The sequence below is a fragment of the Gayadomonas joobiniege G7 genome (assembly GCF_000300815.1).
GTDB lineage: Bacteria > Pseudomonadota > Gammaproteobacteria > Enterobacterales > Alteromonadaceae > Catenovulum > Catenovulum joobiniege.
This window is the reverse complement of record NZ_AMRX01000003.1, coordinates 288,356-403,698: the sequence shown is the minus strand read 5'-3', so window position 1 is coordinate 403,698 and position 115,343 is coordinate 288,356. Positions and strand designations below refer to the sequence as shown.

The 115,343-nt window shown below is 41.8% G+C and carries 112 protein-coding genes, 8 tRNA genes and 1 riboswitch (1 of these 121 cut by a window edge); of the genes, 37 read left to right on the top strand and 83 right to left on the bottom strand.

Going from position 1 to position 115,343, the window contains the following annotated elements; all coding sequences use genetic code 11:
* From cheY to C727_RS18995, 6 genes are all read right to left on the bottom strand, one after another.
* Nucleotides 1-88, bottom strand: the start of a protein-coding gene (cheY, locus tag C727_RS0105950) for a chemotaxis response regulator CheY (RefSeq protein WP_026052583.1). The gene continues 296 nt to the left of window position 1, outside the view; the window shows 88 of its 384 coding nt (coding positions 1-88); it begins with the start codon at nt 86-88; its stop codon lies off the left edge, out of view.
* 30 nt (nt 89-118) lie between these two features.
* The gene (locus C727_RS0105945) at nt 119-841 is read right to left on the bottom strand and encodes an RNA polymerase sigma factor FliA (protein ID WP_017444711.1); all 723 of its coding nucleotides are present in this window, start codon (nt 839-841) and stop codon (nt 119-121) included.
* 6 nt (nt 842-847) lie between these two features.
* Nucleotides 848-1,711 (bottom strand): MinD/ParA family ATP-binding protein, encoded by an 864-nt coding sequence (locus C727_RS0105940; protein WP_017444710.1) that lies wholly within the window; start codon nt 1,709-1,711, stop codon nt 848-850.
* Between the two features lie 59 nt (nt 1,712-1,770).
* Entirely contained in the window at nt 1,771-3,192 is a 1,422-nt protein-coding gene (flhF, locus tag C727_RS0105935) for a flagellar biosynthesis GTPase FlhF (protein WP_017444709.1), read from the bottom strand.
* A 41-nt stretch (nt 3,193-3,233) separates the two neighbouring features.
* Entirely contained in the window at nt 3,234-5,375 is a 2,142-nt protein-coding gene (flhA, locus tag C727_RS0105930) for a flagellar biosynthesis protein FlhA (RefSeq protein WP_017444708.1), read from the bottom strand.
* An 87-nt stretch (nt 5,376-5,462) separates the two neighbouring features.
* Nucleotides 5,463-5,969: a VC2046/SO_2500 family protein gene (locus C727_RS18995; RefSeq protein WP_017444707.1), complete on the bottom strand. Its 507-nt coding sequence runs from the start codon at nt 5,967-5,969 to the stop codon at nt 5,463-5,465.
* 119 nt (nt 5,970-6,088) lie between these two features.
* Here C727_RS18995 and C727_RS0105920 point away from each other — a divergent pair.
* A tRNA-Tyr gene (locus C727_RS0105920) sits at nt 6,089-6,173 on the top strand.
* A 72-nt stretch (nt 6,174-6,245) separates the two neighbouring features.
* Nucleotides 6,246-7,883 (top strand): response regulator, encoded by a 1,638-nt coding sequence (locus tag C727_RS0105915; protein ID WP_017444706.1) that lies wholly within the window; start codon nt 6,246-6,248, stop codon nt 7,881-7,883.
* On the opposite strand, the gene msrA is transcribed toward C727_RS0105915, so the two are convergent.
* Genes msrA through mpl form a run of 7 tightly spaced genes read right to left on the bottom strand, consistent with a single transcriptional unit; the run spans nt 7,847 to nt 14,367 of the window.
* Complete coding sequence (gene msrA / locus C727_RS0105910) at nt 7,847-8,380, bottom strand: peptide-methionine (S)-S-oxide reductase MsrA (protein WP_017444705.1); 534 nt, start codon at nt 8,378-8,380, stop codon at nt 7,847-7,849. The two genes, C727_RS0105915 and msrA, sit on opposite strands and share 37 nt — an antisense overlap.
* Nucleotides 8,381-8,392: 12 nt before the next feature.
* On the bottom strand, nt 8,393-9,991 hold the full coding sequence (locus C727_RS0105905) for a methyl-accepting chemotaxis protein (RefSeq protein WP_017444704.1): 1,599 nt from the start codon (nt 9,989-9,991) through the stop codon (nt 8,393-8,395).
* A 45-nt stretch (nt 9,992-10,036) separates the two neighbouring features.
* Nucleotides 10,037-10,687: a tRNA (guanine(46)-N(7))-methyltransferase TrmB gene (gene trmB, locus C727_RS0105900; RefSeq protein ID WP_017444703.1), complete on the bottom strand. Its 651-nt coding sequence runs from the start codon at nt 10,685-10,687 to the stop codon at nt 10,037-10,039.
* Nucleotides 10,687-11,457, bottom strand: a complete 771-nt coding sequence (locus C727_RS0105895) for an ABC transporter permease (protein ID WP_017444702.1) — start codon at nt 11,455-11,457, stop codon at nt 10,687-10,689. The genes trmB and C727_RS0105895 overlap by 1 nt, the downstream gene beginning before the upstream one ends.
* The gene (locus C727_RS0105890; protein WP_017444701.1) at nt 11,457-12,380 is read right to left on the bottom strand and encodes an ABC transporter ATP-binding protein; all 924 of its coding nucleotides are present in this window, start codon (nt 12,378-12,380) and stop codon (nt 11,457-11,459) included. Before C727_RS0105890 ends, C727_RS0105895 begins: the two co-directional genes overlap by 1 nt.
* 15 nt (nt 12,381-12,395) lie before the next feature.
* Nucleotides 12,396-13,016 (bottom strand): flavin prenyltransferase UbiX, encoded by a 621-nt coding sequence (locus C727_RS0105885; protein ID WP_017444700.1) that lies wholly within the window; start codon nt 13,014-13,016, stop codon nt 12,396-12,398.
* On the bottom strand, nt 13,000-14,367 hold the full coding sequence (gene mpl / locus C727_RS0105880; protein ID WP_026052582.1) for a UDP-N-acetylmuramate:L-alanyl-gamma-D-glutamyl-meso-diaminopimelate ligase: 1,368 nt from the start codon (nt 14,365-14,367) through the stop codon (nt 13,000-13,002). The genes C727_RS0105885 and mpl overlap by 17 nt, the downstream gene beginning before the upstream one ends.
* 205 nt (nt 14,368-14,572) lie before the next feature.
* On the opposite strand from mpl, the gene C727_RS19300 reads away from it, so the two are divergent.
* A complete protein-coding gene (locus C727_RS19300) occupies nt 14,573-14,749 on the top strand; it encodes a DUF3545 family protein (RefSeq protein WP_017444698.1) in 177 nt (58 codons plus the stop codon).
* A 28-nt stretch (nt 14,750-14,777) separates the two neighbouring features.
* Here C727_RS19300 and ung read toward each other — a convergent pair whose 3' ends face one another.
* The 11 genes from ung to pdxH all read right to left on the bottom strand — a co-directional run bounded on the left by ung (nt 14,778) and on the right by pdxH (nt 26,832).
* Nucleotides 14,778-15,449, bottom strand: coding sequence for a uracil-DNA glycosylase (ung, locus tag C727_RS0105870; RefSeq protein ID WP_017444697.1), 672 nt, complete (start codon nt 15,447-15,449; stop codon nt 14,778-14,780).
* A gap of 9 nt (nt 15,450-15,458) precedes the next feature.
* Nucleotides 15,459-16,745 carry a threonine synthase gene (thrC, locus tag C727_RS0105865; RefSeq protein WP_017444696.1) on the bottom strand — a complete coding sequence of 429 codons (1,287 nt, stop codon included), beginning with the start codon at nt 16,743-16,745 and terminating at the stop codon, nt 15,459-15,461.
* Nucleotides 16,746-17,699, bottom strand: coding sequence for a homoserine kinase (gene thrB, locus C727_RS0105860; RefSeq protein WP_017444695.1), 954 nt, complete (start codon nt 17,697-17,699; stop codon nt 16,746-16,748).
* Nucleotides 17,700-17,703: 4 nt separating this feature from the next.
* On the bottom strand, nt 17,704-20,163 hold the full coding sequence (gene thrA / locus C727_RS0105855; RefSeq protein ID WP_017444694.1) for a bifunctional aspartate kinase/homoserine dehydrogenase I: 2,460 nt from the start codon (nt 20,161-20,163) through the stop codon (nt 17,704-17,706).
* A gap of 198 nt (nt 20,164-20,361) precedes the next feature.
* Nucleotides 20,362-21,300: a GGDEF domain-containing protein gene (locus tag C727_RS0105850; RefSeq protein ID WP_017444693.1), complete on the bottom strand. Its 939-nt coding sequence runs from the start codon at nt 21,298-21,300 to the stop codon at nt 20,362-20,364.
* Nucleotides 21,301-21,303: 3 nt separating this feature from the next.
* Nucleotides 21,304-21,918 (bottom strand): hypothetical protein, encoded by a 615-nt coding sequence (locus C727_RS0105845; RefSeq protein WP_017444692.1) that lies wholly within the window; start codon nt 21,916-21,918, stop codon nt 21,304-21,306.
* On the bottom strand, nt 21,911-22,279 hold the full coding sequence (locus C727_RS0105840) for a response regulator (RefSeq protein WP_017444691.1): 369 nt from the start codon (nt 22,277-22,279) through the stop codon (nt 21,911-21,913). Before C727_RS0105840 ends, C727_RS0105845 begins: the two co-directional genes overlap by 8 nt.
* 46 nt (nt 22,280-22,325) lie before the next feature.
* Nucleotides 22,326-24,338, bottom strand: coding sequence for a transglutaminase TgpA family protein (locus C727_RS0105835; RefSeq protein ID WP_081579184.1), 2,013 nt, complete (start codon nt 24,336-24,338; stop codon nt 22,326-22,328).
* Complete coding sequence (locus C727_RS0105830) at nt 24,325-25,248, bottom strand: DUF58 domain-containing protein (protein WP_017444689.1); 924 nt, start codon at nt 25,246-25,248, stop codon at nt 24,325-24,327. Before C727_RS0105830 ends, C727_RS0105835 begins: the two co-directional genes overlap by 14 nt.
* Before the next feature lie 3 nt (nt 25,249-25,251).
* The gene (locus C727_RS0105825) at nt 25,252-26,172 is read right to left on the bottom strand and encodes an AAA family ATPase (RefSeq protein ID WP_017444688.1); all 921 of its coding nucleotides are present in this window, start codon (nt 26,170-26,172) and stop codon (nt 25,252-25,254) included.
* A gap of 18 nt (nt 26,173-26,190) precedes the next feature.
* A complete protein-coding gene (gene pdxH, locus C727_RS0105820) occupies nt 26,191-26,832 on the bottom strand; it encodes a pyridoxamine 5'-phosphate oxidase (protein WP_017444687.1) in 642 nt (213 codons plus the stop codon).
* A gap of 76 nt (nt 26,833-26,908) precedes the next feature.
* Here pdxH and C727_RS0105815 point away from each other — a divergent pair, with 76 nt between their 5' ends.
* Nucleotides 26,909-27,220 carry a DUF6170 family protein gene (locus tag C727_RS0105815; RefSeq protein ID WP_017444686.1) on the top strand — a complete coding sequence of 104 codons (312 nt, stop codon included), beginning with the start codon at nt 26,909-26,911 and terminating at the stop codon, nt 27,218-27,220.
* On the opposite strand, the gene C727_RS0105810 is transcribed toward C727_RS0105815, so the two are convergent.
* The 28 genes from C727_RS0105810 to C727_RS0105670 all read right to left on the bottom strand — a co-directional run bounded on the left by C727_RS0105810 (nt 27,214) and on the right by C727_RS0105670 (nt 53,589).
* On the bottom strand, nt 27,214-28,452 hold the full coding sequence (locus tag C727_RS0105810; RefSeq protein WP_017444685.1) for an ATP-binding protein: 1,239 nt from the start codon (nt 28,450-28,452) through the stop codon (nt 27,214-27,216). The two genes, C727_RS0105815 and C727_RS0105810, sit on opposite strands and share 7 nt — an antisense overlap.
* Nucleotides 28,453-28,455: 3 nt before the next feature.
* Nucleotides 28,456-29,145, bottom strand: a complete 690-nt coding sequence (locus C727_RS0105805; protein ID WP_017444684.1) for a response regulator — start codon at nt 29,143-29,145, stop codon at nt 28,456-28,458.
* On the bottom strand, nt 29,145-29,534 hold the full coding sequence (locus C727_RS0105800; protein ID WP_017444683.1) for a DUF3019 domain-containing protein: 390 nt from the start codon (nt 29,532-29,534) through the stop codon (nt 29,145-29,147). Before C727_RS0105800 ends, C727_RS0105805 begins: the two co-directional genes overlap by 1 nt.
* A complete protein-coding gene (locus C727_RS0105795; RefSeq protein WP_162131387.1) occupies nt 29,524-30,453 on the bottom strand; it encodes a MipA/OmpV family protein in 930 nt (309 codons plus the stop codon). The genes C727_RS0105800 and C727_RS0105795 overlap by 11 nt, the downstream gene beginning before the upstream one ends.
* 134 nt (nt 30,454-30,587) lie before the next feature.
* Nucleotides 30,588-31,232 carry an adenylate kinase gene (gene adk / locus C727_RS0105790; RefSeq protein ID WP_017444681.1) on the bottom strand — a complete coding sequence of 215 codons (645 nt, stop codon included), beginning with the start codon at nt 31,230-31,232 and terminating at the stop codon, nt 30,588-30,590.
* A gap of 121 nt (nt 31,233-31,353) precedes the next feature.
* Nucleotides 31,354-33,273, bottom strand: a complete 1,920-nt coding sequence (gene htpG, locus C727_RS0105780) for a molecular chaperone HtpG (protein ID WP_017444679.1) — start codon at nt 33,271-33,273, stop codon at nt 31,354-31,356.
* 118 nt (nt 33,274-33,391) lie between these two features.
* Nucleotides 33,392-33,988 (bottom strand): recombination mediator RecR, encoded by a 597-nt coding sequence (gene recR, locus C727_RS0105775; protein ID WP_017444678.1) that lies wholly within the window; start codon nt 33,986-33,988, stop codon nt 33,392-33,394.
* A 14-nt stretch (nt 33,989-34,002) separates the two neighbouring features.
* Nucleotides 34,003-34,332, bottom strand: coding sequence for a YbaB/EbfC family nucleoid-associated protein (locus C727_RS0105770; protein WP_017444677.1), 330 nt, complete (start codon nt 34,330-34,332; stop codon nt 34,003-34,005).
* Between the two features lie 30 nt (nt 34,333-34,362).
* Nucleotides 34,363-36,864, bottom strand: coding sequence for a DNA polymerase III subunit gamma/tau (gene dnaX / locus C727_RS0105765; protein ID WP_017444676.1), 2,502 nt, complete (start codon nt 36,862-36,864; stop codon nt 34,363-34,365).
* Between the two features lie 7 nt (nt 36,865-36,871).
* On the bottom strand, nt 36,872-37,420 hold the full coding sequence (gene apt, locus C727_RS0105760; protein ID WP_017444675.1) for an adenine phosphoribosyltransferase: 549 nt from the start codon (nt 37,418-37,420) through the stop codon (nt 36,872-36,874).
* A 70-nt stretch (nt 37,421-37,490) separates the two neighbouring features.
* Complete coding sequence (locus C727_RS18095) at nt 37,491-37,859, bottom strand: response regulator (RefSeq protein ID WP_017444674.1); 369 nt, start codon at nt 37,857-37,859, stop codon at nt 37,491-37,493.
* A gap of 61 nt (nt 37,860-37,920) precedes the next feature.
* Nucleotides 37,921-38,046, bottom strand: coding sequence for a hypothetical protein (locus C727_RS19880; RefSeq protein ID WP_017444673.1), 126 nt, complete (start codon nt 38,044-38,046; stop codon nt 37,921-37,923).
* 13 nt (nt 38,047-38,059) lie between these two features.
* Nucleotides 38,060-38,809: an HvfC family RiPP maturation protein gene (locus tag C727_RS0105745; protein ID WP_017444672.1), complete on the bottom strand. Its 750-nt coding sequence runs from the start codon at nt 38,807-38,809 to the stop codon at nt 38,060-38,062.
* A 3-nt stretch (nt 38,810-38,812) separates the two neighbouring features.
* Entirely contained in the window at nt 38,813-39,631 is an 819-nt protein-coding gene (locus C727_RS0105740) for an HvfB family MNIO-type RiPP peptide maturase (protein WP_017444671.1), read from the bottom strand.
* An 11-nt stretch (nt 39,632-39,642) separates the two neighbouring features.
* On the bottom strand, nt 39,643-40,059 hold the full coding sequence (locus C727_RS0105735; protein ID WP_017444670.1) for an HvfA family oxazolone/thioamide-modified RiPP metallophore: 417 nt from the start codon (nt 40,057-40,059) through the stop codon (nt 39,643-39,645).
* Between the two features lie 148 nt (nt 40,060-40,207).
* Complete coding sequence (locus C727_RS0105730; protein WP_017444669.1) at nt 40,208-41,482, bottom strand: tetratricopeptide repeat protein; 1,275 nt, start codon at nt 41,480-41,482, stop codon at nt 40,208-40,210.
* A 63-nt stretch (nt 41,483-41,545) separates the two neighbouring features.
* Nucleotides 41,546-42,160: an energy transducer TonB gene (locus C727_RS0105725; protein ID WP_017444668.1), complete on the bottom strand. Its 615-nt coding sequence runs from the start codon at nt 42,158-42,160 to the stop codon at nt 41,546-41,548.
* Nucleotide 42,161: 1 nt separating this feature from the next.
* Nucleotides 42,162-42,560: an ExbD/TolR family protein gene (locus C727_RS0105720; RefSeq protein ID WP_017444667.1), complete on the bottom strand. Its 399-nt coding sequence runs from the start codon at nt 42,558-42,560 to the stop codon at nt 42,162-42,164.
* Between the two features lie 11 nt (nt 42,561-42,571).
* Nucleotides 42,572-43,096 (bottom strand): MotA/TolQ/ExbB proton channel family protein, encoded by a 525-nt coding sequence (locus C727_RS0105715; RefSeq protein WP_017444666.1) that lies wholly within the window; start codon nt 43,094-43,096, stop codon nt 42,572-42,574.
* Between the two features lies 1 nt (nt 43,097).
* A complete protein-coding gene (locus C727_RS0105710; protein WP_017444665.1) occupies nt 43,098-44,459 on the bottom strand; it encodes a MotA/TolQ/ExbB proton channel family protein in 1,362 nt (453 codons plus the stop codon).
* Nucleotides 44,459-45,220: a DUF3450 domain-containing protein gene (locus tag C727_RS0105705; protein WP_017444664.1), complete on the bottom strand. Its 762-nt coding sequence runs from the start codon at nt 45,218-45,220 to the stop codon at nt 44,459-44,461. The genes C727_RS0105710 and C727_RS0105705 overlap by 1 nt, the downstream gene beginning before the upstream one ends.
* 474 nt (nt 45,221-45,694) lie before the next feature.
* Entirely contained in the window at nt 45,695-47,434 is a 1,740-nt protein-coding gene (gene argS / locus C727_RS0105700) for an arginine--tRNA ligase (RefSeq protein ID WP_017444663.1), read from the bottom strand.
* Nucleotides 47,435-47,445: 11 nt separating this feature from the next.
* Nucleotides 47,446-49,035, bottom strand: coding sequence for a peptide chain release factor 3 (gene prfC / locus C727_RS0105695; protein WP_017444662.1), 1,590 nt, complete (start codon nt 49,033-49,035; stop codon nt 47,446-47,448).
* Nucleotides 49,036-49,181: 146 nt separating this feature from the next.
* Entirely contained in the window at nt 49,182-50,408 is a 1,227-nt protein-coding gene (locus C727_RS0105690) for a type II toxin-antitoxin system HipA family toxin (protein WP_017444661.1), read from the bottom strand.
* Entirely contained in the window at nt 50,401-50,709 is a 309-nt protein-coding gene (locus C727_RS0105685) for a helix-turn-helix domain-containing protein (protein WP_017444660.1), read from the bottom strand. The genes C727_RS0105690 and C727_RS0105685 overlap by 8 nt, the downstream gene beginning before the upstream one ends.
* 589 nt (nt 50,710-51,298) lie before the next feature.
* On the bottom strand, nt 51,299-51,523 hold the full coding sequence (locus tag C727_RS18990) for an Arm DNA-binding domain-containing protein (RefSeq protein WP_017444659.1): 225 nt from the start codon (nt 51,521-51,523) through the stop codon (nt 51,299-51,301).
* A gap of 425 nt (nt 51,524-51,948) precedes the next feature.
* A complete protein-coding gene (locus C727_RS18085) occupies nt 51,949-52,155 on the bottom strand; it encodes a hypothetical protein (RefSeq protein ID WP_017444658.1) in 207 nt (68 codons plus the stop codon).
* A 243-nt stretch (nt 52,156-52,398) separates the two neighbouring features.
* On the bottom strand, nt 52,399-53,589 hold the full coding sequence (locus tag C727_RS0105670) for an MFS transporter (RefSeq protein WP_017444657.1): 1,191 nt from the start codon (nt 53,587-53,589) through the stop codon (nt 52,399-52,401).
* A gap of 418 nt (nt 53,590-54,007) precedes the next feature.
* On the opposite strand from C727_RS0105670, the gene C727_RS18080 reads away from it, so the two are divergent.
* The 5 genes from C727_RS18080 (at nt 54,008) to msrB (ending at nt 58,369) form a co-directional block, all read left to right on the top strand.
* Nucleotides 54,008-54,787, top strand: coding sequence for a glycosyltransferase family 25 protein (locus C727_RS18080; RefSeq protein WP_017444656.1), 780 nt, complete (start codon nt 54,008-54,010; stop codon nt 54,785-54,787).
* Nucleotides 54,788-54,947: 160 nt separating this feature from the next.
* Nucleotides 54,948-56,801 (top strand): Lnb N-terminal periplasmic domain-containing protein, encoded by a 1,854-nt coding sequence (locus tag C727_RS0105660; RefSeq protein WP_017444655.1) that lies wholly within the window; start codon nt 54,948-54,950, stop codon nt 56,799-56,801.
* A gap of 7 nt (nt 56,802-56,808) precedes the next feature.
* On the top strand, nt 56,809-57,249 hold the full coding sequence (locus tag C727_RS0105655; protein WP_017444654.1) for a DUF3015 family protein: 441 nt from the start codon (nt 56,809-56,811) through the stop codon (nt 57,247-57,249).
* A 142-nt stretch (nt 57,250-57,391) separates the two neighbouring features.
* A complete protein-coding gene (azu, locus tag C727_RS0105650) occupies nt 57,392-57,841 on the top strand; it encodes an azurin (protein ID WP_017444653.1) in 450 nt (149 codons plus the stop codon).
* Nucleotides 57,842-57,922: 81 nt separating this feature from the next.
* Complete coding sequence (msrB, locus tag C727_RS0105645) at nt 57,923-58,369, top strand: peptide-methionine (R)-S-oxide reductase MsrB (protein WP_017444652.1); 447 nt, start codon at nt 57,923-57,925, stop codon at nt 58,367-58,369.
* 40 nt (nt 58,370-58,409) lie between these two features.
* On the opposite strand, the gene bcsG is transcribed toward msrB, so the two are convergent.
* Both bcsG and bcsE read right to left on the bottom strand, forming a co-directional pair.
* Nucleotides 58,410-60,020, bottom strand: coding sequence for a cellulose biosynthesis protein BcsG (gene bcsG, locus C727_RS0105640; protein ID WP_017444651.1), 1,611 nt, complete (start codon nt 60,018-60,020; stop codon nt 58,410-58,412).
* Between the two features lie 159 nt (nt 60,021-60,179).
* On the bottom strand, nt 60,180-61,820 hold the full coding sequence (gene bcsE / locus C727_RS18985; protein WP_017444649.1) for a cellulose biosynthesis protein BcsE: 1,641 nt from the start codon (nt 61,818-61,820) through the stop codon (nt 60,180-60,182).
* Between the two features lie 93 nt (nt 61,821-61,913).
* Here bcsE and C727_RS0105625 point away from each other — a divergent pair, with 93 nt between their 5' ends.
* The 6 genes from C727_RS0105625 to C727_RS0105600 are packed head-to-tail and all read left to right on the top strand — an operon-like array spanning nt 61,914 to nt 72,239.
* Nucleotides 61,914-62,114, top strand: a complete 201-nt coding sequence (locus C727_RS0105625; RefSeq protein WP_017444648.1) for a hypothetical protein — start codon at nt 61,914-61,916, stop codon at nt 62,112-62,114.
* Nucleotides 62,115-62,822: a cellulose biosynthesis protein BcsQ gene (gene bcsQ, locus C727_RS0105620; protein WP_017444647.1), complete on the top strand. Its 708-nt coding sequence runs from the start codon at nt 62,115-62,117 to the stop codon at nt 62,820-62,822.
* Complete coding sequence (gene bcsA, locus C727_RS0105615; RefSeq protein WP_017444646.1) at nt 62,819-65,458, top strand: UDP-forming cellulose synthase catalytic subunit; 2,640 nt, start codon at nt 62,819-62,821, stop codon at nt 65,456-65,458. Before bcsQ ends, bcsA begins: the two co-directional genes overlap by 4 nt.
* Entirely contained in the window at nt 65,445-67,688 is a 2,244-nt protein-coding gene (gene bcsB / locus C727_RS0105610) for a cellulose biosynthesis cyclic di-GMP-binding regulatory protein BcsB (protein WP_017444645.1), read from the top strand. Before bcsA ends, bcsB begins: the two co-directional genes overlap by 14 nt.
* A 1-nt stretch (nt 67,689) precedes the next feature.
* On the top strand, nt 67,690-68,493 hold the full coding sequence (locus C727_RS18070) for a glycosyl hydrolase family 8 (RefSeq protein ID WP_017444644.1): 804 nt from the start codon (nt 67,690-67,692) through the stop codon (nt 68,491-68,493).
* Nucleotides 68,481-72,239 carry a cellulose synthase subunit BcsC-related outer membrane protein gene (locus tag C727_RS0105600; RefSeq protein ID WP_017444643.1) on the top strand — a complete coding sequence of 1,253 codons (3,759 nt, stop codon included), beginning with the start codon at nt 68,481-68,483 and terminating at the stop codon, nt 72,237-72,239. Before C727_RS18070 ends, C727_RS0105600 begins: the two co-directional genes overlap by 13 nt.
* 8 nt (nt 72,240-72,247) lie before the next feature.
* On the opposite strand, the gene rimI is transcribed toward C727_RS0105600, so the two are convergent.
* The 9 genes from rimI to thiC form a co-directional block, all read right to left on the bottom strand.
* Nucleotides 72,248-72,691, bottom strand: a complete 444-nt coding sequence (gene rimI / locus C727_RS0105595) for a ribosomal protein S18-alanine N-acetyltransferase (protein WP_017444642.1) — start codon at nt 72,689-72,691, stop codon at nt 72,248-72,250.
* Entirely contained in the window at nt 72,688-73,041 is a 354-nt protein-coding gene (locus C727_RS0105590; RefSeq protein ID WP_017444641.1) for a hypothetical protein, read from the bottom strand. Before C727_RS0105590 ends, rimI begins: the two co-directional genes overlap by 4 nt.
* Before the next feature lie 24 nt (nt 73,042-73,065).
* Nucleotides 73,066-73,142, bottom strand: a tRNA-Trp gene (locus C727_RS0105585).
* Between the two features lie 82 nt (nt 73,143-73,224).
* Complete coding sequence (locus C727_RS0105580) at nt 73,225-73,989, bottom strand: HesA/MoeB/ThiF family protein (protein ID WP_017444640.1); 765 nt, start codon at nt 73,987-73,989, stop codon at nt 73,225-73,227.
* The gene (gene thiE, locus C727_RS0105575; protein ID WP_017444639.1) at nt 73,986-75,533 is read right to left on the bottom strand and encodes a thiamine phosphate synthase; all 1,548 of its coding nucleotides are present in this window, start codon (nt 75,531-75,533) and stop codon (nt 73,986-73,988) included. The genes C727_RS0105580 and thiE overlap by 4 nt, the downstream gene beginning before the upstream one ends.
* A gap of 3 nt (nt 75,534-75,536) precedes the next feature.
* On the bottom strand, nt 75,537-76,328 hold the full coding sequence (locus C727_RS0105570) for a thiazole synthase (protein ID WP_017444638.1): 792 nt from the start codon (nt 76,326-76,328) through the stop codon (nt 75,537-75,539).
* Nucleotides 76,329-76,330: 2 nt separating this feature from the next.
* Nucleotides 76,331-76,528, bottom strand: coding sequence for a sulfur carrier protein ThiS (gene thiS, locus C727_RS0105565; protein WP_017444637.1), 198 nt, complete (start codon nt 76,526-76,528; stop codon nt 76,331-76,333).
* Nucleotides 76,529-77,644 carry a glycine oxidase ThiO gene (gene thiO, locus C727_RS18065; protein WP_017444636.1) on the bottom strand — a complete coding sequence of 372 codons (1,116 nt, stop codon included), beginning with the start codon at nt 77,642-77,644 and terminating at the stop codon, nt 76,529-76,531. It lies immediately after the preceding gene.
* 2 nt (nt 77,645-77,646) lie between these two features.
* Complete coding sequence (thiC, locus tag C727_RS0105555) at nt 77,647-79,560, bottom strand: phosphomethylpyrimidine synthase ThiC (RefSeq protein WP_017444635.1); 1,914 nt, start codon at nt 79,558-79,560, stop codon at nt 77,647-77,649.
* Nucleotides 79,561-79,625: 65 nt separating this feature from the next.
* Nucleotides 79,626-79,725, bottom strand: a riboswitch (TPP riboswitch).
* A gap of 128 nt (nt 79,726-79,853) precedes the next feature.
* Here thiC and C727_RS0105550 point away from each other — a divergent pair.
* Nucleotides 79,854-81,518 (top strand): response regulator, encoded by a 1,665-nt coding sequence (locus C727_RS0105550; protein WP_017444634.1) that lies wholly within the window; start codon nt 79,854-79,856, stop codon nt 81,516-81,518.
* Here C727_RS0105550 and C727_RS0105545 read toward each other — a convergent pair.
* Nucleotides 81,481-82,098, bottom strand: a complete 618-nt coding sequence (locus C727_RS0105545) for a transglycosylase SLT domain-containing protein (RefSeq protein WP_017444633.1) — start codon at nt 82,096-82,098, stop codon at nt 81,481-81,483. The genes C727_RS0105550 and C727_RS0105545 overlap by 38 nt on opposite strands.
* Nucleotides 82,098-83,654, bottom strand: coding sequence for a glutamate--cysteine ligase (gene gshA / locus C727_RS0105540; protein WP_017444632.1), 1,557 nt, complete (start codon nt 83,652-83,654; stop codon nt 82,098-82,100). Before gshA ends, C727_RS0105545 begins: the two co-directional genes overlap by 1 nt.
* A gap of 374 nt (nt 83,655-84,028) precedes the next feature.
* On the opposite strand from gshA, the gene C727_RS0105535 reads away from it, so the two are divergent.
* From C727_RS0105535 to C727_RS0105515, 5 genes are read left to right on the top strand one after another with little or no spacing between them, the layout of a single operon-like run.
* Nucleotides 84,029-86,116 carry a TonB-dependent receptor gene (locus C727_RS0105535; RefSeq protein WP_017444631.1) on the top strand — a complete coding sequence of 696 codons (2,088 nt, stop codon included), beginning with the start codon at nt 84,029-84,031 and terminating at the stop codon, nt 86,114-86,116.
* Nucleotides 86,117-86,127: 11 nt separating this feature from the next.
* Nucleotides 86,128-86,400 carry a hypothetical protein gene (locus C727_RS0105530; RefSeq protein WP_017444630.1) on the top strand — a complete coding sequence of 91 codons (273 nt, stop codon included), beginning with the start codon at nt 86,128-86,130 and terminating at the stop codon, nt 86,398-86,400.
* Nucleotides 86,381-86,989 (top strand): nicotinamide riboside transporter PnuC, encoded by a 609-nt coding sequence (gene pnuC, locus C727_RS0105525; RefSeq protein WP_017444629.1) that lies wholly within the window; start codon nt 86,381-86,383, stop codon nt 86,987-86,989. Before C727_RS0105530 ends, pnuC begins: the two co-directional genes overlap by 20 nt.
* A 5-nt stretch (nt 86,990-86,994) precedes the next feature.
* Complete coding sequence (locus C727_RS0105520; protein ID WP_017444628.1) at nt 86,995-87,771, top strand: phosphotransferase family protein; 777 nt, start codon at nt 86,995-86,997, stop codon at nt 87,769-87,771.
* Nucleotides 87,772-87,785: 14 nt separating this feature from the next.
* Complete coding sequence (locus tag C727_RS0105515) at nt 87,786-88,235, top strand: DUF3010 family protein (protein WP_017444627.1); 450 nt, start codon at nt 87,786-87,788, stop codon at nt 88,233-88,235.
* Nucleotides 88,236-88,333: 98 nt separating this feature from the next.
* Here C727_RS0105515 and C727_RS0105510 read toward each other — a convergent pair whose 3' ends face one another.
* Entirely contained in the window at nt 88,334-89,221 is an 888-nt protein-coding gene (locus C727_RS0105510) for a flagellar protein MotY (RefSeq protein ID WP_017444626.1), read from the bottom strand.
* Between the two features lie 171 nt (nt 89,222-89,392).
* Here C727_RS0105510 and rnt point away from each other — a divergent pair, with 171 nt between their 5' ends.
* Complete coding sequence (gene rnt / locus C727_RS0105505; protein WP_017444625.1) at nt 89,393-90,031, top strand: ribonuclease T; 639 nt, start codon at nt 89,393-89,395, stop codon at nt 90,029-90,031.
* A gap of 32 nt (nt 90,032-90,063) precedes the next feature.
* On the opposite strand, the gene C727_RS0105500 is transcribed toward rnt, so the two are convergent.
* Nucleotides 90,064-90,669 carry a peroxiredoxin gene (locus C727_RS0105500; RefSeq protein ID WP_017444624.1) on the bottom strand — a complete coding sequence of 202 codons (606 nt, stop codon included), beginning with the start codon at nt 90,667-90,669 and terminating at the stop codon, nt 90,064-90,066.
* Between the two features lie 206 nt (nt 90,670-90,875).
* Between C727_RS0105500 and C727_RS0105495 the strand changes: the two genes are divergently transcribed.
* The gene (locus tag C727_RS0105495; protein WP_017444623.1) at nt 90,876-91,073 is read left to right on the top strand and encodes a bacterioferritin-associated ferredoxin; all 198 of its coding nucleotides are present in this window, start codon (nt 90,876-90,878) and stop codon (nt 91,071-91,073) included.
* 68 nt (nt 91,074-91,141) lie between these two features.
* On the opposite strand, the gene C727_RS0105490 is transcribed toward C727_RS0105495, so the two are convergent.
* The 12 genes from C727_RS0105490 to ggt form a co-directional block, all read right to left on the bottom strand.
* A complete protein-coding gene (locus C727_RS0105490) occupies nt 91,142-91,489 on the bottom strand; it encodes a RidA family protein (RefSeq protein WP_017444622.1) in 348 nt (115 codons plus the stop codon).
* A 341-nt stretch (nt 91,490-91,830) separates the two neighbouring features.
* Nucleotides 91,831-91,917, bottom strand: a tRNA-Leu gene (locus C727_RS0105485).
* Between the two features lie 18 nt (nt 91,918-91,935).
* A tRNA-Gly gene (locus C727_RS0105480) sits at nt 91,936-92,011 on the bottom strand.
* Nucleotides 92,012-92,041: 30 nt separating this feature from the next.
* Nucleotides 92,042-92,117 (bottom strand) — tRNA-Gly (locus C727_RS0105475).
* 4 nt (nt 92,118-92,121) lie between these two features.
* Nucleotides 92,122-92,208 (bottom strand) — tRNA-Leu (locus C727_RS0105470).
* Nucleotides 92,209-92,224: 16 nt separating this feature from the next.
* A tRNA-Cys gene (locus tag C727_RS0105465) sits at nt 92,225-92,298 on the bottom strand.
* Nucleotides 92,299-92,315: 17 nt separating this feature from the next.
* Nucleotides 92,316-92,391, bottom strand: a tRNA-Gly gene (locus tag C727_RS0105460).
* A 158-nt stretch (nt 92,392-92,549) separates the two neighbouring features.
* On the bottom strand, nt 92,550-93,098 hold the full coding sequence (gene pgsA, locus C727_RS0105455) for a CDP-diacylglycerol--glycerol-3-phosphate 3-phosphatidyltransferase (protein ID WP_017444621.1): 549 nt from the start codon (nt 93,096-93,098) through the stop codon (nt 92,550-92,552).
* A gap of 49 nt (nt 93,099-93,147) precedes the next feature.
* Nucleotides 93,148-94,977: an excinuclease ABC subunit UvrC gene (gene uvrC, locus C727_RS0105450; protein WP_017444620.1), complete on the bottom strand. Its 1,830-nt coding sequence runs from the start codon at nt 94,975-94,977 to the stop codon at nt 93,148-93,150.
* Nucleotides 94,978-95,020: 43 nt separating this feature from the next.
* Nucleotides 95,021-95,665, bottom strand: a complete 645-nt coding sequence (gene uvrY / locus C727_RS0105445; RefSeq protein ID WP_017444619.1) for a UvrY/SirA/GacA family response regulator transcription factor — start codon at nt 95,663-95,665, stop codon at nt 95,021-95,023.
* A 224-nt stretch (nt 95,666-95,889) separates the two neighbouring features.
* A complete protein-coding gene (locus C727_RS0105440) occupies nt 95,890-96,642 on the bottom strand; it encodes a hypothetical protein (protein ID WP_017444618.1) in 753 nt (250 codons plus the stop codon).
* Between the two features lie 175 nt (nt 96,643-96,817).
* The gene (gene ggt / locus C727_RS0105435) at nt 96,818-98,557 is read right to left on the bottom strand and encodes a gamma-glutamyltransferase (protein ID WP_017444617.1); all 1,740 of its coding nucleotides are present in this window, start codon (nt 98,555-98,557) and stop codon (nt 96,818-96,820) included.
* Between the two features lie 41 nt (nt 98,558-98,598).
* On the opposite strand from ggt, the gene rrtA reads away from it, so the two are divergent.
* On the top strand, nt 98,599-99,213 hold the full coding sequence (rrtA, locus tag C727_RS0105430) for a rhombosortase (protein WP_017444616.1): 615 nt from the start codon (nt 98,599-98,601) through the stop codon (nt 99,211-99,213).
* 20 nt (nt 99,214-99,233) lie between these two features.
* On the opposite strand, the gene C727_RS0105425 is transcribed toward rrtA, so the two are convergent.
* Complete coding sequence (locus C727_RS0105425) at nt 99,234-100,700, bottom strand: TyrR/PhhR family helix-turn-helix DNA-binding protein (protein ID WP_017444615.1); 1,467 nt, start codon at nt 100,698-100,700, stop codon at nt 99,234-99,236.
* Between the two features lie 104 nt (nt 100,701-100,804).
* Here C727_RS0105425 and priC point away from each other — a divergent pair, with 104 nt between their 5' ends.
* Together priC and C727_RS0105415 are read left to right on the top strand one after the other, a co-directional pair.
* Nucleotides 100,805-101,293, top strand: a complete 489-nt coding sequence (priC, locus tag C727_RS0105420; RefSeq protein WP_017444614.1) for a primosomal replication protein PriC — start codon at nt 100,805-100,807, stop codon at nt 101,291-101,293.
* A 104-nt stretch (nt 101,294-101,397) separates the two neighbouring features.
* A complete protein-coding gene (locus tag C727_RS0105415; protein WP_017444613.1) occupies nt 101,398-101,742 on the top strand; it encodes an outer membrane protein assembly factor BamE in 345 nt (114 codons plus the stop codon).
* A 15-nt stretch (nt 101,743-101,757) separates the two neighbouring features.
* Here C727_RS0105415 and C727_RS0105410 read toward each other — a convergent pair whose 3' ends face one another.
* Genes C727_RS0105410 through C727_RS0105400 form a run of 3 tightly spaced genes read right to left on the bottom strand, consistent with a single transcriptional unit; the run spans nt 101,758 to nt 104,124 of the window.
* Nucleotides 101,758-103,326: a SulP family inorganic anion transporter gene (locus C727_RS0105410; protein ID WP_017444612.1), complete on the bottom strand. Its 1,569-nt coding sequence runs from the start codon at nt 103,324-103,326 to the stop codon at nt 101,758-101,760.
* 40 nt (nt 103,327-103,366) lie between these two features.
* Nucleotides 103,367-103,696, bottom strand: a complete 330-nt coding sequence (locus C727_RS0105405) for an RnfH family protein (protein ID WP_017444611.1) — start codon at nt 103,694-103,696, stop codon at nt 103,367-103,369.
* The gene (locus tag C727_RS0105400; protein WP_017444610.1) at nt 103,693-104,124 is read right to left on the bottom strand and encodes a type II toxin-antitoxin system RatA family toxin; all 432 of its coding nucleotides are present in this window, start codon (nt 104,122-104,124) and stop codon (nt 103,693-103,695) included. The genes C727_RS0105405 and C727_RS0105400 overlap by 4 nt, the downstream gene beginning before the upstream one ends.
* 127 nt (nt 104,125-104,251) lie before the next feature.
* Here C727_RS0105400 and smpB point away from each other — a divergent pair, with 127 nt between their 5' ends.
* The 11 genes from smpB to C727_RS0105345 all read left to right on the top strand — a co-directional run bounded on the left by smpB (nt 104,252) and on the right by C727_RS0105345 (nt 115,225).
* The gene (gene smpB / locus C727_RS0105395; protein ID WP_017444609.1) at nt 104,252-104,734 is read left to right on the top strand and encodes an SsrA-binding protein SmpB; all 483 of its coding nucleotides are present in this window, start codon (nt 104,252-104,254) and stop codon (nt 104,732-104,734) included.
* Between the two features lie 3 nt (nt 104,735-104,737).
* A complete protein-coding gene (locus tag C727_RS0105390) occupies nt 104,738-106,105 on the top strand; it encodes a deoxyguanosinetriphosphate triphosphohydrolase family protein (RefSeq protein ID WP_017444608.1) in 1,368 nt (455 codons plus the stop codon).
* Nucleotides 106,098-106,880 carry a nucleotidyltransferase family protein gene (locus C727_RS18060; RefSeq protein ID WP_017444607.1) on the top strand — a complete coding sequence of 261 codons (783 nt, stop codon included), beginning with the start codon at nt 106,098-106,100 and terminating at the stop codon, nt 106,878-106,880. Before C727_RS0105390 ends, C727_RS18060 begins: the two co-directional genes overlap by 8 nt.
* A complete protein-coding gene (locus tag C727_RS0105380) occupies nt 106,880-107,320 on the top strand; it encodes a hypothetical protein (protein WP_017444606.1) in 441 nt (146 codons plus the stop codon). Before C727_RS18060 ends, C727_RS0105380 begins: the two co-directional genes overlap by 1 nt.
* Nucleotides 107,321-107,825: 505 nt before the next feature.
* Nucleotides 107,826-109,226: a hypothetical protein gene (locus C727_RS0105375; protein WP_017444605.1), complete on the top strand. Its 1,401-nt coding sequence runs from the start codon at nt 107,826-107,828 to the stop codon at nt 109,224-109,226.
* A gap of 93 nt (nt 109,227-109,319) precedes the next feature.
* Nucleotides 109,320-110,627: an ABC transporter substrate-binding protein gene (locus C727_RS0105370; protein WP_017444604.1), complete on the top strand. Its 1,308-nt coding sequence runs from the start codon at nt 109,320-109,322 to the stop codon at nt 110,625-110,627.
* Nucleotides 110,628-110,689: 62 nt separating this feature from the next.
* Complete coding sequence (locus tag C727_RS0105365; RefSeq protein ID WP_026052576.1) at nt 110,690-111,562, top strand: carbohydrate ABC transporter permease; 873 nt, start codon at nt 110,690-110,692, stop codon at nt 111,560-111,562.
* Nucleotides 111,563-111,565: 3 nt separating this feature from the next.
* The gene (locus C727_RS0105360) at nt 111,566-112,396 is read left to right on the top strand and encodes a carbohydrate ABC transporter permease (RefSeq protein WP_017444602.1); all 831 of its coding nucleotides are present in this window, start codon (nt 111,566-111,568) and stop codon (nt 112,394-112,396) included.
* 12 nt (nt 112,397-112,408) lie between these two features.
* A complete protein-coding gene (locus C727_RS0105355) occupies nt 112,409-113,425 on the top strand; it encodes an ABC transporter ATP-binding protein (protein WP_017444601.1) in 1,017 nt (338 codons plus the stop codon).
* Nucleotides 113,426-113,560: 135 nt separating this feature from the next.
* Entirely contained in the window at nt 113,561-114,259 is a 699-nt protein-coding gene (locus C727_RS0105350) for an HAD family hydrolase (RefSeq protein ID WP_017444600.1), read from the top strand.
* A 6-nt stretch (nt 114,260-114,265) separates the two neighbouring features.
* Nucleotides 114,266-115,225, top strand: coding sequence for a sugar-binding transcriptional regulator (locus tag C727_RS0105345; RefSeq protein ID WP_017444599.1), 960 nt, complete (start codon nt 114,266-114,268; stop codon nt 115,223-115,225).
* Nucleotides 115,226-115,343 lie beyond the last annotated feature (118 nt).

Here is a 115,343-nt window from a genome sequence, read left to right as displayed (position 1 = left end):
TAAATCCGAGATCTCTTAGCAGGTTTTTAATTATTCGCCTCATTGTTGAAAAATCATCAACAACAAGAACTTTCATATTTTTATCCAAAGTTTCCTCCGCACTACTAGGGAAATGGTATTAAATTTCGGTCCAGCTTCGCATTCTGGCTTTTAATCTGTGCATCGCCTGACTGTGAATCTGACTAACACGAGATTCACTCACACTCAAGACTGCACCTATCTCTTTTAAATTTAGTTCTTCATCATAATACAAAGACAAGACTAAAGCTTCTTTTTCAGGCAAGGTTTCTATCGTTTTTGCCAAAGCTTGATGAAACGCGCTTTCGGCAACATCATCAAAAGGCGCATTTTGCTCATCATCATCTTGTTGGCCAATAACATCTTCTGTTACCCCAAGATCTTCAATACCTATGATTTTACCACTGTTTACATCATTTAGAATATGATGATATTCATCAAGCGAAATATCAAGTTTTTCAGCCACTTCTGAATCTTTGGCGTGTCGCCCCGTCGCTTTTTCTACTGCAGCCACTGCATCAGAAATTAATCGGCTATTTTTATGTACCGAACGCGGAGCCCAATCGCACCGGCGAATTTCATCTAACATGGCGCCGCGTATTCGGATCCCCGCAAAGGTTTCAAAACTGGCACCTTTGCTACCATCAAAGTTATTCGATGCTTCTAACAAGCCGATTAAACCTGCTTGAATTAAATCATCCACCTGCACACTGGCAGGCAACCTCGCCATCATATGATGTGCTATGCGTTTAACCAAAGCCAGGTGCATTTCAACCAAAGCTTGTTTATGGTCGGTCGTTTGATAGGCAGCCACTTTATTCACAACAACTTAAGCTCCTGGAGAAATTAATTGTTCGAGGAAAAATTCCATATGACCATTAGCAGTCTCCGGTACTGGCCATTTTGCCACTTTACCTGCTAAGTTTTTAAATGCCAAGGAGGCCGGTGATGATGGGTAAGCATTCACAATCACATTTTGTTTACGTACCGCACGACGAATATTTTCATCAAATGGGATCACCGCAACCAAGTCTAGCGTACAATCTAAAAATCTGTCAGTGACTTTAGAGAGTTTTGCAAATAACCCTTGCCCTTCTCGCATTGAACGAACCATGTTGGCAACAATTTTAAATTTATAAACGCCAAAGTCACGATTTAGCACTTTAATTAAAGCATAGGCATCTGTAATTGAGGTTGGCTCATCACAAACCACAACCAAAACATCTTGAGCCGCACGAGAAAAGCTCAGCACCATATCCGAAATACCGGCCGCCGTATCCACAATTAATACATCAAATTGATGTTGTAAAGCACTAAAGGCTCGAATTAGTTCAGCGTGTTCTGTGGGTGTTAGCTCTACCATATTGCGTGTGCCCGAAGTCGCCGGTACTATTTTAATGCCCGCCGGCCCCGTCACTAAGATATCTTCTAAGCGGCACTCGCCTGATAAAAAATGAGACAGATTTTTTTCAACTCGCAAGCCTAACATAACATCAACATTCGCAAGGCCTAAATCTGCATCAAAAACCAGGACTCGTTTGCCTTGTTTGGCTAACGAAATAGATAAATTTAACGACACATTACTTTTGCCAACACCACCTTTGCCTCCGGTCACTGCAATGACTTTGACTTTGGCTTGTTGCATATTACGAAGGCCATTGGCCTGATCACCGTATCCGTTTTTTGCTATCATAACTTCTAAATTCTTTTTGCAGGCCTATCGTTAAAAACTACCGATGCGTTATATCTTAACTAATAGGCAGCGGCAAATGATCTTTGTGGTGCTGAATGTGTCTGAACTGTACGAGCTGACATTTCAGCGTCTAAAAACATAGCCGCTTTTTTGACTAAATAATTAGCACTGGCTACTTTAATATCTTCTGGCACTCGCTGACCATCGGTAAGATACCCTATTGGCAAACTATTTTGAATGGCAGTGCTAATAATTTCACCCAGGCTATTACATTCATCCAGTTTAGTAAAAATACAACCGGCTAACCGAGTGCGGCTGAAATAACGTACTGCCTCTTGCATCACTTTTTGTTGTGCGGTGGCTTGCAATACTAAATAACTACGAATCTGCACACCCACCGTCTGCATCAATACATCCATTTGTTGCCCCAGGCGAATGTCTTTTTGCCCCATACCTGCACTATCAATTAAAACCAACTTTCGATTTTTTAGCTGCTGCAATAATTGACTAAGTTCATCACTATTATGCGCGACTTTACACGGACAACCAATAATTTTTGCATAGGTTTGTAATTGTTCGTAAGCGCCAATACGATAGGTATCAGTGGTCACTAAAGCGACTGATTCCGGACCATATTTTTTGGCAAAATGGGCCGCCAGTTTAGCCACTGTGGTTGTTTTACCAACGCCAGTAGGACCAACTAACGCAACAACACCACCTTGGCGCATGATATCATTACGGGTCACCGAAATTTTGTTACTTAATAACTGCAACGCCTGTTGCCAGGCTTCTGACTGACTGCTATCGGCTGCAATAAAACCCGCCACTTGCTCAGCAACGGCTTCGCTGATACCCATTTCTCTCAAACGTTCTATAACATAGGCTTTTTGCGGTTGACTGCGTGCCACTTCTTGCCACATTAGACCAGAAACTTGGTGATGCAATAATTTTCTTAACTCAGCCATCTCTGCTTTAATCGAACTCAGCTCCGAACGTTCGTTATCGCTTGGTATTAATTCATTGTCTTGTACGTCATTTGTTTCAAAATCATCATCTAACCCAGTGAGCTCGGTGGCTGCTTTAGCATTGCTCGTATAAGCGGTTTGGGCATCAAGTTTTGGTTTAACCGCATTCGCTGAATGGGCTTCGATTTGTTGGCGTTTATGAGTCGAGGTTAAATTAGCAACAGCCTGTTTTGCAGAATGTTCTGCTTGGCGCTGTAAAATAGCTTGTAAGCTATCCGCCACTGGCGCCGATTCGGCTTCGCTGGTGTTAACTGGCGCCCGCTGAGCACTGTGCGGCTTAGCGGGTTGAGGCTGAACTTGAACGGCTGCTTGAGGCGTTTCATCAACGGCCGCAACAATTTCAACCCCTTCGGCGGTTTTGTTGTTTGACATAATAACTGCATCCGCTCCCAGCTCTGCTTTAACTTGATTGAGCGCCGCACGAATATCTTTTGCCACAAAACGTTTAATTTTCATTTATCTCTCCTCACCTCTACCGCCAAGCCAAATAATTGACGCTACTGACCAATCGATTGCACAATGCGAATTTGTTTATCGTCCGGGATTTCTTGATAGGACAATACATGCAAGCCAGGTACAGTGTTTTTAGTAAACCTTGCTAATACTGAGCGCAGTACACCGGAGGTTAATAAGACAGCAGGTTCGCCATTCATTTCTTGTTGTTGTGCAGACTCTTGCAACGACTTTTGAATGCGCTCTGCCAGCCCAGGTTCTATCCCCCCACCCTCTGCGCCGCTCGCTTGCATAGACTGATGCAATATTTGCTCCAACTCTGGCGACAAAGTTATGACGGCGAGTTCGTCCATGCCTTGAGAGATCTCCTGTACTATCAATTTACGTAGAGAAATACGTACCGCTGCGGTAAGCACATCAGGATCTTGGCTTTTACCAGCATACTCTACTAAGCTCTGGACTATGGTTCTCATATCACGGATGACAACCCCTTCATACAGTAAGTTTTGCAGTACTTTGACTAAGGTCGATAAGCTCATCATGTCTGGCACTAGACCTTCAACCAATCTCGGATTTGATTTCGCCAACATATCTAACAGATTTTGTGCTTCTTCATGCCCCACTAACTGCCAAGCTTGATTCGTTAATAATTGACTTAGATGGGTGGCGACAACCGTGGAGGCATCTACCACTGTATAACCTAGCGTTTGCGCTTGCTCACGCTGCTCAGGACCAATCCACACCGCCTCTAAACCAAATGCAGGGTCGCGCGTAGCAACACCATTTAATTTACCAAACACTTGGCCTGGGTTAATGGCTAGTTCACGATCGTGATAAATTTCGGCTTCACCAATTACAACACCCATCAGTGATATCCGATAAATACTCGGTGATAAATCCAGGTTGTCACGAATATGTACCGCAGGCACTAAAAATCCCAGCTCTTGAGACAATTTTTTTCTAACCCCTTTAATGCGTGCTAACAATTCACCACCTTGAGATTTATCAACCAGAGGGATCAAACGATAACCAACCTCTAATCCAATCACATCCATTGGCTGTACATCATCCCAGCTAATTTCTTTGTTTTCGCCAAGCGGCGCTGAGTTATCGCCCAACGCTGGGGTACTTTTAGCTTGGCCGCTCGCTGCATTAGCAGACATTAACTGTCCTGATCCACGACCGCTCTTTTCTCGTTTTTTATTTAAAAAATAAGTGGCTGCCAGAATACTCAACGACAATAAGATAAATGCAAGATGTGGCATGCCAGGAATAATGCCCATGACAAATAAAATCCCGGCCGCAACATACATGGCTTTAGTATTGCCTAACTGAGTCGTTAATTGGTCACCCAGTTCAATAGAAGAATTTTGCCGAGTGACAACAATTGCAGTGGCTACCGACAGCAGCAATGAAGGGATTTGAGCAACCAAACCATCACCTATGGTTAATAAGGTATAAATTTCAATTGCGTTAGAAAAGTCTAAATCATGCTGGACCATGCCTATCACCAAACCACCAGCAATATTAATCAGCATTATTAAGAGACCCGCAATTGCATCCCCTTTAACGAATTTACTCGCACCATCCATAGAACCATAAAAATCTGCTTCTTCAGTGATCTCATTACGGCGTTCAACCGCTTCTTCTTGAGTAATAAAACCGGCATTTAAATCTGCATCTATTGCCATTTGTTTACCCGGCATACTGTCTAGGGTAAACCTTGCACTCACTTCCGAGATACGTCCCGCACCGGCAGTGACTACTTTAAAATTAATGATCATTAAAATGGCGAATACCACTAAACCGACCGCATAATTACCACCGATCACCACTTCACCAAATGAAGCTATCACTTGGCCTGCGGCATCACCACCTTCATGCCCCTCTAATAACACCACCCGTGTAGAGGCAATATTCAAAGCTAACCGAAAAACAGTGGCAATTAAGATAACTGTTGGAAATGCGCCAAACTCAAGCGGCTTCAACGTATAAACAACGACCAGTAAAACAATCATTGAAAGCGCAATATTAAACGAGAATAAAATATCCAGCAGAATTGCAGGGATAGGCAAAACAACCATAGCTAAAACGGCTAATACGGCACCAGCCACACCTAAGCCGGTAATTTTATGGAGCTGTTCTTTATTAAAATTTTGTCGCGAAAAAATTTGCGCAAGCTGCATACTGTCAAGATCCCATCATGGTTAGATTGCTCAGGGAGCCAATGCAACTTACGTGCCTAGAGTCAGAAATATAATTGAAAAAGAAGGTTACTTCGAAAATGAAGATTCATTTAAGTCAACGAGAATATCTAATAGTTGAGTCGCATCTGGTGTTTGTTCTGTTGCTTTTGCTGTTGTTTTTGACTGGTATTTTGCTTGGGCGTATAAATGCATATTTTGCAGCACTTCATCATCGATGCGTTTTTCGTCATTGTATTGAGCTAATGCTGGTTGCTGTAAGCAAGTTAATAACTGACTCGTTACAAAATCGCTGTTTGAGACGGCCTGACATTGAGCATTTGCGCTCGCATACGCCTGTGCATCTGCGGCTAACTTATAGGCCGCCCGAACCCCAAGCTGGCGTTTTAAGCTCTCTTCCGTTTGTACAACTAATTCTCGGGTTTCTCGCGGTAATTTAAATTGTGCATGTTGACTGACGTCTTGTTCCATTAACGCCAATAAAATCGAAAAATCGGCACGACGTGCAGTACTAACGGCGTTGTTTAAAGAGCCGGCGAGTTCAAGCTCACTTAATAACTGACTTTCGATTTGCATTTAATGACCACTTTTTATTGGATTACGCTTTTATTTCGTCCACTTTTCAGTTTTCTTTAATTTTTTAACAAAAAAGCTTTACAGGGTAAAATATTCTGTTACCATGCGCAGCGTCTTTCGGAGGGGTTCCCGAGTGGCCAAAGGGATCAGACTGTAAATCTGACGGCTCCGCCTTCGCTGGTTCGAATCCAGCCCCCTCCACCACTTCTTTTTTTGCCTGTTATTTGGCTTCTTATTAGCGTATCTTAGTCTTACCTTATTTAACCGTTTGATGTTATGGCAATTAATTTTAAGGAAACTAGCTTTTTAATTGTTGACGATCAACGTGCTTTTCAGTTGATGTTAAAAGCCTTATTAGTCAATCTTGGCGCCCGAGATATCAGTTTAGCCAGTAGTGGTGAAGCCGCCGTTGGCAAATCTCGTCGCCGTCCATTTGATATTGTTCTAATCGACTATAATTTGGGTAATCGCAAAAAAAACGGTCGCCAACTCCTCGAAGAGCTTAAAGAAAAAAATTTTATCAGCGCCCATACTGTCACTATTATTATCACAGGCGAAAGCCACAGGCCTATGGTGTTAGGGGCTATTGAATTGCAACCTGACGATTATTTAATGAAACCTTTTTCGTTAAACGTTTTACGCCAACGAATGGAGCGCGCCTACATTAAACGCAATAGCTTGTTACTGCTTCATCAATATATGAAAAAAGCGCAATATCAGGCTGCTATTCCTATCTGTAAACAGCTTATTTTAGACTTTCCTAAGTACACTAACTATTGCCAAAATATTTTGGCTGAGCTGTATTTTAAAACTGAGCAATATAATAAAGCAGAACAATTAGTCACCGCCTCATTAAAGCAGCAAACATCAAGCTGGGCACAAGTTCATTTAGCGCGTATTTATTTGGCACAAAAAAAATACCGCCAGGCCGTTCAGGTCGCTCAAACGGTCATAAAAATAAGCCCGTTGATCATAGATTCATACGATATTATGACAGATGCACTGATTGCATTAGATGAACCGGCCCGCTCATTAGAAATGGCGATTAAAGCCAGTGAGCTCTCCCCTTATTCCGTTAAACGCCAACAGAAATTAGTCGCTATCGCACAGCAAAATGAATTATATGAAATTGCTTGCGAGACCAATCGTTTTATTTTAGAAATGACTCGTCATTCGGTACAGCAGGATATACAGCATAGTTTTAACTATATCCGCTCGGTAATTAACGCTGCGGAACAAGCTGTCGAAAAACATGAACAAAACAAATATATGCAAGAAGCCTCTTTGGCTTTACAAAGAGCACGTAATGACGACACGCACAACAGTGAACAATTTAATGCATTTGAAAGATTATGTCGGATCCGGCTAGAAGCAATTCACGGCAATTTAAATACCAGCAAGCAAAAGATTTATCAATTTTTACAGCATGAAAAAGAAAACCAACAGAACTTTGTTGAGTTTATATTTGAAAAATCCACTATCATGAATCGAATAGGCGAGTTCGAACAAGCAGATGCTATTATTAAAGCAGCTCAAAATAACGGAGAGGACCTAGATCCTCAGATTAATCTGAGTTTGCAGCTCTATAATCGCCAATACCAAGATAAGGCAAGTCGTTTCAACCAGCTCAACCTAAAAGGAATCCAAGCATATAACGAAAAAAAATATGCGGATTCTGTTCATGCATTTGAGCAAGCTTTGACAGTCGCGCCTTACAATACAGGCTGCATGTTAAACCTCATTTTGGCCTGCCTTAAGCAGGCCCATGAAAGAGAAAAAATGGCAGCGGATACTAAATACAAGCTCACAACATTTTTTAAAAATTTAGCTAAAATCCCACTCCCAGCTAAACAGCAAAAAAGATATCAGGACTTATCTCACGAATTTTCTAAATGGGCCAATTTATCCGCATGATTTTTAGACAACTTGGCAAGTTTAGGCGAAATCACCACCTGACAGTATGGTTGCTGGCTATTACCGCGATAATAGTCCTGATGATAAGCCTCTGCGATATAAAACTCACTGGCTGGCGCTAACTCAGTGACCACATCAATACCATTTTGTTTAAGTGCGGCAATTTTGTCTTTTGCTTGCTGGGCTTGGATTTCATCAAGATAAAAAATCGCGCTGCGATACTGACGACCTACATCATGGCCTTGGCGATTAATCTGAGTTGGATCATGAATGTCAAAAAACACATCCAAAAGCTGCTCATAGCCAATGACGGTTTCGTCAAACTCTACGCTAACCGCTTCTGCATGTTCGGTTTGGCCGCTGCAAACAGCTTTATAATTTGCTGTGTCTGCATCGCCGCCAATATACCCCGAATGCACTTGGCTAACGCCGTTTAATCGTTTAAAAGCTTCTTCGATACACCAGAAACAGCCACCTGCGAAAATTGCTTTTTGCATAAAGCCTCCAGTTTAAAGTTTAAATTTGCCCACCAATTGATTTAAATTATCAGATAACTGACTGATTTCGTTGGCGAGCGATTCTGCCGTTTTTGCGATATCAGATGCATGCTCACTTTCTTCGTTAAGCTTGTATAAATTTTGGCTGATTTCTTCAGCAACACAAGTTTGTTCTTCCGTTGCTTGCGCAGTTTGCACCGACAATTCATGTACTCGATCAGATGATTTGAGCATATCATTTAATAATAACGAAGCTTCAGAAAAACTCTCAAGTGCAGAATCCGCATGTTGCTGCCCATCAGTGACCGCATTCGCTGAATGGGCCACACTGACCTCTAATTGTTCTATCATGCTGCGAATATCGTTTGTACTGTCTTGGGTCCGGGTCGCCAAGGTTCGCACTTCATCGGCAACCACAGCAAAACCACGACCTTGCTCGCCTGCCCTTGCTGCTTCAATTGCTGCATTCAGAGCAAGCAAATTCGTTTGTTCGGCTATGTCTCGAATGACATTTAATACCGACGCAATTTTTTGACTGTTTTCTTCCAACACATCGGTTGCGTCCCGTGCCACCTGCATTTCTTTCGACAAATCAGAAATTCTTTCACTTGAGATCTGAATAATCTGCTGACCTTGGCGCGCTTTATTGCTCGAATTTTCAGCTTCGGAAGCTGTATCTGTCGCCACTTGAGCCATTTCTTTATTTGCCAAATTCATTTCGTGTACAGCGCTGACAATTGAGTCTGATGCATTGTTTAATACACCTGTCACTTCACGCGTTGTTTCTGACGATTCTTTTAACGTATCCGTTAAACGATTCATGGCAGTACTTTGCTCTAATACAGACCGAATAAGTCGACGTAAATTTTCAACAAAACCGTTAAATTCGTTAGCCAACTTCGCAAATTCATCTTGTCCTTCAACGACCAAACGGCTGCTTAAATCACCATCTCCCCGAGCTATCTGATGAATTTTTTCGGTTAATTGATTAATTTGTGCAGCCAGCTTTTTCGGCACTGAATAACTTAGCCAGGCCACCACTAACAGAATAATGATGATACCGGCAGCTGCAACCTGTACAAACGCCTGTGACTCGTCGCGCAATTGTGTGATCACATCAACAGATGCTTGCTCAGCTGCTTCGCCAGCGCTGTCTAATAATCCTCGAACCTGCTCAAAAGCCGCCAACTCTGAGCTTTTTTCAGTTTGGCTAAAATCAGTGCTATTTGCAGCTCTCAGTTGCAACCAATTTTGCAAGCTATTTTCAAACTCAGATAAACGAGTAACGACTTCTGGGTAATCTTGCATATAATGCCTAAACTGCTCAACGCGCTCACGCACCTGAGATACATTTTCATCAAATACCTGTTGATTTGCATCTAGGCTTGCACTATTAAGCTGTGCATTTAATTGTGCTGTGTGCGCTTGATAGAGATCTCGATCCGCGTTGAGAACAACCGAAATAGCATTTAAAAATTTTTCCGACTGAGCATCTAGCGCTTGCGTCTGTAATTTCATCAAATAGGAAAAACTGAAAAATACCAAAACTAAAGTAAACCCCAAAGCTAGACTGGGGATCGTACTTTTAAAGCGGATACTTGAAACATTCATGTTAGGTTACCTATGATTACAACTAAGGTGTTTATGATAAAAACATTAAACCAATTGGCTAACCAATTGGAATAGAGGTTGGCCACTGTTGTGGTATTTGGCTTCAAAAGGGGTCAAAGGTGTTTCAATGCTCAGCTGTTTGATATAACTCTCATGACCCAATATTTTTAGCGCAGCTTGAAACTCTTGTAAATAAATTAACCAATTTGACCTTAGTTCAAGGTCTTTGCTCAGTGCGACTAACTGAGGAAACACAGCGCTACCGTGCCACCGGCGTTTTAAATGAGAAATTTTCGGCCAGGGGTTAGGGTAAAGTATTTTATGCTGTGAAAAGAGAACCTTATCACGTGCAAATAAACGATACAAATCGTTTAAATCTGCTCGGATGAGCAAGAGATTATCCTTTCTGTTCGGGTAGTTTTTATTAAGTCTAAAATCTGACTTATCTACCCCTATTACTAACTTGTCGACGGCATTTTCCGCTAATTGGCGGCTGCTTTCACCAACGCCGCAACAAGCATCAAAAATAACCGGTCGTGGATCTTGGCTGACCTTATCCATAATTTTTTCGTAAGCACGCTCAGTATGAGCAGCAATAGGTTTGCGAAATTCGTGCTCAAGGTGGCGTTCAACCTGTTTTTGTAAGTCTTTATGGATCTCTGTTTGCGCCGATGAAATAGACCTAGAAATACTCATTAACTTCTAATTCCTGTACCACGGTCAATTAAACGCACGGCAATAACAAACAATACCAGGGTTAAACTCACAAGTGCAGAAAATGCAAACGTTAAGTTGACATCAGAAATACCCAAAAAGCCATATCGAAACGCGTTAACCATGTAAATGACTGGGTTTAGCTGACTAACCTGCTGCCAAAATCCCGGCAACATAGACACAGAAAAAAATACCCCACCTAAATAAGTTAACGGTGATAAAACAAAAGTCGGTATTATGCTGATATCGTCAAACGTTTTAGCATAAACAGCGTTTATTAAACCCGCCAACGCAAACAAGGTTGCCGTTAATAATAATACAGACAAAATAACAAAAAGGTTGTGAATTTGAATATCAACAAAAAAGAGTGCCACAACGGTGACAATAACCCCAACGAGTACTGCTCGAATAACCCCGCCTAATACGTAACCTGCCACAATCACAAAAGTCGGAACAGGGGCGATTAGCAGCTCTTCGATGTTACGTTGAAACTTAGCGCTAAAAAACGACGAAGACACATTAGAATACGCATTGTTTATTACCGATAACATAATTAAACCAGGCATCATGAACTCGACATAATCAAAACCGTGAACTTCACCGACGCGTCGGCCTATCAAGCTGCCAAACACGACAAAATACAAGGTCATGGTGATCGCAGGTGGCACTAAGGTTTGCACCCAAATTCGTAAAAATCGATTACACTCTTTATATAAAATGCTTTTTAAAGCAATACGGTATCCAGCCTGCATTAGCCTTGCTCCTCTCTACCTTCTTCAACTAAGCGAACAAACAACTCCTCTAGGCGATTGGCTTTGTTGCGCATACTTAAAACGCCAACACCTTGTTCAGTGAGTTCAGCAAATACCTGGTTTAAATGACAGCCCTTATTTAGCGCTATCTGCAGCGTATGGGCGTCAAGCAACTGGCTTTCGCACTGGCTCAAATCAAGCGCTTGATAGTCTTTATCTAAATCTAAGATAAAAGTTTCAACACTGAGTTTACCCAGAAGCTTTTTCATACTCGTATTTTCAATAATTCGACCTTTATCGATAATCGCAATATTTCGACATAAACTTTCAGCCTCTTCCAAATAATGCGTGGTTAAAATTATAGTGACGCCACTTTCATTGATAGCTTTTAAAAATTGCCACATTGAACGCCGGATTTCGATATCAACACCAGCGGTCGGTTCATCTAAAATTAATAATTTGGGTTGATGCATCATAGCTCGAGCGATCATCAAACGACGTTTCATTCCACCTGATAATTCTCGTGCCGGGCTATTTCGTTTATGCCATAAATCAGTTTGTTTTAAATAGGTTTCACTGCGCTTAATCGCTTCTTTACGCTCAACCCCATAATAACCCGCTTGATTCACAACGATTTGCTGCACAGTTTCAAACTGATTAAAGTTAAATTCCTGAGGAACCAAACCAATTTGTGACTTGGCCGCTTCCAGCTGCTGATCGATATCATAATCAAAAACTTTAACCTGGCCTGATGTTTTATTTACAAGAGCACTTAGAATACCTATTGTTGTTGATTTACCGGCCCCGTTTGGACCCAACAAGGCAAAAAAGTCTCCTTCCTTAACTTTGAGATCGATGCCTTTTAATGCCTCAACCCCGCCTTTATAAGTTTTTTTGAGCGATTTAATATCTAATGCGTACATAGACGTTATATAACCTTATTTATGTTTATAGCCCCATGGAGTAAGCAATCTTTGTTCGATCGCCATATGGTCTAAAATTCGAGCAACCACAAAATCAGTGAGGTCTTGTATTGTTTCCGGCTGGTGGTAAAAACCTGGACAAGCAGGCATGATAGTCGCGCCTAACTTGGCTAAGCGAGTCATGTTTTCTAGGTGAATCACAGAAAAAGGCATTTCACGGGGTACAATAATTAGTTGCCCTCGCTCTTTGATCACCACATCGGCCGCCCGCTCTATGAGCGTATTACTGCTGCCCTGACTGATAGCCGAGACAGTGGACATGCTACATGGACAAACCAGCATAGTTTTCGGCGCAGCTGAGCCGGATGCAACAGGCGAGAACCATTCTTCTTTGCCATAACATAAGATCTGCCCCCCCTCGACACCACAATAGTCTTGCCAAAACTTTTGTGCTTTATCTGGCGCTGCCGGCACATCTAACTGACTTTCGGTTTTTAATACCACTCTAGCTGCGGATGATACTAGCAAATGAATGCAGACACCCGCTTTCAGCAGGCTTTTAATCAAGGTTAACGCGTATGGCATCCCTGATGCACCTGTCAGTGCAAGGGTTATTTGTTTATTTGTTTGCGGCATATTGTTTTAACTGATCCACTAATTTCTGCTGTAAACCACCAAACCCGCCATTGCTCATGATCACAATTTGCTCACCGGCTTTGGCTTGCTGGGCAACTGTTTTGGCAATCTTGTCAACATTGTTCAATAAATGACAGTGTGCCCCAGCGGCAATAACAGCCGCTTGAACCTCAGTCAACGACCAAGTCAATTCAGGATCCTGATATAAATAAACTTGCTCAGCACCTTGCAGGGCATCCGCTAATTGATGTTTAAACACCCCCATCTTCATACTGTTTGATCTAGGTTCTAAGATCGCTGTCACTGGTCCTCGGCCACTTGCGACCAGTCCATCCAGTGTTGTTTTAATTGCGCTTGGGTGGTGGGCGAAGTCATCATAAACCTGGATGTCGCCAAGGTCACTAATCAACTCTAACCGCCGTTTAACACTAATAAAACGAGCTAACGACTGAATAGCGTCAGCGACCCTGACACCACAGTGGTGGGCAGCTAGAATAGCCATAGCCGCATTCATTGCATTATGCTGACCTATTAAGGACCAAGTTAAAATGCCTTCAGAATGACCCGATTTCAGTAATTCGAATGTATGCCAATCTTGCGCCAGTGCTTTGATTTCCCAGTCATCTCCTAACGCGAGTTTTTCTGACCATAAACCTTTTTCAAAAACAGCCTCAATATTGGCATCATTGGCGGGATAAATCACCCGCCCACTTTGCGGGAGCATTCGTAGCATATGATGAAACTGAGTTTGTATGTCAGCCAATGAAGAAAAAATATCGGCATGATCGAACTCAAGATTGTTAATCACCAACGTTCGGGGGTGATAATGAACAAACTTACTGCGTTTATCAAAAAATGCAGTATCGTATTCATCCGCTTCTATCACAAAAAAGATTGAGTTACCTAAACGAGCTGAAACGTTAAAATTTTGCGCCACACCACCGATTAAAAAACCAGGCTGACAGCCGTTATCTTCTAAGATCCATGCCAGCATACTCGTTGTCGTGGTTTTGCCATGGGTACCTGACACAGCGACGACCCATTTGTCTTTTAGAACATGTTCAAATAACCACTGGGGGCCAGACTGATACGCTAAGTTGCGCTCTAAGACGGCTTCAACGACTGGATTACCTCGAGACATCGCATTGCCGATAATGACAAGATCAGGTTCAGGATCTAACTGACTTGGGTCATAACCTTGTATCAATTCAATACCTTGCGCAGCAAGCTGTGTACTCATTGGCGGATAAACATTTTGATCTGAGCCTGTGACCTTATGACCGAGTTGGCGCGCTAGTATGGCAAGACTTCCCATAAAAGTGCCACAAATTCCTAGTATATGAATATGCATTTAGCTGAATTATGTGTTGAGTATAAGAATTTGACTATTGTAACAGTTTAATGTGCAGAGTGGATCATGCCACAACCGCCATTTTTATTGCTGACCGCGCCATGAAGCTTTAATAAAAGGTTAATGATTTGGTCACAGTTGAAAATTAGACTGGCTCTGTAGTCAGGTTTTTAATCGCAACTTCTCAAATATACGGAGTCTGATAATGGAAGCTACTAATGAAATGTTCGCCCCTGCCCAACGTCGTAATAACCCTGAGAGTAAAAGCAGTAAAAAACGTAAATGGCGTGAAATTGAAGCCATCCTAGATCAACGTAATCTAAACAAAGAGCTAGAAGATATCGACCTGTTTAATCAACTAGATACCAGTACCAGCCATTAAACCTGTCACTTGGGAATATGCAGCCAGCTTAAGCTGGCTGACAAATACTCGACCAATCAATGGGTTTTACGCCTTGCTTCTGCAAATATTGATTGGCTTGACTAAAATGTTGACACCCCAAGAAGCCGCGATGTGCGGACAATGGGGACGGATGCGGTGCTTGCAGCACTAAGTGGCGCTTTGTATCTATCGCAGCCCCTTTTTTCTGCGCGTGAGCCCCCCACAACATAAAAACAACCCCTGTTTTATGTTGATTGATTTTTTCGATCACTGCGTCGGTGAAAGTTTCCCAACCGGATTTTGCATGCGAGTGTGCTTTTCCCGCTTCAACGGTTAAAACGGTATTCAATAAAAACACCCCTTGTGCAGCCCAACTGGTTAAACAGCCGTGTTCAGGTACTTTAAATCCTGGAATATCTGAGCTCAGCTCTTTATAAATGTTTTTAAGTGATGGTGGGACTTTGATACCAGGCGGCACTGAAAAACATAAACCATGGGCCTGACCAGCGCCATGATAGGGATCTTGGCCTAAAATCACCACTTTAACATCCGCTAATTCGGTTGCTTCAAACGCAGAAAAAATTTGCGCTTGAGGTGGATAAATAACCTTACCTTGCGCTTTTTGCTCAGCGATAAAACTCAAAAGACGCTGAAAATAAGCCGCATTTTTATCTGCGGCTAATACATCTTGCCAAAGCATAATTAGACGTTACGCCAGCTTTTCAAACATATAAGCTTTTAGCTGAGCAAAGTCAGCTGGCATTCGTGCTGACAATACGTCTTTATTTGCAATCTCAGCTAATTCTTTTGGCAATGCAACCGGCACACCTAATATATTTTCAACCGTTTCTTTAAATTTAGCTGGGTGTGCTGTCCCTAAAAAGATCCCAACTTCATCGTCAGTCAGGCTACGTTTTAACGCTTTATAAGCAACCGCTGCATGAGGTTCACTTTGATAACCCAAACTGTTTAATTGACGAACACCCATGTGAGTATAGTCTTCGTCTACCGTTTCAGCCGTTAAAATTGATTTATCTAAATAGCCTGCTTCAAACATTGCTTCAATGCGCGGCCAGTTATTTGGTGAGCTGATATCCATTGCATTAGACATAGTAGAAACTGTCTTTTTTGGTTCCCACAAACCAGACAACAAGTATCTTGGTACTGTATCATTGCTATTTGTTGCTGCCACAAAACGTTTAATCGGTAACCCCATAGTTTTGGCAATCATAGCTGCCGCCAGATTACCGAAGTTACCACTAGGCACAGAAAAAACAGCCTCTTTTCGTTTATCAACAGGCAGTTGAGCGACGGCTTCAAAATAATAACAAACTTGAGCCAATAAACGTGCGATATTAATTGAATTGGCTGAGTTTAAGTGTAAATCTTCACGGATTTCCTGGTCATCAAAAGCATCTTTAACCATGGCCTGACAGTCATCAAAAGCTGCATCAATTTCTACACTGTAGATGTTATCACCTAAGGTTGAAAATTGCTTTTCTTGCAACGGACTGACCATACCTTTAGGGTATAAAACAACAACGTTAATATTCGCTAAACCGTGAAACGCTTGAGCAACGGCTGCGCCTGTATCACCCGATGTCGCGGTTAAAATTGTAATGGCCTCATCCGCCGGCGTTAAATGCGATAAACATTGAGCCAGAAAGCGTGCGCCAAAATCTTTAAAAGCTAACGTTGGACCATGGAATAATTCCAATGAATAAATATTTTCGGTTACATGCGCCAAAGGTGCAGTAAATTGAAAAGCATTATTGACTAACATTTCAACGGTATCATGGCCTAACTCATCGCCTATTAATGCCGACATGATGTTAACGCTACGCTTTTGAAACGGCATCGCTAACAGCCCGTCAATGTCTGATAACTTAGGTAATGATTTAGGAAAAAATAACCCCTGTTTACGCCCTAAACCTTGCTTCACGGCTTGCGAAAAACTAACTTCTTCAGACGCATCTTTTAAATTGTATAATTGCACTTAACTTTCCTCTGAAATCTGAGTGCCATGCTGGTCAACCCGACAAACATGAGCAAAACCGTTTTCATTTTTAATATAATTTGATTCTAACCATTGTTTAATGGTTTCGGCATTGTTTAAATCTTTAACGGCCGCAAACACGGTTGGGCCTGAGCCTGATATACCAAAAGCCAAAGCTCCATTTTGCTCAGCAAATTCACGCGCATCATCAAACCCTTCTAATAAAGATTTACGATAAGGTTCAGCAATCACATCTCGCATGACGCTTGCAGCTAATGCTTCATCTTTTGCATACAGAGCATGGGTGAAAACCGCCAGCTGACGGCCAAACTCTATTGTGTTTGCACGGCTGTATTCAGCCGGTAAAATTTTACGTGCGGCAGACGTTGATACACTCGCACCAGAATAACAAACAACCCAATACCAGTTATCGAAAACGGGTAAAGAGACACTGACTTGAGTCTCGCTTTCAACCATTAGCTGCAAACCACCTAAATAACTAGGTGCTACATTGTCGTAATGTATGCTGCCGCTTATTTGGCCTTCTAACTCCCCCATTAAACGTAATAAACGCTCTTGGTTAAGCGGGTAGCCATAAAACGCATTCAGGGCAGCGAGTGCTGCAACTATTGATGCTGCTGATGAACCTAAACCACTGCCTATTGGCAAGTTTTTTTCCAGTTTCATAGAAACTGGTGCAACGTCGATACCCAACCCTTGCATTGCTTTTTGAAAACCTAAAAAACAATCATAAACAATGTTTTGTTGAGCCTCGGCCGGCAATTTATCAGCAAAGCGGCCACTGCACGTTAAGCTGAATTCACTTTGTTCTGCAACGACAGTGACACGGTCACCCAATGCAGTGCCATCAACAGGGGCTAGCGATAAGCCCAAAATATCAAACCCTAAACTTACATTACCGGTCGATGCCGGCGCAAACGCAGTGACTGGCATTTTATTAAACCTCCCGCTTCCACGGCATAGTCCGCATAAGATCAGCAAACACACCGGCTGCTGTCACTTCCGCACCCGCGCCATAACCGCGGATCACCAACGGAATAGGTTGATAATACAAGCTATGAATCGCTAGCGCATTTTCACCGTCTTTAATAACATAGAGTGGATGCTCTGGGCCCACCGCTTGGATACTACAGCGGCACTGACCATCTTCAATAATACCCACGTATCTAAGTACTTTACCTGCTTCTTTCGCTTTTTGGTTAAGCTCGGCATAGTGCGCATCCACTCCCGGCAAATTGGCCATGAAGGTATCTATATCGCCACTGGCATCAAATCCTTCTGGTAGTACAGATTCGATCTGAATGTCGTCTAATTCAAGTTGCATACCTGCTTCTCGGGCCATAATTAAAAGTTTGCGCGCCACGTCCATACCACTTAAATCGTCACGTGGATCAGGCTCAGTAAAACCGTTACTGCGCGCAATCGCCGTGGCTTCAGACATGCTCATGCCTTCATCTAATTTGCCAAAGATAAAAGAGAGTGAACCCGATAAAATACCCTGGAAACCAGTGAGTTCATCGCCAGCATTGATTAAACTTTGCAGTGTGTCTATCACCGGCAAACCGGCACCCACGTTTGTTTCGTATAAAAAGCGTCGATTGGTATCAGCCGCCGCCTCGCGCACTTTGTTGTAATAAGCCAGCGAAGAAGTATTGGCTTTTTTATTTGGCGTAACCACATGGAAGCCAGCACTTAAAAAGTCAGCATATTGATCGGCAATGGCTTCATTACTAGTACAATCTATGATCACAGGGTTGATTAAGTTATTGTCGGTGACAAACTTTTGCAGATTCGCTAAGGTGAACTGACTGTCGGCATTGCTTAGGTCTTGTTCCCATTCTGCTAAATTAATGCCGTGAGGATTAACTAACATCTTTCGGCTATTTGCGATGCCATAAACCTGTAAGCTTATATTGCGTGCTTTTAAAATAGGCTGCTGCTTAGCTAACTGCTGAATTAATACCTTACCGACAGTACCACAGCCGACCATGAACACATCTATTACATGCAAGTTAGTAAAGAAGTTTTGATGGGTTACTTTAATGGCATCTTGAGCTTTTTTACCTTCAATCACGGCAGAAATAGAGCGCTCTGAAGAGCCCTGTGCAATCGCAACTATGTTTACTTTCGTTTGGCTTAACGAGGTAAAAAAGCGTGCTGCAATGCCCTGATGCAATCGCATGCCGTCACCAACAATAGAGATAACAGATAAATGGTCTCTAAGCTCGATATTTTCCAGCAGATGATTTCTCAGCTCAAGTTCAAACTCTTGTTCAAGGATTAAACGAGCACGAGCTGAATCGACAGAGTGAATACAAAAGCTGATGCTGTATTCGCTTGATGACTGGGTAATTAAAACAACGGATATTTTTGCTCTTGAAATGGCATCAAAAATTCGGCTCGCCATGCCCACCATGCCTTTCATGCCAGGCCCAGCAACATTGACCATGGTGACATCATTCAGCGTTGAGATGCCTTTAACATAGTGTTCACTGTCACTGCTAACATTAGTAATTAAAGTACCTGGTGCCGTTGGATTTAGGGTATTGCGAATGCGGCAAGGAATAGAATATTGGGCAATTGGACCAATAGTTTTAGGGTGTAATACCTTGGCACCAAAATAAGATAACTCCATCGCTTCTTGATAAGATAACTGCTCAACCAGTTGAGCGTTATAAACCTTGTTAGGGTCAGCGTTATAAACGCCATCCACATCAGTCCAGATTTCGCAAACGCTGGCATCCACACAGGCCGATAAAATCGCAGCGCTATAGTCGGAGCCATTTCGACCTAAAGTGACCAGTTCGCCATGCTCATTGGCGGCACAAAAACCAGGCATAACCCAAACAGGATCATCAGACAATGGCAGCTGAGTAAACTTGACTCGGCTTGCTTCGATATCCGCTTGCGCTTCTAAATAACTGCCGCGTGCAACTAACCTCTCTCTTGGGTCTAAAACAGTCGCGGCTTGCTCACTGGCTCGTATGAGTGCGGCAAAAATCTCGGCACTTAAATATTCACCCAATGAAATAATGCTGGCATTCACCGCATCAGGGCAATCGGCTAACAGCTGAATTCCTTTCAAGCGATTTTTTAAAAAGCTTAATTTGTCTTCTTTATATGCAGATACACTGGTTTTATCGTATTGTTCGGTGCTGCTTGCAAGCTCGTTAATAATACCGTCGATCAGATTTTCTAACTCTGAGAATAACGGGGCAATTGACTGCCCAATGCGGGCCGCTTCTACCATGGCCACCAAAATATTGGTGACACCTTTTGGCGCAGATAAAACTACGGCTACCGGGGTCGCTTGCCTCTTTTCGAGCACTATATCTCTGACTCTTTGGTAACGCTCTGCGTTTGCCAAAGAGGATCCACCAAACTTTAATACTTGCATCTACTTACCCTATTTTTTCAGACAAAAAAGCCCGTGACCTTTTGGGTCACGGGCTTTTGCTTTAAATTGATATGCTGCGCGCAATAGCCAGTGACCACCCCTTATGAAAAAGTGATGGTAATAATTTGGATAATTATGTGATTTGCGCTGGTTTTCATGGGGCGAAACTGTGCCTTATCTAGCTTTTTCTGTCAATGATTATTTTTTATAACAACTGGTTCGGTTACGGCCTTCGCGCTTAGATTGATACAGCGCAATATCTGCTTGAGTCACTAAACTTTCAAAACTTTCACTATCTTCATCTAATTGCGCTATTCCAACACTAATGGAAGTTTGAATACGGCGATTATCAAATACAAAATCATGTGCGTAAATTTTTTGCCGAACTGACTCAGCAAACTGGTGCGCTTGCATAATATTTTTTTGCGGTAATATTAAACAAAACTCTTCACCACCATAACGAGCAAAAACATCTAAGCGACTCATTTGTTGAGTAATAAGCTGAGCCGCTTCTTGTAAGATATAGTCTCCTGCCTGATGTCCATAAAAGTCATTAATGGACTTAAACCTATCCATATCAAACATCATCAGACTTAACTCAAGCTGCTGTTTTTTAGCCCGGGCAAACTCATACAAAAATCTTTCTTCAAAAAAACGCCGATTCGCTATGCCAGTTAACGCATCGGTTTGGCTGGTATGCTCTAGCGTTTTTAACGTATCTTGCAAGCGCTCCTGATAAAAACAGGTATCAGTGACATCTTCAATAATAATAGCCACCTGTTGCACCACTTCTGAATTCTGAGAAAGCGGCAAAAAAGACAGATTTTGCACCATGTAGTCACTTTGCGTCGTCACAGGTCGAGTATGGCGCATTTTAAAAACATGACGCCGCTGTTCCCAATTGCTAAAAGCGGGGGTGCCAAGTACAAAAACACTTTGAATTTTGCGTTTTAACCAAGCTTCAGGCAAATCACTAAATAAACTAAATAACGGCTGCTGCACACTATCGCTGTAATTGACTTGGCACTGTGTTTCAATAAAGTGATTGATAAATTCAACTTCAAACGCCGAATTAACGACAATCACCCCTAAGTTCAGCCGGTTAAGCAAAACATCATAAGTTTTTGGCGACAGCATTTATTAAATCTCGTTTAGAATATTATCGAGTGCTTGCTGAAAACTATGAATCGCCTCACCTGGGATCAATAACACCATATCACAGTGGAATGCATAATCGGTGACTTGATAGCTAATGTCTACCTTTAAAGCCAGTTCCCATGTAAAGGATAATTGCTGAAGATGCTTTTCAATAGAGGTATCGTCTGAAGTCACAACTCTAGGGGCACTATACCCGATATGATTATCTATTTGCTCAGCTAAGCCACTTAAAAAAGTTGTAGTTAGAATAGAACTGATATCTGTAAGTTGCTCTACTTCGGTCGCTTCTTCAGGTTCATATCCTAAAATACGTGCGATGCCTTGAGCATCATGGGAGCGATAGAATAAAATCGACTCTCCGCGTACACCCCGTTCACCATAAAAGCCTTGACTAACCATAGAAACGCCTTGATCAGCATATGCTTCAGCAAAAGATTGTGGTAATACTTGAGCTGATATTAACTCTATAGCTGGAACCCTTAAGTGCACAAAAGTTTGTAAAAATCTTGCCAATTTATCACTGGCGCGACCCATAGCAACATTGACGAGCTCTTGTAAGCAGTCTCGCTGATCTTCTGTTAACGATAAATCAATCATGGATTCCGTGTTCTTTTAAGATATCAACCAAGTGATCATTTGATATTGGTTTTTTAACAAACGCCAACGCACCTAGCTGATGCACTTTGTCTTGCATCGCAGGTTGAATATCCGCTGACACCACAATTATTTTGTCGCACAGTGCTTCTTTTTGATTATGTTGAAGCACGGCGACACCATCCATCTCTGGCATGGTTAAATCAAGAAATACAACTTTAAACTTATGGTTGCGCATGCGTGTCAGCGCATCCAATCCATCTTTAGCGAATTCAACGTTCGTTGCAAGCTGAGCAGGTAGTTGCTTTTGCAGTTGCTTGCGAGCTAACGCTGAGTCGTCACAAATTAATACGGCTTCTGTCATTAATTTATTCTTATTGTTAGATCTTTTTGTCTATTTAATTGGCATACTACACTAAATTTTTAGTGGTTTTAATCTTTCTGACGATATTATCAGCAATAATTGTCATTTTTTTCAACTGTACTTTTTTTTGTTTAATTGTGATCGGTGCGTACCAATAGGTATCCCAGCAGTTTGCAAACTCTAATAATAAACCTTTAATTTGAGGGGGCATGTTATCATGTTGCTGCAAAAGCTTTCGAGGCGTCACCTGTTGGTAACTTTCACCGCCCTTTTTTAACGTCGCTGTTTGTATTTTTGTAAACAATTTTAGCGCTGGATCTGAGTTATTATGATAGCGACTTAATAAACGCCCCAAAAACCAACTCAGTAACAAGATGAGTAAAATAATAAAACCAGTTAGCGCAGCTTTTAATAGCGGCTGCTGCCCGGTCAATTGCTGCCATAAACTTTGTTGGCTTTGTTGATCATAGTTTAATACCCAGCGCGTCCAATAATAATCTATGCTGGCAAACCAGAGTCGCATTGAACGCACGGCAGGCCAGTCATCAAAACGGCGAACTGTAAACCCTTGTTCGGCATACACTTGCTCAGCGCCTAACACATCTTCAAGCGATAAAGTTAAACGCTCCGGTGAAACCATAGCTGTAGGATCTAGTCGCTGCCACTGTTGGCCTGTCCAGGCTTCAACCCAAGCATGCGCAGAAGATTGATAAACAGAAAAATAATCCGCAGTGGGATTATATTCACCCCCTTGGTATCCCACCACCACCCGAGCCGGTATTTGCGCCAGTCGCAGCATATAAGTTAAAGCACTTGCATAGTGGCCACAAAAGCCAACTTTGCTTGCAAATAAAAAACCATCAATGGGATCTTCTGCTAAATTTGGTGTTGATAAACTATAAACAAATCCCTGAGTTGCAAAATGAGTTAACATTGCTCGAACCAAATCACTATTGTTCGGATAGCTCTGCTGCAACTGAACAACCAGTTGACGTGTTTTGGGATTTCCATTCGCGGGCAATTGCAAAAAGTGCTCCGGTTTAAAATAACTTTTAGTCAATGGTTGATTGAGAGCCGTTTGCACCTGGTAACGTTTTTTTTTATCAACAACTTCAGTTGCCAGTAAGCTATAGTCTGGCATTTGCGCAACTTGGTCACTGGTACTGTAGGCTCTATCTAACGCAAACAACCAGTTTTGCATGCTTGCTTGTGCAATCACTTGATAGTTTATTAAATTTAACCCTGTTAACCGAGCCGAAAAATTCAATTGTCCAGTTTTAACTTGCCGCTGTACCTGCTTCAACAATCGGCTCTGTTGCCACTGCTCACCATTAAATTCATCTAACGTAAAAGCACGCCAGTAAAGCTGTGCTTGCGGCGGCCGCGGCCCATCAAACTCAACGCGAAACGCCAATCCACCGGATTGGCTTAAATTTGCCAGTTCACCAGGTTTAATATGCTCTTGCAGGCCGACAGTTTGTGAACCCACCTGCGGCATTTTCCATAACGCGGGTAATCGAGGAATAAAAATAAACAGCAGCGCCGCCAGTGGCAAACATGCAGCCAATAAAGCGATAAAAGGTTTTAAATTTTTTTTCTTAATCAGAGCCGAGTGACCACAGTGATAGTGGTAAAGTGAATAAATAGAAACACAATTTAATGCCAAAATTAATAATGAATGATGAATTTGATTGTATTGCATCATAACTAGGGCGGACGTAAAAAAACCGACCCACAACAAAGTATATAAAGATCTAACCTGATGTAACTGATATAAAGTAAGTGCTTGTGCCACAAGTAAGAGAACAAATAACATGGTTATCCAGTCTCGCAAAGAGGCCTGCAGCGCAAGAATAACAACTGCCAGCAACTGGATTAGATAGGTCATTCGCCGAGCATGCTTAACATTGCGGGGTTTAAAGATGCGGGCAAAAATACATAAAAGCGTAAACAGCAAACAACCCCAACCTGCTTTATCTAACATATAACAAGCCAAAGCAGCCACTGGCAGCATCATTATCCAGACACTCTGCTCAAGCCGAGAGTTAGTTTTCATCATTGACCTCTGGTTGCAATGCTAATGCCTGCAAACAAAGTTGCCCCTGTGTTTCACCTATACCTGAGGTGATTGTTTGATCGGGTAGAATAAGCGCAAAAGGTAACTCAGTTTTTTGCGCCATCACCACGAGCGCTGCCAACTGACTTAAACGAGTTTCATGTTTGCCAGCTACCGCTTGGTAGTTAAATCTCATAGGTTGTGGCTTTTCCTGACTAAATTCTTTTACTTGCCAAGGTCTTTCTGGCAATGCTTTTTTCCATAAAACACGGCTAACAGGGTCGCCTTTTTGATAATTATTTAATGCAGAAAACACATCATTTTGCAAAGACGATTGTTCGTGGTCAGCACTTTGCCAGGATTTAAAACTGACCTCAGTTTTAGGTAATGCTGGATAGATTAAAACTGACTCACCCAGCGCTGGATAACTCCAGACGGTGAACAAACCAAGCGGTGCACGAGAAAACATTTTAAATCTAGGCAGCTTAAAATAGCCTCTGTTTTCAGGCAGCCAATACAAGTTCACTAAATTCTGCCCCGGTTTAATTTCAGTTTGATGAGTCCCTAAATCGTCTTCCCAGCAAATCGCAAATCTCTCTCTCTCACTTTGTATATTTAACTGCATTTTGACATATTCGCCTAAAAACACAGGCTTTGCCGATAACAATTGCAAAGCAACCCCATGCAAATTATAAAAACTGGCTAATAGGGTGATTAAAAACAAGCTCAGTAATAAATACGCAAACAATAAAATTAAATTGTTTTGGTAATTGGTGGCCAGTAAATAAACGGCTAACATTGCAAACAAACCCGCGTTACCGGCAGCCGATGGCAAGATAAATAACCGCCGGCTAGTCAACCGGACAACCGATGAGCGCGGCAAACGTGTTTGATAAAACCTTTTGGCAAACACAGCTCAGGCAACCGGATCAATGGCTTGCAGCAGAGTCTGACTGAGCAGCACTTTGTTATATGGCTGTGATCCCGCCAACCTATGCTCACAAACCGAAGTGAAAACCGCTTGCAAATCATCTGCAGTTAGATAATTGCGCCCTGCCGTCAGCGCATAAGCTTTGCCTGCTTGCAGCAGGGCCCAAGAAGCCCTAGGTGATAAAGGATGCCGAAATTGCTCACTGGTACGGCTATGGTGCACTAATTTAATTAGATAGTTTAACAAGGCATCACTTGCATGCACCTGCTCCACCATCTGCTGCATTTGTGCCAACTGAGTTAAACTAATGCAAGCAGCTAACTGTGGTTGTTTTTGCACCCCTTGTTTTAACATACTGACTTCATGTTGAGGTGAAGGGTAACCCAGCGAAATACGCATCATAAAACGATCTAACTGGCTCTCTGGCAACGGATGTGTCCCCGCTTGCTCTGCAGGGTTTTGTGTGGCAATGACAAAAAATGGATTAGGTAGCGGATAGGTTTGCCCATCAACTGTGACCTGCTGCTCGGCCATTGCCTCCAACAAAGCACTTTGTGTTTTAGGACTGGCGCGGTTAATTTCATCGGCTAATAAAAGCTGTTTAAAAATAGGTCCGGGGTGAAACTCAAATTTTTGCTGATCACTGCGATAAACTGACACACCCGTAATATCTGCTGGTAATAAATCAGACGTGAACTGAATCCGATTAAAAGACAAAGATAGAGATTCTGCCAGCGCGTGAGACAAAGTAGTTTTACCCATACCGGGTAAATCTTCAATTAATAAATGGCCACGCGCGAGCAAACAACTCAATGCTAACCGAATTTGCGAATGTTTATCTAAAACCCGCTCAGCAACATGATCAATAACCTGCTCACATAAACCAGCCGCTTGTTCTATATCCATCTTGTACAACTCCCATCATTATGGCTGTAGACGACTCACTTGCCACTGTTGGCCTTTTTTGCGATAAATAAATCTATCATGCAAACGATATTCACCACCTTGCCAAAATTCAACAGAATGACAGTTAATGCGATACCCACCCCAATGGCTGGGTCGCTGAATTTTTTCCGTCGGGTGCTCAGCCAACGCGTGATGATATTTTTGCTCCAATTCATCACGGCTACTAATGGTTTGGCTTTGTTGTGAGATAACAGCAGCTACTTGGCTAGAAAAAGGTCGGCTATAAAAGTAGGCATCATTTTCTTGTTCTGAAAGCGGTTCAACTTTGCCCTGAAAAATCACCTGACGCTCGGCTGCTAACCAAGGAAATATAGCACTGATATTTGGATTTGTGGTTAAATCTTGCCCTTTCTGACTGTTTTTATTGGTATAAAATACCAAAGCAGAGTCAGTGGCCGCTTTCATTAAAACGGTTCTTTGGCTTGGTTGTCCCTGCTCATTTACCGTTGCAATAATCATCGCGGTTGGATCTGAAATTTCCTTAATCTGCATCGTCTGCTGCAACCATCGGTCAAACAATTGAAAGGGCGACTCTGTTAAGTCTTGCTCAGATAGACCACTAAGCTCATATTCGCGACGAATTTGGTAAAAGATAGACATTCGGGCTCCTGTTCGGTTAAATATAGCCTCTTTTAGAAGTTACCATATAAGTACTTTATAACAAGGCCAGTGTATTATGCCATTTTACCTGAAATCATCACAAATCCCTGCACTCAAAGACTACTCATTCACCGAACGAGCACATATTATTCAATATGCGCTAAATATGCTGACGGTACCAGAAAAATTTATCCTGAATATTAGTAAATTAATTATTTTAGCCCCGGTATTTGTGCTTATTGCACGATTTCAGGAGTGGTGGATGTTGATTCCTATGTTGATTACGGGTATTTGTTACCCTTTGATCACTAACCCAATCCAGCTTAATATGGCGTGTCGTCATCTAGATCAGGCTTTAGCAAGTTGGAAAGCAGATCAGTCTCACTGAGCTTTTGGTAAACAAACTTCAAAACCGGCGCCCCCTAAACTGGCGTCAAAAACTCTCACTTGCCCATGATGTAAAAGGCAGATACGTTTCACTATGGCTAACCCCAAACCAAATCCTTCTTGTTGGGCATTGCGCTGGAGGCGATAAAAAGGACTGAACACTTTTTTTCGCTCTGCAAGAGGAAGACCTGGACCATCATCTTCAACGCAGAGCGTTAAATTGTCTGCCTGCACGGCCAAAGTTAGCCGGATCTGTTGTTGTGCAAATTTGTCGGCATTGCTGAGTAAGTTTTGCATCAGGCGTTCAAACAAAAAACCATCACAACGCCACTCAAAGTCGTCGGATAATCTTGTTTCAATTTTCACGGGGTGGCTTAAAGTGGCAGCATAGTTGCGCGCTATTTGTAAAATAGGAACAGGCTCAAGAGCCAGAACTTGGTTGCTTTGCTCAAACTTAGCGTATTGCAATAACTCATCAACCAGACTTTGTAATTTATTGACGTCAGCCTCTACTTGTTCACGTAAGTCTGGCTCAGAAATTGATAGAAGGGCAAATTTAAGCTTGGCTAACGGCGTTCTTAGATCATGACTAACAGCATTGATCATAAGTTTCTGTTCTTCAATTAAGCGTTCAATTTGGCGCGCCATAAAATTAAAGTTATCGCCCAACTGAGCAACCGATGAAGTGGCTGAAAGTTTAACTTTGGTATCTAATTGGCCGCTTGCGAACAGCTGGGTTGCTTTGCTGAGTTTTTTTAAATCTCGCCATAATGGCCAGGTCCAAAGGGCGATAAAAACCGCTAAAAATAAATAAGATAATAGACGCAATAACATTTTAGTATGGCCAAGGACCTGCTCTTGAGCCAAGGTATCTGGCAAGGGCCCCAACATCAAATAAGTTTGCAGCGCGGCGATCGGCTGCAACGCAATAGCTTGATTATTGGCGTTGTATATAATCAAGGTTTGTTTAGCCTCTGCACTGTTTTTAGGCCCAGCAAAGTCGTCAAATGCGATTGCTTTAACTGGCCATTGCTGGCTCTGCGTTAGTTGCCTCAATCGCTGTTGCAGTTGGATTTCGTTATTCACCCCCAACACAGCCACTTGTGCCATTTTTTTTAATTGCTCGTGCTGGGGTTCGGGTAATAAAGCCTGCCAAACTTTTTCGCCCCCCCAGCCAATCAGCAGCAATCCCAGCACAACCAATACATACAAACTCACAAAAAGACGCTGCACTAGTTATTCCCACGCGGTTGGACTAAACAAATACCCTTTTCCCCATACTGTAATAATTCGGTATGGTTTTTTTAAATCGTCAAATAGTTTTTTTCGTAACCTAGAAATACGCACATCGACACTACGGTCCAAACCATCGTACTCGCGTCCTATCATTTTCAGGTGCACAAATTCCCTGGTTTGAACCTGCCCCGGATGACTTGCAAGTAAGCACAACAACTCAAACTCATGGCTGGTTAAATCGATAGGCTGATTGTCGTATTCCACTAACCGGCTATTTTTATCAATGCTTAAACGACCAAAAGTTAAACGTTCTGATTTTTCTAATCCTGGACGGCAACGGCGCAACACCGAATGAACTCTGGCTAATAGAACCTTAGGTTCAACCGGTTTTACTAGATAATCATCTCCGCCTAAATCTAAACCATTAATTTGATCGCCATCAGAATCACGTGCCGTTAAAAATAAAATTGGCGTATTTAAGTGGCGTCGAATATTTCGACATAAGGTAAAACCATCACTATCAGGTAAATTAATATCGAGCAAAATTAACGCCGGTGGGTCGCTTAAAATGGCCTGCAATGCTTGTTTGCCTTCACTAAAACAAATCACCTGAAAGCCATTATCAATCAAAAATGCTTTAACCAAACTGGCTAACCGCTGATCATCTTCAACAAGTACAATTTGTTGCATTAAAATAGACTCCAGTCTGAATGTAAGCGATTCCGATAACGCGCGGGGGTTTTGCTGACCAGTTCAATGCCCTGGCTTGCAATTGGCTGCTCTTCTAACCACAAATAAAATTGGGTCGACTCGCTTAACTTAAACTTTAACATCAACTCACCTTGTGCCTCTAACCCACAGTGTAGTTGTTGCTGTTCTTGATACAAACACAACAAACCAGACGCTGCCGCTGGCAGCAGCCACTCAAAACGTACTTGGGTATGGCAAACTTGGCCGCTTTGCTCAACCTGACATAATGCAGGTGAAATTTTAAAATATACATCAGCCATTCCATGAGAATATGGCAAATAACAAACGAATAAAAATAAACCAACCCAAAAGCGAGTTTTAAAACGCATAATTTAAGCCGATAAAACGGATAGTCCGCGCATCATCTGCAATCATAGGGCTGGCCGTTAGTGTATTGTCCAGTTTTTGGTACTGATAAAATGCAAGCATTTTCCACGCTTCAGTTAATGGATAAGCGGCTGATAATCGCGCGTACGGTAAATTAAGTTGCCCGGGTTGATACCACAAAGCTTGAGTTTTTGTATCTTTATCACTTACCCCATAATAATAGTTTGCTAAATCACGACTTTTCCAGAGCCAACCTAAATGAGCGGACAACATTAGTTTTTTAAAGCGCCATTGATGTTTGTACTCAAGCGACGCATGAAAACCATCATAAACTGAATTAATATCATGCATTAAACGCATACGGATGCTTTGCTGGCTGCTAATAAACCAATGACCTTGTATACCAACGTCAATAGCGAGCCGGCGGCTGCTAAGATCTCGCCAATTGATAACAGATTTATGAGTTTCGTCAGACTCTATTTCATCTGGTGACTTTTGCCAATATTGCAGATCATCATTTGCATCAGGTGGTGAGTTAGGCGAGGAGTCAGCTTCAGAAAAGCTCAAATTACTTTGTGCTGTGCTAAGAAAAAAATTATTTGGGTGCCAGTCAGCAAAGTGCGCGTATTCAGCATTTAATTGGCTGATAATTGACACTGAATAGTTTGTTTGTTGCAGAACAGTGTAACCGAGATCACCGTTATCAAAGTACCAGTTTTCACCATAATAATAGGCAGATGGGACTAAATAAAGCGTAAAGTCATCCGCTTGTGAGAGTGGGTTCGAGAGTTTGCCATAACCGCCAGACAGCGAAAAATTCCATTGCCCGACCTCTACTTTTTCAGCCGCATTAAGCTCACCCAACGTCAAAATTGATAAGCAGCAAAAAAATATGGGGTTAAAACGATTTAAGATATTCACAGCCAACTCAAAGTTTATGATTTTCAAACTGGCTTAATCTAACACGCTAGCTTACTTTTGCCAGCTTAGATTACATTTAGTTACAAAAGTGTAAAAGTCGCCGCAGCGACTTTTATTCAGGCAGACAGTTAAACTTAAGCAAGTAAGCTTTTTAATTTTTCGCTAACCTGATCAACTGGCTGAGTACCATCAATGCTATAAAAACGAGTTTCTCCGTTTTCTGCTTGTTTTTTGTAGTAGTCAACTAAAGGCTGAGTTTGCTCATGGTAAATAGCTAAGCGCTTTTTAACAGTTTCGGGCTCATCATCAGGACGAACAATCAAATCTTCGCCCGTTTCATCGTCTTTGCCTTCAACGGCAGGCGGATTATAAACAACATGATAAACACGGCCAGAAGCAGGGTGTACACGGCGGCCACTCATACGTTCAATAATGACGTCATCAGCCACATCAAATTCAAGCACACAATCAATTTGAATACCACTTTCAACCATAGCATCTGCTTGAGGGATGGTGCGTGGAAAGCCATCCAATAAAAAGCCATTTTCACAATCAGGTTGAGCAATTCTTTCTTTAACTAAGCCGATAATGATATCGTCAGAGACCAATTGGCCTGCATCAATCACTTTTTTAGCTTCTAAGCCGAGTGTTGTGCCAGCTTTGATTGCGGCTCTGAGCATATCACCGGTTGAAATTTGTGGGATGCCAAATTGGTGCATCAAAAATTGCGCCTGAGTGCCTTTACCTGCCCCTGGGGCACCTAATAAGATGATTCGCATAAAGTCCTCTATATCAAAAATAAACTGCCGCGAACAATACAACGAAGGGGTGCAAGATACAAGACAAAAACAAAAAAACGGGCCTAAGTGGCCCGCTTTTGTTGTAATTTTAGCGCGTTTGTTAGCTAACTTGTAAAAGAAGTTTATTTAAACGACCAACAAACTCTGCTGGATTTTCTAACGAGCCTCGTTCAGCTAAAGTCGCTTGATCCAATAAAACCTCAATCCAATCACCAAACTTTTCTTCATCGGTTTCGTCTGCGATACGCTTAACCAGGTTGTGTTCTGGGTTAAGCTCAAAGATATATTTGGTTTGTGGTACTTCTTGTCCTGCTGCTTCTAACAACTTAGCCATTTGGGTATTCATGTCGTGCTCATCTGTCACGATAACAGCTGGCGACTCTGTTAAACGATGTGAAACTTTAACGTCTTTTACTTTATCACCTAACGACTTTTTGGCTCGTTCAATAAAGCTTTCAAACGCTTTTTCAGTTTCTTCTTGCGCTTTTTTGGTCTCTTCGTCATCTAAATCAGACAGATCTATATTTGCTTTAGCCACGTGCTGGAATTGTTTTTCGTTATACTCAGTTAAGTGAGACATCATCCATTCATCAACACGCTCCGACATTAATAATACTTCGATGCCTTTTTTGCGGAAGGCTTCTAAATGTGGGCTGTTTTTAGCTGCAGCGAAACTATCCGCAGTGATGTAATAAATCTTCTCTTGCCCGTCTTTCATACGTGCTAGGTATTCATCTAAAGATACATTTGGCTTGTTTTCATCTGTATGGGTTGATGCAAAACGGAACAGCTTAGCGATTTTATCTTTGTTGGCAAAATCTTCCGCTGGGCCTTCTTTTAAAACATTGCCAAATTCTTTCCAGAAAGTTGCGTAGTTTTCGGCATCGTTTTCAGCCATTTTGGTTAACATCTGCAAGACGCGTTTTACATTACCGGCACGAATATTTTGAGTAATTTTATTGTCTTGTAAAATTTCACGCGATACGTTCAATGGTAAGTCGTTTGAATCAACTAAGCCTTTCACAAAACGTAAATAGCTAGGCATAAACTTTTCAGCATCATCCATAATAAACACACGCTGAACATACAGTTTAATGCCATGTTTCACGTCGCGATTCCACATATCAAAAGGTGCACGCTTAGGAATATATAATAAGCTGGTATATTCTGTTTTACCTTCTACTTTATTGTGCACCCACTTTAATGGCTCATCAAAATCATGCGCAACGGTTTTATAAAACTCTTTATACTCTTCGTCGCTAATGTCTGATTTTTCTCGTACCCAAAGTGCTGTGCCTTTGTTAATGGCTTCCCATTGACCTGGTGTCGCTTCAATTTTGTTCCCATCGTCATCTTCAGACGCTTCAGTACCCTCTTTCCACATTTCTACTGGAATACCTATGTGGTCGGAATAGCGGGTAATGATAGAACGAACTTTCCAGTCATCTAAAAATTCTTTTTCGTCTTCTTTAAGGTGGAGAATGACTTCAGTACCACGATCTTTTTTATTAATCTCACCAATAGTGAACTCACCGTCCCCTTTTGAGTACCATTCAACACCTCTGTCAACTTCTTCACCTGCGGCACGAGTGCGCACAGTGACCGCATCTGCAACAATAAATGATGAATAAAAACCAACCCCAAATTGGCCAATCAGTTGCGAATCTTTAGCCTGGTCACCAGTTAACTGACTAAAAAATTCTTTGGTTCCAGATTTAGCAATGGTCCCTAGGTGTTCGATGACTTGATCACGAGTCATGCCAATGCCATTGTCGGCAATCGTCACTGTACCCGCTTCTTTATCAACGCTGACCCTAACCCGTAATTCACCGTCGCCTTCGAACAGGCTATTGTCAGAAAGGGCTTTAAATCTTAATTTATCAGCTGCGTCAGAGGCGTTAGAAACTAACTCTCGTAAAAAGATTTCTTTATTTGAATAAAGAGAATGAATCATCAGCTGTAAAAGCTGCTTTACTTCGGTTTGAAAACCATGCGTTTCTTTATGCGCTACTTCGCTCATCGAACACGTCTCCTGTCTTATCAATTAGGCTGTTTTATTCGGTTATAAATAGGAATAATCTAGTGCTAAGTTAAGTAGGGCCGAGCAGAGAGCTTTTCAAGCAATAAATTTAAATTATTTAAATTTGTGTGCGTCCACTAAACGCATGTGAGAGTGTGCGGCTGTCTGCGTTTGCCAGTTCGCGACCTGCCGAAAGTCCCTGAGCTAATCTAGTGACTTTGCAGGCATGCTGCTTAGCAAACTGACTGATAAAGTAGCTAGTAGCTTCACCTTCTACGCTGGCAGGTAACGCTAAAATCAGCTCACCGTGGGCAGAAAGTTGTTTGCTTAACTGTTCCAGCTGATCCAGTTTCAATTCTTCTGCACCTATCCCGTCAATGGGAGACAAAAGGCCATGAGTGACAAAATAACTGCCTTGATACAAACTCGCTTGTTCAAAAGACAATACATCTAATGGTGAAGAGACAACGCATATTTGCTCTAACTTAATCCGTTCAGGTTGCTGGCATATATGGCAAATGTCTGTTTGACTGTAGTTTTGACAACGCTGGCAGCGATGAATATGGCTCACCGCTTGTTGCAGAGCCGAAGCCAGCGCTGTTGCTCCCGCTTTATCTTCTAATAATAAAAACGCCATTCGCTGAGCCGACTTAGGCCCAACACCCGGTAACAAGCGCAATGCTTGAATAAGTTCTTCTAGAATTGGAGGGAGCACAATATATACCTAATTTAAAAAGGCATTTTAAAACCCGGTGGTAATTGCATACCGCCGGTCACTTCTGCCATTTTTTCTTTGCTTTGCGCTTCGACACGACGCACTGCATCATTTACAGCCGCAGCAACCAGATCTTCGATCATTTCTTTATCGTCATCCATTAAATCAGGATCTATGGTAACGCGCTTTACATTGTGGTTGCCCAACATAGTGACTTTGACCATGCCAGCACCCGCTTCACCAACCACTTCCATTGTTGCGATTTCTTGCTGCATTTGCTGCATGCGTTCTTGCATTTGTTGTGCTTGTTTAAGCATGTTACCCATGCCACCACCTTTAAACATAGTTTCCACCTTTCTAATTAACTATACTGACTATAATGCTTTAATCGATTCATCGATCACTTCGGCTGCAAAGGTTTCTGTTAACAAAGCGACCTTTTGATCGTTGTGAATCAGGTTGCGCGCATATTTTAAACGCGTTAAATCGATTTGTTTTTGAATTTCATGCGGGCTACTCACCTGCGCTTGAATCCCTTTTAACCTAACTTGTATTGTGCGACCTAAAACTTGACTCACTTGCTGCTCAACTTCAGCAAAAAATGCGTCTGAATTTAAGTGTTTTTGACTCTCCGAGAGCGTTAACTCACAGCTGTCTTGCGTGATATCTGCTTGGCAATGTAACATCAATTGGCGCTGTAGGCCCGTTAGCTGTGTTTTATCTACTAGGTCAGCCCAACTATCAACTTCACGAGCAAATTTAATCCCTTCTTCAACAGCTTGTTGAAGCTGGTATTGTTCGATAATATCGGGCCTTTCTATTACCGTTTCTGCCTGTAAATCTTGGACTTGATCCCCTGTTGACGCTCCTTGTGCGGCATCATCTTGCGGTTGGATATTTTGCAGCTGACTTAACGACTCAGAATAGGCTCGATAGTTTTCTTCATAAGACGAGTTGTCTACTTCAGCATCTTGCTCGATAAAATCGGCCTCATCGGCAGCCGTATTTATTTGCTCTATACCTTGCTCTGCCATCTCTGTTTGAGCAAGTGAAGTGCTTTTAGACTGCTCGCTAATTGGCTCAGGTACAGGCTCAGAGTCAAAGCTAAGAACTGTATCTGGCTTGACCGCAGCTTGACTCGTTTTGTCGCTGCCATTTTTGCCTTGCAAATTTTGTTTTTTCTGACGTATGCCCTGCATGAGAGCGTGCATCTCGATACCCGTTGCCATTGATGACTCTCGGTCGTCATTCAGATCAGGTTGCGACGGCGGCGTTTCAGGTACCGCCGAGCTGGGGTGCATAGAATCGGCCAAAGATTCAATTTGCATGAGCTGAGCATTTAATGAATCCAATTCAGATTCGTCCACTAATATATTCGGTGATACTGCTGCAGCTAAGTCGGTATCATTATCAAGCAACTCAGTGTCAGCCGGCTCAAGGGCTTCAGGTTTAGCCACTGGGGTCTCTATAGCCGGATTGTCGCTCGTAGAATTTTTTGCAGTTTTAACTTCGTTTAAATCGGTTTGTTTTGCTCGCGGTGTTTCTAAATTAAGAGTGTCTGTTGGATCGGGTTCGATCTGGCTGTCTTTTTTAGATTCGCTATTCGTTTCATTCGTATCTAAAACCGCTTTATCTATCGCTGGTTGAGCAGGCGGGTGTTGCGCAAGTTTCGTTGGTTCAGTTGTCACCACTTTTTCGGCAACTTGAGGTGTTGCACCCGTCGGCTCAGTTTTTAAAGTTTTTTTTTCGTTTGCAGCGGCGCTAATAGAGGTCACAGAAAAACCATCTAAATTGGCTGGTGTAAACGACAATAAACGCAAAACCGTCATTTCTAAGCCAGCTTTTGGCGATACCGCAAAAGGTAAATCTCGCCGTCCATTCAGACATATTTGATAATAAACCTGAACCAATTCAGCTGGCCACTGAGCTGCTGCTTCGTATAGGGCCGGTAAAATTTTCCCCGTCAACATTTGATACTCAGGCACAGATTGCAATAGCGCAACTTGATGAAAACAGGTTAATAACGCTTGCAAAGACTGAGCCGGATCAACTCCTTGTAAACTGAGCTCTTCGATGATTTTTAACGCATCTGAAATGTTTTGCTCAGCGATTGCCAGAAACAACCGCATCACTTGCTGTTCATCTAACAAACCCAGCATGTCTTGCACAATTTCTGTTGTTACTTTGTTGTTACCCTGCGCCACTGCCTGATCAGTTAAACTTAATGCATCTCGCATACTGCCATTCGCCGCTTCGGCCAATTTGGCCAATGCATCTTGGCTATATTCTATCTGTTCAGCTGAGAGTACTTTTTGCAACTGCTGGACAATTTGCTCGCCCGTCATGGCTTTTAGCGTAAACTGCAAACATCGAGATAAAATGGTCACCGGAAGTTTTTGTGGGTCGGTCGTCGCTAGTAAAAATTTAACATGTTCTGGTGGCTCTTCTAAGGTTTTTAGCAACGCATTAAATGAGTGTTTAGACAGCATGTGTACCTCATCGATTAGATACACCTTGTAGCGTCCTTGGGTAGGACTATATTGCACATTGTCTAAAATTTCGCGGGTATCTTCGACTTTGGTGCGTGATGCTGCGTCTATCTCAACTAAATCAACAAAGCGTCCTTCATCAATCGCAACACAGTTTTGGCATTGGCCGCAAGGCTCTTCGGTTACACCATTTAGGCAATTCAAACTTTTGGCAAAAATTCGTGCAATCGTGGTTTTTCCCACACCGCGCGTGCCAGTGAATAAATATGCATGGTGTAATCTTTGATTTTTTAGCGCATTAGAGAGCGCCGCGACAACATGTTCTTGTCCCATTAATTGGGCAAACGTTTGTGGGCGCCATTTTCGAGCCAATGCCTGGTAACTCATCTTTGATTTAATCTCCGTCGAATGACACTAAACTAAAGGCTTGCACACCAAGCTGTTGTATTTTATCCACACCACCTAAATCAGGGAGTGCAATTACAAAAGCAGCATGTTCAACTTTAGCCCCAAGTGAGCGAGTTAAATGAATAGCGGCTTCCATGGTACCACCCGTTGCGATCAGGTCGTCTACTAATAACACATTATCATTATGATCAATAGCATCTTTATGGATATGAAGTTCATCTTCGCCATATTCTAACGCATATGTTTTTGCGAGTGTTTCACGCGGCAATTTATTGGGTTTACGAGCCAATACAAAACCGGCTTTTAATACATGTGCAACCGCAGCTCCAAAAACAAAACCTCGTGCTTCGGCACCAACAACTTTAGTAATGTTTTTATCTTTATAAACGCGGGCAAGCATATCGACTGATGCTGCAAAAGCCTGACCATCTTCGACCAAGCTAGTAACATCTCTAAAATTCACCCCAGGTTTAGGGTAATTAGGGATGCTTTTTATACTGGATTTAATAAGATCCAGCTCAGACTGACTAAACATTTTATCTTCCACTTTTTTCAACAGACGGCATTAAAAGCAAAGTTACGATAAAATGCAAGTTATGCAGAGATTATGCGACGATCTGTGTTTGATATTTGTTCAATTCCTGCAAAATACAGTCCACTTGAACAGGTTTAGCAAACCATGACAAATCAAAATGCTTTAAAAAATGCTTAACCTTTTCACTGGTATCCGTTGTCAGTATTAATATTTGCTCAGGTTGATAAGCAAAATCTCGCATCAGGTTTTCTGCGAGTTTAAAACCATCAATAAACGGCATTTTATAATCGCTGATCACAAAATCAAAATTTGCTTTTTTGAGGCAATTCATTGCCTCTAAACCATTGCTGGTTTCGGTAACAAAAAAGTTATGCGATCTTAGGACTTCAGCAAGTTCCATTCGCACAGCATCACTATCATCCACTAGTAATATATTCATAACTCAGCCTTTTATTTTTTATCATTGTAGACAGAGTTCCAATCATAAAGTTCGCTAAAACTTATCTTGAAAACACAACATACCAACCTAAAACAGCCGGTAATAAGGGCAATGCGATAGTAACTGCAACTGCAGCTAGTAAGTGCAATACATTAGACGTTTCTGCTTGTTCATTATGATGTGCCATATTGGACTCCGTTTTAAAATTGTTCACGCGCCAGAAGTATACCTTCATCCGCCAAGGTTGCAAGACTATCTCTCAATCCAGCAATGATCACTTCAAAGTCTTGCTTTGGCATCATTTGCTGCATTGAATCAGCAAGCTTATACAACCGATTGCTGTTGTTTTGTTTAATCAACTCCAACACACAAGCAGTAGCTGCGCTGACTTCGCTGAACGCAGCCTTATACGGGGTTTTTAGATAAACGATCAAATAGGTAGTGCTTTTTGATTCTGTTGGTCGCCATTGCTGGCTAATTTTATGCACGGGATAAGGGTAGCTAACTAATTGAGCTGTAGGTGCAAGATAGAATGATTGCTCGGCAACTTGGTTTAAATTAGCCTGTTTAAACAAGTGACTCGTTTGCATGATTTCCATTTCTAGCCATTCGTAATGTGCCAGTTCTTGTATAAAAACTGGATCTTTTACAGTCATTTTATATTCATGCTGAAGAAAAGTTAAAAACTCATTCCGTAAATCAGTAAAATACGGAGATTTGTTCTGGTGCTGATTAAAAAATTGACCACACATCGATTGCCAATCAGTATTTGAATACAAACTGGCCAATACCGGAAATGCCTGTTTTACAAAACCTGAAATGTTATTAAAAAATAAATCCTGGTAGATAGCTAAACGCCGACTTTCTATCGCCAGTTGATGTGCGCTTGCCGGATTTCGAATAGCATTTGCAAACGCTTTTTGCGTTTTTATGAAATCGCTAGAAGCCATTATTTAACCCGCTTGCTGCTGTATTTGTTTTATTTTATCTACTTCAGAAAACAGTGTCATTAAAGATGGCATGTTAAAATCCCTTTCTAATACGGTTGGAAAAACACCATGAACCTGATACGCATGTGCTAATAAATGCCAAACCTCATCAATTACAGCGCTGGCATGTGTATCTATAATAAGATCCTCTGCTTCATTATAGTGACCAGCAACATGACCATAAACAATATGTTTACTCGGCAGTTGACGGATAAACTCAAAAGGATCGTAACCATGATTTACCGAATTAACATAAACATTATTGACATCTAATAGAAGTTTAGCGCCGCTATTTGCAAGCACACCTTTAATAAAGTCCAACTCGCTAAGAGAGTCATCCAAATAAGTATAAAACGAAATATTTTCTAACACTAGCGGACGTTCTAATATGTCTTGCACCCGCTTGATCCTTGCCACTGTATGTTCAACAGCTTCGTCAGTAAATGGCATCGGCATTAAGTCATAAAGGTGTCCGTCGGAAGAGCAATAGCTTAAATGCTCAGAGTAAACTTCTATCTGATAACGATCCAAAAACTGTTTGACCGTTTTAACAAAATCGATATCTAACGGATCTGGACTGCCAATAGACAGTGATAAACCGTGGCAGCTGATTGCATAGCGCTCAGCAAGCTGCTCAAATAGAGGTTTGGCAGAGCCTGTATACTTAATCCAGTTTTCTGGTGCGACCTCTAAAAATTGATACGGTGCTTGTTCAGTGTTTAAAAGTGAGTTGATAAACTCCCGCCTTAATCCTAAACCCGCACCCCTGACCTGTTTAAACAAAAGCAATCAACCTATTTAGCGCTACCGCATTTACCTTCACCACATTTTCCCTCTCGATCTTTTTTGGCTGCACCGCATTTTCCTTCACCACATTTAGCTTCATGGTCTTTTTTGGCTGCACCGCATTTGCCTTCACCACACTTAGCTTCATGGTCTTTTTTGGCTGCACCGCATTTGCCTTCACCACACTTAGCTTCATGGTCTTTTTTGGCCGCACCGCATTTGCCTTCACCACACTTAGCTTCATGGTCTTTTTTGGCCGCACCGCATTTGCCTTCACCACACTTAGCTTCTGCTGCTGATACCTCATAACCGGTAGCTAATAATTCAACTGAAAAAGGATTCGATTGAGCATTAAATCCCGCCAATGAACCTATTACAACAGCACCGACTGTTGCCGCAACAGTGTGTTTTTTAATTTGAGTCATACCAGTATTCCGCCATTATTAAAAATAACTATTAGATTTAAACGATTGTTATTGAATAAGACCCGAAACAAGAGAAAAATATTCAATGTTTCTTAAAAACAAAAAAGGAGCCATTGGCTCCTTTTTTAACTTGCTGATGAGAATTAAATTAAATGTCTACACCTTTACGGTTTGCAGTGTCTTTAATATAACCTAACCAACCTTGAGCCATACGCTTATGTTGCTTAGATTCTAAGCTTTCTTTAGCATATTGATAGGCTTTTTTGTAATTGCCTGAATAAAAGTTTGCTTCAATTAAAGCAACTTTTATTGCAGCAGTTTTCTCGCTGCCCATATCAATCGCTTTTTCATAAGAGGCAATCGCTTGTTTATACTGCTCAGATAAGCTTAACAAGTCGCCAGCTTTTTTATAATGCTCAGGATCATTGCTTAATTTACCGGCAGCCAAATACGTATTTGCAGCATCTTTATACTCAGAAGCTTGGTGATAATAATTAGCCGTAACCGCAAGGTTTTTGGCATCTTTAGTTATCGTACCCGCTTTCATGTGCTCTTCCATAGTTTTTGCCGCTTTATACGGAATACCATAGATTGAATACAGTTGAGCTAAGATCTTAAAGTGAGACTCTTTTTCCAAGAAGCCTTGCTTGTCAGCTAATTCAAATGTTGACAAAGCTCGTTGGTAATCCTCTTCAATCAAATAAAATTGGCCTAAAGGTAACCACCACTTTTTATCTTTTGGAAAATATTCCAAAGCTGCTATACAAACTTCAATTGCTTTATCATATTTCTTTTGATCAACAAAAGCTGACATTTTAATTTGATAAATATCGGCTTTTGGCTCTTCAGCATATTTAATAGCCATATCAGCTTGTTCTACGGTTTTATCGTAGTTTTTTAACTGATAATAACTTAACGCTTTGTGCGTATATACTTGAGGATCATGCTTTTCAGTGAACTTAAACCATTCATTGTAATTATCAATTGCAGCCTGATATTTTTCTTGTTGAAGACTCAATACAGCAAGAATTTTTAACGTCCCTGCTTGGTCATCCCAGCTCAAAACATCTAAATCGACAGCATATTTGATTTTATCAATGGCTTTATCATAGTCACCTTCTTGCGCATAGAGCTTACCAATTAATTGGGCTAAAAAAGCTTTATCAAACTCTTTTTTCGGCTCTATTTCTTCAAGTATACGAATGACTTCTGCGGTAGAAGCTTTTTCTTCACCGTCCTCGCCACCTGTCAGCATTCCAATGGCTTCACCCACCTTCTTACCGACATTTTCTGACATAACCTCTACAGGCCTTGCCTTTTTCTTTTCTGCCAGCGTTTGCGCATTCACCACAACAGGCGTAATAGTCGCAGTTGCAGTAAAGCCCACTAAAACAGCAGATAAAATCAATCGTGACAGTTTCATAATGTCTCCGGATTGAGCCCGCTCGTAAGCGGGCTATACCTATCAATCAAACAGAACCCAAACCTATTTTGCTAAGGTAAAGTCAAGACGCACTGTTAAGCCAGGCTGCTTGACGGGTTTACCATCAACAATTTTTGGTTTGTACTTCCACTTACCCAGAGCTTTTCTTGCTTCACGGTCAAAGATACGGCGAGGTTCAGAGTTGATTACTTCTACATCCGTTACCCCACCTACTTCGTCAATTGTAAAGCTCAGCTCTACCCATCCTTCAATACCATCACGGGCCGCTTGAGGTGGATATCTTGGTTCAATTCGAACGATTGGCGTTGCGTCACCATCTTTCATCATAGCGCCACTGATATCACCCAGTCCGACATCTACTCCACCCGTATTCACATTTGGTACGTCCAGATTGATACCACCTGCATCAGCCTCAGTCGTTTCCGGCTCAGCCTGTTGAGGCGGAGGCGGCTGCTGTGGTGGCGGAGGCGGCGGTGGTGGCGTCCTGGTCCTTTCTTGCACAGAATCACTTGGTTTCTGCATCACGATGTCAATTCTAGGAGCCTCTTCACCTGCGTCAGGTCCCCTCTGGTTGTTGGCAATCAAAGATGCCATTAGTACAAACAGACCGAATGTTATCGCGATGCCTATTGGTATGGATAACAGTAGGCGGATCATATTATTTTTTCCCCGCAACTACGATTTTATCAATACCGGCCGCTTTGACTTGATCCATGACTTTCATAACCTTGCCATGTTTCGCCTCTTTATCAGCCTGAACGATAACAGTATCTGTGGCTTGCTCTGCTAACAGTTTTTCAAGGTTAGCTTGAACGCGCTCTACATCAACCATACGCTTGTCCATCCAAATGTCGCCGTTTTCATTAATCGCAATGAAAATATTAGCTTTTGGTTGTGCTTTAGACTGACTTGCTTCCGGTTTATTTACTTCAATACCTGCTTCCTTAACAAAAGAAGTGGTTACGATAAAGAAGATCAACATGATGAATACGATGTCCAGCATCGGCGTCATGTCGATCGCTGCATCTTCTTCTTCTCGGCGATGTCTACGTGCCATAATAATTCTCTCTAGTGATGTGGCATACTATCCACTAATTTCTCAGTTTCCACGCGAACGCGAGCCTCAATCCTGGAGCTAAAGAAAACTCCCGACAGCGCTGCAACCATTCCAGCCATAGTTGGAATTGTTGCCATGGAAATACCCGATGCCATCAAACGTGGGTTACCGGTACCTTGCACAGCCATAACTTCAAACACTGAAATCATACCTGTTACGGTGCCAAACAATCCGATTAAAGGACACACTGCAACCAGGGTTTTAATCAAAAGAATTCTGGCGTTCAGTAATTCTGATGCTTCCGAAATCCAGGCATCGCGCATTCTATGCGCATACCAAGAAGTGGTATCTTCACGTGCATCCCAACGATCAACGATTTCTTTTTTGCGTTTAGGAAATTCTATAAACATAAACCAGTATCGTTCAATCATCAGAATCCACATGACAGCTAGCACCCCGAAGACGATCCATAGTACATCGCCCCCGGTTGATATAAATCCCCTGACAGTTTCCCAAAGTTCTATCAGGAATAACATATTATGCTCGCTCCCGCTCCGCGTGTGCAGCTACGATGCCCGCGCTTTGCTCTTCTAATACATGAACGATTGACTTGCTCTTAGCAGCAGTAATGCTGTGCAAGAAAATCAGAGGTAATGCAGCGATCAGACCTTGTGCTGTTGTTACCAATGCCATAGAGATATCACCCGCCATGATTTTAGGGTCACCGGTACCAAATAGCGTAATTGATTGGAAAGTACCAATCATACCCGTTACTGTACCTAATAGACCTAATAGCGGAGCAATAGCGGCTAGAATCTTGATAACATTAACACCACGTTCAATTGACGGTGTTTCACGCAAGATAGCTTCGTCTAATTTCAGCTCAAGCGTTTCGGTATCAACATTTTTGTTTGAGTTGTAAACACCCAAGATACGACCCAGAGGGTTTTTCTCTGAAGGTTTTTCAGGATTTTTAAGCTGTTTACGGATTTTACCACCAACAACTGTTAACGTAACGAAGCGCTCAAGAGAGATTAAGATACCGATCAATAGAACCACTGTGATCACGTAACCTGGTAAACCACCTTGATGATAACGTTCCATCATAGTCGCTTTTTGTTTGAAGATATCTAAGATAGCGCCACGAGACGGGTCAAGGTATAAACCAGTGAAACCAGAATCTAAACCGTTAAAATCACTAACTGAAGCAACCATGTGGCTTTCTGGCTGACGGCCTAATGGCTCAATTTGGTTACTTTCTGAGTTAAACTTTAAGTACTCATCTTCACCTAACAAGTTGAAGCTACCAACACGGGTAACTGTTTTAACAGATTCAGAACCGTCTAAACCAGTTACGTTAGCATCAAACTTAACAACTTTACCTGATTGAGTCATTTCTGTTTGCAGGGCAAACCACAACTCTTCTAACTCAGACAAGTTAGGTAATTCTTTAGCTTCAGCTAAACGTGCTAAAACGTCAGTACGGTTAGAAAACTCTGGTTGTGCACTTACAATTGAAGTAGCAACACGACCTAAGGTTTCACCAGACGCTTGACGTACAACACCAAACATTTCACCTAAAGTACCTTTAGCATCTTCTAGCTCTTTAGTTTTGTCTGTGATTCGAGTTTCGTTATCAGCAAAATTTTGTTGCAACTGCTTTTGACGCTTTTGTTCTGCGTCTAATTCAGCTTTTGCTTTGTTCAACAGAGCTTGCTTTTGATCGCGCGCTGCGCGGAATTCAGCTTCACGCTCTTTATTGATTTTAGTTTCTGAAATACGATCTGCTTTAACTTGCTCTAATAACTGGTCTAATGCATCGTTTGCGGCATATGAGCCGAAAGATACAACTGACAGAGCGATAGCTGAAGCAGTAAGAATTGACTTAAACTTTTTCATTATTCTGCACTCTCCGCTGCAAATACTGGCACTTCGATAAGATCAGGTGCAACCTGCTTCTTAGCCATTCGAATGATCTTGGTAACTGGCTTGTTATATTCATCACCTAATTCAACCCAAGTTCTAGCGTCGTTGTCCCAAACCCAAGAGTTTTTCAAATCAAGTGATTGAGCGATTAATGCAACACGACCGATGTGAACCATATCTACTGTAATATCGTTCAATTTGCCTTGGTAGGCTGAAATAGCAGAGCCGTAATCGTTTTCGATTTGATAGGCTTCAAGCACCTGGCGGTAACGTTCAGAAGTTGTGATATCAGGATCTGACATTAATTCACGAATACGCTCAACACGTGCTTTACGTGCTTCAACTTCCACTGGAATATCTAATTCAATAAACTTTTCCAGTGAATCGAGCATTTTATACATTAGAGGAACAACACCTTTTTTGGTGTCTTCGATCCCATCAATCTGATTTTGCAAAGATTGGATCTTTTTCTCTTGGTTATTAACCAATTTTTGTACATGGTCGTTGTACATACGAAGATTATCAGTTTCGTCGACAACCTGACGGTATTCACTCAACAGATCGACAGACTGCTCGAACATTGAATCTACTCGTTTTTGCGACTTAACAGCGGCATCATGAATAGCACGCTCTTCTTTGTGCAGGTCTTCCACCTGATCTGCAGATACAGCTGGTGCCAAAGTCATGGCACATGTGACAGCTATTGCAGAAGCGAGTTTTTTGCTTTTTATCATCTTTGACACGATTCCCAATATATTTTGTTTGGAACTTAATTAGCTGTGGCGGACATTGATAACATAACCGCTAAAACATTTTATACTGTTTGTTAAAAACAGAAACAAATCTTCTACCAAATGTATCAAACTGTCAACCTAGCCACTCGACTGCTTTTTTTGATCTCCAAATGGTAGACCAAAGTTTTTTATTGGATGCTGTTAAATCTTAGCTAAAGTCATAGGTAAAATGCAAAGAGTTTTCTATAAATTAGTAATAATTTTGGTATTTTCTTCGAATATGTTAACAAAAAAAGGAAATATTAGACGGCTAAAACGTTATAGTTATGCAATTTGGTGATATTTTGACGATTTTATATACTTTTTGATGATAATTGAGTAGATAATATTTTTTTTGTTTATGGTGTTTATTCAAACTGGGTTATAAAAAGCCAGCAATTTTAGGCTGGCTTTGAAGAAAAAACTAACAAAAGATTACATTTTTTCCATGCGCTCTATGCCAAGAAGGGATAGGCCTAGATCAAGCACTTTGGCGGTCCAGCGTGACAACGCCAAACGACTGTGTTTGTCTGCCTCCAAAGTATCTTCTTTAAGTATTGGACATGCCTCATAGAAACTCATATACAAACTTGATACTTCATATAAGTAGGAACATAAAAGGTGAGGAAGCGCTTCTGCTGTAACGACCTCTAATGTATCTTCAAGCTGTAATAGTTTTATCGCAAGTGCTTTTTCTTGCGGTGCTTGCAATTGAATTTGTCCATCAAGCTGCGCAATATCGATACCCGCTTTACGGAAAATAGACTGAATGCGAGTATAGGCATATTGTAAATAAGGTGCTGTGGCCCCTTCAAAACTCAACATATTTTGCCAGTTAAAAATGTAGTCACTGGTTCTATGTTTTGATAAATCGGCAAATTTAACTGCACCTATGCCAACCTTACGTGCCACTTCTTGACGCTCTTCATCGGTTAGATCGGTTTCTCGTTCAGCTAAAAGCGCCGCCGCGCGGCTAACCGATTCATCTAGGAGCTCAGCAAGCTTAACCGTACCACCGGTTCGAGTTTTAAATGGTTTGCCGTCTTCGCCCATCATAGTACCAAACGGATGGTGCTCTAAACTGATACTTTTATCAACTAAACCAGATTTTTTTGCAATTGTGAAAACCTGATTCATATGCAATGACTGCCTTGCATCTATAAAATACAAATTTCGGTCGGCTTTTAGCGTTTTACTGCGATATTTAAGCGCAGCTAAATCGGTCGTTGCATATAAAAAACCGCCACCAGATTTTTGCACAATAACCGGTGATGGTTTGCCTTCTTTGTCGGCTAATTCTTCTAAAAAGACAACTTTTGCGCCTTGGTCTTCAACTGCAAGTCCTTTTTTGACCAACTCATCAATAATATTTTGTAAATCTTCGTTATAGGCACTTTCCGGACGTATATCTTCACGCGTTAAAGTAACATTTAACTTCTTGTAGACTTCTTCACTGTGGCGCACTGAAATTTCGATAAACTCTTGCCATAATGCTTTGCAACGGGCATCACCCGATTGCAATTTAACAACATACTCTCGTGCTTTATCAGCAAAGTCAGCTTCATCATCAAAACGTTTTTTAGCATCTCGGTAAAAACCTTCTAAGTCAGCCAGCGCAACTTCAGCAACCGAGTCTTGTTTTAAGGTATCTTCCAAGTGCGCTATTAACATTCCGAACTGAGTACCCCAGTCACCCATATGGTTTTGGCGAATGACTTTGTGACCTTGAAATTCTAATGCTCGAACAACAGCATCACCTATGATAGTTGAACGTAGGTGGCCAACATGCATCTCTTTAGCCAAGTTAGGTGACGAATAGTCTACAACACAGGTTTGTTTTTGTTTCACCGGTGCAACCGCGCAGCGATCATCGTCAAAATGAGTGTTCAATTGATCAGCCAACCACTCACTCGACAAAAAGATATTGATAAAACCGGGACCAGCAATTTCTACTTTTTCGGCGATTTCGGTTAAATCTAACTTTGCTAACACCTGTTCAGCCAAGGCTCTGGGGTTTGTTTTAAGCTGCTTCGCTGCGGGTAAAACACCATTGGCTTGGTAATCCCCGAACTTGGCTTGTTTTGAATACGCCACTTGAGCTGTAAAATCGGCGGGAATACCAGCCTCGAGCATTGCCGCTTGTACTTTTTCCGCTAAAATTTGTTTTATTTTCATCAATAACCGTCTTAATGTTCGCGCGTTTTAAGAAATTGTATATCTGGGTATCTTTCTTCGGCCAAACTTAAATTCACCATAGTTGGCGCTATGTAAGTGAGATTATCACCGCCATCTAATGCCAGATTAGATTCTGCTTTACGTTTAAATTCTTCGAATTTTTTGTTATCTGAGCCAGTCACCCAGCGCGCTGTCGCAACACTGATAGACTCATAAATAGCATCAACATTATATTCAGCTTTTAATCGAGCAACCACAACGTCAAATTGCAGCACGCCGACAGCCCCCACAATTAAATCATTATTCTGCAGTGGCCGAAAGACCTGCACAGCCCCTTCTTCGGATAGCTGAACCAATCCTTTTAATAATTGTTTTTGTTTAAGGGGATCGCGTAAACGAATGCGACGAAATAATTCAGGTGCAAAGTTTGGTATACCACTAAATTTGAGTTTTTCGCCTTGTGTGAAAGTATCCCCTATTTGAATGGTACCATGGTTATGTAGGCCAATAATATCACCTGCGTAAGCTGTTTCAGCTCTTTCTCGATCGCCGGCCATAAAAGTCACTGCGTCTGAAATACTGATATTTTTACCAATTCGGACATGGTTAAACTTCATGCCTTGCTGATAACAACCTGAAACGATCCGAACAAAGGCGATGCGGTCTCTATGTTTAGGATCCATATTCGCTTGTATTTTAAAAACAAAACCACTGAATTTTTCTTCATCAGCATTTACTAAACGATCTTCCGTTTGCCTTGGCTGAGGAGCAGGAGCCCATTTGGTTAACCCATCAAGCATATGATCAACACCAAAATTACCCAACGCGGTACCAAAAAATACTGGCGTCAACTGACCGTCTAAAAATAACGCTTGATCAAATTCATGCGAAGCGCCAATGACTAATTCCAGCTCATCACGCAACTCACTAGCGAGCTCTTCACCAATTGCCTCATCTAACTCAGGGTTATTTAACCCTTTAATGATCTGGCTGTTTTGAATGGTATGGCCTTGGCCACTTTGATACAAGATGCTCTCGTCTCGATGAATGTGGTAAACACCTTTAAAGTTTTTTCCACAGCCAATTGGCCAGCTGATTGGTGCACACGCTATATCCAGCTCACTTTCAACTTCGTCTAATAACTCCATAGGATCACGAATATCGCGGTCAAGTTTGTTCATAAAAGTAATAATGGGCGTATCCCGCAAACGCGTCACTTCCATTAATTTACGGGTTCTGTCTTCAACCCCTTTTGCCGCATCTATTACCATTAAACAGGAGTCGACAGCTGTTAAGGTTCGGTAAGTATCTTCGGAAAAGTCTTCGTGCCCTGGGGTATCTAATAAATTAACCAAAGAATCATTATACGGAAACTGCATAACCGACGTAGTAACTGAAATACCACGTTCTTTTTCCATTTCCATCCAGTCGGATTTAGCATGTTGATTTGAGCCGCGGCCTTTGACTGTACCTGCTTTTTGTAGCGCTTTTCCGAATAATAATACTTTTTCCGTGATGGTTGTTTTACCCGCATCAGGGTGCGAGATGATAGCAAACGTGCGTCGCTTATTGATTTCATTGACAAAATTGGCTTCAGCCATGTATCTAAATTCCCATTTTGTACAAATATTTATACAAATAAATAAAGTTAACTCTAAGCCCTGATTTCCAAGTTGTCTGCCACGGCCTACAGCCAGCAAAAACTCCCGTATTGTTCATCAATCCAGAGCGATTAAATTGTGGCGTATTATGCGCCCGTGCCTGCCAAAGGCACGTTTTGTAAATGCTTTTCAATTACCTCAATCATATGCTTTGTGAGAGGTAAGTTTGTCTTTTCACGGTTCCATATTTCATGGAAAGCCGAAACCGTTTCACGCGCCGTATCCAGCACCAGCTTTTCTGGCAGCATGGCTTTAGCGGCCAAGTGCGACAACTCATCTAACGTAAATTCACTGAACTTCTTCGTGCGGCTCACCTTAAGAGACGCACTGTTATCAGGAATATAGGCAATGGTTGACACAAAATCATAAGCTGGTGCTATCGAGGCACTTTGCTTATCGTTATATATCACCGACCAGTTCTTAAGATGCATATCCGCATTACCGACCAGCGTATTAAACACCAGACGACGAATAAACTCCGCCACATCACCCTCATGCCCTTCCAGGCCGATAACCTGAGCGATGTTGCGCATACTGGCTTTCTTGTATTTGTCCTCAGGATAAACCCCAAAGACCTGCGCAAAATCTTCCATATGAATAGCCGTGCCATCGGCGTTACGATCAAAACGCTTAATCGCAAAAGCACTATTCCCAAATCGACCAATCCCTTCAGGAAAATTGCCGATTTGGTCAATGGATAAAAGCTGCGTCTCAGGCACATCCATACCCAACATGCGCGCCATTTCCATCATGGCAAATTCATTTTCTGGCACCGCCTCAAAACGTGAGGACGGCAACTTCACAATCCAAGAACCACCTGTTCCTGATACTGGAATAGTTAAACCACCCGCTGCCTGCTGCACCGCTGAAAACTTCAACTGTACCCCAGCCAATGAGAACCGCATAGGCTGTTCTGGTGCGTCTCCCTCTTCCACCTCTTCATGCACATTGGGTGGAAGCATTTCACCGCCAGCGGGTACGACAGTTATCGCACCAGGCAAGTCCTGCCCCAACAACCACAGTAAAAAAAACTCACGCGCCGGATTAACATTCGCACGTTCCGCCAGATAATGACGCATTGTTTCTTCTGGCAACAAGTTCGAGAAGAACGGCGTTAGCTTGGTTTGTGTCGGCTTAAAATCCGTAATCAGACCACCCAAAGAGTCCTTAAACCCCAGACTTAAAACTGGCCGTGCTTCATTGCTGATATATTCATCCGTAAACGCAAATAATGTTCTGTCATGCCCAACATTGGTAATCGTCCCAATCGGCTGACCGTAAAGCAGAACATTTAATGTAGACACATTACTCATCGCCATCATCGTCCAGAGTATAAGCTGGCGACACAGCTTCCAACTCGTCTCCGCCGACAGCAGAGCGCGTAATCGACTTAATAGCTGGCATGGACTTCTTAGGCGCTAAAAACAGCTCCAAATCCAACACACGCGCCAAAGCAATCAAACTGGACATACGCAGATCAACACCACCCGCCTCAATCTTGGAGATATGGCTCTGCGGCACACCAGAACGCGCACTTAACTCCCGCTGGCTAAGTCCCTTACGCGCCCGCGCCTCTCGCAGCGCTTCCAGTATCTGATCATTGATATAAGCCATTCTTGATCTGCTTTTCTATATCTACATTTCTACAATATCTATAAAACTATATCACAGCACCCTAGATAGCACAATAACGATATATAAAAACATATCACCATCAACCCAATGATACATAATTATAGATATTTTCTCAAAAAATGGTTTAACAAACCAGCAAAACACGGCGATAACTGCCGTAAAAAACAAAGAATATAAACCGCACGGTTTAAAATAAAGCGGATATTGGTACTGATAGTACCGATAGACATCCTAATTTAAACTTTTGGGGCTTAAGCTTGACGACAAGACAAGAGCGATAGTCATCGCCATGGCATTGTAATCAATGTAAAGCGCCAGGCTCTCAGGGATCTGCACACTATCCTCTGTTAACTCCTCCGCAAAGTGATGCGCTCGGCTGGCAGTGAACCGAGTTTAGGGAATACATGAAGCTCAAACCTTCGCTTGATCTCATGATGGCCTTTTTTGTTCTTTATGCAGTATGAGTCATACCAAAGGTCAAAAAGCCCTGAAAGGGATTCAGCGGCGATAATAGCTTGCTTCTCAAGCTGGCGAACAATCTTTGGACACATGTCCCTCTTCTAGCTTTTTACGAAGCCTGAGCGCTTCGCCCCCTAGCTTCTTTGAGCGACATTAACGGATAGGAACCAAGATCAACCCGTTTTCGGCCACCGGCGTAGGAGTACCGCAACGAATAGGTCACTTTACCTTTTGGAGATACACGAACACAAAGCCCGTCACGATCAGCTTTTACAAGTTCTTTGGTTTTTGCTTTACCGTACTGCGCTTTTAACCACGATTCAGTGAGTACCATACTCTTTCCTCTAAGTTATTGAAAACTAAGAAAAGGTACAAAATTTTTTAAGCCCTTTGCACACAAGAATTTGTACCCAAATTTGTACCTATTCCTGTGACTCAGGGTGGCAAAAGTAGGCTCTGATGGTCAATATGACAACCCAAGACGCCTTATAAGATTTTGTTTTTATTAATATTTAGGCTTTAGGTGGCTTAAGTTGTCTTACCGGTTCAAGTCGGGGTGCAAGATGATAGCAAAGGTCCTTCGTTTATTGATTTCATGGACAAAATTGCTACCACTCATACCTTAAAAACCCTTATTTACACCTAAAGTTACACCCGTTTGAATCAACCACTTTTTATGCTTTAAAAAGTGAACCTCGGTATCTATGTATTAGATACCGTTTTATCAATACGCTATCAGCGTATTAACGTTTGCTATGCTTATTCTTCGTTCCAGAAGTCTGAAGGCATCTTATCCATGATTTGCTCAGCAACACGTTCAATTTCATATTCAAGCTGCTCCTTACTGAGCGATTGACCTTTCAGCGTCATATGCGTAGAGGCTGCATTAACCTGCTCGCGCGCTTTTTGTACGGCGCGCTGTTTACTGACATCTTCCACATTGTGCTTTGGCACGATGGCATACACAAAGTGGCAATCCATGGCTTCTTTTTGACGTTCATTTGTCAGCGTAAAGGCACGTCTCGCACGTGTTTATCAATTGCGTCGATCATGCCTTTGGTCAGCGGTAAATGGGTTTTCTCTTTCGCCCAGGTATCAAAAAAGCCTTCCTCCGCTATTTTTAAACCTCATGGTTTAAAAGAAAGGCTAAATGCTCAGGGATCTGTGTGGTTTGAGTCACACCTTAAACAAAGTACTCACTATTAATTTTTAGCTCTCAGTAGAACTGGCTGTATTTGCCTGTTCACGCTTATCTAAATAGCCGCTAAAACCTGTTACAGCCAGCGCTGAGACTGCAATAAGGGCACCGACCCATGCAGTATCAGACAGCCCCATGCCATTGACGATAGTCCCACCTAGCATAGATCCCATGGCAATGCCTATATTAAATGCCGCTATGTTGAGACCTGAAGCAACGTCTACTGCATTTGGCGTAAACTTCTCAGCAAGTTGCACTATGTATACTTGCAAACCAGGTACATTTCCAAACGCAAAGGCTCCCCATACCAACACAGTGATCACTGCTGCTATTTTACTTGCCATGGTGAAAGTTAGCGCAAAAAGGATAACGGCCAGAACAGAAAAAATAATAGTTAGCGCGCAAATTGGTCCTTTTTTATCGGCCAACTTGCCACCGTAAATGTTACCTGCGGCAACAGAAAGGCCGTACACCAGCATAATTAAACTAATAGCAGAAGGCGAAAATCCAGCTTCTTCTTGCAAAATAGGCGCTAAATACGTAAACGCAGTGAACGTGCCACCGTAACCCAAAATGGTCATTAGATAAACCAATACGAGTCGCGGTTGAATAAGCACTTGCATTTGCTCAACTAAGGTTGCTGGTCTACTCTGCTTTAAATTGTTTGGAACCAATAGCGCGCTACCAATCAAAGCAAGCATGCCTAGAGCAGAAACGACTAAAAATGTTGCTCGCCAACCAAAGTTCTGGCCAATCCAAGTTCCTAGCGGCACACCAGTTACAAGGGCAACAGTTAACCCCGTAAACATGATAGCAATAGCACTGGCCTCTTTTTCTTTTGCGACCAAACCAATCGCAATCGTTGAGCCTATGGAAAAAAACACACCATGAGCAAGTCCGGTTAATATTCGAGCCACAATCAGGCTCTCGTAGCTTGGTGCTTGCCATGCCAAAATATTCCCAGTCACAAATAGCGCCATCAAGCTTAATAAAACGTACTTTCGGTTCCACTTTCCGGTCAAAGCCGTTAAAACAGGCGCACCAACGGCAACACCAACAGCGTATAAGCTAACGAGTAAGCCAGCATTGGGCAATGTAACCCCCAAATCCATCGCTATAGTTGGTACTAAACCCACTATCACAAACTCTGTCGTACCAATAGCAAACGCACTTAAAGTTAATGCAAATAATGCAATAGGCATTGTGTATCCTCATATAAATTTAAAATAACGAGCCTGTTGTTAAAAACATGCTTGCGCATTTTTAAAGTGTTTAATAAGAGCGTACAGTGTGAAGCTATTCTTATTTGCAAAAAACAGCACAAACAACAAAATACTTTTGTATTAAATGAAAATATAAAAACTATTATGCCTGTGAAATAAAAAGTTGAACTGCTTTGAAGTTGGTGCTGATCAAAAAATGGGCAATGCCGTTGCGCCAAACACGAGATGCGTGGAGGTAACAAAAAATTCAATATCAATTTCCTCGATAAATTCGGCGGCCGACTTATTTGAATATTGACGGAAGCTGCAAATTGCGACAGCAAAATTGCCACAAAGGTGAAATAAATGATCGTTAACATCCTTTTAAATGTTCAGCAAAAATTAAAAACGATATCGAATGAATAAACCCCAAGGTAAAGTTTTTTTAATAAACCTAGATAGCAGTCAAGATAGATATGCGTTTATGGCAAAACAGTTAACCGCTTTAGCGATTCCATTTGAAAGAGTCGCGGCCGTTGATGGCCGAATTTTATCTAAATCAGAAATTGACGCTGTTTATTCAACAAAACAAAACCAAAACCGTTATTTTAAACCTTTAAATAATGGAGAAATTGGCTGCTACTTGAGCCATAGATTGATTTGGCAAAAAATCATCGGTCAAAACTTGCCTTGGGCAATCATTTTAGAAGACGACAGCATCATTAACAAAAACCTGTGTCATGTGCATGGGGTTTTTGAGCACATCAAAAATTGGGACTATATAAAGCTGACATATTTAAAAGACCAATCCAGAATAACTGAGTCACTTGCCATACCTCAAATACCGCCATTTAAATTAATTCAGTACTCAAAAATCCCTATTACCACTAAAGCGCAAGCCGTCTCTTTAACTGGTGCCAAAAAATTGTTAAAAGCAACCGAGAGAATTTGCCGGCCAATTGACGTGGATATTCAGAATTATTGGGATTTGGACATCCAAGTGTTAGGTTTATCCCCCGCCGTTATCGAGCGAAAAGAAACTTTTACGAGTGATATCAAAAAAACCGACCTGGCCATAAATACAATCAACAAACCTTTTTTAAAAAAAATCAAATATCGAGTCCGATACGAATGGCAGTTAAAAAAATATAAAAAACAATGTGCTGGTTTAGGTTCTTTTCTCGTGAATGATCAATAAAATATTTAACTAATTTAAACATCATGAGTCTTTCACTCGCAAATTCGAAATTCGCGTTAAAAACCAGATATTCCAATATCGCATGCCTAAACTATAAGCACTTGAATATAAGTAGGTTTAGATGTAACCTATTTGTAAATTAAGGAAGATAATAAAAACATTGAACTTAAAATACTTTTTGCCGACTTTATTAAGTTTGTATTTATTTATTAATAATGCCGCTGCTCAGGGACTGATGCTAAAACTAACTGTGCCTACAAACTCTAATTTGCAGCAATTAAGCCAGCACCCAACTTGGTTAAGATTGTTACATATAGAAACAGGTTTGTTTACCAGACAAGGCCGACTATCGCAGAATGATTTTTATTTATCTACGCAGGGTGCGCTAGATCCTAAACAAGAACTCACAGCAACCATTCACCAGTTTACTCAAGCGCCTAAAACCCAGTGTCGCTTTCCTGCACGAAAACTCTGGCTGACAACACAGCTTAAACAATTAAAATTGCCCGAGGTTACATGTCCCAACTACTCAGATTATCAGCAAGCCTTTAAAGCAAACAGTGTTAGCTTAGTTTACGCTAGTGGTTATTTAGGTAACCCAGCATCTATGTTTGGTCACTTACTACTTAAACTAAACCAAAACCATAATACCAAATTATTAGACAATACTTTCAGCTATGGCGCTATTGTTCCTGCATCAGACAATAAACTTGAATACATCTTTAATGGCATCACAGGGGGCTATCAAGGACGCTTCTCGAATCAAAAGTACCATCACCATCAGCTAGCCTATAATGAAACTGAACTTAGAGACATGTGGGAATATCAGCTCAATTTTAGTCCCATGCAAATAAAATTTTTGTTAGCTCATTTATGGGAACTGGAAAACCACAGCCTGACCTATTATTTTTTCCGTGAAAACTGCGCGTATCAACTTGCTAAACTTATTGAGCTAGTGAGCAATGTAAACCTGATGGTTGACTTCAAGCCTTGGGTGATGCCGTTTGATGTGATTAAAAAGCTTACTCATTCCTCTAACGAACACCTGCTAGGTAAAATAATATATCACCCATCCAGACAAGAGCAGTTATACGAAAAATATATACAGCTAACCGCTTCCGAGAAGCGAGATGTCACACAAATTATTAATGGTGACAAACAAATAATTGAGTCACTCATTGATCGAGATGCGACCAGCAGCAAACGCATTATTGATACTTTATACGATTATTTTGCATTTCTAGAGCAAAAAAATAAATCTCTAACGGATAATCAAACAAGCACCCGTCACAAATTGCTAAACCATAGGTTTAAATTACCCAGCGGTAAACCAGATTGGCTGAGCAACCGACCTAAAGCGCCACATACAGCTCAACCCAGTAGTAAAGTTAGCATTTCGCAAATCTACAACACAGAATATGGGTCAGCCAATTTGATTAACTTCAGAGCTGGCTATTATGACTTTTTAACCGCTAATTCGGCACGCGTCCCTTGGTCTGAGCTTATCGCATTTGATGTTAGTTTATTAATTCATGATCATAATGTCTCACTTCGTGAATTCATCTTCTTTTCAATAAATAATTTAAACGTTACAAAAACTGGTTTGCCCGAAGATAAAGCATATGCTTGGTCATTATCTTCGGGCTACGGAGCTAAAAATTTAGCTTGTCTAAATTGTGCAGAGTTTTTTGTCAGTGGCAATGTGGGACAAAGTTGGACACTTACACCTGGTTCCGTCTTTAATTTGTCTCTGGCAAATAAAATTCAATTTTCTGACTTATCGAGTTTTCAACTATCGACGGGACCAGAAATTGAAGCGGTGTTATTGTTAACACCTTGGTGGGCAATGTCGGTCAAAACCGGCCGAGCCTTTAATATAAGTGCGTCAGAAGATAGTTCAAATTACCTAATCTGGGAGCAAAGTTTTTCAACCAATGAAAACTGGGATATAAGAACTGCGATCCAATATGATAAGGCATTTGAGTATTCCTTCAGCGTAGCTAAATACTGGTAAATAAATAATGAAAAAAATAACAATTAGTGCTTTATTAGCCGCATCATTCATTTCATCAAATGCAATGGCTGATGACAAAATTAATCCATGGAAGCATTGTGGTATTGGCGCAATAATTTTTGATGATAACGGCACTGCGGCTGCTATTTCAAATATCATTTGGGACCTGGGGACCACAGCCGTTTCTTCAAAAATCTCTTCTGCCGACACTTGCGAAGGCAAAAACGTTGTTGCAGCTAAGTTTATCCAAGATAACTTCGACCGTGTGTTAGAAGAGACGTCACAAGGTCAAGGCGAGCACCTAACTGCTATGTTAGAAATGTTGGAAGTCAACACAGCAAATCAACCTCAAGTTATTACCGCAATTCGCACCAAAATGGCTAATCAATTGGCTAATGGTCAACCAACAGCTCAAAGCTATTATAGCTCTGTAATGGCAAGCATATAATTTTATAAGCTTAGCTGAGCCACACCCTGTGGCTCAATTATTATTTACTCGCCAGATAACAATCAAGTGGCGACATTGATCTCTCATCACACTCAGCTCGTTTATTGTTTAACTCATCTACATACTACTTAGGAGTCGAGCCATGAAAGCATATCTTACAGCTATTTTTTTAACCTTTGTTTCTAGTGCTTCTTTGGCCAATGAGAAGTGCCAAACGACGATAGAAAGTAACGACGCTATGAGTTTTAACAAAAGCGAAATTAAAGTGCCTGCTTCGTGTGATACTTTTACTGTCACCCTAAAACATACGGGTTCTCTACCCGCCAACGTAATGGGTCACAACTGGGTTTTAGCAACTAAAGCACAAGCGCAAACAGTAGCCTCTGATGGCTGGTCTGAAGGGTTGGATAATAATTATTTAAAAAATAATGATGAAAGAGTGATTGCAGCCACTAAAATTATAGGAGGTGGTGAAACCACAAGTACTCAAATTTCTGTAGCAGAATTAAATAAAACTGAAGACTATCAGTTTTTCTGCTCATTCCCAGGTCACTATGCGATGATGCAAGGGTCGTTAAAAATAGTTAACTAGGAAATTTTTTATTCGTTAGCTCTGTCTATACTTACTCACGGCTGCAAGGCGTTAAGCAGCCTCACTTAACAAGGAGACACCATGATTAACTGGCAAGACGTTATTGAACTAGCTAAAAACGGCAATTTACCGGCCGATCGTAGGGTCGAAAAAACACCTGAGCAGTGGCGTGAGTTATTGGATGAAGATGTATTTCATGTGACCCGTGAAAAAGGCACTGAGCGCGCATTTAGCTCCCAAATGTGTAACCTTTTTGAACCTGGTAAATATCAATGTGTGTGCTGCGACACTTTACTTTTTGATGCCCAAAACAAATTTGATTCAGGTACTGGCTGGCCTTCTTTTAATGAACCCGTTAGTAAAAACGTTATTGCGTACCACCAAGATCTTTCACATGGGATGCAACGTATAGAAACAACCTGCAGCACTTGCGACGCCCATCTTGGGCATGTGTTCCCAGACGGTCCTGAACCGACTGGGTTAAGATATTGCATGAATGCATTAGCACTGAAAAAAGTCGCCGAATAACTTTTTAAATGCCGGGATCAAAACCCGGCTTATCTTTGTTTTAATACCCTGGGTAAACCAGCCAATCATCTCCTGCCAGCTTTATATAGGGTTTACCTTTGTAATCAAGCAATACAGCGCCCTTGTTTTCGGCAACAAGTCGGTTATCGGGTAAGTCGGCAACTAACTCGTTTAAGTTCAATGGGTTAGCAAATACATCAAAATCAATTGCTCGTTTTATCAGCGTACCTAACGTATAGTGACTGGCTAACTCAGCCACAACCACCTGTGCCTGATTTTGGTAACCTGCGCTCGGGCCGATAAATTTCACTGCCGCAGGAACATTTACAATCGAAGGACTGGGAATATCCCGCAAGCCAGAGAACTGCATTTTATCGCCTTTTAATGCGGCACCATGCTCAGGTACTAACACCACCATCACATTGCGACCACTTGCGGCGAGATCGGCTAAAAACTGCTTAAGATCAGCAAACAGGTTTTTGCTACGGCGCGCATAACTGGTCACTGCATCCAGTTTTCCAGCGGCCACTAAACGGTTACCATCATGCAAACTTACAGTGTTGTAGTATAAGGCTTGCGGCTGGGGGCTAGCGTTAACTTGTTTTAACCACTGTTTTAACATATCGGCGTCATCGTAAACAGGTGTATTATCAAATGCATATTGTTCTATTTCCCGTCCAGCAAGCGGCAGAGGCGCTGCATCAACGTGCCCTTCATTTTGGATCAAACCTAAAAAATTATCAAAATGGCCGTCGTGGTTCATCACTAAACTGGTTTTAAAACCTAAAGACTTTAAGTTTTCAAACAAATAACAGGCTTTGGGCCCCTGTTCAAATAAATCTGCGTGCGGCACATGACCGCAGCTAGCACGCAACAGTCGCAAAGCTGCCGGCCCACTATATGAAGTTGCAGTATTAAATTGTTTAAAAACAATGTCAAAACTATCAAACAAGGAGCTGCTTTCAATTCCAGCAGCCGTTAAGTCATCGTATGACAAGGAACAAATGTTCAATAATAATACATCAAAATTGACGTTATTTTGGGGTACCTGAGCGGGATAATTTTGCTGATGCTGATAAAACTGCAGTAACTGCTGTTCAGGTGAGGAGGCCTCTTCATTAAGGTCTTGCTCAGTGGTCATTCTCTTTTTTTGTGGCTGCGTTTTTTGCTCAACAAACAGGTCTGGCTGTTGCATGGATGCTGGCATCAAAGCTTGGGCTTCTAACCACAATAACCCAGCAAAACTAAAACTGGTTAACCTTAACCAACGCGATAAATAATGATAGCCAACAAAACCTATTATAGCGGCATAAATAAGTTCTAAGCTAATAAACCTGCCGCCCAATTCAACAAAATAAGACCAACTAAAATTGCTCAGCAATTTAATATTGTCGCTGATTTGCGATAATGGAGGCAACCAAGATTCGCTATATAATAAAGACAATGCAAAAACGACAGCAAAACACTGTTTGCACTTTTGCAGCCAGATGATTCGTGTATTAACCGATAAAAAACAAGCAAGCGCCAAGTTCGCGGTGATATCTAACTGAATACTTTGCTCAAGGTGAAGGTAAAATTTAACAAAAAAATATAAATTCCAGAGCCCAAGTCCCTGCAAATAAAATGTCTTTTGCGCGTTCGCTTTAATCACGTTTTTTTCCTGTCCCTGTATAAGGCTTAATATATTTATGTCTGAACGTAAGTAATACCAAATACCGCCTTAGCTGGCGAATTGATATATTTACAAACGAACAAAACAGATAACCGGCTAAAAATGAAAATACGATAACAACAGCTAATTCAGTTAAATTCATAACACCCTCTTAATTGGTAATTCAACTGGGTAGGCAGCATCGGCAACTCTTAGCGCTCGGATCTTATCGGCAACTTGGCTAGCATCTTCATTTTCATAATCAGCCTGCTCGTCAATAATTAATTGTTGGTTTAATTGCGTAGAATAATCTTGTGCCTGCTGTAACAATGGATCTTTCAATTGAGCTCGGCAGAATTGTTGAATATAAAAGTGCTCTGAAATCACACTCTTACGGACAAAAAATTCGTCCACATCAAGAAAAAACATATGTTCTAGCGCTCGATCTACGTCACTGATACGACATGCAGATAAATACAGGATAATATCATTTTTAAAGTTTGTATAAAGATCCCCTTCCCGCTTAACCTGGAGTATGCGCAGCGCATGAATCGGTTGACTACTTGGCAATAACGTCAGTCTAACCAGAACAGACGAAACCGATAAATTGTCTGCGGCTTGACTAACAGAAATAACCTGCTTACAAAACGCATCCATAGTTCGGTAGCCATAGGCCCGGCTAACTTCGATATTTTTAACTAAAAAATCAAAGTCTGGTGGCATTTTACGGGTAAATTTTAACCCTTGCATAGACTCAATCGATGAAATAAACCGAGAGGGATGGGATAGCTGATACAAAATAAGGTTAACACCTGAGTTTAACAATAAACTCTCATCTCTATGGCGCACTATACCATCTAAATTTTGCACCACTATTTTTAACCAAGCCCCTCTTTCTATTCGCAGTCGATAACATTGGCGTGCTAAATACACTAAGTCTGTATGTCGCGTCACCACAAATACCACAGTAGCCGCGGTCAATTGTTGCGCTTTTTTAAACAGCGCTTGGTTCGATTCTATTTGACGATAAACCGCCGGCATTTGTGCAAGCGCGTTAATTGCGGCAGCAACAACCCAAACCTCTTTTTCATCATAAGCGCTATTATATTCCTCTTTGCTAACGTCAGTACTTGGGGGTATTTCTCTTACCTGCCACTGACCAGAATCCTCGTCTAACAAAATGTTTTTCTGGTAACTAACGCCTGCACTTGATATCCAATAGTCAATAAATAACTGAGTGACCTGACTCTGTTCTTGCACCGTCAAGAACCCCGAAAAGTATTCTCCAAGCTTATGCAAACTCGGTGACAACTTCGGAGTCGCAGGCCCATACAAATTAACATATAGAGTTAACTGCCAACGCTCAGCTTGACTTTTCAAATAATTAGCTAAGTTAACAAGCTCTTGTTCTTTTAAATGATATAGCTGATTAGCATCTAGAGATAATATAAGCACACTACCGGCAAAATTTTTGTAAATTTTTAGCTCGTTTAAAATTGCGCGAATTTGTTTAGTTTTTAACACATCTCCACACAAATCTGTTGGCCCAAACAAATGTAGCTTTTTATTCCTTTCTAATGTTTTAAAGTAGGTCTGATTGTTTGCAAAAGAAGTGGTTCGTAAAATTTCAATATCCGCAGAGACACAGAATAACGCTTGCTTTTTAGCGACAATGTTTTTTAATAAGGTATAACTGAGCTTAAAAACCAAATCTAGTTTTTCTGCCAATATTAAATAACTATTTTGGGATGACGTGGCCAATTCTTGTTCGGGTAGGCCGGCAATTGTAAAGCTACACATACATAAACAACCCAAGTAGACTAAACTATTTAAGTATCAGTATATACAGGTTAAAGTAATAACCAAGACCCTTTTTATGTTGTGAGAGTCACTATGCAGTCAGATGCGCACGTAAAATCCAATAAATTCAGCCAAGATTGGCAAAACTTGGTCGATGAATATCCAATGCAAGCCGTGTTTATTGAATTAAGCCATGCTGACAAGGTCACCAAAATAAAACAAAACTACCCCTTGCTCAAACAAATCAATAGCGCTCTGGCCTCCAATCAATTAGCCCCAACAGGTAAAGATTAGATGCCACATGTTTTTGTTATTGGTAGCAAAGGTGGTACTGGCACTAGTTCAGTCGCAGCCAATTTAGCGCGCAGTATCCGGCTAAACGGCGAAACAAGTGTTTTAATTGAGTTGTGTCCACAAAATCAACTCGGTGTACACTTTGCGCTCCCTTGGCCAAATGTGCAAGGCTGGGCTCAGTGTGAATCATTTGTCGACTTAGCCAAACAATTTTACCGAACTGATTCAGACATCCTATTGCTGCCTTATGGCCAGATGGCTAACGGCATTACGCCTGATACCCTCTTTACCCACCTTAAACAAATTGAGCTACCAGAAAACGCTTGGTTTATTTTTGATTGTCCTAAAACATTTCCGGTATTTGAGTTCGCTAGCAGAAAAGACTTTATTATAGAAGTCAGCACATGCGATCCCATCTGTCACAGTATTTTGTATCAAAAATACGCTTATAAAAATTACAAACCGATACAAGGGCACTATATTTTAGTGAACAAGTACAATGCTCAGTCTCAAATAGAAGCTGAGATTTTTTGCGTATGGCAAAACGAGCTCAATCAGCTTTGTCCACTTTTTATTCATTTTGACGAGGCAATTAAAGAAGCACCCGGATATCAAAATCAAGCTGTGCAAACACACCCAGGGAATACCTGTCGGGCTGACTTTGCCAAGCTATCTAGCTGGCTGGCCAGTAAGGTAAGTCAACAATGAGAAGTGTCTTTTTAAAAATACCGACTCACTGGCCATGGCCCCTTAAAGTACTCGCTATTTTTGTCCAGCCCGTTTATCTGCGTTTGTTAAAATTACGAGCTCAACACCTGTTCCACGACTATCAGGTCAGTCGTATTGCAGCCACTTTGTGGCCGCTATGCATTTACCCGATAACGCTGTTTTTAAAGCTAGATTCAATCAATAAAAGTCAACTCAAACAAAATTTTTATACTTTTTTCCCACAAGTAAAACCTTCCCGCCTATCGGCGTTTGACTTGGTTCGTATAACCATTCAAGCGGTATTTTTAGCGGTTTGGCGTTTTCGACGAAATCAGAGTTTGTTAGCTATACTTCGCCATCAACTAAGATCTATTTGGGTTAGCTTAAAATTATGGGATCGATCTTTTAACCATAAAATCAAAAACAATTGGAATCGCATTTTTCAAATAACGCCGAGCACAAGCATTGGTAATTTATGGAATTTAAAAGGGGTACGCTGGCTTAGTTATTTATTAATGATTGCTGCTTTATTTTTATTTGTCACTGTCCCCTTTAGCATTCCTGCTCAAGCTGCTTTTATGGCAGTCATTTTATTAGTTGCTTACCCAATGCGCAAAGTACAGGGTCAACTAGCAACCATCATTATGATCACCCTCTCGGTTATCAGTTCATCACGGTATATCTGGTGGCGCTTTACCGAGACCATTTATTGGCAAGATTGGTTAGCGAGTATATTAGGGTCTGCTTTATTATTAGCCGAAAGTTATGCTTGGCTGGTTCTCATTCTTGGCTACTTTCAATCAATCAACCCTCTTAAAAGACGCCCTGAACCGCTTCCTGAAAATACTTGCGACTGGCCAAGCGTTGATGTGTATATCCCTACCTATAATGAACCCTTGAGTGTTGTGAAACCTACCACATTGGCGGCGCTCAATCTAGAATGGCCAGCGGATAAAATCAATGTATACATTTTAGATGATGGTTGCCGCGAGAGCTTTAAGGAGTTTGCCGAGGCTGTCGGTGCCGGGTACATTATCCGTGATAAACATACGCATGCAAAAGCCGGCAATATGAATAACGCGATGAAATATACTCATGGCGACTATATTGCTATTTTTGACTGCGATCACATCCCTGCCCGCTCTTTTCTGCAATTAACCATGGGACAATTTTTAAAAGACAAAAAAGTCTGCATGGTGCAAACGCCCCATCACTTTTTTTCAGCCGATCCGTTTGAAAAAAACCTTAAAAATCACAGTAAAATTCCAAACGAAAACATGCTGTTTTATGGTTTGATCCAAGATGGCAATGATATGTGGAACGCGACTTTTTTTTGCGGCTCATGTGCTGTCTTAAAACGCTCTGCATTAGAAGACATCGGCGGTTTTGCATTTGATACCGTCACTGAAGACGCTCACACCGCATTGCGTATGCAAAGACGCGGTTACAAAACCGCTTATATTAATATTCCGCAAGCAGCTGGGTTAGCAACCGATAGTTTATCGGCTCACGTTGGCCAGCGTATTCGTTGGGCACGTGGCATGGCTCAGATTTTTCGCATCGACAATCCACTGCTGGGGCAAGGCCTAAACTGGCGCCAACGTGCATGTTATTTAAATGCCATGATGCACTTTCTCTCTGGTATCCCAAGGTTAATCTTTTTAACAGCCCCGCTTGCGTTAATATTTTTCAACTCATTTATTATACACGCTGAGTTTTTGGCGATAATGTTGTATGTGATCCCAACCCTGCTGCAAATCAAAATTACTAACTCACGTATCCAAGGTAAATATAGGTACTCATTTTGGGGTGAGGTATATGAGTCGGTATTGGCCTGGTATATTTTAAAACCCACGACCATCGCACTCATTAACCCGAATAAAGGTAAATTTAACGTAACTGAAAAAGGTGGCTTGAACGAGCAAGACTTTTACGATTGGAATATATCAGCACCCTGTTTGGTATTATTTTTTATTAATGCATTTGGCTTCATTTATGCCTGTATCCGCCTAATATTTGGTTCACCGGAGTATGTTGCAGTCCTGCTGATAAGTATGGCATGGACTTTTTATAACCTGATTGTTTTAGGTGCTGCTATTGCAGTCGCTGCAGAGGCAAAACAAGTTCGTGTGTCACATCGGGTGCAAAGTAATATTCCTGCACATTTAAAATTAAATAGCGGCCACCTGCTACCTTGTGTGGTGACAGACTACAGCGACAAAGGTATGGGTATTCGATTGAACCAGCCGCCATATATCAATATTAACATGCAAGACTCAGCAACTATATTGTTGACCCATGGTACCCAAGAAACAGGTTTTCCAGTCAAAATGATCACCGCCCGCGGTAATCATTTAGGTTTGTTATTGCAACCCATGTCTACCGAACAGCAAATGAAATACATCTTAGCAACCTTTTCAAGAGTAGATGCTTGGCTCGATTGGCAAAAAAACTTTCAGCAAGATAAACCCTCATTTAGCTTTCGTCAGGTACGCAAAGCGAGTTGGGTAGGGGTGCAAAATATCTTATTGCATGCACCTAAACCCTTGCAACCCATCGTAGAGCAAATGACTAAAGCAGCACTTTTTATATATTCATTTTTACCACGTAGGCCAACCAGTTATGAAAACACCTAAGTATTTGTTTAGCATATTTGTCTTTACGATTCTCTTCTGGCAGCCGTTACACGCCGCCGGCAACGCATTGCAGCCGATGGCGGACAAAAGTAGCTTTTTGCATGGGTACCCAGAAAAAAGCCCGCTACAAGTCAATAAACGCTTAATTCATCAGCTAGACAATGTCACTACCCGTATGAGTGGCATTAGCCCAAACGCATCAGTAGGTTTTGCAGTGCCTCCAGACGTATTAATCACAGCGGGTGTACTTGACTTTGCAATTAATTATTCACCCGCACTGATAAAAGAACTATCTCACATTAAGCTTTATCTGAACGATGAGATATTAGCCACTCTAACATTGCCAAAACCACTCTCAGATACACAACTTAATAGACAAAAAAGTTGGCAGATACAGTTAAAACCAGAATTACTCAAAGATTATAACCAAATCCGATTTCAACTAGTGGGATATTATACCGAGCAATGTCAGGATGATTTTAACCGTAATATATGGGCGGAATTATCACAAACAGCATCGCTTGAACTAACTTATCAACCGTTAGCTGTTGATTCTGAATTGGCTTTGTTACCAGAGCCGTTTTTTTATTCTCAGTTAAATCAGATGCTTAGTTTACCTATGGTGTTTGCAGCCAAACCAAGTCCGGTAGAATTAGAGAGTGCTGCCATTGTCAGCTCTTGGTTTGGCCTATTAGCCGATTGGCGTAAAGCAGACTTTCCGGTTCTACTTAATCAGTTGCCCGATGAACATGCGGTGGTATTCGCCAGTAATGAACGGCGGCCCGAGTTTTTACGTGACTACCCCAGTGTTGATGAACCGAGCATTGAAATTATTTCAAACCCTGTACATCGGTATAAAAAACTATTATTGGTTATGGGCAAAGATGATCAGCAACTAAAGCAGGCAGCGCTTGCATTAGCACATGCTCACCAAATGATGACTGGGCGCACAGCCACCATAACCAGCGGACCTAACATTAATAAACGGGCTGCTTATGATGCACCGCGCTGGTTAAATACCCAACGCCCAGTGAAATTGGGAAATTTAATTCAATACCCTAACCAATTGCAAATTCAGGGGGTTGGATCCCCACCTGCGAACCTCAATCTCCGTTTTCCACCCGATTTATTTATATGGCGTGAACAGGGGGTGCCGTTAGAACTTATTTACCGTTATACCCCCAGCAAAAGTGTCACAGATACGCGACTTAACCTGCTAATCAACGGGCAGTTTATGCAGGGTTATGTGCTCGAAGAGCATCGCCACGACAATATAGTATTAGACAAACTGACAATACCTTTTACCCGTGATGTCAGTGGCGAAGATCAGCAAAATTTAACCATACCCAGCTTTAAAACCAGTGCAAATAACACATTAACGTTTGATTTTAGCTTTACTATAGCCAAATCAGGTTATTGCGAAGCTGTACCGCGAGATACCAACTATGGTCGTATTGATGAAAACTCCACAATAGATGTCAGTGATTATGGACATTACATAAAAATGCCGAACTTAAGAGCATTTGCCCAAGCTGGTTTTCCATTTACAAAATATGCTGATTTACAAAAAACCTTGCTCTACCTTGATCAGAATTCATCCTCTGAAACCTTGAACTTACTGCTAAATACAGTGGCCATGTTTAGTGCATCAACCGGATACCCTGCCAACTATATCAACATAGTTAATCAACTTGATGGTATCGAGCTAAGAGACAAAGATATACTTGTTTTTGGTGATCCTCAAAGCTTTCGTTTTGATAAAAACCCACAGTTGCAAGTTTTAACAACGCAACACTTGCGTGCACTGAACGAAACTCTGTATCCAGGTGATTCAGCACAAAATGTGCAAATCGAACTGAAAAGTAAAGGCCCCCTGGCCAGCATCTTAGGCTTTCAATCCCCATTTAATAATAAGCGCAGCGTGATTGCTTTATCGGCTAATTCACCACAAGGCTACCAGCTATTAAAAGATACACTGTTAGATGATGAATCATTAAATAAAATTAAAGCAGCTGCAGTGTTAATTGATAGCTTTGGGATCACTTCTGCCGAAAGTCAACAAAGTTATTATGTTGGTTCATTAGCTATCTATAAATTGCTTTGGTTTCATTTGTCCGACCACCCCATATTGTTAGCTCTATTATCAGTCATGGTGTTATTGATTTTGTCGTACATTATTTGGCGATTATTACGTGTACTAACAGCCAAACGGCTTGCCGAAGGAGAATAATATGCGTCTAATTATTGCGCTTATTTTAATAACTAGCCTACCGGTCTGCGCAGCTCAAACCAGCTGCCAATGGCCAGCTTGGCAAAACTTTAAAACAAACTTTATCAGTTCACAGGGGCGTGTGCACTTTTTACAACAAAAACAAACCGAGATTACTGCCAATGAGCAAGCCCAAATTTTATTTTTTGCCCTACTCGCAAACGATCAAAACACTTTCGAACAAGCAATCAGCTGGACTGAACAGCACTTAGCAGAAGGAGATCTTAGCACGCGCTTGCCAGCTGCTCGCTGGGGTTTAAATAACGAAGGGGTTTATACCATCTTGGCCGACCAACCCGTTTTAACGGCTAACCTATGGCTCGCATATTTATTGTCGCAAGCAGGCGATTTATGGCACCAAAGAGATTACCAAGTATTATCTGCGGTTATTGCTATGCGTATCTTACGCGAACATTTACAGCAAACTGAGACCGCAGCTTGGGTATTTTTAGACAAACCTAACCGACAATTTACAGATGAGCAGCAGTGGCAGACATTGGCCCAAACTTACCCAATATTTATAGTGCAATATTTTGCCCGTTTATATCCTGAGTCATATTGGCCAACCGCCTATGACGCTTTGCTCGCCGCTCGGCTCGAACAGTCAGAACCTGCAAGTTCGAATCACTTCTCACTATTTGGAAATGAACAAACACCTTTTGCCAAACAAAGCCGGTTACTTTGGCAAAATGCACAAAACACATTCGACTTTTCATTTAACCAGCCCTCTCGGTTATTTAAAGGTTTGGCGCAATGCAAAGATTAGCTGTTGGGTTATTTTTTTTAGCCATTAGTTTGCGGCCACTCTGTGCCGCGGTGGCCAGTTTAGACAAAACACCAGCGAGCCAATTGCAAAAACAAATAGAGCAAGCTTTATTGCAAGATCATATGGCGATAGCACTAGATGCTTTGCATAAGCTTTCTGCGATTGCGCCACACCAGCCCTATTATTTATGTGCCCAAATATCAGTGCAGTTAGCACAAGGCGAGCTGCTTAAAGCCAGGCAAACACTCGCACAACTCAACAATATTGCCGCCAGACCCGACTGTCACCCTGATGCAGTGAAATTGCTTGAGCTTGCGACAAAGCATAAAGCTCAAGTTTCACATGCTCGTTTACTTGCCAAAAGCAAACGCCCTATAGAAGCAATAGCAATTTATGATCAATTGTTCGAAAACCGATTTCCGTCGCTTAGCTATCAACTTGATTATTATGCCTGGTTAGCACAGACCGACTACGACACAGAAAAGCTCATTAAAGCCTATCAGCAACTTCAAAATAAATACCCGAATGTTGCCGAGATAGAACTCCCCTTGGCCAGCTTAATCTTGGATATTGATCCCTTTTCTCAGCAAGCCATTGATATCTTGGCCCGCTATGCACATAGCCCCAGATATGGTGTTAGAACTGAGGATATCTGGTTAGCAGAAATTAACTCAATGCCGGTTCGGCCAGCTGGGCAACACATTATAGAGCAGTATTTAGCTTATTTTCCGAAGAGTAAAAAAGGTGAATTTGCAATAGAAAACTTTACCGCTCGATTCACTCAATACCAGAAAAACCTAAAAGATCCAGCCTTTGTCGCCTGGCAAAAAGGCCAACAGCTATCAGATTCAGGCAAACTCAAACAAGCTCAGTATTGGCTGAATAAAGCCATTATTGGTCGGCCCAACGATGCTCAAGTTCAAGCAAGTATGGGGCTGTTAAAAATACGTTTAGGTAAACATAAAAACGCGCGTAAATATTTAAATAAAGCGCTATCGCTTGCACCCGCAGATAATAATAGCAGTCTCTGGTATAGCTTATTAGACACCGCAAATTATTGGAGTTTAATTGAAGATTTAGAGGCAGCGATTGCACAAGGCAAAGTGCAAATGGCAAAAGTTTTGTTCAATAAACTACCGGCTGAGCAACAAACTTTAACCCAACAGTATTTTTACCAAGGTGAAATTGCACGTATTCAGCAGCAAACGCAAGTGGCCATGCAACATTACCAAAAGTCGTTGGCTGAAGATAGTGAGTCAAATCAGGCACTATATGGCTTGCTGAAGCTTATTGAGCAAAACCAAAACATCGAACTCGGCTGGCAAATTTATCGCCAGCTACCACGCGCGCGCCAACAACAAATTTATTCAGATTTTGCTAGCCAAATGAGCAGCTTGTACCGAACCCTAACCGAGCAGCAAATCGCAAGAGGTCAACCACAACTTGCTCGAGCTTTATTAAAAGATGCCACAAGCCGCTTAATCGGCGATCCTTGGTTAACTTATGATCTGGCTAAGTTATATCAAAACCAGCAACAAGACACCAAAGGCCTCCAGTTGTTTGCCAATGGTTTACCTAAAACAACACAAAAAACAGAATATTTACTCGCTTATACATTGTTTTTGTCCAGTTTAGGACACTACCAAAAAGCCATTGATCTATTAAAAAAACACCAACCCGACAGCGAGCAAATTCAAGCGTTACAAAAATCCCTCCAACAGCAGAAATACCTTGCTGAATTAGAAGAATTACGCGGCAATACGCGCTTGAATCATCCGCAACTTGTCCAACTGCAAACACTTAGCGGGCAAATGACCACACCACTCGAACAAGCCCGATTGGGGCAAATATGGTATCAAAACGGTTATGCCCAAAAAGGGATTCAGTTACTTAAACAAGCCCTCAATAACGACAATACACTAGATGCCTATTGGCATTTTGAATATATTGAATGGCAGTTACACCAAAACAACCATAACGAGGTCAAAAACGCGTTTGCCAACATTGAGTTAAACGAACAAATGACGACGTCTGATGTCCGCCGTTGGCTTGCTTTAAAAACCGCCTGGTATCAGAAAAACGATGTCCCACTCACCTTATTGAGCCAGCAGTTGGTCCAACAAGCCGCAAAAGCCCCTGAGCTTTACACCGTTAAACAAGCGTTGGCGGAGCTTTACATTAACCAGCAGCAAGTCCCTGAGTTATGGCCGCTGCTGAGTGAGCTTCATCAAACCCAAAAATTATCCGATGAACTAGCAATCAATTCTTTATCTGAATTTTTTTTGCAGATGCCAACCAAGTTAAAAAAGAATTTATTTGCGCAACTTAAACGTCCTAATTCCTCGTTAACAGAAGACCAGCAAGCTGAGCTAATCCAAATACTCAGCACAACCCCTAACCGCCAAGATTTAACCTTTGTGTCTCAGTTGGTCGACAATACAAATAGCGACTTAGTCCGTTACCGTGCTGCCGAATATGCGGTAAGCTTAAATGAACAAAACAAAGCTCAGCAATGGTTAACTCAAATTCAAACTCGGCCGGAGTCACCACTATGGTTTCATGACCAAGCCGAGCGCTTACTCAACGAGCAAAGATACAAACAACAAGCTTGGGTGGCGGTTGGTTTACAAAGTGCCAGTCAAAGGCAAAACTCAGATGGGAAAAGGATCACCAGTTCGCAAATTCCGTTCGAGCTCTGGTATCCTCTCTGGGATGGGCATGTATTTGTTAAACTTGACTATGAAAATGTGCAAGACCCAGCTTTAACTTTGGTACAGAATGAAGGCATAAGTAACTTTGCCACAGGTTTGTTCTGCCGCCAAGACTGCCCTAACGGTGAATATCAGCGCTCCCAAAGCGGAACAGACGTGGCAATAGGATTTCAAAATAAACGCTGGCGATTTGACCTTGGGGTATCGCCATTAGGATTTGAACAACATGATCTTTTATTTGGTATCCGATATGAAAACGACTGGCGGAGTTTTGGATACAGTGTCGAATTTGAACGAAGGGCCGTCGATAACTCTGCTTTGTCTTATTCTGGATTGATCGACCCATACACTGGTGAATTGTTTGGTGCTGTCAGAGCCACAGGTGCCAGCATAGTGTTATCGAAAGATGAAGGTCAAACATGGGGTCACTGGGCACTTGCAAATGCCTATTCCTACCGAGGTCAACAGGTGGCGTCTAATTTTAGCTATAGCCTGATGGGCGGAAGTTACTACCGTTTAGCGCAAAACACTGAGTTTACATTGACCATAGGCACTAACTTGTTACATTGGTCATATAATAAAGATTTGAGTGGAGAAACCTTGGGCCACGGTGGCTATTATAGTCCTCAGAGCTATTGGGGGCTTTCGCTGCCGCTTGATGCTCAAGGTCAGTTAAATAAGTTAAGCTATCAACTGTCGTTAGGTCTTTCTTGGTCACAATCGCAAAGTGATGAAATTGAGTATTATCCAACAGATAAAGCGCGTCAGCAGGCAGCTGAAGCTTTGATTGGTGAAAGCTTTGTTGAGCCTGTTTACCGTGCCAGCAATAGCCAAGGCATTGGTTATAGTGCCCGCGCTGCTGTCGAATATCAAATCGATCAACACTGGGTCGTTGGCGGCGTCTTCTCGATTCAACGCGCCAATGCTTACGAACCGACTGAAGGGCAAGTTTATTTGCGCTATTATTTTAACGATAAAGGCAGTCGCTTATTTGTGCCGCCGGAGCCCATTCAGCCCTACCAGAGTTTTTATTAAAAAGACTTTTATGCAAGCAATAGGTATTGCATGTTCAGTGCATCAATGCCGGGGGCATAATAGTTTTTTCGAACTGACACGGATCGATAGCCAAGTTGCTGGTAAAATTTGATTGCGGCGTGATTATCTGAACGCACTTCAAGCCAAATATAAGCACACTGCTGCAACAACGCTCCCTGCAATAATTGCTGATGCAATAAACTAGCAAAACCGCGGCGTTGGTATTTTTTTGCAATACAGATGTTTAATAGGCTGACTTCGTCCACTACTTGCTGACTAATTAAATATCCAGCCAACTCTTTGTTATGCACAACAAGCCAATTTTGATAGGTCGGGCCAAAACAAGAGGATAACAAAGCCTGAGACCAAGGAAACGCCTGCTCTGCTTGCTCAATACACAGCATAGCTTTTAAATCAGCGAGCGTGGCGGGTTTAATTTGCGGCTTGTTCATGAATATTTTAGCAATAATTGCCAAAATGCTTTTTTATCGTCGGCTTGTCTCAGATCAAATTGCTGTGAACTTGTTAATTGAGGATGACGAAAAAGCATCTTTCCCGGCTGACAAAACCATTGTTCATCATCTGCTAACCATGTTTTTAATGCTTGATAATCGGCTTCAGATAAATGACTAACCAAAATACTCGCAGTTTTTTTTTCAACAGGCTCTGCTGAACTCTCTGTAAGTTCAGGCACCAAAATGGCTTTATGGGTGGCTTGATGTTTTTTGGCAGCCTTGGTTTGATACAGCTGAATGCCAATTTGCTGAAGTGAGGCTTTCTGATAACTCGAAAATATAGACACTGAGTTCAACCCTTATAAAAAGAGTGGCAGGGGTGGAGGGACTCGAACCCCCAACCATCGGTTTTGGAGACCGCTGTTCTACCAATTCGAACTACACCCCTAACGAACGCTGGCGATTATACAAGGACAAATCCAAGTGTAAAGCAATTATTTATAAAAGCCGTCTAAACGGTTAAATATTCTTCAGTGATGACAACATATTGCACAATCAGGGTCGCGACCTAACTTAAACGAGTTAAATTGCATCTGCCAAGCATCAAAGGTTAATAACTGGCTCTCAAACCGTGCTTGTTGACCGGTCAGATATTTTATGGCTTCAAGCGCTTGTAAGCTGCCCATCACGCCAAGCAAAGGCCCTAATACCCCAGAATTACTACAATTCAACTGACTATTAGGATCAGCTAAGTCAGGAAAAATACATTGATAACAAGGGGTAGGCTGCTGTTTGAAATTAAAAAAGACAAATTGCCCTTCACCGCGGATCGCCGCAGCGCTAATTAAAGCCACTTTATGCTGTTGACACGCTTGATTAATATAGTATCGACTATCCGCATTATCAGTGCAGTCTAACACCAAATCAACATCCGCTAGCCAGTTTGGCAAACCTACCTGCTGAATCGGTTGCTCAATGCCAACCACTTTAATTTGGGTATTTAACGCTTGCAGCTGAGCACTGGCGGTAAGCGCTTTAGAACGTCCTTGATGATTGGTTTTATACAAAATCTGACGCTGTAAATTACTAACTTCTATCGAATCTGGATCAACTATGGTTAAACGGCCAACCCCGGCCGCTGCCAAGTACAAACTGGCTGGTGCACCGAGCCCGCCTGCTCCAACAATTAAAACATGGGCATTTTTAAGCGCTAGCTGTCCCGCCTCGCCAATTTGTTTCAATAATAAATGGCGACTGTACCTTAAACTTTCTTGCTCGCTTAAGCCTACACTCATACCGACTCCGACGTTTGTTTTAAAGCTTGCTCAAACGAAACAATCGCTGTGCGATAATCATCCGCTTCTGTAATTGCTGTGACTGCAGCAATAGAACCAATACCCGTTGCCGCCACCTCTCTAGCTCGCGCTAAACTAATCCCACCAATTGCGACTAAAGGTATATCTTTAATTAACTGAGTATATCGGCTCAGTCGCGCGATACCTTGTATTTGCCCTGTCATATCTTTAGTTCGGGTTGGGTAAATAGCCCCTATTGCCAAATAACTGGGTTTAAGTTGATGGGCCAAAAGCAACTCGTATTCGCCGTGTGTACTTATACCCAACCTCAAACCAGCCGCTGCAATCGCTGCCAGATCAGCTTGTTGCAAATCTTCTTGCCCTAAATGCACCCCATAAGCTTGGTGTTTAATTGCCAACTGCCAATAGTCGTTTATAAATAACCTAAGCTGATATTGTCGGCCAATGGCGACCGCTTTTGCGATCTGCTCGTTCACCTCTTCTATGCTCTGATGTTTAATTCTAATTTGTAATGTTTTAACACCCGCTTCAGCCAGTTTTTGAATCCACTCTAAAGAATCAACAACTGGGTATAAACCTAGCTTTAAAGTCTCACAATCAGCAAACTCGATATTCGGATAACTGAATTCAGCCGCTGCTTCTTGCCACTCTAATTGCTCTGCTAACGGACTAGATGGAATTAAAACCTGCGGCTGATCTTGTTGCTCCAACGGCCAACCAGCCTGATTAACTGGACCATAAATGCCACTATAATCAACACCTAACCTAAGCGCTTGGTTCACATAAGCTTTAGCCACAGTGGCCGCATCTCGCAATAAATAATCTTGCGCAAAGAGCGCAGTGATAGCTGCAGCATAAGTGCAACCTGAACCATGGCTGTGTTCTGTCTCTATTCGAGGTGATGACAACCAATAGCTTTGCTCACCGTTGCAGGCCAAATCCACGACATAACCTTTAGCTAACTCGATGTGGCCGCCTTTTATAATACAGGCCGTTGGCCCTTGTTTTAAAATTTGCTCAGCGGCCTGCGGCATGCTCGACCAATTAATAAAATAAACACCGCTTAGCTTTTGTGCTTCGTCGCCATTCGGCGTGATCACATCAACCAAAGGCAATAACTTTTTTTTAATCGCTGCCAGGGTATCTTCTTCTGTTAATTCACCACCTGCTGATGCCGTTGCGACTGGGTCGTAAACCAAAACAAAGGATTGCTGCTGACTATACTCCCGCAGCCACTCTGCGACCAGTTCCACTTGTCGCTGGCTCGTTAACAGGCCAATTTTAATGGCTTTAGGCGGTCTATCCGCGGCTAGTGCATCAAGCTGAGATAACAAAGCCTCTTCAGTCACGCTGTTAATTTGTTGGATGCCTAAACTGTTTTGCGCAGTATTGGCTGTGATCACTGTGCTCACATCACATCCAAGTTGATGCATGGTTTTTAAATCTGCTTGGATCCCAGCCCCACCACTGCAATCTGAACCGGCAATGGTCCACACAACTGGCCTATTATTGTTTTCTGTCATTTGTTATCCTGCCTGGTGCCAAAAAGGCGTACCTAAAGTCGGCGTGCTTGGTTGCGCGGTATCTTTTTCAGGCATACCACCAGCTAAATATCCCATTCTGCCTGCTTCTATTGCTTTTTTAAAGGCTTCAGCCATCATCACAGGTGCTTGGGCCTGCGCAACCGCAGAGTTTAATAAAATGCCATCATAACCCAACTCCATCGCCTGAACGGCATGGGATGGCAAACCTATGCCAGCATCCACTATCAAAGTAATATTCGGAAAACGCTGGCGAATAGCATTTAACGCATACGGATTTAATAAACCTTTGCCCGTGCCAATAGGAGATCCCCAAGGCATTAAAACTTCACAACCTAGCTCAACCAAATGGCGACAAATAACTAAATCATCGGTGGTATACGGCAGTACTTTAAAACCGTCGGCCAACAAAATTTCGGTCGCTTTCACCAAATCAATAGGGTCAGGTTGTAAATTATACTCATCACCAACCAACTCTAATTTTACCCAATCGGTTGCAAAAATTTCTCGCGACATCTGCGCTAACGTGACCGCCTCTTGCACACTATGACAACCTGCTGTATTTGGCAATAAGGTTAAACCAAGCGCTTGTAATTGAGCCCAAAAGTCAGCCCCACCTTGCGACTCGGGTGACTGTCGGCGCAGTGACAAGGTCACTATCTGACTGCCACTGGCTCTAATTGAGTCTTCCATTATTTTAGGCGATGGGTACAAGGCACTGCCAATTAACAAACGGCTAGAAAAACTTTCTCCATAAATGGTAAGATCCTTATCCATTTTTACCCCCCTTGTACAGGGGTTAAAATTTCGATGCAATCGCCATCTTTAAGAGGCGTATTTGCATAAGCACCGCGACTGACAAAGTTGCCATTTAATGCCACTGCATATGGGGTTTTAGGTTGTCGTTCGGCTAATAATTCAGCCAAGCTATCTGCTTGTTCTGGCTGATATTCATTACCATTAATAAAAATATTCAATTAGTCTCTCCTCTCGATATGTCTAAATACCGGTGGATAAATCTGACCATCGGCCAGCAAAACATTATTTAACTGCAACCCAAATTCAACAAGTTTGAGCATCACTTGCTGAATCATTGCTGGTCCAATCAAATAACCGTGGCGGTATAAACCGTTCACAGTAATTAGCCTATTAGTTACATCTATACTTGGTTCGTTATCCGATAGTGTTGGCCTAAGGCCAGTTTGTAGCGAGATTAATTCTGCTTCGGCAAACGCTGGCTGCACACTATAAGCGGCTGACAATAACTCTAACGTTGAGCGCACCGTAACTGGTCGCTGATTTTCAGACTCTATTTCAGTGGCCCCGATAACAAACTCATGATCCGGTTTAGGTGCAATATAAATCGGGTAGCGCGGATGCATTAAACGAATCGGCCGGTGCAACTGCACTTCTTGACTTCGCACTCGCGCAACTTCTCCACGCACACCCCGCAAACCTTTTAAGTTGCTTTTAGCGCCCAAACCACGGCAATCAATAATCCAGTCATACTCACCACACGCTTTCGCACCATGCCATACTGAGTTATCTTTAATACAAACCTCATACTGATAAAAACAGCCAACCCCGACATCATCTAAGGCTTGGGTTAATACCCGCAGTAGCTGGCGATTATCAAGCTGACCTTCACTTGGTAACCAAAGTCCTTGATTAAATCGTCCTGCCAGCTGAGGTTCCAACTCGGCAATGCCGGCTCGGGTGAGTTCTCTAAGCTCAGCACCTGTCCCTAACCTTTGGCGAAAACTTTTTAAGTCGCCCGCATCTTGCTGATGCGCTATAACCAAAGTCCCGGCTTGCTGAATAAACACAGGTTCAGGTAACTGAGCCAACAAGGCCTGCCATAATGCCACCGACTGTTTACCCAATTGATTGACCAAAGGTCCTGCAACAATAGACTCGGCTAAAGGGGCCAGCATTGCTGCCGCGACATAAGCCGCACTTTGCTGCCCGTCTTTGGCTTGTTTTTCGTACAGTTCAACTTGGTAATTGGGATTTTCGTTTTTTAATTGCCAAGCTAGTAGGCGACCAATAAGGCCGCCACCAATCAGCGCAATTTTAGCACTCTCGTTTGCCATGATTATTTTGCAGTGTGATAAATCTGAGCACCTTTTTCACGAAACTCTTTTGATTTATCTAACATCCCCTGCACTGCATCAGCCGACTGAATTTCGATGCCTTTGGCTTCTAGATCCGCTGCATAATCACGAACTTCCTGCGTGATTTTCATTGAGCAGAACTTAGGCCCACACATGGAACAAAAATGAGCCACTTTACCGGATTCTTGTGGCAGGGTTTCATCATGGTATTGGCGGGCGCGTTCAGGATCTAACCCTAAATTAAACTGATCTTCCCATCTAAATTCAAACCGTGCTTTAGACAGTGCATTGTCGCGCACTTGTGCCGCTGGATGACCTTTCGCCAAATCCGCCGCATGAGCTGCAATTTTATAAGTAATTAATCCCTCTTTGACATCTTCTTTGTTAGGTAAACCTAAATGCTCTTTGGGTGTGACATAACAAAGCATGGCGCAGCCGTACCAGCCAATTTGTGCAGCACCAATACCAGAGGTAAAGTGATCATAACCTGGCGCAATATCTGTGGTTAATGGACCTAAGGTATAAAAAGGGGCTTCGTGGCAGTGCTCAAGTTGCTCTTTCATATTGGCTTCAATCATATGCATAGGCACATGACCCGGCCCTTCAATCATCACCTGAACGTCATGCTTCCAAGCTATCTTGGTTAACTCACCCAGCGTACGCAATTCGCTAAACTGAGCTTCATCGTTGGCATCGGCAACTGAGCCTGGACGTAAACCATCACCTAATGAAAAAGAAACATCGTACTGTTTCAAAATTTCGCAGATATCTTCAAAGTGAGTATATAAAAAGTTTTCTTTGTGATGGGCCAGACACCACTTAGCCATAATAGAACCGCCACGAGAAACTATGCCAGTTAAGCGTTTTGCCGTCATAGGCACGTAGCGTAACAAGACCCCGGCATGAATGGTAAAATAATCAACACCCTGTTCAGCTTGCTCGATCAGCGTATCGCGAAAAATTTCCCAAGTGAGGTCTTCTGCCACACCATTCACTTTTTCCAGCGCTTGGTAAATAGGTACTGTACCAATCGGCACTGGCGAGTTACGAACAATCCACTCCCGAGTTTCGTGAATATATCGGCCCGTCGACAAATCCATTACAGTATCACCACCCCAACGGGTTGACCAAACCAGCTTTTCTACTTCTTCTTCAATGGATGAAGTCACTGCAGAATTGCCTATGTTCGCATTGATTTTAACCAAAAAGTTTCGGCCAATGATCATAGGCTCAGTTTCTGGATGATTAATATTAGCTGGAATAATAGCTCGTCCTTCAGCCACCTCTTTACGAACAAATTCTGGTGTAATTTGTTCAGGTAAGTGAGCGCCAAATGACTGCCCTGGGTGCTGCTGTTTTAAAACTTCATCACGAACTTTTGCTCTTTGCATATTTTCGCGGATCGCTATGTACTCCATCTCTGGTGTAATAATGCCCTGACGCGCATAATGCATTTGAGTCACATTTTGCCCAGGTTTAGCACGTCTAATTTTAGGTAAATGCTCAAAACGGATATGGTCTAGGCCTTCATCAGCTAAACGCTGCTGGCTATACCTAGAGGTCACTGAATCTAACTGGACCGTATCTTGGCGATCTTCAATCCACTTTTCACGTAACTTAGGGATCCCCTTATAAACGTCGATAGTGACATCCGGATCTGTATATGGACCCGAAGTATCGTATACACGAACAGGTTCGTTTTTTTCAAATTGTGGGTTTTCTTTACTACCACCCACTAACGTATCTGAGACGGAAATTTCACGCATACCCACACGAATGTCCGCTTGGCTACCCTCCACATAAATCTTTTTTGAGTTTGGAAATGGTTGCCCACTTAAATTAGAAATATACTCTTGAGCTTTTGCTCTCGTTTCGCGGCGATTTGTTTGAGACATATATAAGCCTTTATTTTTTATACGATTAAAATAAAGACGGAGTGAGGCTGTCGACAAGACACAAAGGGGTTGTTCATCTTGTTCCCTACGCTGGTGTTATCCAGATCAGGTTCGACGGATCCCGCATGACGCGATCTCAGCCCGAAGGCACTCCGACAAGTTCGGGCTCATTATAAACACGACCCAGTTCAAAAACCAAGTTATAAAATATAAAAATATCTAAACATGGCCTTGTATTTCGTGCACGCTCAAGGAATAATCAAAGTCACGCTTTCTTTTTTGATAGACTTTTTATGGATGATTCTGCATTCTCAGATACCCGCATTTTAATTGTGGATGATCAACCACTCGCCCAGATCTATCTAAAACACGCATTAGAAAGCATTAACATCCGTAATATTCAAGTTGCAGAGCACGCAGATCGCGCGTTAGAATTTTGCCAAAATAATCATTACACCCTGATTATATGTGCATTTAACCAAAGCAAACAAAAAGACGGTTTTCATTTTTTCGAAGAGCTAAAACTAAAAAAACAACTTCCTCTAACCACCGCCTTTATCTTTACCAGCGCAGAAACAGATTCGGCGTTAGTCAACAGTGTTATTGAGTTGCAGCCCGACGACTTTATCGCTAAACCTTTTAATGTAAAAGAAGTATGCGAGCGTGTACAAAGAGTTCTCAAACATAAACAGCACTTATTTGCCGTTTATTCGGCACTTGAAAAACAACAATACACTGAAGCTTTAGCTGCGGTTGAAAAAGTCCTGCTAAAACCAAGCATGTCACTTTCGTTTCCAATTGCGATGCGCTTAAAAGGTGATTTGCTCTTAATTATTAAAGCCTACCAAGAAGCGGCCAACTATTTTACCGATATAGTGCATGTGCAAAAATTCACTTGGGCTATGGTTGGCCTTGCAAAAGCCTATTTAGGGTTAAATAAAGAATCCACCGCACTTAAAATATTAAGCAAATTAACACTTAAACCTGACACTCAGTTAGCCGCGCTTGATTTACTTGGTAATTATTATTTGCAGCAAGACAAATATGACCAGGCCATTGAAAACCTAAAACATGCCAGAGATCTATCACCACGAAATATCGAAAGACAAAAAAATGTGGTCGGGTTAGCACGGTTATTACATGATCATGAACTTCAGTTTGAAAGTGCAAAAAATATGCTTAGATATGCCAAACGCTCGCTGCACGATACGCCCGACCTGTATTTGACCGTAGCGCGGGCAGCGGTCGATTATGCGCTGATACAGCCAGATATCGAGAGCATGGAGTTATGCAAACAATCAGAAAAATACCTGCAAACCGTCCGCCAAAAGTTTCCATCTGATCCGGCCACTAAAGAAAAGATCGGTGTACTTGAAGCCCGTATCCTGTATTTAAAAGATGAACAAGAAAAAGCTAAAAAGCTGCTCACCGAGCTGCCCGGTGAGATGGAAAACTTAGCTTTAGAAGATGGTTTAGACAAAGCAAAAGTTTTTCATGAGTTAGGTTTAAGAGATGAAGCGGTTGAGCTATTAAAACAATTACAGCAGAAACAACCGTCAGATCAGAGCTTAGATGCAAGTCAGAAAATTTTAACTGATTATTTGTCACAAGAGCTTAAAGAAAAAACTGAGATCCCGTTTACGCCAAAAGAAATCAACAACATTGCCGTCAAACTTTTCAAATCTCGCCAATATGTGGCGTCGGTACAGGCATTTTCTGATGCACTTAGATTAATGCCTAAAAATACCCGTATTGCGCTAAATTTACTGCAAGCACTCGTCGAAACTAGTCAGCAGCAAGCATTGAATAGTGAGCAACTTAAACAATACCAAAACAGCCTGCAGGTGCTGCAAACCATTCAGTTAGACGAACAACAAACAATAAGATATGAAGCCTTACTTAAACGCTACAAAAAAAGTTTTAGCCAAAAAACAAACGCCACAGCCAGCTCCGATTGAGATCTTCTTCGCATCCTCTTAATTGGGCGCCATATTGCTCAGCCCGCCACTGAACTTTGCGGGCCACTTTAATCAACCAATTTTTTCGTTTATAAGTGCCACGACGGTAACCACCCCAGCCTTCGTGGTAGTTTAAATATTGCCCATAGGCGTCCCATTTAGAAACCCCATTCACTTTATGGGTTTTATAAATAAACCAAGCCATAAAATCTATCGCATCATCAAAGTCAGAGCGGCTTGCCCAACCATTGCCTGTTTCACGAGTATAATCTTGCCACGTTGGGGTTTTGGCCTGGGAATAACCATACGCGCTACTTGCGCGACCGATTGGAATAATCCATAAAAAATATTCCATTGGCGGCCTGGCGTCAGCGCGAAATGAACTTTCCTGATACATTATAGCCATTGGAATATGAATGGGGGTACCCCAGTTATCTTCGGCATCTTTTGCCGCATGATACCAATCCCGCTTTTCGTAAAAGATTTCACACAAATCATTTGGTTTTTTGGGCGGTGCAGTTGCGCAGCCCGCCATGACTGCAACTAAAACAATTAAAGCGAATCTTTTACAACACTTCATTAGTTAAAATACTCGGCTAAATAATCTGTGAACGCCAGCTTATCCGACTTTTCGATCTCAGTTTGCTCTAACAAGCTTTTTTCTGCCGTTTCAACCAAGGCTTGTTCGCTATAATATTGATAGTCTCGCGCTGCCGAATCCTTTTGATATTGCTTTGCCAAATCTAACCCTAATTGGCTATTATCCATATTGTTGTTCAATAAACGATTCATAATCTTACCTGACGGCGTTAAATCTGGATTTGCCACTTTTTCAGCTTGTTTTTTAAGCGCTGCTTGATAAGCGGTTTCGTTTGGTGCTGACATCCAGTCAGCCAAAGGATTCATCGCGTTTATGGTTTGCTCGGCCCAATCAGCCAAGGTAATTGAATGATCACCTTGTTGCAAGGTTAAGCCAGGTTTACGACCTTGCATGATAACTGCTTGCAAGTTTGCGTTTATCACCTGTTCTTCGGCGGTTTCTAACGGCGGCGAATCTTGCAATGCACACCAAGTTAAAAACAAGTCCATAAAGCGCGTTTGTGCTTCACTGATGCCATTTGCATCAAAAGGGTCCACATCCAAAGCTCTGATTTCAATGTATTGCACGCCGCCTCTAGCCAAAGCTTCGCTTGGCTTTTCACCACTACGCGCAACACGTTTGGGCCTCACTGGAGAATAATATTCGTTTTCGATTTGCAGAATATTTGCGTTTAATTGATGGTAAATACCATTCTGGCCCGCCAATATTGACGAAAATTCTTCTGACGGCAATTGAATAGCCTTTTTTAAGCCAGCAATATATTCATCTAATTGGTTATAACGGATGTTAAGCGCCGCTTGAGCTTTATTGGTATAACCTAAATCACTTAATCGCAAAGAGGTCGCATAAGGTAAGTATAAAGTACCTTTTCCCACAGTTTTGAAATTATAATTTGTTTGGGTGTTTTTTAAAAATGAGCCACAGAGTGCCGGTGAAGCACCGAACAAATAACATAATAACCACAAGTATCGTTTCACATTTCTCAGTACCGCAAGATAGATTTCAGAAATAAACGCTTGATCGGCTTGACGGCCTTTAGCTTTTGCCAGTTGCTCAAAAAATAGCGCTGGAAATGAAAAGTTAAAATGAACACCTGAAATCACCTGCATTGTACTACCATACCGATTTTTTAAACCTTCTCGGTATAATGTTTTCATTCGTCCCACATTAGAACGACCATACTGGGCAATTAAAATATCACTTTCGTCACCAACAAAACACGGCATACTCATAGGCCAGAGCAGATCATTAGGCTGCTTTTGGTAAACAAACTTGTGTACGTCCGCTAATTGTTGCAACGTAGTTTGAATGTTTTGCTCAACCGGAGTAATAAACTCCAGTAAACTTTCAGAATAGTCCGTTGTAATATAAGGGTGTGTCAGTGCTGAGCCCAGAACACGCGGGTGTTCGTTTACTGCCAAATGCCCATTAGGCTGGATTCGTAGTGCCTCTTTTTCAATCCCACGGTTAATATGCTGGGCAAACTCAACGCCCTGCTGAGTAAAAAATTGATGCAGGTTATCTGCCAAATTCACAATAGGAATTCCTTAAATTGTTATTAGAGCTCAGGGTAGTCTTAGACCCTTTGGGGCAACGGCCTGACTACATTGCAGCATTTTGGTGGCCAAAAGTGTTAAAATAAAGACGACTGGGCTCAAATTCAAGCGTCAATCAGATCTTTTTGTCACGGTTTGAGATATCTTGCGCTTATCTTTTACATTTTGCAAAAATCCCCATGATAACTGTCACATTTTTAGTCTTATTTTGGTAGAATTTAAATCTATAACCTAGGGGTGTCTGTTTATCAGCTCTGAGACGCATTCGCGAACCCTTTGAACCTGTTCAGGTAATGCTGTGACAGGGATGGTAAAACCGTTCCCTGCGCGGCCGACTATTTTTTGAGGACCGCATGAAACAATTTACGTTAAGCAAACTTTGTTTAGTTCTGCCATTTATGAGCACTTCCCATGTTTTTGCCAACATTGAAGATAAAATTGAAGTGATTCATGTTCAAGGGGACTTTCGCCAACAAAACTTGCAAACCGCCTCTGTATCATTATCCGTGTTAGATGCCGAAGCACTCACCAGAACCAGCCAAAACCATTTAGAAGATGCCATCATGGGCACCGCCAATGTGAACTTTAGTGGGGCGACTTCACGAGCCAGATTTTTTCAAATCCGTGGTCTCGGGGCATCAGGAGAATTTGATGTGCCTGTAAACTACCCAGTTGGTTTATATTTAGACGATATTGACTTTACACATTTAGGCAGTGCCAGCACCCTATTTGATATTGAACAAGTTGAAGTATTTCGCGGCCCGCAAGGGACTCGATTTGGAGCAAACGCATTAGCTGGCTTGATTTATTTAAAATCAGCGCAACCAACTGATATGGCATCAGCCAAAGTGAAAGCGGGCATCGCCAATTATGATACCTATGAGCTCGGTGCTGCCTACGGCAACGCCATCAATGGTTCAGCACGCTACCGAGTCAGTGCACACCAATATTTAAGTGACGGTTTTATTAAAAACGATTATTTAAATCGAGACGATACTAATAATAGAGATGAACTGACTTTGAGGGGGCATTTAACTGTTGATTTATCTGACTCTGGCCAGCTGGATTTAACTTACCATCATATTAATGTAGATAACGGTTATGATACTTTTAGTTTAGACAATACCCGTACAACTCTGTCAGATGAGCCCGGAAAAGATACTCAAAATAGCAATGCGTTTGGTGCCGTATTAAGCCAAAAAGTTAACTCACATGTTTCACTAAAAGCGATTGCCAGTTATGCAGATACCAATAGTCTGTATCAATACGATGAAGACTGGGCCTATACCGATATTGCCGAAGGCTCCTACAGTGCAGTAGACAGTTATCAGCATGACAGGAATAACGCAAGTTTTGAATTTCGATTAGTATCAGAAAAAAAGATATTACAAAAAACGACTGATTGGGTTGCGGGCCTGTACTGGCAAAATAAAAACGATGAGATGACACGCAGTTACACTTATTTAACAGCTGATCTAGTCTCTGATTTTGAAAATCAAAAACGCGCTATTTTTGCCCAGACAGATTCTGAATTAGGTGATGGTTTTAGCCTAACCGCCGGTTTACGTTATGAGACACACCAATTAGATTATCAAAACAGCGAAGCCATCAGAGTGGCTGAAGATTACAACATGCTGGGCGGTAAACTAGTGTTAGGATATCAAATAAACAATGCACTTTACGCCTATAGCGCTATCAGTCGTGGTTATATGAGTGGTGGCATTAATCGCTCTGGCAGCTTAAATCCAGAACAAAGATCTTTTGCACCTGAATACTTATGGAACTATGAAGCCGGATTAAAATATCGCGCCGACAACTTAGCTATTCGCGGTACTCTATTTTATATGGACCGAGAAGATGTTCAGCTTAAACGCGACTTTTTATTCTCACGCGAAGATGGCAGCACTGAGTTTATCTCATATACTCGTAATGGCAGTGACGGCTATTCACAAGGGGCAGAGCTTGAGCTTGACTGGTATGTACAAAACTGGCTGCAAGTATACGCAAATTTAGGTTTATTGCGCGCCGAATATGAAGCTTATGAAGATCCACTGAGTGGCGAATATTATGCAGCCCGTGAGCTATCTCAATCGCCAACATATACCTATCAAGTTGGCACTAATATCACCATTAACTCAGATCTTTGGTTTAATTTAACCTTAAATGGGCGTGATCAACACTACTTTTCAGATGATGATCTACCTGCCGAAGCCGCAGTTGAATTACCCCGCTCGAAAGAAGTGGCGCTGTTAAACGCTGCCCTAAATTATCAAATGGACGAGTGGTTAGTTAAGTTATGGGCGCGCAATTTAGCAGACAGAGATTATTACGCTCACGGCTTTTATTTTGGCAATGACCCGCGTGATAATTATTCAGACAAAGCCTACTACCAATATGGCGAACCTGCCCGTTTTGGTATTAGCTTTGAATACGAATATTAATTGGAGTGTGTATGCAACTATCTGCTGAAATTAGTTTGTACCCATTGGCGAATCAACAATACGAAGATGAAATATGGGACTTTGTTAGCCGAGTTAAAGCCGATAAACAGGTTTCCATCACCACCAATGGGATGAGCAGCTTAGTCGTTGGTGAATATGAGGCTGTGATGCAATGTATAAACCGTGAGATGCGGGTGAGTTTTGACAAACTAGGTATGTCGATTTTTGTCTGCAAATTTGTTCCCAGCGACAGGTCAGGTTCATATGAACAGCCTACTCAATGAACTAAATAACATGACAGTGCTTGAGATCACAGCTGTGATCTTTAGCCTTGTATATGTTTTTTTTGCAGCCAAAGGAAAACTCGCCTGCTGGCCTGCAGCTATCGTCTCTAGCAGCATTTATTGTTATATTTTTTGGGATGTCCGTTTGTTAATGGACAGCCTGCTGCAAGTTTATTATGTGGCGATTGCGATTTACGGCTGGATTAATTGGTCCAGCCATAGGAACAGTCAAGACCAATTAGCCATTAGTAGTCGCTCCTTAAAAAGCCATTTATCTGCTTGTGCTTTTTTACTTATGACAAGCTTAGCCATTGGTTTTATACTGGCCAGCAATACAGATGCCTCATACCCTTATTTGGATAGTGTCACTACCTTGTTTGCTTTTTATGCAACTTTTTTAGCCGCCACTCGAGTGCTCGAAAACTGGTTGTATTGGCTTGTGATAGACAGTGTTTCAATTTATTTGTACGTTAATAAAGGGTTAGAACTCACCGCGTTATTATTTTTATTTTATAGCTTATTTGCCGCTTGGGGATATTTCAACTGGCGTAATCAATATGATAAAGATATAGCCAAAAGCTTGGGGTAATATCCATGTTACCCGCCGCACAATACCAGTTTTTGCAAACGCATTTTAACGGCATTCAGCACATCAGCCGAATGCCGGTTCACTCCTCTAATTTATGTTTAAAAGTGAAAGCCAACACGGGCGATTTATATTTTGTAAAATATTATAAAGCCGCGTCTCAAATTGACAACATTCGTACAGAGTTGGCATTGGTAAACTGGGCTGCAAAAGCAGACCTAGGTATTTCTTCACTCCATTTTGATAGCTCGCTAAAACTGGCGATATTTCCGTTTTTGCAAGCGACAGATTTAGCCAGCCAGCCCATATTACTGAGCGATAAAATAAATCGTTTGGCCTGTCTGTTAGCTCGTCTGCATCAAGTTAAACAAGCGCCACCTAAAAACCTTCAGCAGCAAAAACTGCTGCAAGATTTAAAAGCTAATTCAAGCAAGCTATCGATAGACAGGCAAATATTAGCGTTAGCTAAACACTTGGATCAGTCTCAAGGCCCTTCAGTTGTTTGTCACGGTGATGCCTCGTTTGCCAATATTTTATGTCGACAAACAGATCTATTAATCGATTGGGAGTATGCACGTTTAGCCCCAGTCGAATACGATTTAGCATCAGCAATCTGCATCAATCAATTATCATTTGAAGCCAGTCAGCAATTGCTTGAAGCCTATCAAACTGCTTCGGGAAAACAGATATGCCGACACAGGCTAAAAAATTACCAATCGGTTTTTCAAATACTTAACCAGTTGTGGTACAAGCAGCATGAGTCAGGCTATACTAGACAATTTTAAGCGGAGAACTGAATATGAAAGTTTGTGGGGTAGAATTAACGGCCAGCGAAGCAAATATTTGCTTAGTATCATTTGAACAGGGTTTAATTGGTTTACCTGAGTGCCGCAGTCGCAAACTGGTTTTAAAAAATGCCACCGAGAGTGAAGCAATTAGCGATTTTCAGTTTGCTTTTAAAAAGCTTATGCAAGACTACTCTATCGACGAAGTAGTGATTAAAACACGCCAAACCAAAGGCAAGTTTGCAGGTAGTGCCGCTGGCTTTAAAATGGAAGCCGCCATCCAACTCATTCCTGATCTGCAAGTGTCTATGCAAGCAGCCAGCACTGAAAAAGCCATTATCAAAAAAAACCCTTTGCCAATAAGCTTTAAAGAAACTGGCCTAAAAGGCTTTCAAGAATCAGCTTTTATTAGCGGCTATACCTATTTAATGGCCAAAAAATATGGTCTGCCTGAAGCAGAATAAAAACCACTGACAAGATTTGCCAGGGCTATTTTAAATCCAATAATCCCCGTCCATCATCGGGCGAGGATTTATAATTTATTATCATCCAGGCAGCCTAGCTAATCCAATGTCTGTGTGCGTTCCATTTGTACCACTACACGGCGGTTTTTTGAACGCCCAATTAAATTTTGATTGCTCGCCACATGACGTTTTTCGCCATGTCCTTGGGCACTAATACGGCTGGCATCTAATCCATTTTGCAAAAAGAAATCTTTAACCATTTTTGCCCGTTCTTTTGACAGTTGTTCGTTATGCCAGCGGCCCCCATAACTGTCGCTATAACCTTGAATAAGCACCAATTCTAATTCGTTATCTTGTTTTAGGTATTCGGCTATCATATGTAAGCGTTTTTTTGACGCCGCGGTTAATTTGGCGGTATTACTTTGATAGGTTAATACACTCATCGCGATATCATCAAAGGTATAATTTAACAGTTGGTCACGGCAATTTAGAAATTCTTGATAAGCACCATGAAAATTTGCTGAGTTTAACCCGACAGCCACCTGATCACTGTTATTTAACCAATCATCATAATAAAAAGTGGGCATCATGCCTTTTTCGAGCTCTGTAATTAATAGCCAAGCCGCTTTGTCGGTTAGTTCACCATCAAAGTGGGATAATAACTGCATTTGACTCATTTTACGTGATACTTGGCCAGCTCTATGCGGTGGCGGAACAGAAAGTACTTCGGCAGCTGAATAATTTTGCGGACGGTTGAGCATATCCAGCGTAAACGTCATATTAATTTTTTTATTCGCCGTTGAACTAAACCGCGCTTCACCATAACCAGGGATCGGGTGAGCCAAATTACAACTCAATCGTTTATTTTGAGCCACCTGCCACGTCGAATTTGCTAATTCAGCGTGATATTGCCGTAATTGGCCATGAGCTTTTGTTAATAAACTCACTAGAATTACTAGCGATAAAATTGTGCCTGAATATTTCATAATTCCGCCAATAAAATGACTGATTCAACCTATCTAACTTATTGTATATCTCCAAAGCAAGATACATGCCTAAATAAGCAACTAAGCTAAGGCCTCAGTTGCTTATGTTTGCTGAAGCTTAACCTGGTTTCTGGCATAATATGGCCTTTATTGAATAAATGGCAAATATAGATGCAAACAGCCAAATTTAAAAACCGCTTTCGAGGCTATTATCCAGTTGTTATAGACGTAGAAACTGCTGGGTTTGATGCGCAAAAAAATGCCTTGCTTGAAATTGCCGCCACCATGACAGAAATGGATGAAGAAGGTCAGCTTTTTTGCGGCGAAACCATTCAGTTTAATATTGAGCCATTTGAAGGTTCAGTGTTAGAACCTGCCGCACTAGAGTTTAATGGCATAGATCCCCAACACCCCCTTCGAGCAGCTGTGAGTGAACAGGAAGCTTTAAAAGAAGTCTTCAAACTGATACGGAAACGTCAAAAACATTACGACTGTCAGCGCGCCATTATGGTTGCCCACAATTCAGCATTCGATATGGCTTTTGTCAATGCAGCGATTGCCAGGACAGGTATCAAACGCTCACCTCTGCATCCATTTGTCTCTTTTGATACAACGAGTTTAGCTGGACTTACACTAGGACAAACAGTGTTAGTAAAAGCCTGTCTCGCAGCCGGCATTGAATTTGATCAAAAAGAGGCGCATTCAGCACTATACGATACCCAAAAAACGGCCGAGTTATTTTGTTATATGGTGAATAAATGGAAAGCTTTAGGCGGATGGCAGGAGCCGCAAGAGGCCGCTCCTGAATAACAAAAAGTACCGCACAGCGGTACTTTTTTGTTTTATAATTTGTCAGCGTTCTCAGACAGGTAAGAAGCAACACCAGATGGGCTAGCGTCCATACCTTTATCACCTTCTTGCCAGCCAGCAGGGCATACTTCACCATGCTCTTGGTGGAAGCTTAATGCGTCAACCATACGTAACATTTCATCAACGTTACGGCCTAATGGTAAGTCGTTAACCACTTGGTGACGAACATTACCTTCTTCATCAATCAGGAAAGAACCACGGAAAGCAACACCAGCTTCTGGGTGCTCAACGTCGTAGGCCTGGCAAATTTCGTGTTTGGTGTCAGCAACCAAAGTGTACTGAACAGGGCCAATACCACCTTCGTTTACTGGCGTATTACGCCATGCGTTATGTGAGAACTGAGAATCGATAGAAACACCGATAACTTCTACACCACGCTTTTTGAATTCTTCAAAACGCTTGTCAAATGCAATCAGCTCTGAAGGACAAACAAAAGTAAAATCTAACGGATAAAAGAAAATAACCGCTTTTTTACCTTTAATCTCTTCACTTAAAGTAAACGCATCAACAATTTCACCGTTACCTAATACAGCAGCGGCAGTAAAATCCGGAGCAGGGCGACCGACTAATACAGACATAATATTCTCCATTTATCTTTATACGAATAAAATAAGAAACAGCGTCTCTTATAACTGCCTTTGAATATATAGACGCGATACAAAATTACAAGTCTGAATGAGATATTTAATTTTTAAGCTTATATGACAGAAAGATCGACAATATGGTTGCTAATACGAATATTTCTCATTTATAATGTGTTTACTTTATTTATCGAGGCAATTTTATGTACGTTTGTTTATGCAATGGCATTACTGACAAAGATATCAAAAAAGCAGCTGTAAACGGCTGTCAGGATCTTAAAGCCCTACGTCAGCAGATGGATATTGCCAATGAATGTGGTAAATGTCGACGCCAAGCTTGCGAAATTTTGCAAGAAAGCCAACTCAAAAATAAAGATTTATTAATTGCTTCGTTTGCTTAACGGCTCAAAGCTGGCCGCCGGCTAGCCCTTAAATATAACCCTTCAGGCCCCAGCCGACCGTCTTAAAGTTAAATCTCTGCCGCCACAACAGATATCTCAACTAACAAAGCTTCACGCGCCATACTGGCCTGTACACAAGCTCTGGCGGGTGCGTAACCTTCAGGTACCCAAGCATCCCAGACTTGATTCATTTGTGCAAAATCCTGCATGTCTTTAAGGTAAATAGTGGCAGACAAAATGTGTTTGCGATCACTACCCGCTTTAATTAATAGCTCATCAACCTTTGCTAACATGGTTTCTGTTTGTTCTTTAATGCCCTGCTCGGCGTCTTTACACACTTGCCCGCATAAATAAATAGTGCCATTGTGTTTCACAATACGGCTCATTCTTTGTTTTGTTTCAATTCTTTCTATCACACTTAATCTACCTATATTGATTTTTTATTTAAACTGGGTCGACCGTTTATCAGCCATCGCTTGGGTGATGGTCAGCGCACTATCATACTTACTCTGTAGATCGGTATTCAAGAGTGCAAATGACATAGTCAGCAATCAACCAGCTGTTCTTGTGACACTGCCGTGCCCGTTTTATTGATAATTCGTCAAGGAACTCACGTTAATAACGCTAAAATCTGGCGCCAATCGGCTAAAATCACATCGGTTTTAGTAGTGGGATTTTTCAATAGTTTAATGCTGACATTAAAGAGGTAAATTTTTCGGAAGATAATACTTGATTGCGACCATCCTTACGTTAAGGATGGTGCCCGGGGCCGGACTTGAACCGGCACGCTGTTACCAGCGAGGGATTTTAAATCCCTTGTGTCTACCAATTCCACCACCCGGGCGACACAGGTACTACATTTTGGAGCGGCTAACGAGACTCGAACTCGTGACCCCAACCTTGGCAAGGTTGTGCTCTACCAACTGAGCTACAGCCGCAAGCAGAATACATCAAAAAGAAAAAAAATTTGGAGCGGCTAACGAGACTCGAACTCGTGACCCCAACCTTGGCAAGGTTGTGCTCTACCAACTGAGCTACAGCCGCAAAATGGTGCCCGGGGCCGGACTTGAACCGGCACGCTGTTACCAGCGAGGGATTTTAAATCCCTTGTGTCTACCAATTCCACCACCCGGGCAGACACGTGTTTTCGATGGAGGCGGGTCCCGGAGTCGAACCGAGGTAGACGGATTTGCAATCCGCTGCATGGCCACTCTGCCAACCCGCCGTACGCACAATCAAATTTGGAGCGGCTAACGAGACTCGAACTCGTGACCCCAACCTTGGCAAGGTTGTGCTCTACCAACTGAGCTACAGCCGCTTAGACCGGATTATGAAATTTTCTTTTCATAACTCCCGAAAACGAGGCGCATTTTACAAAGTATTGGAGATGAGTCAACTATTAATTTAAAAAAAATCGCCAAGCGGTCAAATAAACAGCTATTTAAGGAAAATAGCTTGTTTTTCATTCGCTATTCGTTAGTCCACTTGTGTCAAACTTGGCCATGCTGCTTTTAAATAAACCAACATCGACCAAAAAGTTAAAATAACAGCGCCATACAAGGCCATCATACCGACCCAAAAAATGATGCCACTAGGTTGGGCTAACAATAAAAAAATCGCTAACATTTGGCCGGCTGTTTTTAGCTTACCTAACATGGAGACTTTAACAGCAGCCCGCTGCCCTAACTCCGCCATCCACTCGCGTAATGCAGAAATTAATATTTCTCGACTGATCATTACAATCGCTGGTAAAGTTATCCAAAAAGCACGATATTCTTCAACTATCAAACACAGAGCTGCAGCGACCATAAGTTTGTCGGCAACTGGATCTAAAAAGGCACCAAAGGGCGTTGATTGCTGCCATCTGCGCGCCAAATAACCGTCTAGCCAGTCAGTGATCCCTGCCACCGCAAATAAAACTGCCGCCATATAGTGCGCCCATGCGACGGGCAAATAAAAACAAATTATAAAAAACGGGATTAAAATAATCCTAAAAACAGTCAGTATGTTTGGTAAATTCCACATCTTCTTCTTCATCCGGCACAGTTATTTGTTATTGTCTCACTAAAGCGTGTCATTTGTCATGTAAGTGTTGGTAGACAATTTCGGCTAATTTTTGATTAATTCCTGGCACCCGCATTAACTCATCTATCGAAGCTGTTTTAACTTCTTGCATGCCCCCCAAATGTTTTAATAGTGCTTGTCGTTTTTTTGGTCCAATGCCTGCAATCCCTTCTAAAGAAGATTGATTTTTTGCTTTTTGCCGCCGCGCTCTGTGGCCTGTAATCGCAAATCTGTGTGATTCATCTCGAATATGCTGGATCAAGTGCAGTGCGGGAGAATGCGAAGGTAAGTTAATGGTCTGATGGCTGCCTGCCATGATGAGTGTTTCTAAACCGGGTTTACGACTTGTGCCTTTAGCAATCCCAACAAGTAATGGCATTTTCTGTGTCCAATCAGCAAAATATGCTTCTGCTTGAGCCAACTGGCCTTTACCGCCATCAATAAAAATAATGTCTGGGATTTTTTCTTCTGGTTGTGGTTTTTTATAACGCCGCGCTAAGACTTGCGCCATAGCGGCATAATCATCTCCTGGCGTAATACCACTGATATTATATTTTCGATAGTCAGTTTTTAACGGGCCATGACGGTTAAAAACCACACAAGAAGCAACCGTTTGTTGACCCATTGTATGACTAATATCAAAACACTCCATGCGCTGAACTGGCGTCTCTAACTCAAGGGCCTCATCGAGTGCTTGAAAACGTTTCTGCACCGAAATTGATTCACTCAACTTGGTATTTACAGCATTTTCAGCATTGGTTTTTGCCAATTGCAAATACCTATGTTTTTCGCCTCGTTTAGGGACCACAAAATCGCATTTGCTTCCCTGTTGCGCTTGTATAGTTGCTAACATCACCTCACGATCAGGTAAATCAAAAGGAAGCACTATTTGTTTGACCGCAGAAATTTCTTTTTCTGGGTTAAGATAATATTGGCTCACAAAAGCAGCTAAAATTTCTTGATCATCAGAGTTTGCCGGTAGTTTTGGAAAATAACTCTTACTACCTAATATTTTGCCATCACGGACCACCAACAGGTGAATGCATGCCATGCCATGATGACAGGCAAAACCCAGTACATCAAGCGAGTCAATACTCCCACTGACAGCTTGCTGCTCTCTGACTTTACGCAGCGCAGCCAGTTGGTCGCGATACCTTGCAGCTTGTTCAAACGCTAATGACTCACTGGCTTTATCCATTTTTTCCACTAACTGTGCGATGACTTCCTGGTTACGCCCCTGTAAAAACAATTTTACCAATTGTACTTGCTGGTTGTATTCTTCATCAGAAACATATCCGTTTACACATGGCGCTAAACAACGTTTCAGTTGATACTGCAAACAGGGCCGACTGCGCGCTTGATAGTAACTATCTTCACATTGGCGCACCGGAAAAACTTTTTGCATAATACGCAAGCTCTCACGAACAGCACCACCCGACGGATAAGGACCAAAATATTGACCTTTGTTTTTTCGCGGCCCGCGGTGAAATGCAAGTCTTGGGTGGGTATGGTGAGAGACTAAGATATAGGGATAACTTTTATCATCCCGTAACAATACATTATATTTAGGCATGTATTGTTTAATAAGATTATTTTCTAATATCAGTGCTTCGCTTTCGTTATGCGTCACTGTCACTTCGATACGGCGAATCTGCCTCACTAATGCGATCGTTTTTTGGCTGGTATGCTGCCCTCTAAAATAAGAGGTAACGCGTTTTTTTAAGTCTTTTGCTTTACCAACATAAATAACCTCATCAGCCCGGTTATACATTCGATAAACGCCGGGTTGACTGGTTAAATTTTTTAAAAACTGTGTCGAATCAAAACCTTTATCAGACAAAAACAAACCTCATCAACTAATTCAGTTTGTTATTGTATCAAGTTTATAAATCATTCATATCCAGCATGCGATATTTTATTGCCAAATGAGTTAATTCGACATCTCCACTAATTTGTAACTTTTCAAACATCCGATAGCGGTAGCTATTGACTGTTTTTGAGCTTAAGCTAAGTTGCTCAGAAATGTCCTGTACCCGTTTTCCGCGGGTGATCATATTCATGATCTGAAGCTCTCGGTCTGATAAAACTTGATATGGGTTTTGCTGGCTTTCATCAATTTCGGCAAGCGCCATTTGCTGGGCGATTTTTGTTGATAAATATCTTTGCCCTGAATGTACCTTACGGATGGCTTTAATGACCTCTTCGGGTAGCGCATCTTTACTTAAAAAACCACTCGCTCCCAATTGCATCACTTTTGCTGGCATTGGGTTTTCGGTATGAACACTAACGACTATCACACGCGTATCTGGGCAATAACGCAAGATTTTTTTTGTCGCTTCCATCCCCCCAATGCCTGGCATGTGAATATCCATCAAGACAATATCTGGATTATGCTTTCGGCAAAACTGTACAGCCTCTTCACCAGAGCCAACCGTCGCTAGCACTGAAAACCCACGCTCATCGTTAAGAATCCGACCCATGCCAGATGAAACCATTATATGGTCGTCGACCAAAAGTATCTTGATCAAGTCAGCCTCCTGACAAATATTGATTTTTGTTGGTAAAACGCAGCTAGGCTACTTGGTAAATATAACTGAGACTGGCAACAAAGCAACCCACAAGCCTATAAAAGGTATTTACGATATGAATTTTAATGATTTTTTTAATTTTTAACAGACGTGAGAATAAAAAGGCCGGGGGATCCTCCGGCCTCAAGTTAGTGTATCACCATAGTATGATAAACGTTAGATAATTAAGATACCCGCCGACGTGACACAGCTAATAAGGTCAACGCAAGCGCAAAAATGGTCAGTGGCAGTGGTTCAGACACAAATCTCGCTTGCTCTAATGAACCTTTCAACCAATTGGTCATAAATACCTCGTCTTGCGGATCAAAACGGTCACGCCCCCAACGATAAGATAGATAGTTAAAAGAACCATCATTATCGTAACTACGCAGTGCACCTATATGTACCTGAGGTGTTTCGCCGTTGACTGCGTATAACAGTGTATCTGGCGTCGGTAAAAAACCTAACATATGAAAAGCATATGCAAAAGCCCGCTGCATCGTATAAGTGTCTGGAAGATAAGCAGTGACAAAACTGTCACCTAACGAAGTCCACTCGCCGCTGAAGTCAGCATGAAAACCAACCGAAGTATCAGTAATGTTAAAATAATTGTCCACCCAATCTCGCCACGGGTCTGTATTTGCACCACCCGTTAAAATAATATCCACACCATTGTTTAACCACGAAGTTATATCGGGCAAGGTCCATCCTGATGGCATACCATCTTGGCCCCACACTACAATATCACCGCTATTTAACGTGGTCGGAAAAGTGGTCGCTGTGACCTGGGTGTAAGTTTCCCCTAACGCATTTAATGATTTAATGAGTTGAGTATCGGCTTCGCCACCGGTGCGGTAGCCGCCTACATACAGAGCGGCATTGGCAGACGAGCTTAAAACAACGGCTAACGTAAACACGGCTGTTAATACTTTTTTCATATCCATCTCCAAAAAAGTTAAATGAAGTGCAGTTTAAAAATTGCGTTTGATCTGAAGCAAAACTTAAACCACATTTTCAACCAATTGTTTTTTAAACTGATTTCAAAAATTCCAATGAGCCAGTGTAAAATATACCGACAGTTAACCTTAACCCAGCAAGTTAAACCCACCGAGCTCAATACCCCATGGCAATGCCCTCACGCCTTGGATCGGCAGCACCTTGCCAGCCTTCAGGGGTGCGCCAAATAGCGTGTAGACCACTATTTAAATCCCGTATCTGAACCTTGTGACCTAACTGTTTAAAATAATTTAGCTGATCAGCTAAATCCGTATTGGCTTCAAGTGCAGTCGTACCGTTTAGATTGGTGATTTTGGGTAAATCAATCGCAGATTGAATATCTAATTGCCAGTCAATAACCCCGATCAGAGTTTGGGTCACATAGTTAATGATACGGCTACCGCCTGGCGAGCCCAGAATGCCAGTTAATTGCTGTTTTTTATTAAACACCATCGTTGGTGCCATTGAACTACGCGGCCTTTTATTGGCTGCCACTCGATTGGCTACTGGCTGACCATTAGTTACTGGGTTAAAAGAAAAATCAGTGAGTTGGTTATTTAATAAAAATCCACCTGTCATCACAGCAGAGCCAAAAGCCATTTCAATACTTGTTGTCATGGAAACTGCATTACCCCATTGATCAACAATACTAATATGACTGGTACTAGGTCGGCTAAGTGTTGTTGAATGTGCAGCCACCGCTAAACCTGGTTCAGCTTCTCCCATGTCCTGCTTCAGCTGTATTAACTTTGTCCTTTGTTGAATATATTCATCTGCTAATAACTCAAATAAGGGCACATTAACAAAATCACTATCGGCCAAAAATGCATTTCGATCAGCGAACGCTAAACGTGATGCTTGACTGAATACATGTAAGGCCCTTTTGTCGTTGGCAGGAAATTGATGCAAATTATGTGTTTGCAAAAGCTTTAATGTATTTAAGACGGTAAAACCGCCAGAACTCGGTGGCCCAAAACCACAAATGCGATTATTTTTATACTCACCACATAAAGGGGTACGCCACTTAGCTTGATATTTTGCCAAATCTTCGCTTGTTAAAAGTCCGGGTGCTTGTGCACTGTTTTGTACTGCCTGACTTATTTTTTTGGCTAATTGACCATGATAAAAGCCTTGGCTGCCATGCTCTGCAATTAAGTTTAACGAGTTTGCATATGCTGAATTTTTTATTTTTTGTCCTGCCTGTAAGGGTTGTCCTTGTGGATAAAAATAATTTTTAGCCGGTGCTAGTAACCGGATCCCTGGGTTTATCTCCATACCCACAAGCTTGGCCAAACGCGGTGACACTATAAACCCCTGTTCGCTGAGTTGGATCGCATGATCAAACAGCTTATTCCAAGCCAGTTGGCCAAATTTTTTATGGCCAGCTTCAAGCGCGGCAATCACCCCAGGCACGCCGACTGAGCGCCCACCAACGACGGCATCATGCCACCTTAACGGTTTCCCCTGTTCAAAAAACAACTCAGCGGTTGCTTTTGAAGGTGCGGTTTCGCGACCATCTAAAGCATGAAGTTTTTGTTTATCTGCTTGCCAATATAAAATAAATGTACCGCCACCAATGCCAGACGATTGAGGCTCTACCAAACCCAATACAGCCTGTACGGCTATCGCTGCATCAAACGCTGTGCCACCAGCTTTTAAAACCTGATAACCGGCTTCAACAGCATAGGGGTTGGCCGCCACCACCATCGCATTTTTTGCTACCACCTTAGCTTTTTTCTGATAGCCTGTGCTGGCTTCTGGATCCCGTGCAGCACGCTCTTGGCTGACTTGAGCTGCCTCAACTGAATTAAAAATACAGCCGACTAGCAGCATAAAACATTGCAACTTTTTCAGCATCTGATTATCCTCCTAATTTTTACCGACTAAGCTAGCATTTTATGTCCTTGATCCGCCAGATATTTAAAAACCTTCCTTATTTATCATTGCCTATTGTGCTGATGTACGTATCTACTTTTGCGGTTTTATTGTTTATTCCAGACACAGCTAAAACCTGGTTACGGCTAGATATTCAAGCTATGTTAGACGAACAAATTTGGCGGGCTATCACTGGGCATTTTTTACACACTAATTTTCAGCATATGCTTTTAAATGCGGGTGCACTAATCGCGCTGTGGGCCTTGCATGGTCAATTTTATCACACCAGAACCTTTTTCAGCTTTACTATGCTCGCCTGCTGTTTTATCTCAGCTTGTTTATATTTATTCGATAATACCCAGATCTATGTTGGCTTTTCAGGCGTTTTACATGCGCTTGTTATTTGGGGGGCAATTTTAGATATTAGACACCAAGAAAAAACCGGTTATTTATTATTGATGGGGGCAGCGGCTAAAGTAATTTGGGAGCAAATGTTTGGCCCGAGCCCTGATACGGAACAATTAATTCAGGCCGAGGTTGCTGTGAATGCCCATCTAGCCGGTGCTGTGTTTGGTTTTTTATATGCCGGATTAGAGGCTAAAAAATCCTCCACTGAAAACCTAAAAAATAAACCTTAATACACAGACGCAAATTAGGTTTATTTTTTTTGCACAGACACAGTTTTTCGATTAATGCCATACTCGCGCAGTTTGTTCGCAATGGCTGTATGGCTTAAGCCAAGCTGTTCGGCTAATGCTCGCGAGCTTGGATATGCAGGAAATAACTGCCGTAAAATCTTCTCTTCAAATTCTTTAAGACTTTCATCCAGTGAGCCCGTCTGCAGAACATCTTCGACAGAGATCTTATTTTCAATCTCCTCATCTAAATGCAGATGCTGTTTATCAATGACGGATTCATCAAGTAACTTTAGCGCTTGCGTGAGCACTTGATCGAGTTGGTATTCGTTTAAAGGCCAGCCATAGTGAGAAATTTTTTTTAGTGCAGCTGACGTCAGTTGCATTGGGGAACGTTGGTTTTGCTCGCACAACCGAGTGAGCCTTTGTTTGGCTAAATCGGCTAAATCTTCTTTGCGTTCTGCTAACGCGGGCAACACCAACTGATTAGTGCCCAATAACTGAGCTAAATCTGCATCTAATAAGGCTGATTTTAACAACTGAGTGAATTGGCTTTGACAGGCACTAATAATCACTCGCTCATTTTTTTTTGTTAAGGCTTGATAGAGTGATTTTTGCAATGGCAAAGATAAACGTTCCGGCCTTATCAGACACAAAAGATCTGCTTCGCCTAATGTCTTCAGTTGCCCTTTTAAAGTATCGAGATCGGCAACTTTGCTACAATCAATCATCACTGGTGACTGGTTTAATCGATAAGCTAATTGCTCAGCGTATTCGTTTACTGCACTGCCTGGGCTGCCTTGCAACCATAAACTTGTGGGAGTTTGTTGTAATCGATTAAGATCGCGCACAAACTTTCGCATCGCCGCTGACTTTTGCGGGATTTCAGCAAGCAAAGCTTGTTGAGAGACTTGGATTGGCTGTGCGCTGTGTTCTGAATCAGGCAATCGGCTTAACCGCATAAACACTTCGCTAAACTGCTGCTTTTGATCGCTTTGTAATATCCATATTGGCCTTAGTTCTGCTTGAAGATAGATACCCGCCAGCTGTATTTTTGCAATCAGAGGTGCTTGCGGTGACTGCTCTAACCAACGAGTTAAATTAAACCCTTTGCAATGGTTTGCAAAAATACTTTCGCTTTTTTTCAATTCGTTAAAATGATTGTCAAAAGCTAAACTACAGCTTAGCAGCGCCCCTTTTGCATCTAAAATTAAAATAAGCTCTGAGGTCATTTGCAAAAAATGTTGCCAACGTAACTGCTCGCGCTCCGCAGGGGTACTGGTGACAGTTTTAACATCTTTTACGCCATTTAATAAACGGATTTCTGGCATAAGGTGCTGGAACTCTGCAAATTCAATGCGCGCAAGATTTAAAAATATGTGCTGAGGTTCAACACTAAAACTCTGCACATCAATTTGATGTCGAACCAAAATTTCCAGTAAATCTTGAATTAACCCCAACCGGTTATCACAGCTAATCTGTAATCTCATAATTAGAACAAATTTTTTTGCGTTTTAATGCCTAACCTTACGGATCAGTGTATCCTAAAACCCGCTTAACACCAGCTTAGCGTTACAAGATGAGTATTTAATTAATGAGTTCTTTTACATCACAAGAGGGCTTTGCCCTGTTAAACAAGCTAAAAAAGTCGCTCTCCCAACTGCCCGAAAAGGACTTAATATCGGCACTGCAATACCACCCTAGTTTTGTTTGTCAGTCGGAAGTCCTGCAAGACTACTTTGACGAATGTGGCAAAATGATTGAGCAAGTTGCTCAGCACTCAGATAATGAAAAATTAAATGACCGTTTAATTGCTCAGTTTAAGTTATTGGCTTCGTACACCCACCAGCAAGGTTTGCAGCAACAAAAAGACAAAATCAATTATGGTAGTCGGCTTGGCCGCATGCACAAAAAATTGGCCGAATACCGTCAGTATTTAGCTAGATTTGATGACCAAATTCGCCTACATCCGGAATTGTCACCGCAGCATTCTATTTTTCAAAGGCGCGAAAAATGCCAACAAGCGATTGAAAACCTTGAGCAGCAGATCAGTCAAATAGAAATAAAAGGCCGTAATCGTTAACTCAGTACATTAAACGCTCAACACAAATAAGGATGAACCTTTTGTCCTTTTCTAAATCAAGATATACTGCCAAATGACTTTGATAAACTAACTAAAGGGCCAGAATGAAGTTTTCAATAAAAATATGCCTGCTTTTGATCAGTATGCTGACCATCACAGCCTGTGCTTACCGCATTGATGTTCGGCAGGGCAATTATATAGAAAAACGAGATGTTGCAAAACTAAGACAAAATATGACACCAGAACAGGTGACTTATATTTTAGGAACACCATTATTAAAAGACAGCTTCAATCAAAATACTTGGTATTATTTGTATGTTGTAGACTACGGAGACGACCGTGAAACGGCTCGCTTAGAAGTTAAGCTGGTTTTTGAAGATAACCAGCTTAAAAAGTTCGCTGGCTCAGTAGAAGAGCCAGAAGATTTTTATTTATCGATTGATGAATAAAATAAACAAGCTGGCTTAATCGGCCAGCTTGTCGGTTGCAACATGATAGTCTGGATCCTCTAAAATATTGACTTCACATACATCATCCGCACGTTTTAATAATTTACGACATTCGGCGCTTAAGTGACGTAAATGAACCTTTTTACCTAGCGCTTCATACTTATCGGTTAGTGAGTCGAGTGCCTCGATACCTGAGTGATCACTCACTCTTGAACGTTGAAACTCTATCACCACATGCTCGGGATCTTGCTCCGGGGTAAATAGTTCTTTAAAGCTCGCAACCGATGCAAAAAATACAGGGCCTTGTATTTCATATACTTTATGGCCATCTTGATTAATATAAGTTTTCGCATGTATGTGTTTTGCATGTTTCCAAGCAAAAACAAGTGCTGAAACTATCACCCCAACCACTACGGCCAACGCTAAGTCGTACGCAACCGTGACCCCAGAAACCAATACAATGATAAATGCATCTGTGACGGGGATTTTTCGGATCAGCCTAAACGAGCTCCACTCGAATGTGCCTAAAACCACCATAAACATAATGCCAACTAACGCAGCTAATGGGATCATTTCGATTAACTCAGCCGCAAATAAAATAAAGCCTAATAAAACGACGGCTGCTGTGATACCAGATAAACGACCACGACCGCCAGAGTTAATATTAATCATGCTTTGTCCTATCATGGCACAGCCCCCCATACCACCAAAAAAGCCGTTGGTTGTATTTGCAATACCTTGGCCAATACACTCGCGATTACCACGGCCACGCGTACCTGTAATTTCATCAATTAACGTCAACGTTAATAAAGACTCAATTAAACCAATCGCGGCTATCACTAATGCAGTTGGAAAAATAATAATTAGAGTTTCTAGCGTGAAAGGAACCATAGGAATTGAAAAGCTTGGTAACTCACCTTTTAGCGAGGCAGTTGCTGCTTGCTCGGCAGGTAACATCTCGCGAACAAAATCAATCACGTTACGAGTATCCAAATCCATCCCAATGACAAGTCCGGTCACCACAACAATAGCCACTAAACCAGACGGCACTGCGGTGGTTAATTTGGGTAAAAAGTGAGTAATTGCCATGGTTAATGCCACCAGACCTAACATAAGGTATAAACTTTCACCTTGGAGCCATTGCCATTGACCAAAAGCATCCGGTGTTTTGAACTGCCCCAACTGGGCCAAAAATATAACTATCGCAAGGCCGTTCACAAAGCCGAGCATCACTGGATGCGGCACCATACGTATAAATTTACCCAGCTTACAAATACCTGCGAGTATCTGTAAAAGCCCCGCTAGCGCGACGGCTGCAAATAGGTATTCAACGCCATAGACGGCCACTAAACCAACCATGACCACAGCGGTAGCCCCAGTTGCACCAGATATCATGCCTGGGCGACCACCAAAAATAGAGGTTAACAACCCCATCATAAAAGCGGCATATAAACCAACCATAGGTTCAACACCGGCCACAAACGCAAATGCTACTGCCTCTGGAACCAGGGCTAGAGCCACTGTGATCCCAGAGAGCACATCATTTTTTGCATTCCCCTTAACCGAATTAATTAAGTTAAACATTGTTTTCTCTCTGTATCTCTCTATACATTAGTTTATTAAATTATTTTGCTCGGCCGCCGGTAATTTTATTGGCACGGCCTTCTTCTTTGGCTTTTTCGGCACGCCGCCGGCGGATCTCTTTTGGATCAGCAATCAAAGGACGGTAAATTTCTATCCTGTCTTTGTGTTTTACCGTATCTGTTAACTTACAAGTTCGACTCCAGATACCCACTTTATTTTTTTTTAAGTCAATCTCTGGATACTGCTCTAAGATACCTGACTGCTCTATACAGGTTTTAATATCTGTGCCCGCCGCCACATGAATTTCCAACAAACTTTGCCGTGTCGGCAAGGCGTAGGCCACTTCAACTGTGATTAATTGCTCGTTCATGAATATACTTGTGCCGCTCGTTTGGTAAAGGCTCTAACCATCTGATTGGCCATATGGTTAAAAACAGAACCAAATGCCATTTCAATTAATTTGCTCGAAAATTCAAACTCCAAATCTAACGAAACCTGACAGCTTTCTTCATCGAGTTCGATAAATTTCCACACCCCAGTTAACTGTTTAAATGGCCCATCGACTAGCTCAATTTTAACGGCACTGTTAGGCTGCATAAAATTGTGTGTCGTAAACCACTTGCCAATACCGGCTTTGCCGATTTGCAATGAAGCTTTAATATTTTGTTCGCTTTCACTCAAAACTCTGGCATCCATACAATCAGGCACAAAATCAGGATACGATTTTATATCATTAACTAAATCATACATCTGTTTAGCACTATGCATAACCAGAGATTGACGATGGATTTTTGGCATCCGTTATCCCCCTGAAAATTAGAGTGCGCATACTAGCACATTTTGCCTAGACTATCTCTCACAGGGCATGCAATTTAGCCTATGATGCGTATAATAGCTTAATTAAATATGCAAAGATTACAGTGATATGGCAAAAGGTAAAAAGAAAGCACCCAATAGCAATACAATTGCACAAAACAAAAAAGCCAGACACGAATACTTTTTAGAAGACAAAATTGAAGCCGGTCTTGAGCTCCAAGGCTGGGAAGTAAAAAGCATTCGTCAGGGCAAAGTAAACATTTCTGATACTTACGTGATTATTCAAAACGGTGAAGCCTACTTAATGGGTAGTCGAATCACTCCGTTGAACACAGCGTCAACTCATGTGGTTGCTGATCCTCAACGTAACCGTAAGCTGTTATTAAATCAGCGAGAGATCGACCGCTTAATCGGTGCCCGAGACAGACAAGGTTTTTCAATCGTTGCTTCAGCTATGTATTGGAAAAAATGCTGGGTTAAACTCGCGATTCACTTAGCTAAAGGTAAAAAAGCACATGATAAACGTGACGATATCAAAGATAAAGATTGGGAACGTCAAAAAGAGCGAGTCATGAAACATAACGCGCGGTAACTTATGCTGAACTGGGACCTATTATTAAATGGACAAAGGCGAAAAGACAGACTCAGTCGGCCGAGCCAAACCGCATCGGCAAACGGCCGCATTGAATTAGAGCGCGATTACGACCGCATTTTATTTGCCACTCCAACGCGACGTATGGGCGATAAAACGCAAGTTTTTCCGCTTGAGCGAAATGACAGTGTGCGTAATCGGCTCACTCATTCACATGAAGTTTCAAGTTTAGCACGTAGTTTAGGTATTCGCATTGCGTTTGATTACCCAGATAAAATATTTATTGGGCAACCACAACAACAACTAGAACGCTGTGTGCCTGCATTATTAGCGGCAATTGGCTTAGCACACGATTTAGGTAACCCTCCGTTTGGCCATCAAGGTGAGCAAGCGATTCAACGCTGGTTTAAACAAAATCAACAACAAGTATTTGGCTCGGTCGATCACCCAGATGCCACTGACTTTATTCATTTTGATGGCAATGCGCAAACTCTGCGTTTAGTCACTCGCTTACAAATTTTAAATGATAGTTTTGGTTTAAATTTAACCTATGCGACTTTAGCCGCTTTAATAAAATATCCGGTCAGCCACCAAAATGCCGCTCAATTGGGCTGGAAAAAAGGTGGTTATTTTGTCTCAGAGCAAAACATTGTGGATGACATCTGGCAACAAACCGGCTTAGCAGAAGGCATTCGCCATCCCTTTACCTTTTTAATGGAGGCCTGCGACGATATTGCCTATACCGTTTTAGATGCCGAAGATATCATTAAAAAAGACATAGCTTCATTTTCGGATCTGGTTGATCATTTGACCCATTTAAACCCCGACGATCCTATTACACAGCAAGTGCTTACCCAGGCCAAAAGTAAAAACAAGGAGTTTAAAGGTGCTGACCTTAGCCCTAAAGAGCTTAATGATGTATCTATGCAAATGTTTAGGGTTTATGCAATTAGCGCCATGATAGGCGCGGCGCTGAATAGTTTTGTAGATAATATTCAACGCATTTTATCTGCGCAAATAGAGCCAAATAAAAATTTGCTTAACATGTCTGACGCAAACGACTTTTGCACAGCCCTGCGCTCATTTGATCGCATTCATGGTTATCAGCATAAATCGGTATTAGAGTTAGAATTGAGAGGTAATAACTATATCTCTAGTCTTATGGATATGCTTTGGCTTGCCATTGATGAAGATGGTTTATTTAGCCAATATGCCTTTCGCCGGATCTCTGAAAATTACCGCCGCATTTATCTAAACTCAGAAATGAGCGAAACTTACAAAAAAGCTCAGTTGTTAGCCGATGCAATTTCAGGGATGACAGATTCTTATTTAATCCACCTGCACGACGAATTAAATAATTTGTATGGTTAAGGTTGCCACCCGAGCTGACATTTTAAAAAAACGCCTGTATCGCTTGTTAGATGCCCACCACAACCCAGGGCGAAAACAAGTGATGGAAATAATTAATCCACTGGCAAACATAGCACCCGTATATCTATTTGGTGGTGCCATCCGTGATATTGCATTAGAAGGTTTATATCGCTTTTATAGCGATTTAGATTTTGTCGTTGATTGCCCGCCAGAGCAGCTAGCCGACTATATAAAACGCTTACCAACGACTTTACCTGTTCAACAAAACAAGTTTGGCGGCTATCGCATACACTGCGACAAATGGTGGTTAGATATTTGGGCGCTGGAGAACACTTGGGCATTTAAACAGGGGTGCGTTAAATTTGATAGCCCTAGCTCATTGTTAAAAACCACGATTTTAAATTGGGATGCCATTTTATACAATGTGAAAAACAAACAACTCATTATGCCAGCCCATTATTTAGCTGAACTACAATCTGGTTTACTGGATTTACAGCTGGCTGAAAATCCCAACCCAACCGGCGCTCTGATACGTATCTTACGCTGCTTAAGCCAAAAGCCGGTTCACTACATTTCGCCTAAGTTGTGCCACTACTTGCAAAGTCAACTAACGATCACGCCATTTGAATATCTAAAAAGCTATGAACAAAAACACCAAGGTACGGCCTATTTAAGTCAAATCCCTAATGTTATCATGAACCACTTAACAACGCTGACCATCACTGACACAGTTGTAGTTAATCCGTTGCAACGTCCTAATTTGGAGCTTTTATAATGATAAAAACCCGCTACCTGTTGGCTGCTTTAGCACTTTTATTTACTGTTTTAACTGTGCTATCGTTTTATTTTTATTGGCAGGAAAATGGTGCTCTGCTCAGTAAACAAAGCCAACACGCCAGTGCAGCAGGTACCGCCTTTGGAAAAGGAAAAAATTATTCAGCTTGTTTAAATCAGGTGATAGAAAAAAGCACCGAATGCAGAGACACCAATTGCACAATAGAACTAAAACATTTTTTAGTTGCTTGCACCGAACAAGCTGAATATGATGCTGCCGCATGCGAAAAAGCACCTGCTTCTCAAGACTATTTAGGCAAAGTAAGTTGGTCTGTATCTAAATGCCGAAAAGCTAAAGTAAAAAATGGGAACTGCACCAACGTCATTAATGAAATGCCATTATTATGTGAAAAAGCCCAGTTTGTTCCGCCAGTAGACTAAATATCAGTGAAAATTAAAGCTGAGACGGCCCTGTTACAAGCTTTTAATATAAAACCAACAAGCATCAAAATAGCAATCTTTTAGCACTAGGATTGATTGACGGTATTGATATCCCCCAAATATCAGTATGTATGTGCCCCCAACTTTGGGATAAGCCCCATCAATAGTTCGATCCCCTCTATTCATAGGCTAAGCTCACTTTTGAATACAACTGAGTAGTAACCTTTTGCTGAGGACTTTTGGCAAGATGTTCCGTAAAACTCCATCCAACACCTTTTCCTTGATATGCACAGTGGTCAAAAAATTCTTTTGCTTATCTTTATGAAAAATCACAAATAAATCCAAATATCGCAAAAAATGAAAACACTTTGTTAAAAAAATTATTGACTCCCCCTTTTAAAAATGGTCTTATACTCAACAAATGAGCAAAAGACCATAAATATCTATATGACTATATATGGAGCCTTAGCTCACATTGTTTAAAAATCCAACAAGAGGGTTAGTTATGTCACATTTAATAAAAAGCGGTAATCGCACTTTAGCAACAAAAATGAGCTTGATAGCTGCGGCTGTTTTGGCTGCGTCAGTTCCATCTGTCGCGCTTGCAGAAAAGCTCAGTGAACATAAATCAGCTTATGTGCCCGCAGATCAAACCAACTCATTTTTAGACGGTCGAGTAGAAGTAAACTTTTTAGCATTGCAAAACTACCAATATATTCAGGCGAAAGCTGGCGCTTTTAGACCGGAAGACGAAGAGCAGTCAGGTGGTTTTGGACGCTTACGTGTTAATTTGCAATTAAAATTTCATATCACAGACAATATCACCGCTGATGTTGACATAGCTGAAGAACCAAATGACTTTGGTAATAATGGGGATCGCGACTTTTCATTTCACCAAGATTTTGCCGGCATCGAATTCGACTTATTAGGCTTAACCGATAACAAACGTAAAGATGCCGATTTAACGTTAAGACTCGGTAATATAGGCGCTTCACCGTTCCAATTTAAAGGCTTTCAGGACGGTGCTGACAACCAAGGCAACGCGTTAATTGGTAATGGTATTACCGATTATGCAACCGCTGAAAATGGCATTCAATTAAGCTATAACAAACGATACGATCGAGGCATGTTGCGCGCCTATAATGTAACAGGGCACATGACAACATCAAGTTTTGGTGAAGCGTTTCAAGAAGATCGCGGTTACAACTATCGCTTACAAGGGACCTTAGAGTTTGCTGGTGGTTTTAAAGCCGGTTTAAATATGTTGCAAGCGAACCAAGGCGACCAACTGCGCTTTAATAATGGAGTGGCAAGCTTAGCCGGCGTCACTACCACTAATTATCGTTTTGGTGATGGTGAAAATTATAACTTTTCAGCTTCGGCTTCAAGCGAGCGAGATACCCACGTAGGTGCCCTGCCCGGCCTTGAGCAAACAACAGTGCAACTTAACTTAGCCTATCAACCGTCAGCCGAAACCAGCTTAATTTTTATGTTAGGTCAATCAAGCGACGATTACACCTTTGCTGATACCAATGGCAACGCAGTAGCTGGCATTACTTATTTTGGCAGCAATGGTGTAGCTGACCCAGACGGCACAACGTTTGATTCAAACCAAGTCATTAAAGGAGACAGCTCGGTCGATTATTGGGTGGTTGAAGCACAACAATATTTAACACCTAAAAAGTTCTACCTAGCAGCACGATACGCCGAAGCAGAAAATACCTCAGATTTGATTGCCCAAAACGATAACACTGTCACTCGCTTGCAAGTGGGTGCAGGTTATTGGTTTAACGACCGCACTTTATGGAAAGTGGAATATGTAAACCAAGATGAAGGCATTAACTCTGGTGGTCAAATCGGCCAAGGGTTTGATGGTTTTACTTCAGAACTCTCGGTTAAGTTTTAAAACCATTTATTTTAGCTAGATTGTTTGTCTTAGGTAAACCTCTCTTGCGGCTGTGTGAGGTTTATTGATTATGATGCGATAGGGGAATACCTAATGTTAAAAAAAATATCCATGCTGCTGCTCGGAGCTCTAACCGTCAGCACCTCAGTTAGCGCAGAAACCATTACCATTGCCACCGTGAATAATGGTGACATGATCACAATGAAAGCCTTAAGTAGCGATTTTGAAGCTAAACACCCAGATATAGATTTAAAATGGGTTACGTTAGAAGAAAACATCCTGCGTCAGCGAGTCACTACTGATGTTGCCACCAGCGGTGGACAATACGACGTAATGACCATAGGGACTTACGAGGTGCCTATTTGGGGCAAACAAGGCTGGTTAAAAGAATTAGACAAACTCGGGCCTAACTATGATGTTGACGATTTATTACCTGCCATTCGCAGTGGATTGTCTGTCGATAATAAACTCTACGCTGCCCCTTTTTACGGCGAAAGTTCAATGGTGATGTACCGCACTGATTTAATGAAAAAAGCGGGCCTTGAGATGCCCAAAGCGCCCAGCTGGCAATTTATTGAAAAAGCAGCCAAAGCAATGACAGACAAACAAGCGGGTGTATACGGTATCTGTCTGCGCGGTAAAGCGGGTTGGGGCGAAAACATTGCACTAATCACCTCTATGTCTAACTCTTTTGGCGCTCGTTGGTTTGATGAAAACTGGCAACCAGAGTTCGACAGTAAAGAGTGGCAACAAACGCTGCAATATTATGTAGATATTATGCAGTCCTATGGACCGCCAGGGGCTTCTGCTAATGGTTTTAACGAAAACTTAGCCCTCTTCCAAACAGGCAAATGTGGCATTTGGATTGACGCCACAGTTGCTGGCGCTTTTGTCACCAACCAGCAAGATTCAGAAGTCGCTGACAAGGTTGGTTTTGCACTGGCCCCTGATATGGGTTTGGGCAAACGAGGCAACTGGTTATGGGCTTGGACACTGGCCATTCCAGCAAGCAGCAAAAAATCAGATGCAGCAATGAAGTTTATCAGCTGGGCAACCTCAAAAGACTATACAAAGTTAGTTGCTGAAAAGAAAGGCTGGGCTAAAGTACCACCAGGTACTCGTGCGTCGCTCTATAAAAACCCTAACTACATGCAAGCTGCACCATTTGCTCAAATTACCTTAGATTCGATTCAGTCAGCTGACCCGAAAAACCCAAGCGTTAAACCGGTTCCTTATGTCGGTGTGCAATTTGTTGCCATCCCAGAGTTCCAAGGCATAGGCACTGCCGTTGGCCAACAATTTTCTGCCGCTCTAACCGGCAAGATGTCAGTTAAACAAGCACTGACTATCTCGCAACGACTCGTCGAGCGCGCAATGCGCAAGGCACGTTACCCCAAGTAAAAAACAAGGTAAGTGGTCCCCACTTACCTTACTCCACCACAATTTTTTAAGAGGTCTTGGTTATGGCGACGACTCAATCTCGTACGTTAGCTAGAGTCATGCTGCTTCCTTCGGTAACTTTGTTATTGGCTTGGATGATAGTTCCACTATGCATGACTTTGTATTTTTCATTTTTAGACTATAACTTGCTGATCCCAGGTGATAACGAATTTGTTGGTTTATTAAATTACGAGTTCTTTTTAACTGATCCAGCGTTTGTAGAATCCTTTTTTAACACGCTACTTTTGGTTGGTGGTGTACTTTTGATCACCTTGACCTGTGGTATTGCTTTGGCCATTTTATTAGACCAAGCAATTTGGGGGCGCAATTATGTTCGCATCATGGTGCTGGCTCCTTTTTTTGTCATGCCAACCGTTTCAGCACTGGTTTGGAAAAATATGTTTATGAACCCAGTCAATGGGCTATTTGCACATTTGGCGAATTGGTTCGGTGTAGCACCAATCGATTTTTTTGCTGAAATGCCATTATTGTCGATTGTTTTAATTGTTTCTTGGCAATGGTTGCCCTTTGCAGCCCTTATTTTATTAACCGCCATTCAGTCGCTTGACCGAGAGCAATTAGAAGCCGCCGAACTTGATGGGGCTGGTCCTTTTAGTAAGTTTTATTATCTGGTTCTACCCCATTTAAGCCGAGCTATCACTGCGGTCATACTGATTGAAACCATCTTTTTATTATCGATATTTGCTGAAATTTTAGTCACCACCAGTGGTGGGCCTGGGTATGCTTCAACCAATATCACCTATTTAATTTATACCCAGTCTTTATTGCAATTTGACGTGGGTGGTGGATCGGCAGGAGGCATAGTGGCCGTTATTATTGCCAATATAGTTGCCATTTTCCTAATGCGTTTAATTGGTAAAAACTTGGAGAGCTAAAAGATGAATAAACAGAACAGCCAAGCTTCAAAGCTTATTTATACCCTTTTAGCATGGATAATCGGTGGCCTAATATTTTTCCCGATATTTTGGACCCTGTTAACCAGCTTTAAAACAGAAGCCGAAGCCATATCCGCAAGCCCAAGTTTATTTATGTTTGACTGGACCTTGCAAAACTATATAGATGTATTAGCTCGTTCTCCGTACTTTGATCATTTTTGGAACTCAGTCGTTATTTCGTTTGGTTCTAGCCTGGTGGGTTTGTTAATTGCAGTGCCAGCAGCTTGGTCAATGGCTTTTGTACAAAATAAACGAACCAAAAATCTTCTCATGTGGATGCTGTCAACTAAGATGTTGCCGCCAGTCGGTGTATTAGTACCAATTTATCTTTTATTCCGTGATTTTGGATTATTAGACACCCAATTAGGTTTGGTCATTGTGATGACGCTTATCAACTTACCTATTATGGTGTGGATGTTATACACCTACTTTAAAGAGATCCCAAACGAGATTTTAGAGGCTGCACGTATGGATGGGGCCAGTATCGGCGAAGAGATCTTTCATGTGTTATTGCCCATTGCTTTGCCTGGTATAGCATCAACTCTATTGTTGAACATTATTTTGGCATGGAATGAAGCATTCTGGACACTTATTTTAACTGCTGCAAACGCAGCTCCGTTAACGGCGTTTATTGCCAGTTATTCAAGCCCTGAGGGCTTATTTTATGCCAAGTTATCTGCAGCATCTGCAATGGCGATTGCGCCTATTTTAATTCTTGGTTGGTTTAGTCAAAAACAATTAGTGCGCGGCTTAAGCTTTGGCGCGGTTAAATAGAGGGTTATTTCAATGGGTAGTATAAATTTAAAACAAGTTACAAAAAGCTTTGGCGATGTCAATGTTATCAAACCACTTGATTTAGCCATTAAAAACGGTGAATTTATTGTTTTTGTTGGGCCATCTGGCTGTGGTAAATCGACCTTGTTGCGAATGATTGCAGGTTTAGAAGATACCACCAGTGGCACTATTGAAATTGATGGTCAAGACGCTACAAATATGCCACCCGCACAAAGGGGGTTGGCTATGGTGTTTCAGTCGTATGCTTTGTATCCGCACATGTCAGTGCGCGCCAATATTGCGTTTCCGTTGAAGCGCGCTAAGGTAGATCCTAAAGTAATTGATGAAAAAATAGCAGCTGCAGCAAAAATATTAAATTTAACCGACTATCTGGACCGCAAACCAGGCCAATTATCGGGTGGCCAACGCCAACGGGTGGCTATTGGTCGCGCGATTGTTCGCCAGCCATCAGCGTTTTTATTTGACGAGCCTTTATCTAACTTAGATGCATCATTAAGGGTTAATATGCGTTTAGAAATCTCTGAATTGCATAAAAGCTTAGCAACCACGATGATCTATGTCACCCATGATCAAGTGGAAGCAATGACAATGGCTGATCGAATTGCTGTGTTTAATGGTGGCATTATAGAACAGGTTGGGACACCGATGGAGCTGTATCAAAAACCCATTAATCGTTTTGTAGCCGGTTTTATCGGCTCACCAAAAATGAACTTCATTGATGTCAGCCCAAAGCACGGTGATCCCACTCATAGTTTAGGCGTTCGCCCAGAGCACTTAAAAGTAACAACCGAAAAAGGACTCTGGCGAGGCACTGTGGGTGTGGTAGAGCATTTGGGTTCAGAAACCTTCCTACATGTTAATGTAGAAGGTGTTGGCACTCTAACAATAAAAGATCATGGTGATTGCACGCTGCAATACGGTGATACCGTAAATTTGACTGCGCCAAAAAATAAGATTTTGCACTTTGATGCAAATGGTCAAACGATCGCCTCTTTGTCTTGGCAATAAGGCTAAAAAAATTCAGCAGATATAAAATGATATCTGCTGAACACTGCGTTAGGTTAAGCAAACGTCAATTTCAAATGTTATCGATTTAAATCAGTTATGTTACACTAAAAAAAATTGATAACTCTTGAGATAACAATGACGCTCGATAAACCTCATTATCAGCCAACCAAAATTGAGTTAGTCATTTTTGATTGTGATGGTGTTTTAATTGATAGCGAACTTTTAAGCAAAGGTGTTCTTTTATCAATGTTAGAGTCCATCGGTGTAAAAGTATCACGCGATTATTTTGACCGCTATTTTTTAGGTCACAACTATGCTTCGGTCAAAGCGCAAATTTTTACCGATTTTTCAGTGAATCTTAGCGATCAATTCAGACAAGACTACCTCAATAACTTATTTAAAGTTTTTGCCAAAAAACTCACCACCACACCCAACTTGCCCGAGCTTTTGGCACGCCTCAAAGTTCCAAGTTGTGTCGCCACAGGCTGTAGTCAGCAAAGAGTCAATTTTTCGTTAGCGACTACGGGTTTAAAAGACTATTTTGAACAACGTATTTTCACCTGTTCGGAAGTCAAAAAAAGCAAACCCGAACCGGATATTTTTTTACATGCAGCTAAAAAGATGTCTGTATCGCCAGCACACTGCTTAGTCATTGAAGATTCTAAAGCAGGCATACAAGCAGGCCAAGCCGCCAATATGCGTGTTCTTAGATATGCAGGTGCTAGCCACTTAAAAAATAAAAAAGATGAGCTCAGCGATAAAGTTGATACCATATACCAGTGGGAAAGCTTATATGATAGTTTTCCAAGTTTATTTAAATTAGGCAAGAGGTAGATTGAAGTGGCTAAGTTAAGCAGCCAAGAAATGCGTAAGTTAGATGATGCTGCCCGTGCTGGCTGGTTATATTATGTTGCCGGGCAAACCCAAGATGAGATAGCAAAAGCATTAGGTACCTCTCGTCAGTCGGCACAACGTATGGTCGCTTTGGCCGTGAGCAAAGGGTTAGTTAAAGTGCGCCTCGACCACCCTATTGCCAAATGCATGGACTTAAGCGTTAAACTTAAAAACCGTTTTGCTTTGCAAAGCTGTGATGTGGTGCCAAGCAATATTAATGACCCCCATTCAACCATAGGGCTAGCGCAAGCCGGAGCCAGTGAAATTGAACGCCATTTAAAGTCTGAGCAACCTAAAGTCATCGCCATGGGCACAGGCCGTGTACTACGGGCCTGCGTAGACGAGCTAACAGGCATGCAATGCCACCAACATAAAATTGTTGCACTGTTGGGAAATATGGCTTTAGACGGCTCAGCGTCGCCATACGACGTTGTTGTGCGCATGGCAGAAGCAACCCAAGCCAAACATTACCCTATGCCGCTTCCGGTACTGCCTCGCAGTCGCATAGAAAAAGAGCAGCTACATAACCAACATAATATTGCGCATAATTTAGCCCTTGCGGCTAACGCAGACGCAACCTTTGTCGGTATTGGCAACTTAGGCACACATTCACCGCTTCGACTAGATGGATTTATTACCCAAGCAGAGCAAGACGAACTACAAAATAAAGGCGCGGTCGGAGAGATCATCAGTTGGGTTTACGATAGAAATGGCAAACTCATTGATTGTGCAGTAAACGATAGAGTTGCCAGCACTCCGCTTAAAGCTGAATCAGATAAACCTGTAATTGGTATTGCCGCTGGTGAAGAAAAGATCGAAGCCATTTTAGGGGCAATGCGATCAAAAATGATTAATGGTCTGATCACGAATGAGTACACAGCAGAGGCTTTATTAAGCATAGATTAAACGAAAAAGTGCACCTTACTTTCAACTAAGTGGTGGTTTATATAACCACTGCTTGCTTTAACTCAGGCATCAATTAAGCGAATTTTTATTGTAAAGCTTTGAAGGTAATTGTTTAAAA

Bases quoted from the DNA above. Each gene is read 5' to 3' on its own strand.
- C727_RS0105600 (WP_017444643.1), top strand. From the start codon at position 68,481: ATGCAAAGATTAGCTGTTGGGTTATTTTTTTTAGCCATTAGTTTGCGG.
- thiO (WP_017444636.1), bottom strand. From the start codon at position 77,644: ATGGCAAACGAGAGTGCTAAAATTGCGCTGATTGGTGGCGGCCTTATT.
- ggt (WP_017444617.1), bottom strand. From the start codon at position 98,557: ATGCTGAAAAAGTTGCAATGTTTTATGCTGCTAGTCGGCTGTATTTTT.
- C727_RS0105515 (WP_017444627.1), top strand. From the start codon at position 87,786: ATGAAAGTTTGTGGGGTAGAATTAACGGCCAGCGAAGCAAATATTTGC.
- C727_RS0105355 (WP_017444601.1), top strand. From the start codon at position 112,409: ATGGGTAGTATAAATTTAAAACAAGTTACAAAAAGCTTTGGCGATGTC.
- C727_RS0105440 (WP_017444618.1), bottom strand. From the start codon at position 96,642: ATGAAAAAAGTATTAACAGCCGTGTTTACGTTAGCCGTTGTTTTAAGC.
- C727_RS0105735 (WP_017444670.1), bottom strand. From the start codon at position 40,059: ATGACTCAAATTAAAAAACACACTGTTGCGGCAACAGTCGGTGCTGTT.
- C727_RS0105805 (WP_017444684.1), bottom strand. From the start codon at position 29,145: ATGCAACAAATTGTACTTGTTGAAGATGATCAGCGGTTAGCCAGTTTG.
- C727_RS0105690 (WP_017444661.1), bottom strand. From the start codon at position 50,408: ATGAGTAATGTGTCTACATTAAATGTTCTGCTTTACGGTCAGCCGATT.
- C727_RS0105535 (WP_017444631.1), top strand. From the start codon at position 84,029: ATGAAACAATTTACGTTAAGCAAACTTTGTTTAGTTCTGCCATTTATG.
- C727_RS18070 (WP_017444644.1), top strand. From the start codon at position 67,690: ATGCGTCTAATTATTGCGCTTATTTTAATAACTAGCCTACCGGTCTGC.
- priC (WP_017444614.1), top strand. From the start codon at position 100,805: ATGAGTTCTTTTACATCACAAGAGGGCTTTGCCCTGTTAAACAAGCTA.
- C727_RS0105800 (WP_017444683.1), bottom strand. From the start codon at position 29,534: ATGCGTTTTAAAACTCGCTTTTGGGTTGGTTTATTTTTATTCGTTTGT.
- C727_RS0105545 (WP_017444633.1), bottom strand. From the start codon at position 82,098: ATGAAGTGTTGTAAAAGATTCGCTTTAATTGTTTTAGTTGCAGTCATG.
- mpl (WP_026052582.1), bottom strand. From the start codon at position 14,367: ATGCATATTCATATACTAGGAATTTGTGGCACTTTTATGGGAAGTCTT.
- C727_RS0105710 (WP_017444665.1), bottom strand. From the start codon at position 44,459: ATGAAAAAGTTTAAGTCAATTCTTACTGCTTCAGCTATCGCTCTGTCA.
- thrB (WP_017444695.1), bottom strand. From the start codon at position 17,699: ATGCCAGTCACTGCGTTTGCGCCGGCATCGACCGGTAATGTAAGTTTA.
- rnt (WP_017444625.1), top strand. From the start codon at position 89,393: ATGCAAACAGCCAAATTTAAAAACCGCTTTCGAGGCTATTATCCAGTT.
- C727_RS0105895 (WP_017444702.1), bottom strand. From the start codon at position 11,457: ATGCAGGCTGGATACCGTATTGCTTTAAAAAGCATTTTATATAAAGAG.
- C727_RS0105655 (WP_017444654.1), top strand. From the start codon at position 56,809: ATGAAAAAAATAACAATTAGTGCTTTATTAGCCGCATCATTCATTTCA.
- C727_RS18095 (WP_017444674.1), bottom strand. From the start codon at position 37,859: ATGAATATATTACTAGTGGATGATAGTGATGCTGTGCGAATGGAACTT.
- C727_RS0105510 (WP_017444626.1), bottom strand. From the start codon at position 89,221: ATGAAATATTCAGGCACAATTTTATCGCTAGTAATTCTAGTGAGTTTA.
- C727_RS0105425 (WP_017444615.1), bottom strand. From the start codon at position 100,700: ATGAGATTACAGATTAGCTGTGATAACCGGTTGGGGTTAATTCAAGAT.
- prfC (WP_017444662.1), bottom strand. From the start codon at position 49,035: ATGGCTGAAGCCAATTTTGTCAATGAAATCAATAAGCGACGCACGTTT.
- C727_RS0105400 (WP_017444610.1), bottom strand. From the start codon at position 104,124: ATGCCAAAAATCCATCGTCAATCTCTGGTTATGCATAGTGCTAAACAG.
- C727_RS0105500 (WP_017444624.1), bottom strand. From the start codon at position 90,669: ATGTCTGTATTAGTCGGTCGCCCTGCTCCGGATTTTACTGCCGCTGCT.
- C727_RS18995 (WP_017444707.1), bottom strand. From the start codon at position 5,969: ATGCAAATCGAAAGTCAGTTATTAAGTGAGCTTGAACTCGCCGGCTCT.
- C727_RS0105770 (WP_017444677.1), bottom strand. From the start codon at position 34,332: ATGTTTAAAGGTGGTGGCATGGGTAACATGCTTAAACAAGCACAACAA.
- bcsA (WP_017444646.1), top strand. From the start codon at position 62,819: ATGAGAAGTGTCTTTTTAAAAATACCGACTCACTGGCCATGGCCCCTT.
- C727_RS0105915 (WP_017444706.1), top strand. From the start codon at position 6,246: ATGGCAATTAATTTTAAGGAAACTAGCTTTTTAATTGTTGACGATCAA.
- htpG (WP_017444679.1), bottom strand. From the start codon at position 33,273: ATGAGCGAAGTAGCGCATAAAGAAACGCATGGTTTTCAAACCGAAGTA.
- C727_RS0105405 (WP_017444611.1), bottom strand. From the start codon at position 103,696: ATGAACGAGCAATTAATCACAGTTGAAGTGGCCTACGCCTTGCCGACA.
- C727_RS0105390 (WP_017444608.1), top strand. From the start codon at position 104,738: ATGCTGAACTGGGACCTATTATTAAATGGACAAAGGCGAAAAGACAGA.
- C727_RS0105815 (WP_017444686.1), top strand. From the start codon at position 26,909: ATGCCATTTTACCTGAAATCATCACAAATCCCTGCACTCAAAGACTAC.
- adk (WP_017444681.1), bottom strand. From the start codon at position 31,232: ATGCGAATCATCTTATTAGGTGCCCCAGGGGCAGGTAAAGGCACTCAG.
- C727_RS19300 (WP_017444698.1), top strand. From the start codon at position 14,573: ATGGAAGCTACTAATGAAATGTTCGCCCCTGCCCAACGTCGTAATAAC.
- thiE (WP_017444639.1), bottom strand. From the start codon at position 75,533: ATGACAGAAAACAATAATAGGCCAGTTGTGTGGACCATTGCCGGTTCA.
- bcsB (WP_017444645.1), top strand. From the start codon at position 65,445: ATGAAAACACCTAAGTATTTGTTTAGCATATTTGTCTTTACGATTCTC.
- C727_RS0105730 (WP_017444669.1), bottom strand. From the start codon at position 41,482: ATGAAACTGTCACGATTGATTTTATCTGCTGTTTTAGTGGGCTTTACT.
- C727_RS0105825 (WP_017444688.1), bottom strand. From the start codon at position 26,172: ATGGATATAGAACAAGCGGCTGGTTTATGTGAGCAGGTTATTGATCAT.
- C727_RS0105940 (WP_017444710.1), bottom strand. From the start codon at position 1,711: ATGATAGCAAAAAACGGATACGGTGATCAGGCCAATGGCCTTCGTAAT.
- C727_RS0105835 (WP_081579184.1), bottom strand. From the start codon at position 24,338: ATGATGAAAACTAACTCTCGGCTTGAGCAGAGTGTCTGGATAATGATG.
- C727_RS0105845 (WP_017444692.1), bottom strand. From the start codon at position 21,918: ATGATTGATTTATCGTTAACAGAAGATCAGCGAGACTGCTTACAAGAG.
- C727_RS0105365 (WP_026052576.1), top strand. From the start codon at position 110,690: ATGGCGACGACTCAATCTCGTACGTTAGCTAGAGTCATGCTGCTTCCT.
- C727_RS0105495 (WP_017444623.1), top strand. From the start codon at position 90,876: ATGTACGTTTGTTTATGCAATGGCATTACTGACAAAGATATCAAAAAA.
- C727_RS0105715 (WP_017444666.1), bottom strand. From the start codon at position 43,096: ATGTTATTCCTGATAGAACTTTGGGAAACTGTCAGGGGATTTATATCA.
- C727_RS0105890 (WP_017444701.1), bottom strand. From the start codon at position 12,380: ATGTACGCATTAGATATTAAATCGCTCAAAAAAACTTATAAAGGCGGG.
- C727_RS0105550 (WP_017444634.1), top strand. From the start codon at position 79,854: ATGGATGATTCTGCATTCTCAGATACCCGCATTTTAATTGTGGATGAT.
- C727_RS0105685 (WP_017444660.1), bottom strand. From the start codon at position 50,709: ATGGCTTATATCAATGATCAGATACTGGAAGCGCTGCGAGAGGCGCGG.
- thrA (WP_017444694.1), bottom strand. From the start codon at position 20,163: ATGCAAGTATTAAAGTTTGGTGGATCCTCTTTGGCAAACGCAGAGCGT.
- C727_RS0105410 (WP_017444612.1), bottom strand. From the start codon at position 103,326: ATGTTTAACTTAATTAATTCGGTTAAGGGGAATGCAAAAAATGATGTG.
- C727_RS0105705 (WP_017444664.1), bottom strand. From the start codon at position 45,220: ATGATAAAAAGCAAAAAACTCGCTTCTGCAATAGCTGTCACATGTGCC.
- C727_RS0105885 (WP_017444700.1), bottom strand. From the start codon at position 13,016: ATGCCGCAAACAAATAAACAAATAACCCTTGCACTGACAGGTGCATCA.
- C727_RS0105375 (WP_017444605.1), top strand. From the start codon at position 107,826: ATGTCACATTTAATAAAAAGCGGTAATCGCACTTTAGCAACAAAAATG.
- C727_RS0105745 (WP_017444672.1), bottom strand. From the start codon at position 38,809: ATGGCTTCTAGCGATTTCATAAAAACGCAAAAAGCGTTTGCAAATGCT.
- C727_RS0105570 (WP_017444638.1), bottom strand. From the start codon at position 76,328: ATGGATAAGGATCTTACCATTTATGGAGAAAGTTTTTCTAGCCGTTTG.
- dnaX (WP_017444676.1), bottom strand. From the start codon at position 36,864: ATGAGTTACCAGGCATTGGCTCGAAAATGGCGCCCACAAACGTTTGCC.
- C727_RS0105360 (WP_017444602.1), top strand. From the start codon at position 111,566: ATGAATAAACAGAACAGCCAAGCTTCAAAGCTTATTTATACCCTTTTA.
- rrtA (WP_017444616.1), top strand. From the start codon at position 98,599: ATGTCCTTGATCCGCCAGATATTTAAAAACCTTCCTTATTTATCATTG.
- C727_RS0105370 (WP_017444604.1), top strand. From the start codon at position 109,320: ATGTTAAAAAAAATATCCATGCTGCTGCTCGGAGCTCTAACCGTCAGC.
- C727_RS0105840 (WP_017444691.1), bottom strand. From the start codon at position 22,279: ATGACAGAAGCCGTATTAATTTGTGACGACTCAGCGTTAGCTCGCAAG.
- C727_RS18060 (WP_017444607.1), top strand. From the start codon at position 106,098: ATGGTTAAGGTTGCCACCCGAGCTGACATTTTAAAAAAACGCCTGTAT.
- azu (WP_017444653.1), top strand. From the start codon at position 57,392: ATGAAAGCATATCTTACAGCTATTTTTTTAACCTTTGTTTCTAGTGCT.
- C727_RS19880 (WP_017444673.1), bottom strand. From the start codon at position 38,046: ATGGCACATCATAATGAACAAGCAGAAACGTCTAATGTATTGCACTTA.
- bcsE (WP_017444649.1), bottom strand. From the start codon at position 61,820: ATGTGTAGCTTTACAATTGCCGGCCTACCCGAACAAGAATTGGCCACG.
- C727_RS18080 (WP_017444656.1), top strand. From the start codon at position 54,008: ATGAATAAACCCCAAGGTAAAGTTTTTTTAATAAACCTAGATAGCAGT.
- C727_RS0105725 (WP_017444668.1), bottom strand. From the start codon at position 42,160: ATGATCCGCCTACTGTTATCCATACCAATAGGCATCGCGATAACATTC.
- C727_RS0105625 (WP_017444648.1), top strand. From the start codon at position 61,914: ATGCAGTCAGATGCGCACGTAAAATCCAATAAATTCAGCCAAGATTGG.
- pnuC (WP_017444629.1), top strand. From the start codon at position 86,381: ATGAACAGCCTACTCAATGAACTAAATAACATGACAGTGCTTGAGATC.
- rimI (WP_017444642.1), bottom strand. From the start codon at position 72,691: ATGAACAAGCCGCAAATTAAACCCGCCACGCTCGCTGATTTAAAAGCT.
- C727_RS0105580 (WP_017444640.1), bottom strand. From the start codon at position 73,989: ATGAGTGTAGGCTTAAGCGAGCAAGAAAGTTTAAGGTACAGTCGCCAT.
- smpB (WP_017444609.1), top strand. From the start codon at position 104,252: ATGGCAAAAGGTAAAAAGAAAGCACCCAATAGCAATACAATTGCACAA.
- C727_RS0105905 (WP_017444704.1), bottom strand. From the start codon at position 9,991: ATGAATGTTTCAAGTATCCGCTTTAAAAGTACGATCCCCAGTCTAGCT.
- C727_RS0105720 (WP_017444667.1), bottom strand. From the start codon at position 42,560: ATGGCACGTAGACATCGCCGAGAAGAAGAAGATGCAGCGATCGACATG.
- C727_RS0105670 (WP_017444657.1), bottom strand. From the start codon at position 53,589: ATGCCTATTGCATTATTTGCATTAACTTTAAGTGCGTTTGCTATTGGT.
- argS (WP_017444663.1), bottom strand. From the start codon at position 47,434: ATGAAAATAAAACAAATTTTAGCGGAAAAAGTACAAGCGGCAATGCTC.
- C727_RS0105415 (WP_017444613.1), top strand. From the start codon at position 101,398: ATGAAGTTTTCAATAAAAATATGCCTGCTTTTGATCAGTATGCTGACC.
- C727_RS18990 (WP_017444659.1), bottom strand. From the start codon at position 51,523: ATGGTACTCACTGAATCGTGGTTAAAAGCGCAGTACGGTAAAGCAAAA.
- thiC (WP_017444635.1), bottom strand. From the start codon at position 79,560: ATGTCTCAAACAAATCGCCGCGAAACGAGAGCAAAAGCTCAAGAGTAT.
- apt (WP_017444675.1), bottom strand. From the start codon at position 37,420: ATGTTTAGTCAGTCTGAGCTGGATCTTATTAAATCCAGTATAAAAAGC.
- ung (WP_017444697.1), bottom strand. From the start codon at position 15,449: ATGCTTTGGCAAGATGTATTAGCCGCAGATAAAAATGCGGCTTATTTT.
- C727_RS0105350 (WP_017444600.1), top strand. From the start codon at position 113,561: ATGACGCTCGATAAACCTCATTATCAGCCAACCAAAATTGAGTTAGTC.
- trmB (WP_017444703.1), bottom strand. From the start codon at position 10,687: ATGAGTATTTCTAGGTCTATTTCATCGGCGCAAACAGAGATCCATAAA.
- msrA (WP_017444705.1), bottom strand. From the start codon at position 8,380: ATGCAAAAAGCAATTTTCGCAGGTGGCTGTTTCTGGTGTATCGAAGAA.
- pdxH (WP_017444687.1), bottom strand. From the start codon at position 26,832: ATGTCTATCTTTTACCAAATTCGTCGCGAATATGAGCTTAGTGGTCTA.
- C727_RS0105380 (WP_017444606.1), top strand. From the start codon at position 106,880: ATGATAAAAACCCGCTACCTGTTGGCTGCTTTAGCACTTTTATTTACT.
- flhA (WP_017444708.1), bottom strand. From the start codon at position 5,375: ATGCAGCTTGCGCAAATTTTTTCGCGACAAAATTTTAATAAAGAACAG.
- pgsA (WP_017444621.1), bottom strand. From the start codon at position 93,098: ATGTGGAATTTACCAAACATACTGACTGTTTTTAGGATTATTTTAATC.
- C727_RS0105850 (WP_017444693.1), bottom strand. From the start codon at position 21,300: ATGCTGTCGCCAAAAACTTATGATGTTTTGCTTAACCGGCTGAACTTA.
- bcsQ (WP_017444647.1), top strand. From the start codon at position 62,115: ATGCCACATGTTTTTGTTATTGGTAGCAAAGGTGGTACTGGCACTAGT.
- msrB (WP_017444652.1), top strand. From the start codon at position 57,923: ATGATTAACTGGCAAGACGTTATTGAACTAGCTAAAAACGGCAATTTA.
- C727_RS0105530 (WP_017444630.1), top strand. From the start codon at position 86,128: ATGCAACTATCTGCTGAAATTAGTTTGTACCCATTGGCGAATCAACAA.
- C727_RS0105520 (WP_017444628.1), top strand. From the start codon at position 86,995: ATGTTACCCGCCGCACAATACCAGTTTTTGCAAACGCATTTTAACGGC.
- flhF (WP_017444709.1), bottom strand. From the start codon at position 3,192: ATGAAAATTAAACGTTTTGTGGCAAAAGATATTCGTGCGGCGCTCAAT.